Here is a 115,343-nt window from a genome sequence, read left to right on the forward strand (position 1 = left end):
GATCCATTGATCATCCCTTGCTTCCCCAGGCACATCATGCAGGGCAAACGCACGCAGCTGGCTTTCAGCTTCGACAAGGACTGGCGCCTGGTCTTCGGGGCTGATACGGCTGGCTACGATCCGCGCAAAGCTCTGCTCTATGGCGATCTTATTCTGGAGGAGAGAGATGGACAACTACTGGTCAGTACCCATGATGGTGTCCAGCAGTTTCCGCTGCTCCATGTGCTGGAATATTTTCTTTCACTGCTGGTCTGCGATCTATGGAAGCCGTTGCCGGCGGCGCGCCACACCCCGCGCATCTCCATTGACAGACTGGTGGTGTGTCGGGAGTCCTGGCGTTTCTCGCTCGAAGAACTGCCCTTTCTCGCCTGTTCGACCCTGATCGAAGAGTATACCGAGGTCAGACGATGGAGAAGGGAGTACTCTTTGCCACGCTTCCTGTTTGTGCGCATTCCAGGGGAGCGCAAGCCTGTTTATTGCGATCTCGCCAGCCCGATCAGCGCTCAAATACTGGTCAAAGGTCTGCGCAGTGCACAGATGGGTCAGCAGCGGGAACAAACAGTTGTCTTTACTGAAATGCTGCCAGACGTGGAGCATTGCTGGCTGATGGATGCGCAGAACAATCACTATACATCCGAATTACGGATGGTCGTCGTCGATCGCGCCGGCTTAGGGGAGCCGGACCCGGCGTCTGCTCGTCGCCGGTAAAGAGATGTCGGTCATTTACCTTTGTTTTTACTACATAACCACGCTCTGGTAAGGGCATATTGTAGTAAGGGAGAGTATAAATGGGGTACACAGTCGTGACGCTTGCCGAGCGTCCTGAACTGGAAGCAGATCTGCCGCGTCTGCATGATGCAAGCTGGCCAGAGTTTGTCATGGAAGACGCGGCCGCGGTAGAGTACTGGGGAGCGTTATTCTCGACGTTTCCAGAGTATCAATATTTCCTCTGTGATGAACATGATGATGTATACGCTGTTGGTCATACGATTCCCCTGTTCTGGGATGGGACGGCGACTGGTTTGCTGGCTGGTTGGGATGAGGCGTTAGAGCAAGGTATACGTCAGCGTGAGCAACCTCCAAACACGTTGTGTGGCTTATCAATAGTTATGGCTCCAGAAGCAAAAGGCAAGGGATTGAGCACACTTATGGTGCAGGCCATGAAAGACCTGGCGGCCCGCCATGCCCTGCGTTCGCTTATTCTTCCCTTGCGACCTGCCCAAAAGCCTCTGTATCCCTTGATTCCAATGGAAGACTACATCCAATGGAAGCGTGAAGACGGGTCTCCTTTTGATAGCTGGTTGCGCATCCATATACGCCAGGGAGCGACCATAGTGAAGGTAGCGCCCCGATCTATGGTCACCAGCGCGTCTGTCTCTCAATGGGAGTCCTGGACAGGGCAACCTTTTCCTGGTAGTGGCATGTATGTGGTAGAGGGAGCGCTTTCCCCTATCGTGATCGACCGCGCGCAGGATACAGGACTGTATGAGGAGCCAAACGTCTGGATTAGCTATACGGTGTAAGCATATCCCATATTTTTCCTCAATTATTTGCAGCCCATCATATAGAAAGGACTCTAATGAGCGTAACTGTTTCAGTTGACTCACAGAAGAAGCCCCCTACCTTGTTGCCGCGCCTGCTTATCAATCGGAACTATGCTTTTATGTGGGTGGGTATGGCAACCTCGCGACTGGGCAATGTTGTTTTTGATATCGCTCTATTGCTCTGGGTGGCTACGACCCTGGCGCGCAATGCTCCCTGGGCGGCCTTTGCCGTTGGGGCATTAACGTTTATTCCGCAGATCGTAGCTTTATTAATGGGGACCGTCGCGGGGGTCTTCGTTGATCGTTGGGACAAGCGCCGCACCCTGCTCTGGATGGATGGCATCCGTATTTTTATTGTCCTGGCACTGGTCATCGCGTCTGGTGTTTTCCCCTTACCCTTCCCTTCGGGCAGCGATGCCGCGACATTCTTTCAATTAGGTTGCGCCTTCTTTATTCTCATCTTGCTGAGCTCCTGTGACCCCTTTGTCAATCCCGCCCTGCTTATCCTGCTGTATGATATCGTCGACGAACCAGAGCTACCGCGAGCCTTTGGGCGCGGCCAGGTACTGAACAACCTGGGCACCATTGTTGGACCTCCACTGGCGGCCGGTCTCTTTTTTACCCTGGGCATTCAATGGTGTATCATCATCAATGCGGCCTCTTTTCTGGTCTCCTACATCTGTTTCTTTATGATCCGGCCTGAAAAGGCAGAGCAGACCAAAAAAGAGGAGCAAGAACAGGGCAAGAAGAAGTCCGCCGGGTTTATACGCGAGATGGTCGATGGGTTGCGCTTTGTGGGCGGCAACGGTGTGTTGATCGCGGTCGGCGTCTCGCTCTCATTTATCGCCCTTGGGGCTGGCGGCTTAAACGCGTTAAACCTCTTTTTCGCTACCAATAATCTGCATGTGACGCCTGATATATATGTCTATATCGATGTTGTTTATGGTATTGGAGCTATCCTGGGAGCGCTGTTTGTGGGCCCGCGGATACAAAAGCGCCTGGGAATTCTACGCGGCTTCTGGATTCCGGGCATCGTAACCGGTACCCTGTTGCTCATCTATTCACGTCTGGACAATGTGTATGCCGCCTTCGTCGTGCTCTTTTTTACGGGCATGTCGCAGGCCACCTTCTATATTTCCTTTGGACCCCTGTTGCTGAAAGTGACGCCACGCAAACTGATCGGTCGAGCCAACGCCATCATCGGGCAGCTATCGACGTTTTCCGGCATGATCTCGATCGGGCTGGCCTCTCTGCTCGTCACTTCCCCCCTGCATAACAAGCATCTCGCCGTACTGGGGACGACGTTAGGACCCATTGACACCATCTTTCTGATAGTCGGGGTACTGGCCTTAACGAGTGGTTTGCAGGCCATGGTCACCTTAAATGATTACAAGCTGATCGAGCCCAAAGCGGCGGAGTCGGAGGTCGCGGCCGCCGAAGCGAATGTGGAAGAACCCGTTGCTCTGACGGCCCAGCAGGAGGCCGCAGAGATGGAGGCCCTGGCTATTGTGCAGGAAGAAAAAGCCGAGGAACAGCCAGTGTCCGAGCAAAAAGAAGAGGCCGATCAGCCTCTGGTAGAGCACATTGCGCGTCCCGGCTGGCTCAGTTCCGGCCGCAAGCAGAGCGTTGTCTGTGTGCTTGGACTGCTGGTCTGTCTGCTGATCTTAATCCCGGTCTCTATCTGGGCGCCCAGCTCGACGGATGCCGCGGCTACGATTAGCGGTGGGCAGCCGGCGCATGGACAGTCGATCAGCGGCATGCAGTGCGCGCCACAGGTAGCCACGAAGCAGCAACTGAGCACGCGCCTGACGGTCTATATTGACGGCAAGCTGGCGGCCCTGCCGCGTGGTATCGGCATCGTCTCACCCAAACAGCCGGGCGTAACCGCGCTGGCCACGAATGGGAACCTCTATTGCTTATATCCACTGCATGTGTTTGAGAACGACAGCATTATCCATGCCGATTTGCCAGATACGCGCACCTATACGCTGGGCCAGTTCTTCAGTGTGTGGGGACAGCCCTTGAGCCGGACGCAGGTCATGGTCAATCAGACAGACGCCAATCATGCGCTTAGCTTTGTCATCTTTGATGCCAGAGGAAATGGTAGCACCTATAGCGGTGATCCCGCGAGCATTCCATTGAAAGAACATCAAACAATTGTCATCCTCTACAACAGCCCTGGCGTGCATCCAACCGCCTTCACGGATTGGAATGGACTCTAGAGCGCCTGTTGGCGAGACCAGAGTTTAATAATCAAGCGTATAGAGAGACCTTTTGCCAGATGCAGCGGGCATGAGGGGCCTTAATAGCGCCTCTGCTGAGCTCCCTCGTGCCCCATGCATACAGAATGTGAGACAATGGGATGATCGCCGAATCAATCGATGATATTTATGAGCTGTCGCCGATGCAGCGCGGTATGCTGTTTCACACCGTTTACACACCTCACTCCGGAGTATACATAGAGCAGGCCATCTATCATCTGCGGGGAGCACTGCGGACCGATCTGCTCCGGCAGGCCTGGCAATCTATTCAGCAACGTCACGCGGTATTGCGCACGCTGTTTGTCTGGGAAGGCCTGGACGAACCTGTACAGGTGGTGCAACAGACGGCTGACCTTCCCTGGCAAGAGCTGGACTGGCGAGGCAATTCAAGCGTGACGCAGCAGGGGTATCTGGATGAACTGCTGTCCGCCGATCGTCAGCGTGGTTTTGAGATGAATCAGGCCCCTCTGTTGCGCATCGCATTGCTGCGGATCGCTCATCAGGAATACTATCTACTCGTCACCTATCATCACCTGTTACTCGACGGCTGGTCCCTGGCTGAGACGCTGCGTGAAGTGCTGGTTACTTACGAGGCGTACGTACGGGGAAGCGAACCGGTCCTGAGCGCCAGAAGACCGTATCACGACTATCTGCTCTGGCTGCAGCAGCAGGACCTGGGAGCGGCCGAAGCCTTCTGGCGTCGCTACCTGAAAGGCTTTGTCGCGCCCACGCCGCTGTCGCTTGAGTCGGCGGGCGAACTGCCCGAGCAGGCGACGGGGGTGGCGCCGCAGCTGAGCGACGAAGATAAGGCGGAACAAACATCCGCCCTCCCCAGACTGCATCTCAGCGGTGGACGATCCGTGACCCTGCAGGGTCGCGCGCTCTCGACCGAAAAGACCACCGCCTTACGCCAGTTTGCCAGACAGCATCGCCTGACCGTGAATACGCTGATACAGGGAGCCTGGTCGCTACTGCTGAGCCGCTATAGCGGCCAGGATGATATCGTCTTCGGAGCTACTGTTAACGGTCGTCCTTTGAGTCTGCCTGGCGCGGAAGATATGATCGGGCTGTTCATCAACACGCTACCCGTACGGGCGCAGATACCGGCGCGGGAAGCGCTGTTGACCTGGTTGACTCGCTTGCAGATGCAGCAGGCGGAGACGCGCCAGTATGATTACAGTCCACTGGTACAGATCCAGGGATGGAGCGATGTGCCACGTGAGCAGCCGCTATTTGAGAGCCTGATGGTGTTTGAAAATTATCCTCTCAACACCGAAGAGGATCAAGAAGCGGCGCAGACGCTCGATGTGAGCGCCGTACAGATGCTAGAGCAAACGAACTATCCCCTGGTACTGGCGGTGGGAGCCTGGCGGCGGTTGGAATTGCATATAGGCTATTCAACAACGCAGTTCGCGGCGCCGATGATCGCGCGCATGCTTGAGCATCTCTGTATGCTGCTGGATGCATTTCTGACGTATCCAGAACGGCAGCTACAGGATTTCTCGCTGCTGACCGAGCACGAAAAACAGTCCTTACTGGTGAGCTGGAATCAGACGGCTGAAGACTATCCAGCGTATCGCAACTGGAGCGAGCTCTTCTCTCGACAGGCGCAAGCTACGCCTGAAGAGGTCGCGTTGACGTATGGAGCGGAAACATATAGCTATCGGGTACTGGAACAGCGCGCGAACCAGCTGGCTCTCTATCTGCGCCAGCGCGGCTCCGGGCCAGAGGCACGGATCGCCGTTTGCCTGGAACGCTCTCCCGATCTCTGTATCAGCCTGTTAAGTTGTCTGCAGGCTGGCGCGATCTATCTGCCTGTTGATCCCCACTATCCACCGGAACGCATCGCATTTCTGCTGGCGGATGCACAGGTAGAACTGCTGATCACGAGAAGCGAGTTTCTGGCCGCCTGCGGCTATCCATCAGAGCGTGCCGTATTGCTAGATAGTGAGCAGGCGGCCATAGCGCAACAGTGCATGGAGCCGCTGGACACGCTCACCTATCCAGACAACGGAGCCTATCTGATCTATACATCCGGCTCTACCGGTGCGCCAAAGGGAGTGATTGGTACGCATCGCTCCCTGATCAATCATAGCCAGGCCTGCGTTCAGAGATACAATCTGCGCTCCAGTGATCGGGTGTTGCAGTTTGCTTCATTGAACTTCGATGTCTTTCTGGAGGAATGCCTCCCCTCCTGGTCGATTGGCGCCACGGTTGTGATGTGGCCCGAGGCCTATCCACCAGCGCCTGCCGCTTTCAACCGCTATCTTGAGCAAGAACACCTGACGGTCATTAACATCCCCTCCTCATACTGGCATGCCTGGGTGGCGGAAATGACGCATGCGCATAGTTGTCCACCGCAGATACTGCGGGCCGTCGTGATCGGGAGCGAGCGGGCGCTGCCGGCGCAACTACAGAACTGGTTTCTTTGCGCCGATGAGCGCATCGCTCTTTACAATGCCTACGGATTGACCGAGACGACGATTACCGCACTGACGTATCAGGCCAGTGGGCGCCCCGCAAATCCTATCGGACAGCGGGTGCCGGTAGGCAGGCCGCTGGGGAATGTTCAGGCGTACATTCTGGATACCGAGGGGCGTCCGGCGGCGATCGGTCTGCCCGGCGAGCTGTATATAGGTGGCCTGGCGCTGGCACGGGGATATCTTGATCGACCCGAGCTGACCGCTGAGCGCTTTGTGCCCCATCTATTTAGCCAGCAGCCCGGCGAACGGCTCTACCGCACTGGTGACCAGGCCCGCTATCTGCCCGGCGGCGAAATAGAGGTGATGGGACGGCTGGACGCGCAGATCAAGCTGCGCGGCTTCCGCATTGAGCCGGGCGAGATAGAATCCGTGCTCACGCAAGATCCGGCCGTCCAGGAATGTGTCGTGGTCATGCGCGAAGACACGCCCGGAGAGTCCCGCCTGGTGGCTTATGTCGTCGCCCGAACATCGTCTCAAGCTCTGGTGGCCAGATTGCAGCAACGCGCGCAAGAAAAGCTGCCACCATATATGTTGCCAGCTATCTGTCTGCTCTCAGACAAATTGCCAAGGACGAGCACCGGAAAGATTGATCCACGCCAGCTGCCGGCACCGGAACAGCAAAGTAGCGCGAATAAAAAGAACTATGTCGCTCCAGAGACGCCGCTGGAAGAGATTCTGGCCAGCATCTGGACGTCCGTTTTGCAGGTAGAGGGAATCGGACGCAGCGATCACTTCTTCCGCCTGGGTGGTCACTCATTGCAGGCGACGCAGGTCGTCGCACGGCTGCGCGATATCTTGCAATTGGAACTCCCGGTACGTGCTATCTATGATCAGCCGACGATCGCTAAACTGGCGAAGCATATCGAGGCGCTCCGAAAGCCAGAACAGAGCGTATCGATCCCCGCGCTCAAGCCGATGGAGCGCGGCGAGGATGTTCCGCTCTCGTTTGCCCAGGAGCGCTTCTGGTTTCTCAATCAATGGCAGCCTGATAACCCTTTCTATAATATCTCCCTGGCCCTGCAGTTGCATGGACCCCTTTCGCTGGTGGCCCTGGAGCAGGCATGGAATATCGTGGTTGCCCGCCACGAGCCGCTGCGCACCACCATTCTCTCGCGTGATGGAGTCGGCAGCCAGCATATTCATGGATACGTTCCGGTTGCCGTACCCATGGTTGACCTGGCAGACATGGCGGTACCTGCGCGCCAGCTAGAGGTGCGCCGCCGCTTAGCTGAAGAGGCGCAGCGACCGTTCCAGCTCGACCAGACATTGGTGAGAATAACCTTATTTCGAATCGATGAGCAAGAGCATGTGCTGCTGCTCATGTTCCATCATATTATTGTTGATGGCTGGTCGATCGACATCGTGCTGCAGGAGCTACAGACCTTCTACCGCAGCCAACAAGAGGGGCAGGAAAGAGTCGAGCCGGAGCCGCTCCCCTTGCAGTACGCGGATTACGCGCTCTGGCAGCGTGGCTGGCTGCAGGGAAGCGTACTGGAGACGCAGCTGAGTTATTGGAAACAGCGGCTGGCTGGCGCTCCTCCCACGCTGGACCTGCCCACCGATCGGCCGCGTCCAGCGGTTCAGACCTTCCAGGGCGCGTTATATCCTTTCCGCCTGACTCCGGCCCTGGGTCAGGAGCTGCAGGATCTGAATCGTGAAGAGGGCGTAACGAATTTTATGGCTTTGCTGGCCGGATTCTATCTGGTCTTTGCGCGCTATACAGGTCAGTATGATATCGTGGTAGGCACGCCAACGGCGGGCCGACTCCAGCGGGAGACCGAGCAGATGGTCGGGCTCTTCCTCAATACATTGCCGCTGCGCATCTGCGGAGACGCGGTGCTCACATGGAGAGAGCTGCTGGCGATGGTCAGGGACGTGGCTTTAGACGCATACAGCCATCAGGATCTGCCTTTTGAAAAGCTGGTCGAGGCCCTGCAGCCGGAGCGCAGCCAGAGTCATTCACCCCTCTTTCAGGTCCTCTTTGTATATCAGAATACGCCGCGCAAGGAGCTATCGTGGCCGGGTCTGCAGGCCGAACTGATCGAGATCGGCAATCGCACGGCCAAGCAGGATCTGACCATTGAACTGCGCGAGGCGCCCGAGGGTCTGCGTGGCGTGGTGGAATATAATGTCGATCTTTTTGATGAGCAGACGATCGCGCGCATGATCACCCACTTTCAGGGTCTGCTGGAAAGCGCCATGGCTGCACCAGATCTGCCGATCGGCGAACTGCCACTGCTCACGGCGGCCGAACGCCGGCAGATACTCAGCGAGTGGAACGCGACCGTCCATGATACTATCCCCGACCTGTGTTTGCACACGTTGTTTGAGCGGCAGGCCAGCAGAACGCCAGGTGCGATCGCGGTGCTGACAGAAGGGGGACAGCTGACGTATCAAGAGCTTGATGAGCGGGCCAACCAGCTGGCGCACTATCTGCACGCACGCGGGATCGGCGCCGAGCAGCGCATCGGGGTCTGCCTGGAACGTACTCCACAGATGATCGTGAGCCTGCTAGCGATCCTGAAATCCGGAGCAGCTTATGTACCACTCGATGTGCGTTTCCCGGCCGGGCGCATCCGCTTTTGTGTCGAGGATGCCGGCATTCAACTGGTGTTGACCCAGAGCAGTCTACTACAGCAGCTTGAGCTAGTGGAGGGGCTGGTACTCTGCCTGGATGAGCTCGGTGAGCGGCTTTCCGGCCAGCCAAAAACAAAGCTTCCAAGCAGGGTCAGCGCGGCGAATCTGGCCTATCTGATCTACACATCTGGATCGACGGGAACGCCAAAGGCCGTAGCGATTACCCATCAGAGTCCGGTCGTGCTGGTCAGATGGGCGCAGCACGTGTTCGCGCCTGAGGACCTGGCTGGCGTGCTGGCGGCGACCTCGATCACCTTTGACCTTTCCATCTTCGAAATCTTTGTGCCACTAAGTAGCGGCGGTACGGTAATCCTCGCTAAAGATATATTGCATCTCCCAACTCTGGAGGTCGCGCAACAAGTGACCCTGATCAATACCGTGCCCTCGGCGGCGGCTGAACTGGCGCGGCTGCAGGCTATCCCCGCCTCGGTGCGGGCGATAAATCTGGCCGGTGAGCCGCTGACCCTGCCGCTGGTACAAGAACTGTATCAACACACAGCGGCGCAGCGAATCTTCAATCTGTATGGACCATCGGAGGACACGACGTATTCGACCTTTGCCCTGCAGGCGCGCGACGCCACCGCAAATCCGGCGATTGGTCGCCCGATCGCTCATACGCGGGTCTATCTGCTCGATGCCAGCCAGCAGCCGGTGCCAGTTGGAGTTATCGGAGAGCTCTATCTTGGAGGGAACGGCCTGGCGCGCGGTTATCTGCATCGACCGGATCTGACGGCCGAAAAGTTTGTGCCCGATCCCTTTAGCGAGGAACCAGGGATGCGGCTCTATCGAACGGGAGACCTGGCGCGCTATCGTCCCAACGGAGAACTCGAGTTCATTGGCCGCAACGACCACCAGGTCAAGGTCCGTGGCTATCGCATTGAGCTGGGCGAGATTGAGCAGGCGTTATTCCAGCATCCACATATCCAGCAGTGCGCCGTTATCGTGCGCGAAGATACACCAGATGACAGGGTGCTGGTGGCCTACTGCGAGCTGAAAGCGGATGCATCCTCATCTCTCAGCAGCGAGTTTGAGCTGCGGCACTTCTTGCGCGCGCGGTTGCCCGAGTATATGTTGCCGACGCGCATTGAATTGCTTGACGCCCTGCCGCTGAACACGAACGGCAAGGTTGACCGCCGCGCGCTCCCAGCGCCAGTGGAGCGCCAGAGCATCGCTGTGGAGGCCGCGCTAAACAATCCCGCGCTATCCCAGGTCGAGGAGTTATTGCTCGGTATCTGGTCCCCGCTGCTGCAGAGGGAAGCGATTGGCCTGCACGACAACTTTTTCGAGCTGGGTGGCCACTCGCTGATGGCGATCAGGATTATCGCCCGCATGCGCGAGGTATTTCACCTCGACATAAAATTGCGGCTGCTCTTTGAAGCGCCTACCATTGCCGAGCTCGCGCAGCACATCGAGGCCATGTTGCAGGAGAGCAACCTGGAGCAGAACGCGCTCCCGGTCCTGCAGGTTCAGGAGCGGCCCGCCATCATCCCACTCTCATTCGCGCAGGAGCGGCTCTGGTTCTTGAGCCAGTTAGAGCCCACGAGCCCGGCCTATACGCTGCCGTTTGCCCTCAAGCTATCTGGTAGCTTGCAGGTGGAGCGCCTGGAGCAATGCTTGAACGCCCTGATCCAGCGCCATGAAAGTTTGCGTACGTCCCTGGTGATGCTAGATGATACGCTGCAGCAGGTGATCACGCCCGAGCTCGTCATCAGCTTGCCGCAGGTGCAGGTCATCGCGGGAACGGCGGAAGCACAGGAACAGGAAGTGCAGACCCTGATCATGGATGAAGCTCTGACCCCGTTTGATTTTACGCAGCCATCCCTATTGCGCGTCAAATTGCTGAAGATCGCTGCTGACGAGCACATCCTGCTGCTCACCCTGCACCACTGTATCGCCGACGCCTGGTCCATTGGTATTCTGGTCAACGAGTTGAGCCAGCTCTATAGCGCATCCCTGCTGGATGAAGAGGGGCAGCTACCCGCGCTGCCTATTCAGTACGCGGATTACGCGCTCTGGCAGCGCCAATGGTTGCAGGGGGCCGTGCTGGAACAGCAGATACGCTACTGGCGTAGCGCTTTACAGGGAGCCCCTGAGCTGCTGGCGTTGCCGCTTGACTATGCGCGTCCCGCCATTCAGAAGCAAGAAGGCCGGGCCCATACCCTGCGTATCCCCGCCGAGTTGACGGCGCAGCTTCAGGAGCTAAGTGTGCGGGCGGGGGCGACCCTGTTTATGACCTTGCTGTCCGCGTTTCAGGTTTTGCTGCTGCGCTACACCGGCCAGGACGACATGGTGATCGGCACGCCTGTAGCAGGCAGAACGCAGAGCGAGACCGAAGGGCTGATTGGCTGTTTTATTAATACGCTGCCCCTGCGCACGCGCCTGTCAGGCGATCCCACCTTTCGTGAACTGTTGATGCGGGTACGCGAAAGCTGCCTGGAAGGCTTCCGTCACCAGGAGCTCCCATTTGAGCGGATCGTCGATGCCATTCAGCCCAAACGGAGCCTGAGCCATCATCCACTGTTCCAGGTCATGTTTATTCTGCAGAACGCGCCGCAAGGAGACCTGAACCTGCCGGGTCTGGAGATGGAGTCCCTGGCGATCGGCAATCCAACCACCAAGTTTGATCTCACACTGGCGCTGACCGAGCTGCCAGGAGAAGGCATGAGCGCCCTCTTCGAATATAATCTGCACCTGTTTGAAGCATCCACTATCATCGATCTGGCGCAGCACTTCATGGTCCTGCTGCAGGAGCTTGTCCATGATCCAGAAAAGCGGGTGTTGAGCTATGAGTTGATGAGTGATGAAGAGAGGCAGCGTCTGCTCTCCATCACGCGTGGAGCGGAGGTAGCGACGTACCGGACTGATACCCTGCTGTACAGGATCGCGCAGCAGGCCGCAACGACCCCACAGGCCAGCGCGGTTGTGGCTGGTGAGCGGACATTGACATATGCCGAGCTGGAGGCGCAGTCCAATCAGCTTGCCCGGCTGCTGCGTTTGCATGGGGTGGTGAACGAGGCAAGGGTTGGCATCTGCCTGGATCGCTCGATCGAGCTGTCGCTGGCCCTGCTCGGCGTGTTGAAAGCGGGGGGCGCGTATGTTCCATTAGATCCCAGAAGTCCGCTAGAGCGCCTGGCCTTTCAGATGAGAGATGCGCAGATAGAGCTATTGCTCACGCAGAGTCAATGGCTGGCGCGATTGGATGCGTTGTCGTGCCAATCGCTGTGTCTGGACGAGCCCGAGCGGCATTGGCAGAGCATGGACAGCACAGCGCTGGATGAGGCCATCCTACCAGCGCAACTGGCGTATATCATCTATACCTCTGGATCTACGGGAACGCCGAAGGGCGTGCTGGTCACGCATGAAGGTATGTACAACTATCTGGCCTGGGCCGTAGATACCTACCCCATGTCAGAAGGGTGTGGCGCCCCGGTCTACTCGGCCATTAACTTTGATCTCACGGTCAGCAGCCTGTTCGCGCCGCTGCTGAGCGGGCAATCCGTAGTGATGTTGCCAGAGAAGCAGGCGGAGGCGCAAAGCATTGAAGCGCTACAGGCCGCCTTCACCACTGGTCAGAGATGGAGCCTTATCAAGTTAACGCCCGCTCATCTATCCGCGCTGAGCCATCTTCTGCTTGAGGAACAGGTGGCGCGGAGCAGTAAAGCCCTGATTATCGGGGGGAGGCGCTAGGATCGGAACAGATACGCTTCTGGCAAAAAGCCGATCCCGCACTGCGCCTGTTCAACGAATATGGACCGACGGAGACGGTGGTTGGCTGTTGCGTCTACGAGATCCCGGCACAGGATACCCGCAACGGAGCAATCCCCATTGGCCGGCCGATCGCCAATACGCAGCTTTACATCCTGGACGAGCAGGCGAAGCTGGTGCCGGCGGGCGGCATTGGTGAGCTCTACATCGGTGGCGTTGGAGTGGCGCGGGGATATCAGGGCAGGGCGGACCTGACGGCCGAGCGTTTTGTGCCAGATCCATTCAGCCAGGTGCCGGGTAGCCGCCTCTATAAGACCGGGGACCTGGTGCATATGTTGCCGGGCGGCGACCTTGTCTACCTGGGCCGCAACGATCAGCAGATAAAGCTGCACGGCTTCAGGATCGAACCCGAAGAGATCGTGGCCGTGCTGACGCGCCATCCCGCCGTTCGCGATGCCCTGGTAGTGGCTCGAGAGAACAGTTCCGGAGCACAGCAACTGGTCGCATACCTGCTGAACGAAGCTGACCAGCCGGTCAGTGGCGAGGAAGTGCAGCGCTATCTGAGAAAGAATCTGCCAGAGTACCTGGTGCCGGCGGCCTATGTCTTCCTGGACGAGTTTCCCATTGCGTCCACCGGTAAAGTGGACCGCCAGGCGCTGCCAGATCCAGAGGTTATTTTGCAGACGGCGTACGAGGCTCCCATTACACCAATCGAAGAGACGCTGGCGACCATCTGGAAGCAGGTGCTACACGTTGAACGCGTTGGACGGCACGACGACTTTTTCGCCCTGGGTGGTCAATCATTGCTGGCGACCCAGATCATCTCTCATGTGCGCCGCGAACTGCAGACCGAGATGCCCCTACGCACACTGTTCGCCGCGCCGACCATTGCCAGTTTCGCCGAAGCTATTATCCAGCAGGAGCTGGCCGAAGCTGAAAACACCGACCTGCTGCAGATCCTGGCCCAGCTTGGCGAGTTGCCAACCGAAAACTAAGTATGGCCCTTTACCTACGTTCACCACTCAAGGATAGAGGAAGGAAAAAACGTGAGCATCGATCCACGTAAGAAGCAGCTTGCCGACCTGACGCCGCAGCAGCGCGCGCTACTTTTTCAGCGTCTCAAAGAAAAGCAGAAGCAGCAGTCAGGGCAGGAGGAAGCTGCTATCCCTGCTCGCTCAACGACGGAGAAAACGTTTCCGCTGTCCTTTGCTCAGCAACGGCTCTGGTTTTTGGATCTCTTTGAGCCCGGCAGTCCGCTCTACAATATCCCGCTGGCCTGGCGTGTGGAGGGTCGTTTTTCAGACGCCATGTTACAGAGCGCGCTTGACGCGCTGGCCATGCGCCATGAAACGTTGCGCACCACCTTTCTGGCGCTGGAAGGCGAGCCTCGGCAAGTCGTAGCGGTGCAGAGCACCGTGTCGCTAACCGTAAACGACCTTACGGCCTTAACGGGAGCGGACAGAGACAGCAGGATATCCTCGCTGATCGAGGAAGAGGCGCATCTGCCTTTTAACCTCACAGTCGGACCCCTGCTGCGCGCCAGACTCTTGCGCCTGGCCGAACAAGAGTCCATTCTGCTGCTAACGATGCACCATATCATCTCGGACGGCTGGTCCGGCGGTATTCTGCAGCGCGAACTATTTCAACTTCTCAACGCGTCTCGCGACCACCTGACTCCACAGTTACCTGAACTCCCTATTCAATATATTGATTTCGCGCTCTGGCAGCGGCAGTGGCTACAGGGCAGCCGCCTGGATAAGCTGTTGGCCTATTGGAAGCAGCAGCTCGCTGACCTGCCGGTATTGCAGCTGCCCTTTGATCGTCCCCGACCGGCGGAACAGACCTTCGCGGGGACCGCTATCCCCGCCATGCTCTCTGAACGCGACCTCGCGGCCCTGCAGACGCTCGCCCGGCAAGAAGGGGCGACGCTCTTCATGGCCTTGCTGGCCGCGTTTTACGCGCTCCTTTTTGCCTACACCAGGCAAGAGAGCATCCCGGTTGGCTCTTTGATCGCGAATCGCAATCGCGCCGAGACTGAAAACCTGATCGGTTTTTTTGTCAATACCCTGGTTTTGCGCGGCGATGTGAGCGGCGAGCCTACTTTTCGTGAACTGGTCGCGCGTGTGCGCGAGATGTGCTTTGATGCCTATGCTCATCAGGACCTGCCTTTTGAGCAACTGGTCGAGGCCTTGCATCCAGATCGGCACCTCAGCCACTCACCACTGTTCCAGGTCTTATTTACCTTACAGAATACACAGGGGGCCTCACTGGAGGGGAACGGCCTGAAGGTGCGGGCGCTCGAAACCGGAACCACCACGTCCAAATTTGATCTTGCTCTCTTCATTTCTGAGCAAGGCCACGGCATGAAGGCAGAGCTTGAGTACAACACCGATCTGTTCGATGTGGAGACCATCGAGGGGATGCTGGCGCACTTTCAGACTCTACTCGCCAGCATCGCGGCCAACCCGGATATTCCCATTAAGGAGATTCAGTTGCTTACCGCACGCGAGCGGCGGCAGATCATAGATTGGAATCGTACGCAGCAGGATTATCCCGCCACAGCGACGCTGCACCAGCTCTTTGAGGAACGGGTTACCCATACGCCGGACGCCCTGGCTGTACGTTTTGAGCACCAACGTTTGACCTATCGCCAACTGGATGAGCGCGCCAATCAACTGGCGCACTACCTGCGTCAGCAGCCGGGTATACAGGCGGAAAGCTGCGTGGGCCTATGTGTAGAACGCTCGCTGGATATGGTAATTGGGCTGCTGGCCATTCTAAAGGCTGGCTGTAGCTATATTCCGCTTGATCCCGGTTATCCACAGGCGCGCATCGCTTATGTGCTGGAGCAGGCCGGGATCTCGGTGCTGCTCACCCAGCAGCCGCTGCTGGCTCGCCTGCCCGAGTTCGCGGGCACAATACTCTGCCTTGATCACAGCGCGGGCAGAATCGCCGCGGAGCCGGTGACTCCCCTTCAGCTACCTGTACCCGCTGACGGTCTGGCCTATGTGATTTATACCTCTGGTTCGACTGGACTGCCCAAGGGGGTGCAGATCACGCACCACAACGTAGTAAACTTCTTGCACGCCATGCGCCAGCAGCCGGGACTGACGGCACAGGATGTTTTGCTGGCTGTGACGAGCCTCTCATTCGATATCGCCGGATTGGAACTGTTTCTTCCTCTGACGACAGGAGCCAGCCTGATTATCGCCAGCCAGAGCGTGACGCGTGATGCCGAGGAACTGATGGCGCTGCTGCGCGAGCAGAAGGTTACAGTCATGCAGGCCACGCCATCGACCTGGCGGCTTTTGATCGATAGTGGCTGGCAGGGTGAGCCTGGATTGAAGATACTCTGCGGCGGCGAAGCCTTTCCGCCCGAGCTGGCGCGTCAGCTGCTTGAGCGCTGCCACAGCTTATGGAACATGTATGGACCAACTGAGACAACGATCTGGTCGGCGCTACAGCATGTCGAGCGCGTGCAAGGCCCGGTCTCTATTGGTCGCCCCATCGCCAACACTCAGATATACATTCTCAATGATCAGCTCGAGCCTGTACCACCGGGCATGCCCGGTGAGCTCTATATTGGTGGCGATGGGTTGAGTCGAGGCTATCTCGGCAAACCCGAGCTCACCGCCGAGCGCTTCATTCCTGATGCGCAGAGTGCCGAACCTGGGAAGCGCCTCTATCGCACGGGCGATGTCGCGCGCTATCAGCGCGATGGCAGCCTGATCTTCCTGGGGCGTGTCGATCAGCAGGTCAAGGTGCGTGGCTATCGTATCGAGCTGCACGAAATTGAGGCGGTGCTGGCGCAGCATTCCGGCGTCAAAGAAAACGTGGTTATCGCGCGAGAAGATACGCCGGGCGAGAGTCAGCTGGTGGCATACGTGGTGGCGCGAGAAGATTACCAGGGGGCGAATGCCGACGGTGGTGGCTGGCAAGAGGAACAGATCGAGCAATGGCAGGAGGTCTGGGATACGACCTACCATGAAGATGAGGCCAACTTTGGCGCCGACCTGAATCTCAGCGGTTGGAAAAGCAGCTACACCCAGCAGCCGATCCCGGTCGAGGAGATGCGCGAGTGGATCGACTGTACCGTGGACCGCATCCTGGCAGGCGAGCCCCGGCGCGTACTGGAGATTGGATGCGGTACCGGTCTGCTGCTCTATCGGATCGCACCGCACTGCGAATCTTACTGTGGCGTTGATTTCTCTGCCAGCGCGCTGGCGGGCATCCAGCGGCAGCTTGATCAGCGCGGCTGGTCGCAGGTACGATTGCTGCAGCGTGCGGCCGATCAACTGGCCGACCTGGAAGCGGGCGCATTCGATACCATCATCCTGAACTCGGTGGCCCAGTATTTTCCCGGTGCCCAGTATTTCGTGCGCGTACTAGAAGAGTTCACCCGACTCGTCGCCCCGGAAGGGCGTATCTTTCTCGGAGACCTGCGCAGCCTCCCACTGCTCGAAACCTTTCATACCGCGATCCAGCTCTACCAGGCAGATGAGCGCCTGACGTGCGACGAGCTGCAGCGACTGATCTCCACTCACCTCAATCAGGAAGAAGAGCTGCTGATTGATCCCGCCATCTTCCCTATCCTGCAGCGTCATCTCCCAGGTATACGGACGATCGAAGTGCAATTGAAGCGCGGCGAGGCCGTCAACGAGATCACTCAGTTCCGCTACGACGTCACCATTCAAATGGGAGAAACGGCCAATGCTCCATTGCCCGTGCGGTTTATTGACTGGTCGGAGCGTCCTTTTACGCCGGAAGAGCTACCGGCCTATCTGGCTGGGGAGGATGGCATAGCGCTTGCCCTGCTGGATGTTCCCAATGCACGTTTGCGGCAGGCGGTCCAGTGCGTAACGCGGCTGCGTGAAGAGCAAGCAACGGTGAATGTACAGGAGTTAAGAGAGGAGCTGTTAGCATCTTTCGGCAAGACGCAATGTATTGAACCAGAGCGTTTCTGGTCCCTGGCCGATGAATATCCTTATCATGTAGTGCTGACGTGGGCGCGATCGGGCCGGCTGGATAGATATGATGTGGTGATGCAGAAAAAGCAGCCTGGACAACTCCCCACGCCGCTGGCACTATCTGGATCAGGTCAGGTCGTAGCGACTGAGAAAAACGTTGTCTGGACGGCTTATACAAACAATCCACTGCGGGAATCGATCCCGCGCAAGCTCATTCCAGAGGTGCGCAGCTATTTGAAAGGGCATCTGCCGGAGTATATGTTGCCGGCCGCGTATGTCCTGTTGCCAGTGCTGCCACTGACGCCCAATGGCAAGATTGATCGCCGCGCCCTACCAGCTCCAGGTCAGGACCGGCCAGAGCTGGGCGCCAACTACAGCGCACCCCGCAACGTGGTAGAGCAGGAACTGGCGCAGATCTGGCAACAGGTGCTTGGCATCGAACGCGTCGGTATTCATGACAACTTCTTTGAGCTGGGCGGTAACTCGCTGCTGATCATTCGTGTGGTTGCGAGGGCCAACAAAGCGCATCTACCCATGACGGCGAAGCAGATTTTCAAGCACCAGACCATCGCGGAACTGGCCGAAACGATCGGCTCAACGCGCATCATCGCCGAGCAAGGCGTAGTGACGGGTCCCACCCTGGCGGCGCCGGGACAGCGCTATGTCCTTGATCCCGCCGTGTATCATCCCGAGTATTATACGCTGGCCTACGCGATCAGTAGCCCAAAGGGCATGAAGGCCGACAGTGTACAGGAGGTAGTGGAAACGCTCTACACCTATCACGACGCGTTACGTATCCGCAGGGCTCCGCAAGATGCCCCGTTCGCGTTAGAGATAGCCGGAATTGGCGCCACCATCCCTTTCTGGCGCGTAGACCTGGCGGACCTGCCCGATGAAGAGATCGAAGCGCGGCAGAGTGCTCATCTCAAGGAGCAGCAGCTATCTTTTGATCTGGTTCATGGACCGCTGTTTAAGGCGCTGTACTTCGATTGTGGGGAGCAGAGAGAAGGCATGGTCTTGCTGCTGGCCCATTACCTGGTCGCCGACATTGAATCCTGGCAGGTGCTGATCGGGGATTTCCTCGCCGGCTATCAGCTGGCGGTGCAGGGACAGCCGGTAAGCTACCCGGCCAAGCCGACATCCTTCCAGCAGTGGACGCAGCGCCTGCACGCCTATGCTCAAACGGAGGAGGCCGGGCATGAATATCCCTACTGGCTGGCCGCGCAGAGTCGCCAGGTAGCGCGTCTGCCACGGGACTATCCAGCGGGCGAAAATACGATCTCCTCCTCTCGCATCCTGGATATTCAGCTGTCCACGGCCGAGACCGCCACGCTGCTGCATGAGGTGGTCCCTACCTATACCGCGCAGATGGATGCCATCTTGATGACCGCACTGGCCTGGGCCTGCCAGCAATGGAGCGGACAGGACGCGATTATGGTACGCCTGTTCAGCCATGGACGAGAAGCCCTGTTTGACGACATGGATGTCTCACGCACGGTTGGAGCCTTTGGTACAGACTTCCCGGTCGCGATCAGCCTGGCAGGCGCGCCAACGATAGAACAGGCCCTGCAGCACGTCAAAGGGCAACTCCGGCAGATTCCCAATCATGGCGTGGGCTATGGTATCTTACGCACCTATGGACAGGGCGTGGACGCGGAGACGCTGCGCAGCCTGCCGGGACCTGAAATAGTGGTCAACTATATTGGCAGCAACGTCACCGATCCATCGCAGCCCATTTTTCAGGTTCAGGGTCCCTTATCGGGCCATTATCGAGATAGCCAGTCGGATCGCACCTATATATTTCAGGTGACCGGTCGCGTTACTAATGAACAACTGATCGTGCAGTGGGACTACAGCGAGAACCTGCACGCACGCGAGACCGTTGAACGCATCGCGATGGCGACCATGGATGTATTCCGGTTCTTAATCGCGGCGTGCGAAGGCTATCACAAGACGAAAAAGATGGACCTGTAGCGCGTACCGTCTATGATGCTGGGCCAGATAAAGAATGGAGCTTAAAGAAATTCCAGATCACCTGTTCAGTGGGCAGGTTGCCGATCGTCGCCGGAATGCTATGTCCGCCGCCCTCAATGCGATAGTGCAGGATAGAAGCATCCTGGTGGCAGCCAGTCCAGCGGAAGCCAGTCGAGTTCTTGTCGCGGGCAAAAACTTCTGGCCCCTGTGTACAACCGTTGCGTTGCGCCCACTCGTGCAACCAATCCTGTACCGCGGGCAGCGGCCATTGTGGATTGACTTTGGCTGAAATGCCATTGTATGGCACGATAGGATCCGCGCTGCCATGGATCTCAAGCATAGGGACGGGCCGCCTGGGATGGCAGCCAGCCTGCAATGGATAGTAGTTGCCCGAGATGGGAGAGACCGCGGCGATGCGCGTAGAGAGCTGACAGGCTACAAAGCCGCTCATGCCGCCGCCATTCGAGAAGCCGGTCGCGTAGATACGCTGGGAGTCGATGCAAAAATCTTTGCTCAGCTTGTCCAGCATATTATTCATAAAGACCGTCTCATCGATATTGTAGTCATAGGGGCCGATACTCGCCCACATAGGTAGCTGCTGATCATCGGGTAGGCCCTGGGGGTAGACCGCTATGAAATGTTCTTTATCCGCGAGCTGGGAGAAGCCGGTTCCCTGCTCAGCGTCACTGGCGGTTCCTCCATGACCATGAAAGATAATTATCACCGGCACGGGCGTGCGGGAGGTATATTGAGCTGGTGTATGGACCAGGTATGTGCGGGTATGCTGTCCTCGCGCGACAGCGGGAGGGACCGCCACAACTTGATTTTGAGTGGTGCCCGCGCGCACCGGCGAGTTGCCTGCACAGGCGTTCTTGCCCTGTTGAGAAGATTGCGAAGAGGATGAACCGGTCATGTTAGATGTATCCTGTGAAGCGGTACTTGATGGATGTCGGGGTGTTGATGTGGTAGCTGACATGCAGCCAGCTATAGCCAGGCAGCATAGCCAGAGGAGCAGGGCAACGGATAAGGAGGCCCGCTTTTTTCGCATCCAATGCATAAAAGATCCTTTTCTGATATTCTCCTGATTATCACAGCTTTAAGCATACAAAGTCGTTAAGGCTTATGATTATTATAACAAGGAAATTTGAATAAAAACAGTTGTATATCGCGTTATTTGGCAACTGAGTAAAGGGTGTTTTGAACATGGACGATCAGCTGGAAGAGACGCAATCCGTTATGGAAGAGGATGAGGAGCAATACTTCTTTGCGCCTTCATTTATCCAGGAAGGCCTCTGGCTACTCAATCAGATTGATGAAGTACAGACAACGTATCGCGTCCTATTTATAATTGGACTGCATGCGGCGCTAGACCTATCGCTTCTGAAACGGGCACTGGAGATGCTCATTGAGCGGCATGAAATTCTGAGAACGTCATTTGTGCTGATCGATAGTCAGCCCATGCAAGCCATTGCGCTGCAGCTGCCCTTCGAGTTGCCATACAACGATCTCTCTGAAATGAGCCCTCAAGAGCAGAAAAGAGAAATAGCGCGTCTGGGACAGGAGCTGATTGAAGTCCCACTCTCGCTCGATAACGCTCCACTGTTCCGCGTTACCGCCATCCACCTCAACGAGCAAGAGCAGCTGCTTTTCTTCTTAACGCACCATATTATTATGGATGGGCCCTCGTATCAAATTTTTCATGATGAAATTACGCACCTCTATAGCGCTTTGTTAGCTGGTGAAGAGCCTCAACTTCCAGAGTTATCCCTGCAATATGCTGACTACGCGGCCTGGCAGCGTGAAACGCTACAGGGGGAAGAGGCACAGCCCCTGATCGACTACTGGCGGCAGCAACTGGGGGGCATGCCAGATCTGCTTGAGCTTCCAACCGACTATCCGCGACCGGCTGTCCAGACGCATCAAGGAGCGGCGGAACATTTTGTGTTATCCAGCCAGATCAGCGAAGGACTAGAGAGGCTTGCCCGATCCACGGGAACGACCCTCTTTATGGTCCTGCTGAGCGGATTTACGATGTTGCTTCACTATTATAGTGGGCAGGAGGATATTGTCGTTGGCACCCCTGCGTCGCTGCGTACACGTAGCGAGTTCGCCTCTTTGATCGGGCCTTTTCTTACCACCCTGCTCTTACGCACGGACCTTACGCATGATCCCACCTTTCTTGAGCTCTTAATGCGTATCCGCACCATCTGTATCGAAGCATACAGCCACCAGGAGATGCCATTTGAATACCTGGTAGAGATCTTAAAGCCCGCCAGGAGCATGAGCTACAATCCGCTATTCCAGGTCTTTTTCGCGTTCAATAATTTTATCGCGGCCCCCACGCCCGATGAATCGTCCCCGATTCAGCACATGGACATAAAGAGTTACACTGCTCGCTTTGATCTGTCCTGCGACTTTGTATTGCGTGAGCAAAAGCTCAGCTACATTCTGGAATACGATACAGCCCTCTTCTCCAGAGAGACTATTGTACGCATGGGTCATCACTTGCAGAAATTACTCGAGGAAATTGTAGCCGACGTGGAGCAGAGGCTTTCGCAGCTCTCGCCCCTTACGAGCCAGGAACGCGGTACCCTCATCTCGACCTGGAATTCACACGATGACGACTATGCGCGTGACAGCTGTATCCACGAGTTATTCGCTGCTCAGGTGGCCCGCGTTCCCCAGGCCATCGCCATTGCCTGTGATGGGCGTTCTCTCACCTATGAAGAGCTAGACGCACGTGCCGAGCGCGTTGCTCGCTACTTGCTGGCGCAAGGCATCAAACCTGAATCCTTAATAGGACTCTGCCTGTCCCGTTCTGAAGCGTACGTTATCTGTGTGCTGGGCATCTTAAAAGCGGGTGCCGCTTATATTCCCCTCGATCCAGAATACCCGGCGGAACGCCTCCGCTTCATCATCGAGGACGCGAACGTGTGGGCGCTGCTGACCGGCGTTGATGAGCAGCACGCGCTACCGGAGTACTCTGGACCCGTTTTTTTGATTTCAGATCTACGGGCGGCAAACGACACGGATCTGTTACTGATCAACAGGCAACGGGTCTATGCGGATAACCTGGCCTACGTGTTATACACCTCGGGCTCTACGGGTCGTCCCAAGGGGATTCAGATCAGCCATCGGGCGGTTGTGAACTTTATCACCGCAATGCAGAAGGAGCCTGGTTTTACAGAGCAAGATATCTTGCTGGCGGTGACCAGCTTCTCCTTTGATATCTCAGGGCTCGAACTATTTTTGCCGCTGCTGACGGGTGGGCGAGTCGAGCTTGCCACGCGTGAAATGACGCTGGATAGCCAGCAGTTGTTGCAGAAGATCGCGCAGAGCGGCGCGACAGTGATGCAGGCAACGCCAGTGACCTGGCGCATGCTGTTACTGAACGAGGACGCGCGCTTCGCGGGACTGAAGGTTCTCTGCGGGGGAGAAGCCCTGCCACAAGACCTGGCTCAATCTCTGCTCGCGCGGGGCGCTGATCTCTGGAATATGTATGGTCCGACCGAGACGACGATCTGGTCGCTGATCCAGCGGGTACAAAATGCGCCGGGTGAACGAGCGATCGTTCCAATTGGAGCGCCGATCGCCAATACGCAGGTGTATATTCTGGATGCGCATGACCACCTGTTGCCGGTTGGTATTCCCGGTGAGTTGGTGATAGGGGGAGACGGACTGGCACGAGGCTATCTGCGGCGTCCAGATTTAACTGCCGAGCGCTTTATGCCAGATCCTTTCGGTCAGCGGCCGGGCGCGCGTCTGTATCGGACGGGAGATCGAGCCCGCTGGCTGAACGATGGCACCATTGAATTTTGGGTCGCCTGGATACCCAGGTCAAGCTACGGGGATTTCGTCTTGAATTAGGCGAAATTGAAGCCGTCTTGAGTCAGCATCAGGAGATTCATGCGGCGGTCGCTATGCTGCGCGAAAACAAAAAAGGGCAGCCACAACTGGTCGCCTATGTAGTTCCCGAGCAAGAGATGCCACAGGTAGAAGCGCTCAGAGCATACGTCCAGTCGTATCTGCCAGAGTATATGGTGCCGTCTGCTTTCATGCCGCTCAATGCGTTTCCCCTGACGCCTAATGGCAAGATCGACCGCAAGAAACTGCCGGAACCTGAAAGCGTGGAGGTCACGCGGCGCGAGATTGAGCCACCAACCACTGCATTTGAGAAAACCCTGGCGGCTATCTGGTCTGATGTATTGGGACAGGAACGGATAGGAATTCACGATAATTTTTTTGCTCTCGGTGGTGATTCTATCCAGGTTGTGCAGGTCTGTACACGGGCCCAACAGGCTCATCTTCATCTGGTACCTGGACAGCTATTTCGCTACCAGACCATTGCCGCTTTATCGCGGTTGCATACACAGTCACAGCAGGACGCCGAATCTCTATCGGCTGCCGTCGCGCATGAGCTCAAAAGTGACGAGGCCGCTGAAGGGACCAGTCTGGCAGGGGATAATGGTAGCAGATCTGCGGTTTCTTTGCCGGTATCCTTGACTCCTAATAAGCTCAATAAAATTATGGCACAGATCCAAAAAGGAAAGAAAAAAAGCTAAGGGTTCTTACTGGTACCAGGAGATTTACAGCGAGAAAAAGGATGCTTCCCATACTATTACTTAAAGCACGTAATATATTACACAGATAAGTAATTTTAAAATGATTAAATGTTACTTATCTGTATAATATGTAATAAGAGTATACTTGCCTTTATTGTGAGTGGAAGGTAGATGGATAACCGCAAAAATAAACGCAAGGAAACTTTAACAAGCGGAATTAACGTGTTACGTGCTTTGTACAGAAAGGAAAGTGTATTATGAAACCCGAAAAGAAGCTCTCCGAGCAATTTGTTGATTTTGTTGACCTGACCGACGAGACCCTGGAAGAGGTTGAATTCATTCAAGGTGGTACCAGCGCTAGTTTCTGCAGTTATGGTTATGGTTATGGGAGTGGTTTCTGCGGTAGCGTTGGTTTCTGCGGTAGTGTCGGTTACTACGGCGGTGTTGGTTTCTGTGGCAGTGTTGGTTTCTGCAGTTATGGTTATGGTTATGGCCATTTCTGTGTTTAACAACATCCTGCAGCTTTTGCAATAATGCAGCTACTTGCCCGGTAACTGCGTGTGTGGCAGCTACAGGGTCAGAGAGGAGCAGGGCCGATCTCTGGTACGCTGGCCAGATCGGCCTCTCCCCTTTTCCCTTTGATACACCTCCTTGCATTCAGAGTTGAAGCTCTGTTTATCTGGAATGTTTTTCTCCAGGAGAAACTTTTCTATGCTCGTGCAAAATATGCACCCAAAATGGAAAGCCGATACATATTTTATCCCGATGCCCGGTGGTGTCTATCTACGTGGAAACAGCAGCCGTCTTTTCCTCAAGGGTAAAAGCCTCTTCGCTCTGCTTGAACGCCTCGTTCCCATGCTCGACGGAAGTGCTTCTCTTGAAGAGATAACTGACGGTCTGGACACAGCCAAAAAGCGGATGATTACGAACTTGCTTGAGAAATTACTGGCCCATAAATTTCTCACAGACACAAGTCAGGATCAACCACATACGCTTCGTCCCTCAGCGTTGGAAACCTCTGCCCTCGACATTGCTTTTCTCGCTTCCCGACAACCGTCAGCGGCCTCTCGCTTTGAACATTTTTGCCAGCAGTCATTGCTCCTTATCGGCTCTGGAGCCAGTTTCATCGCGCTGATAAAGGCGAGCATCCAATGTGGAGTAAAAAAGATCGACGTATTGATTACGCCAGAGGATGCGGTTGGGGCAAATGCTCGCCAGAGGATGCTTGATTTTTCTGCCGAAAACGCACCTGAGCAAGCGGTGCGTTTTCTTGATACTCCCTCCTGGAACAATGAGTCCGCAGTGCGGGATACGATCCAGGCTTATGATGCCCTCTTGCATGTCTCTGAGCGACCGATGTTGGCGCGTGCGCTCCTGCTAAACCGGCTGTGTCTTGAGCAAAGGAAAACGTTCATGCAGGCGGTGGTCGTTGATGATCGTGCCTGGCTCGGTCCGCTGGTGAGTCCAGAGGCCGGAAACTGTTGGGAGTGTGCCTGGCGACGCCTGCAAGCCAATCTGAGCGCTTTTCCAGCACAACCCTCGCACTACGAATTTGAGGATCAGCCGCTGGCCGTGCCTCATCACTTGCTCACCGAAGCGGGCTCTACCATGCTTGCCAATCGGCTGCTCTTTACCCTGTTTCAATCTGTGACGCAGAGCGGCTCCCCGGAAACCGCTGACAGGTTAAGCACGTTTGATCTGGCAACATTTGAGGGAGAGAGCCACGCGTTTTTGCCACATCCTCACTGTCTGGCCTGCCAGCAACCAGCCGTTCCAGGCGTATCACAGTTCCTTCAACAGATTCAACGCCTGCAGAGCCGGGAGCCAGTCAATCCGGAGGGATTGCTGGAAAATATTGGCGGATGCGTTGACAAGAGACTTGGCATTTTTACCGAGTTTGAGTATAGTGATTTTGTCCAGGCTCCGCTGGCGGTTTATCAGGTCCATAGTTCCAATCCCCTGCCAGGCCAGATCCCATCTGATCCGCCCAGTGTTGTAGCGCTAAGTACGGAGGCCAAAGACGCCTGCTTACAGGCCGCGCAAAAGGCGTGCGCACGCTACGCTGCTTCTATGGTGGATCGACGCCGCTTGCTCTCTTCTGAAGTGGCCCAACAACAGTCCTCTTGTCCTATCATTACGAGCGATCAATTGCTTGAGATATCTTCCCTGTCTGTAGTAGAAGAGGAGATGTGGACCTGGGCGCTGGATTTGCGGACACAGCAAGCGGTGCTTGTGCCTGCCACATACGTTTTCTCTGTTCCTGACCGCAAAGAACGAGGCTCCGCAGCGGGGATGAGCTGGGAGGAAGCGATCTGCCTGGCTCTGCTGGATTGGTGTAACTATCTCACGCTAGAACAGGTGGGGAATACTCAGCGGGTGTATCCTCAGGTTGATCTTGAGCAAGTGTCTCTGACGCCAGAGGGGGCACATCTCCATCGCCTTCTCCAAACGACTGGAGAACAGATTACCGTCTACGATGTCACAGGAACGCTGCGGGTTCCTACATTCGCGACGTGCTTGGGGGAGCAGGTTATCGCATATAGTACCCACTGTGATGTCGCGCAGGCGCTGAGCATGGGACTCACGCGGGCCGTGCAGCAATACCAGGCTACACAATTCCAGCAGCCTGACTATGCGCTGGAGCCCGTACCGGATTTTCCGGCGCACCTACGCGGCACGCACGCCTCTGTGCCACACGCTTCCTTGCCAGACGCGTGGCCAGCCAGGCGAGAGTGGTTGCTAGCGCAATTGTGGGCGAACGGTTTCCACGCTTTCGCTCTTCCTCTGGACCATGACCCGGCTCTGGCGCGGGTGTTACCTTTTATCGCGCGTGTACTTGTGGGCAAAAGAGAAGTGAAGAGGGGCGAATAATTCGATGACGAAGCTTAAAGAGCGTCCGCTTGGACTCGTGGGACAGGGTCGTATCTATCAGAAGGTGAAACAGTATACCGAGAGGGTGTATGAGGAGATTATTCTTTTCAGCGAGGAAAGTTCTCCCCAGCAATTGGCCAGTTGTAAAATCATTGTCTCTTGCAGCGATACCTGGTCTCCCAGGACTCTCCAGTTGATCAATCGGCGCTGTCGGCAAGCCAACGTAGCCTTGCTCTCCGTTTATACCCAGTTTGACGAAGCCGTTATTGGACCCTGGGTCAATCCACAGACCCAGGGGTGTACAACCTGCGCCGAGCTGCGTAAATTGGGGGCCACCTCTTCTCAAACCGACTACGAGCTTTTGCAGCGCTATCTCTCTCAAGAACACACTCCCGTTGTATCTCAAACCTGGCTCTCATCGTTCAGTCTGGAAACGCTCGCAGCGCTGGTAGGAGAAGAGATCGCGACCTACCTCCAAAAACCTGACCAGTTACGGACACATGGTGCCTTGCTCTTCGTCTCATTGGAGACGCTGGAGTGTCGCAGGCACGCTTTCCTTCCTTCTCCTGCCTGTCCTGATTGTCAGCAACTAGTCGAAGATAGAGCTGAACTGGCGATGGTGACGCTGCAAGATAGCCCGAAACAAGGGGCGTTCACCTATCGTATCAGCCAGCCTGTTGCCAACGCTGAGCATCTCCTCGCATCCTATGTCGATCAGCGCACCGGCCTGGCCTCCGCACTTACCGTAGAGAATACCAATCTGCTGCCGATTGCCTCATCCCGGCTCTCTGTTGAACTAGAGAGAACAACCGTGGGGAGCGGAAGTACTTTACGTCCGGCGCAGAGTAAGCTTGTCTCGGTGCTGGAAAGCGTTGAACGCTATGCCGGTTTGTATCCCAGAGGCAAACGTACGATGGTGCGGGCAAGTTACCATCAATTGATGCAGCAAAAAGAGCAAGCGCTTGACCCCACCACGTTGGGGCTACATAGCCCGGAAGAATACGAGTGGAGCGCGCAGCATGCACACCATCCCGGCAGTCGCCATCCGGTACCCTATCATCACGATCTGATGTGTCATTGGGTGTGGGGATATTCCTTCCAAAAGCAGGCTCCCATCCTTGTACCAGAGCACTGCGTCTATTATGGAGTTCCCACGAGCGAAGAAAATCCTCTGTTTCTCGCTGAGACATCCAATGGGTGCGCCCTGGGAAATAGCCTGGAAGAGGCGATCTTTCATGGGATGCTGGAAGTAGCCGAGCGGGACGCCTTCTTGCTCACCTGGTATGCTCAACTCAAGTTGCCACATCTCGCACCCTCCTCAGTCACTGATCCCACTATTCGTCTGCTGATCGAGCACCTTGAGTACCATTCCGGTTATACCATCCATATCTTGAATGCCAGCCTGGACCACGCTATCCCCTGCCTCTGTCTATTGTGTGTCGACGAGCAGGGGCGGGAAAACACACCCAAAGCCTTTGTCACAACTGGTTCACATCCCCACCCGGAGCAAGCTCTGCTGAGAGCGCTGCGCGAGTCTGCTCTGTTCCTGACCTTTCGGCACAGCCTGGATCAAGATGATCGTGCTCAAGCTCTCAAGATGCTGGCCGATGGCAACCTGGTTCAGGAAATTGATCACCACCCGCTCGTCTACTCTCTGCCAGAAGCGTTTGAGCGATTACATTTCTTATATCATGTGCAGACCAAACAAATCTTCCAGGAAGCCTTTGGTGATTTTTATCGCCATCCGCCAGAATGTATGGATTTACGTACTGATCTGGAAGCGCTTATCAACACCTATCTCATGCGGGGCATAGATGTCATCGTCATCGATCAAACCGCCCCTGAATACCAGCCCTGTGGATTACGCGCTGTCAAGGTTCTCATGCCGGGTATGCTTCCGATGACTTTTGGACAGCGCAACCGCAGAATCACAGGTTTCGAGCGCTTGCACCAGCTCCCATTTGTCCTGGGATATCAGGACCATCCATTGACAAAGGCAGAGATTAATCCCTATCCGCATCCGTTTTTGTGATGACTTTCCACGGCTTGCAGTAAGTTGCAGAGAAACCTGTCTCTTGAAAGGAGTTGACGATGGACACTATAACGAAATCTTCACATATTTCTTATCGTTTCAAAGAGGATGTGGAGATTCTGGAAAACGAAGATACAATCGTTGCCACCTCTCCTTGCAACCAGTTAAAGATCGCTCATCTTAGTCCGGCTCTACGCCATGTGCTGATGATGCTGTCTGAAAGGGCCTGTTCGGTACAAGGGATGAACGAAGCTCTGATTACAGCCCATGAAGAAAGTATGCTGGCGACTTTCTATCGTTATTTGTCCTTGCTGATACGCTATCAGATGGTCTATGTGTATGCTGGAAGAGAGGATGAGCAGATACCTTTAGCTACGTTGATCCCCATTTCACCGTCCTTTCAACATAGATGGGCTGACATCCAGGCCAATCAGTCATATAGAATGTCACGTTTTGCTTATGTCAGGAGAGATGAGGAGAGGTTTCAGTATGTGGAATCTCCTCTCTCTCATGCTCGTCTGCGTCTGGATTGTTCAGTTGCCGCGGGTGTCCTGTATCAACTGGGGACAGCGGTTACTCCAGTTGAACTGGCTCAAATGCTCCCTGGCGAAGATGTCGATAATGTTATCAGTGTGCTCACTTTATTGGTAATGGGCAATTTCGTGTTTCCAACGACGCATGAGGGGCGACTGAGTGAAGATGACGATGAACGTTACATGCAGTGGGACTTTCATGACCTCCTGTTTCATAGTCGTAGCCGGATGGGGAGACACAATAACATGGTTGGAGGTATCTACCGTTTTCTCCATCGTATTCCTCCTCAACCAGCGGTGAAGCCAATGTCATGGTCTGTGACAATACCATTGCTCAGACCCGATATGGATCGACTCGCTGAAGTCGATCCAGGCTTGACCGCTGTAATGGAGGCTCGCACCTCAATACGCGATTATGGTGATCGTCCCATGACGGTTGCTCAACTGGGTGAATTTCTCTATCGGGTTGCCCGTATCAAAGAGGTCTCTCATGATGGAAACATGTATGACGTTACAAAAAGACCGTATCCTAATGGTGGGAGTTGCTATGAAATAGAGTTTTACCTCACGATTGATCGATGTGAAGGGCTCACTCCAGGTTTCTACTGGTATGATCCGTTGAGTCATGGTTTATTTTTTATCCAGGGACCAGATAAAGATACCGAAAAACTCTTATCTGATGCATCTCGAGGTGGATTTGATCACCCTCAAGTAGTAATCACCCTTGCTGCGCGTTTCCAGAGGGTTTCATGGAAGTACGAAAGTATAGCGTACGCGCTGATACTGAAGAATGTCGGAGTAATTTATGCGACGATGTATCTTGTGGCTACTGCTATGGACTTAGCCCCTTGTGCTCTGGGAGCAGGCGATTCTGATCTCTTCACAAAATTATCTGGTTCCGATTATCTCAAAGAAACGTCTGTTGGTGAATTTCTCCTTGGCAGTAAGCGGGTACAAACTCCATAAGAAATTGCGCGGTGGAGACTACTGGCTTCAGAAAGCGCGTGAGTTTGTGTTGGAGAACAGCATCCGGCCCGAACGGGGATTTTTTCGCGACCAGATGAGTCTTTCTGGTCGCACTACCCTGTCATGCAGCGCGAAGGCCGGCCCCTAGAGCTGCTCAACTGAATCCCATTCAAAGTTGCGCATTCTGGATGACTTATATTGCTTAAAATTACGTCACAATTTCAATTGGTGCGCAAAAAGGAGTATACTAAGGTTGAGATATATCGATTTTTTTATGTGTAACCTATCAGGAGTTGTTGAGAAAAATGTATCGTCTCCTTGCTATCGACCTGGATGGAACCCTGTTGGATCCCTATCATCGTATCACGCCCCGGACCCTGGATATGCTGCGGCGCGCTATGGCCTCGGGCATGTATGTGGTGATCGCTACTGGTCGCGTTCCCTATAGTGTTCATGCTGTCCTGCAGGATCTCACTCTAAACGCACCTATGATTACCAGTAATGGTGCGACCATCCTCGATACCCGCACAAATACTATTGTGGCGCAGCAATTAGTGCCTGAACAATATATATTACCTGTGCTTGCGGCCGCCGGTGGCCTCGATCTCCAGTTTTGTTATTATACCCATGATTATCTGTATGCTGAAGAGGTCCTCTATACGGGGCAGAACTGGTACCTGGCCGATGTGCCTGTACGCGCGGTGGCTGATATTACCGAGGTCTATCCCCAGCCCTGCATCAAGATTGGCGCCTATGGTGAGGCCAGGACGCTGCGTGAGAAGCGGCTAGAGCTTGAAAGACGCTTCACGGGTCAGCTCTACGTCACCCAGACCGCCGATTGCTGGCTGGAGTTCATGCATCCTGAGGTCTCTAAGGCCAATGCGCTCAGCATGATCGCGCGCCAGCTGGATGTGCGGCCTGAGGAGATTATCGCCTTTGGTGATAACCATAATGATCTGGAGATGCTGCGCTTTGCCGGCCTGGGGATAGCCATGGGCAACGCCCATGAAGAAGTGCGGACGGTGGCCGATTATGTTACTTTGACCAATTATGAAGATGGCGTTGCCGCTGCCGTGGAAAAATTCGCCTTCGTTTTACAGCATTAATGTGTGTTTTCAGCATTGTTCCCTATTTTTAGTTATATTACTGCACCATCTGACGTACCATTTGCAGCTTGAAAACCGTGTATAGGTAAAGGAGCATAGTGTATCACTATACTCCTATGCTCTATCTGTAATCGATGAGTAAAGAAACTCATGTCGTGCAATAGCTTGCCATTTACCCTGCCGAGTGAGAGCCGGTTGAGCCACGGTAAGAAAACGAGGTGAACAATGTCTGAAGAGCAGGCAAAAACAAATCCACAACCAGAAGATGAAACATGGTCGCTGCTAGAGGCGTACCATAGGAATGGTCGACCGCTGGTTGGAAGGATTGTGGAATTAGTCGGCGATCATTTGATTGTGGACATTAACGGTATTCAAGGCACCATTGAGTATGCGACCCTGGGTGTTACCTGGAGCGTCGCTGAACTGACGGATGATGAGCAGCAGTTGCCCGAGGAGACACTGGTCTCTCAACGCCTGGAGTCGCTGAAAGGGCAGGAGATCCTGGTCAGGGTGCTGCTGGTTGATCGCGATCTGCATATCCTGACGCTCTCACAACAGCTGGTGAGCAGCCCAGATGATGTCCCCGAACACTCTTCATGGCGCCAGCAGTTGCAGGACCAGATACAGCAGCGGCGACAACTATTGAGCCAGCTACGACCCGGCGACATCTGTAGCGCCAAGGTGACCTCAATCTATGCTCACCAGATCAACGTCAATGTAAATGGTGTCGCGGGAATTATCCCGCCGCAGCATGTCGCGGAGCAGGAGCGCCTTATCGATCCCTGGCGCGTTGTGCAGCCGGGTCAGACTATTGAAGCGATGATCCTGGACAAGGATAATGACTATCTGACGCTGTCTCTGATTTATGCCCGGCAGTTCGATGCTGTACTGGGCAGGCTGAACCCTGGTGACACCCACCACGGCAACATCTCCTCCCTGACCGAGGAAGGCATCTATGTTGATCTGAATGGAGCCCTGGCCCTGGTCCCCGTTGAGCAGGTTGTCTCTGGCTACATCACCCACCCGGCGGATCTCTATCATCGTGGCCAGACGCTGGTGGTCCAGATTCAGGAGATCACGGCGGACAGGCACGTCACGGCTTCGCTGCTCAAAGCGGACTCGTAGCCTACGACCTTTGAGGTCGTTTGGCCGCTTGTAGTCTCCGTCCCCGGGTGGGTTGGACTATGTTTCGCTCGCGGCCGGGACGCTATTCTGTTGCGCCTGGGACCAGAGCAGGCGCATCTCGGCGCTGCTGGACAGGAGCTCATTAAGCGTGCCCTGTGCCTCCACCCGTCCATCTTTGAGCACAATAATCTGGTCGGCGCGCTGCAGAACCGCGCGGCGGTGCGTCACCACCAGGTAGGTCTGATCGCGCCCGCTAAACAGGCGTTCCCAGAGCTGCTTCTCTGTCTCTCCATCGAGGGCGCTCGATAGGTCGTCCAGCACCAGTAGCTGCGCCGGTCGGGCCAGCATGCGTGCCGCCGCTGTGCGCTGCGCCTGTCCACCCGAAAGCTTCATGCCCCGACTTCCGATCTTGCTCTGTGCTCCTTGCGGAAAGGTCGCCACGTCCTGTTCCAGTACCGCCTGGTGCAGCACCTGCGAGAGATCTATGCCTGCCTCACCCTGTCCGAGCAGGATGTTTTCTTTGAGCGTATCGCTGAAGAGATGGGGTACCTGCGGTGTATAGGCGGCGCGGGGCGGCACAAAAAAGGTGGCCGCGTCTGGAACGGGACGGCCATTCCAGCATATCTCACCTCCCTGTAAAGGGAGCTGGCCCAGCAGCGTACGTACCAGCGTCGTTTTACCTGAGCCAACTCTGCCAACAATCGCCGTTAAGGTGCCGCGCGGTAAGCGAAGATTGACCCTCTCAATCCCCTTGCCACTAGCACTATAATGATACTCAAGTTGCGTGGCCGTTACCAGCTCTAACGTATCACTTTTAGGATCCAAACGTATATCTTCCACCGGCAGGGGACCTTTTTTGAGCGAGACCGCGTGGCGCTCGACCAGCAGCCGCTCCTGCCTTCCCCTGGTCTGCATCAGCCTGAGTAGCCGCTCAAAGGCGATGCGCACCTGGGCGTACTTGCCCAGGTTTTCACCCAATCCGGTGAGGGCGCTGGTAATGTATTCCATGTAGAAGATGAACAGGGCGATGTCGCCGATGCCCAGGTGGTCCGAGTGCGCGTTGAGCGCGGCCAGAAAGAGCACAAGGCCTGTACCGAGGCCGACGGTATTGCCGAGCACGGCATTGACGGTATCGTTCTGCAGCCGCTCGCGCAGCATCTGGACCAGGCGGTGCTGGCTCAGACGGCGAAAGTGCGCCACCACCGGCTGCTCGGCGCCCGCCACCTGGATGGCCTGGGCCGCGCCCAGAATCTCTCCGGCCATGCCCGTCACCTGTCCCGTGGCCTCGCGGCTGGCCTCGCGATATTTCGCCATGTTCTTCATCCAAAGGCGTCCCAGCACGACCACCAGCAGCAGAGGAATCAGGACCGCCATGGTGATGAGGGCATTGATGCGCCACAGGATGATCAGCGCTACTAGCGCGCCGATCATGGGTCCGCTCTGATTGAGTCCTGGCGCGTAGGCGACGGTCTCGGTATCGTCGCGCAAGATATTGAGCGCCTCGCCCGCCGTCATGTTCAGCGCCCTGGCCCCTGGTTGCTTGAACAGGTGGGCCAGTACGTTGCGGCTGAGCAGGCCACGCACCGGGTAGTGAACCTTCAGCGTGTTGTCAAAGCCGATGAACGTCATGCCCATATTGAGCATGGTCAGCGCGAACAGGGCCAATAGCATCATGCCCAGGCGCAGATCGAAATGCGGCCGCTGTGAGAGCGTCGTGAAGAGTTGCTGCAGCAGCAGTCCAAAGGCGATGGTGGCGCCGTTGCTCAGTAATCCTATCAATACGCCTCTGACCTCATAGAAGAGCCGGTAGCGCAGCAGGCCACCCAGCATTAGATACAGTTTTGTCGTCATACAGGAATCCCTCCCATCTCATGTTGTAGCAGGCGGGCGAAGTGTGAATCCGGATTGGCCGCCAGATCCAGGCGTGGTCCCGCCTCCAGGACGCGTCCATTCTCGATCACCAATATATCGTCGGCGCGCCGCAGTGTGGCCAACCGGTGGGCGATGACGATCCCGGTGCGTCCCTCGAATAATTTATCTACCGCCTGTTCGATATACTGCTCGGTCAGTGGATCCAGGCGCGACGAGGCTTCATCCAGCAGCACCAGGTCTGGTTGTGTCAGGAAGACGCGCGCGAAGGCTAGCAACTGCGCCTCTCCGGCCGAGAGCCCATAGTTGTTCGCGCCCAGTTGCGTGTTCAGCCGTTGCGGCAGCGCCCGGTACCAGTCTCGCAGGCCAACGTCTGCCAGCACCTCTACGATGCGTTCATCGGGGATCGAGCGGTCGAAGAAGGTCAGGTTGTCGCGCACCGAGGCCTGGAAAAGTTGGATGTCCTGCGTGATCAGGCTCATGCGTCGGCGCAGGTCACGCACGCGCAGCTCTGGCAGCGGTACACCGTTGATGCAGACCCGGCCCGACTGCGGATCGTACATACGGAACAGCAGGCGCGAGAGCGTCGTCTTACCGCCACCGCTGCGCCCGACGATCCCCAGCACGCGACCCGCCTCCAGTCTGAATGACACCCCGTCCAGCACCGGTTCATCTGGCGCATAGCCGAAAGAGACATCTTCGAACGAAACCACCGGCGCGCCCGGCGCCAGCACGTGTGTCCCCGGACCATCCTGAATGGCCGCAGTGGTCTTGAACAGACCATCGATGCGCCGGATGCACGACTCGGATTGGTAGAGGCTCTGGAGCTGCCACTGCACCTGCTCCAGTGGCCCCATCAGCAGCGCGCTGTAGACGAAGATCAGGTAGACGGTACCGGGCGAGGCGATGCCGATGCTCCATAGATACGCTGCCAGCACCAGCCCGATCACCTTGCCCAGCGTGAAGAGCGCCTGCGAGATGATCCAGGGCGTTGCTCCCGACCAGCCGGCCTGGCAGGTTGTGCTGTACCAGCGATAGAAGTGCTGATAGAAGTGGCGCCAGATATAGCTCATGCCACCGTTGCCGCGCACATCCTCTGCGGCGTCCAGCGACTCGCCCAGGAAGCCGAAGAACTCCGAACTGGCCTGTCGCGCGGTCACCCAGCGATCCACTGTGGTACGCCGCATCCAGGTCAGAACCACCACCACCAACAGGCAGTAGAGCCCCATGCTCACGCCCAGCATCCAATCGATGGTGGTCAGCACGACCAGCATGCCGGCCATTAGCAGCAGATGAAAGAGCATGTGCACCACAAATTTCGAGAAGAAGTCTGAGAGATCATTGACATCGCCATCGATGCGCTCCAGCAGCTCCCCCTGCGTATGGCTCTTGTGGAAGCCCTGGTCCAGCGTCAGCACGCGCGCCAGCAGATCGCCGCGCAGCGCGTTGGTCGCCGTCCAGGCCACCTTCTCGCATAGATACGACGAGGCCACTGACAGGCCCTGATTGAGCAGCGAGAAGGCCAGAAAGAGCAGGGCCGCCCACATCAGTCCCTGAGAGAGTCCCTGGCTAACGGTCGTATCGATAAAGTAGCCCAGAATCTTTGGATTGATCAGCTGCAGAGCGATACTGGCCAGCAGCAACAGCGACATCAAGAGCGCCGTGGGCCATTGCGGCCGCAGATAGCGCGCCAGCAGCACAAAGTAGCGTCGAAAGGGTCGCAAACTCACCGTGCATCCTTTCACAATAGCAGGCCTGCAACAATGCTGTTCTTATAGCCTGAAGAATGTCAATCGAAGACCCTTTCCAGATGCACAGTGGGCGCAGGCAGAGGGTAGAGGGGGAAGGGCAGAAGATGGCAAAAAGGTTGAAGGTTGTTTGCCGCTATACATGTCCTCTGGCAGGCGGATGATCTTGGAGCGCGGAGGTAAAGCGACCGCGAAGGTCGAACCGGCGTAGAAAACGCGAACCATAGCGTGCCTCAGACATGCCTTCTGTACCTGCCAGCGTTTTGGCCACCAATAGACGCTCTCGCGGCCTGCCTGCAACAATACAGCAAGCGGCCTGGCAAGAGATCGGGCCAAAGAAAACCTGGCGCACTCTCATTCTGAAAAGAGGAGCGGTACAGAATTAGCGGCAGTCGGGCATATGTTTCTACTCCTGAATAAAAACCATCATTAATGTAGGCACCGGGCTCATCCCGGTTTCAGCGTCCTCTACAAGGATAAAAGAAGCCATGCGATTTGTCAAGCTTTTTTGCCGCTCCGAGCCATCATCAGCGATCCCCGAAACACGGAACGCCCCCGGAAACGAAACACTCCCCCAAACACGAAATGCCCCTGTAGGGTCGATCTTCAACGGTCGACCGGGACGCGAGCGTCAGCGATTGCGTCCCACGTGCCCGGCCGGTTCGGCTTCTCGTAGACAACATCTCGCCCCACGTGGTACCCGGTAAGGAACGTTCCGCACACGAACCCAAAAGCGAACGTTCCTTACCGGGTACCACGTTCCCCATCGTGGATGCCATGGGAAGCGGTATCGTGGGGGGACGTGGGCTGCCGTCGCTAGCGCTGGCAGCCCGGACCGTTGAAGGTCGTCCCTACAATCACGTTCCCTTTTTAAGGGGCGTTTCGTGTTTTGGGGAACGTTGCCTTGTGGAAAAAATGAATGGCACCTTTTCTTGTGGATTTCCGTTACGTTCCTTATAAAGACCCGACCTTCTTCGGTTCCAGGAAAGAAGGTCGGGGTGTCGTGACGTGTCGTATGCGATGCTATCGCTTACTGTGTTTATTGTGTTTCTGACACTGTTCGTGATGTGGTTTCTCAAACAGGGTTACCAGGCCGAAAATGTCGGGGCTCCCGATACCAGTGACCATGTCGTAGGCTGGTCCGGCAGGGTAGTGACCGTTGTTGCCCACCGTGATATCGTGGAACGCACGATGATAGCCGGCAGGCGAGTTGAGGTGGTAGACGAAGAAATTGAAGAGCCCAAGGCGTCCTTTATGGGCCGTATTTGCTAATGCCGCAATCGCCGACCAGAGTGGCGCTGCGGCAGATGTGCCACCGATTTGCAAGAAGCCGGTACAAAAGCTAACGCCAGGATCGGTGCAGTAGATGGAATAGCCACTGGCGGGATCGGCATTCATTGAAACATCGGGGACCTCACGGCAGAGCACCCCGGCTGGCTGACCGCAGTATGCCCCTGTCTGGCTGAAGCCGGGTTCAAAGACGCCTGGACCTCGTTGATATGACGGGCTGGCCCAGACTTGACTGGCGCCACCACCGCCGCCGTCCCAGGCATGTTCGGCAGGCAGAGGGGGATACGTTGGATGGGGATTCTTCCCAGGATCGAAGGTGCCGGCGAATGAGGTGCCACCCACACCTGCCATGTAGGGTTGCGCGGCTGGATCACCTACAGCCAGTAGTGTAGGGAAGCCATCTGGCGCACAACCAAAGGCTCCATCATCTCCTGAGGCAGCAAAGATACTCTGGCCCTGACTGGCCATCTGCATGAAGGCGGTATTTTCTGCCGGTATAACGGATGGGGTAACGAGCGGCTCACATAGTAACCAACTGGTGCTAGCAGCGTCGGCCAGATTATCAGTGGCAATGCGGAAGTACTGATTCACCAGGCCTGTGTCATCATTCACGCCCCTGGTAGTACCTGATAGAGGTATGGAGGGCGGCCTCAACACTGCGCTCTGGTCCCTGTGCGGCGATGAGAAATGCGCTATTCCCCGGCACTTGCGGCAGAACCGTCAGGCCGGATGAGGCTAGAAAGTATTTCGCCGCCTGCACCTGAGTTGGTGTGGGGCCAAAGATAGCATTAAAGGCACCGGTTGCCAGCCAATGATGATACGAAGGGGATTGAGGATCATAGAGCGCGTCGATAAATGACCTGGCTTGTTCGGGATGGTTCATCGCCAGCACCAATTCGATCATTATCGGGGTCTTAGGATTCATGGGGAGGCTGGTCAGCGCGCGGGCATTGCCCAGGCGGAGCGCGGTATTGTCGGGGAGAGCGACCTGGCCGGGAGGCGTAGCCGCGTGCGAATGAGCAATTGGCCCGGCCAACCCGATCGCCAGGATCATGGTGAGCGCGACAAGCCTGATGATCGCTTGAGGAATACTTGTTTTCATATCACTTCTCCTGTTCATAGCATCCTTGCCACATAAAAACATAAAATTACAATTATATGGGTAAATTACTGTAATTACTATATATAATATAAAAAATATAGAAAATGATATATATGCATGATATGGCATAGAATGTCTAGAGGGATGCATGAACACTATTGTGTATGATAGGTAGAGGAAACAGTGATGCAAAGCGGAGCTGAGTGCGCATCGCGTTAGCATAATGCCTGGAGGTAAAGACGTGATGTTCTACATGACTCTTCTCTGGATGTCAGGAGGTGCTAAAGTGGCAGCGTGACCCGAGGATTAGCGATGTGGTGAACTGTTTGAGGTCCGACGAGGTTTATGATGAACGGGTCGCTTGAGCAACGAGGGCATCGATCTCTTTTTTTAAGCTATTATAGAGGGGCGGGTCGGAAGAGGTTATACATGAGATGTCACCACTTTGTTGCCCCTGGTAGGATAGATGTGTTCTCGAACCCATGGAGATTGATTTTATGCAGGAATGGCTGGGTAGATTCTGGATCGAGCCGATCTGAGAGAGGACCTGACGGATCGGTGAGAGCTGGAAGGTCTGGGGCGAAAAGATTTTATCTTCTTTCTGGCACTGCGGTCGCTCAGGCGCATAGCGACATTCCTCATAGACCAGCGTGCCGCTACCAGCGTTATCGATCGTGATAGTATAACCCGGAAAGTTGGTTGAACCGGAATTATGGATTGTAAGGAACGTATCCTGATTGTGCGTATCTGCTGACATAGATGCCCCCTGTATTAGTTGCGTTGATGCTCTATTTATCCAATCCCCATCCTTATAGGGTTTGTTCACTATCTACCTATAGATACTATAAAGCGGCGTCTTAGGACGCGCATAGAAGCTCTATCTTTTCCATAAGATGTGCTGTTCCGCGTGAGACTGGTCGAAAGTCTCACTTCCATTGAGGCTGGACCGTAATTTGCGTCTATTCACTACATAAGCGATGCGTTTGTGTTGCTTATCGATGCATGCTACTATAGAGGATGCTAATCGTAATAATATATGTTGAAATAAATTGACGCAGAGTATGGAAAGGACCGCGCCTTGAGAGATCTTATTGGAGTGCTTGTTATGGTCGTGCCGATGCTGATCTGGTTCGGGGCACTCTGGCACTGTTTTCGCAACCGGGCTCTCGGTGGGGGAGCAAAGCTCCTCTGGCTCTTATTCATCTTTTTTACCCATATCTTCGGGGCTATCATCTACTGGATCTTTGCGCCCAAACGGAATGCTCTTATCAGGATGAGGACCACGCGGGCATACCAGCAACCGCCCCGGCAATACTACTATCCCTCGAATAGGCAGCAGCAGTATTATCAGCCCCCACGTGCTCCCGAGCCTTATTATCAACCGAGCGAGCCGGAACAGACGCGTCCGGAGGAGTACCGTCCCTATCAGCAGGGGTATGCGCGCCGCGCCGATCCACCAACCGAGCAGGAACCCATCCAGGCATCCGAATATAGCTCCTATGAATACCCCCAGGCCACCTATCCCGAGCAGACGCAGCAGCAACAATAACGGCGCCGCGATATCTTGAGTTCTGCCTGCCGATTAAGTCGGGGCAAGCCCGACACCTACGGGGTCCGTTCGGCGTAATCGAGCATGGTTTGGGCGTGCTGGCGCAAGGCGGTGCGTAATTCGGGGGGATGGTGGATGGTGAATGGAAGGCCGATTCCGGCCAGCAGGCGGGCCATCCATTGCAGGTCTTCAACTTCAACGCGCAGGAGAACACCCCCGTTTCCCTCTGTAAAATGGCCCTGTGTGAGCTGGCTCTTGCGCCGGGCCTCTTCAAGTGTCGCCTCCAGCCATACCTCCACCTGCCATACACGTGGAACGGAGGCCAGGGACCGCAGCACCGCGCCTCGCATATCAAAGTTCTCCGGGCTCGGAAATGTTTCGTCCGTCAATGCGGCCCGCGTGATGCGGTCCAGCCGCAAGAGGCGCTGGCTCTGCCGCAGATGGCAATAGCCGATGGTATACCATACCCCCTCATGAGCCATAATCCCGTAAGGACTGAACGTGCGTTTCGTCGTTTCCGCGCGCGCCGAGCGATAGCCCAGACAAACACAGCGTCTACGATGAACGGCCGAGCTCAATATGGTAACCACCGCCAGCGCGGGCGCGGCACGATACGCATCACTTTCAATGATGACCGTCTGCTCGACCGCCTGGACATGTTCACGGGTCGTGGTTGGCAGGACCCGCTCGATCTTTGTCAGCGCCCCCTCAAAGGCGGGCGAGGTCTGCGCGAGCTCATGCTCACGCGCCATGAGCAGGCTGAGCGTCAAGGCCAGGGCTTCATCTTCCGTAAAGATCAGCGGCGGAAGCTTATAGCCCGGTCGCAGGCGATAGGCCCCGTAGCGTCCCCGCACGGCTTCCACCGGGATGCCGAGATCCCCCAGCATCTGAATGTAATCTCGCACCGTGCGAATATTGACTTCCAGGCGACGAGCGAGCTCCGCGCCCGTCATGCGGCCGTGCGTTTGTAGCAGTTCCAGCACCGTCAACACACGGGCCGTTGGACGATAGACCACGTTCTTTCTTACTCCTCACGGTGAAAATTCAACAATTCACTTTAATCAGGGTCAATAGTACCACCTTTTCCCCTTATACTCAAACACAGACGGCTGATTGATCTGGGCCGAGGTTGAATAGCAAAGAGAGGAATCCCGCCATGAGTCACCATAGCCAACCATCTGGCGCGCACGATTTCGACGCGCTGATTGGCAGCTGGACCGTACTGAATACCCGCAAGAAAGGACACTTGCTCCAGAACCAGGCCATGCCCGAGGATGAGGCGAGCTGGGAAGAGTTTCGCGGCCGCGACCGATTTGAAAAACAGCTCGATGGCCGGGCGGTGGTCGAGCATTGGGAGGCGACGCTGCCCTCGGGTGAAAGAGCACTGGGGTATAGCGTCAAAGCCTTCGAGCCAGCCACCGGACAATGGGCCATCGTCTGGATCGATAATCGCAATCCCCTCGATTTTCGGCCACTCTGGGGCTCGTTTGAAAATGGCGTCGGCACCTTTTTCCAGGCCGTTGAAACCTCTGATGGCAAACCACTGCACGTGCGCTATATCTGGGACGAAATGACCGCGACCACGGCACGCTGGCAGCAGGCCTTCTCCTTTGATGAGGGCAAGCATTGGGACACAAACTGGATCATGAATTTTACCCGGGCTGAATAACCCCGATAGCGTGGGCGAGGTTCTTATCAGAGCCTCGCTTATCGATAAAGAAAAGGAGCAGACAAGATGTCTGATGATATAACGCAAGCGTCGATGAGGGCTGTAGAGCAGTGTTGCCCGCTCGTTGAATTGCGCCGGTATACGCTCAAACCGGGACGCAGGGATGAGCTGATTGCTTTGTTCGAGGAACATTTTATCGAGGGACAGGAAAAGTATGGGATGCGCATCATTGGCCTGTTTCGCGATCTCAACAGGCCGGACCAATTTGTCTGGCTGCGTGGCTTTGCGGATATGGAGAGTCGTCGCCGGGCCCTTGAAGGCTTTTATTATGGTCCCATCTGGCAGGCGCATCGCGCGGCTGCCAACGATACGATGATCGATTCCGACAATGTATTATTGTTCAGACCCGCGCACCCTGCCTCCTCTTTTCATGTAGACCCGTCCAGCAGGCCCGCACTGGACGCGCCCGAGACCACAGGCGGCTTTATGCTCGCGACGCTATACGCTTTTGCTGCGCCGGTCGCGTCCGAATTCGTTACTTTATTTACGCAAGAGATGGCACCGGTGCTGCAGGCGGCAGGGGCGCACATCCTGGGCCAATTTATTACCGAGAGCAGTGAGAATACCTTTCCCGCTTTGCCGGTCCGTGAGGGCGAGTATTTCTTTATCTGGCTTGCCTCCTTCGCTGATGAGGCCGCCTACCATGCGTATCGCTCCGCGTTAGCCAGCGATCCAACATGGAGGACCTCGCTGGCTCCCGCCTTGCGTGACCGGACGATTGGACCTGAAGAGGTGCTGGAATTGCAACCAACCAGACGCTCTCTGCTGCGCCATCGCCGAAGTGATCCGAACGAATAATGGACCTATCAGGATGGATGAAAGTGGTCCTTGTGCCCTGTCCACTTTCACCGTATAGTAGGCTTCATTGGATGGATAGCTCGACAGGTTTTCAGACAGCCTGAAATAGAAAGCGAAAGGTCTACTATGGAGAGCGGGTTACAGAAGGAGCGGGCGCGGCGTTTTCGGTCTCTGCACCAGGGAGCGCCGATGCTGGTGTTGCCCAATGTGTGGGATGCCGCCAGCGCCCAGGTGATTGAGCAGGTGGGATTTCCTGCCATCGCGACCACCAGTTCAGGTGTGGCGGCTGCGCTGGGGTATGAGGATGGGCAGCGGATTACGCGTGAGATGCTGGTTGAGGCGCTGGCCCGCATTACGCGCGTGGTGAACCTGCCCGTGACGGCGGATATCGAGGCAGGCTTCGGCAGTTCGATCGCGGAGGTGCTGCAGACGGTCAGGGAGGCCATGGCGACAGGCGTAGTGGGCATCAATATCGAGGATTCGCGCAAGCAGCCGGGGAGCGGTCTGGTGGATATGTCATACCAGGTTGAGCTGCTGACGGCCCTGCGCGAGCTGGCGACCGAGCTGGATGTGCCGTTTGTGATCAATGCCCGCGTCGATGTCTTCCTGCTCAAGATCGGCGAGCCTGAGGACCGCTTTGAGCATGCCGTGCGCCGGGCCAACGCCTATCTGCGGGCCGGGGCGGACTGCGTCTATCCGATCGCGCACCTTGATTATGAGACCATTGGCCGGTTGGTCCAGGCCATCGATGGGCCGATCAATATCATGGGCGGCCGAGCCGGGACCACGCTGGCCGAGCTTGAGCGGTTGGGCGTGGCCCGAGTGAGCCTGGCCGATTCCCTGATGGATTCGATGCTGGCCCACCTGCGCGCCGTTGCCGTTGAGGTGCTTGAGCATGGATCATTTGAGAAGCTAAACGCCGGGCTATAGCTCCTTGAATGTCCGCGCCAGGATCTTGACGGCGGCTTCCAGTTCCATCGAGGTGGCGTTGGCGAAGCCCAGCATCAGACCCTGGCGCGCGCTGGCATGCTGAGAATTCTGTACAATCGGGGTGGTAAGCAGTCCGTGCCGGGTCGTCTGCCGCGCGACATGCCGGGCATCCAGACCCGTAGGGAGCCAGGCCATCAGGTGCATCCCCGCCTGGGGTACCATCACGTCTACCCTGTCTCCCAGCTCCTTTCGTAGCCCCTCCACCAGGGTGTTGCGGCGTTCAAGATACTGGATGCGCATCTTGCGCAGGTGGCGTGCGAAGTGGCCCTCGACGATAAAGTCGGTCAGGGCCAGCTGTTCCAGCAGGGGCAGGTACACGTCGATCAGGCGGCGCGTCGCCACCATACCTTTGAGGAGCGCGGGCGGCACGATCAGGTAGCCCAGACGCAGGGAGGGAATGAGCACCTTGCTAAAGGTGCCGATATAGATGACGCGTCCACGGCTATCGAGTCCCTGCAGCGCCTCCAGTGGGCGTCCGCTGAAGCGAAACTCGCTATCGTAGTCGTCCTCGACGATCCACGCTCGGGCTTCCCTGCACCATTCGAGCAGGGCCAATCGCCGGTTCAGGCTCATGGTGACGCCGGTAGGAAACTGGTGCGAGGGTGTCACCACCGCTAATCGTGCCTGCTGGCAGAGCCGTCTGCCCGCCTCAACATCGATGCCCTCCTGATCTACCGGCACCTGAACCAGCGTAGCACCAGCCCCCAGCAATGCTCCACGCGCCCCCGGATAGCCGGGATCTTCAACCCACGCCACGTCGCCGGGGTCCAGCAGCACGCGTGCCAGCAGATCCAGGGCGCCCTGCGCGCCAGCCGTCAGGATGATCTGTTCAGGTGAACAGTGGACGCCACGCGTAATGCCGATGTGGGCCGCGATGGCTTCACGCAGGGGCGCGTAGCCCTGCGCGTCCGCGTACGCCGTGAAGGTGCTCAGCGACTGGCGGGCATGTCTGGAGATCAGTCGCGCCCAGATTTCATAGGGGAAGGACATCACATCCGGCTGGCCGATCCTGAAGGCGGTATTGAGCGTGCCGTCCGGATGCATTTCCTCTTCCAGCCAGGTCAGACCGGCGAGTAGCTGGCCACGCCGCCCCAGTAGCTCATCCCTCGTGACCGGCTGCCGGTTAGCTGTGGGCCTGCGGCCGCTCCTGCGCACCTGCAGCGTCTGCTCTGGTTGCAGGTGCGCTACCCGTGTTCCATCGCCCACCTTGCTCTCGATGTATCCCTCCATCAATAGCTGTTCGTAAGCCAGGGCCGTCGTATTGCGCGATACCCCAAGCTCGCTGGCCAGCGTGCGTGTCGAGGGGAGTCGCGCTCCCGCCTCTAATTGTCCCGACAGGATTTCCGCGCGCAGGCGCTCATACAACTGCTTATATAATGGTGCCGCCGCGTACTGGTCCAGCGTAATCTCCGGCCTCTGGCTGCGCGCGATTCGTTTAGGCATATGCTGCTCATCTCTTCTACCTGCTACAGGCTCACTACGACTCCTAATGGCCCTCTTATTGTACATAGAAATGGCTCTTTTAACAAGACCATTAAGATGCTATTATCTGATTATTGAACGTAGTGAGAAACGTCACCTTGAGACGGCGGGGATGTCCTTCAGAAGGAGATGTATTTTTATGGCCCCACGTATGAATTATAGAAAAGCGGCCCCGGGAGCCATGCGCGCCATGAACGGGCTGGAAACGTATATCGCCGATTGTGGCCTTGAGCCTTCCTTGAAGGAACTGGTGCGGTTACGCGCCTCGCAGATCAATGGCTGCGCCTACTGTGTGGATATGCATAGTCTGGACGCGCGGGCCGGCGGCGAAAGTGAGCAGCGCCTGTACGCCATGCCGGTCTGGCAGGAGACCCCCTTCTTCAGCGAGCGCGAGCGGGCCGCCCTGCTGTGGACTGAAAAGCTGACTCTGATCTCGATTGATCACGTGCCCGATGAGGTCTATGAGCAGGTGCGGGCGCACTTTAGCGAGACCGAACTGACCAATCTGACCCTGCTCGTGGCCGCCATCAACGCCTGGAACCGCTTCGCCATCAGCTTCCGCAGCGAGCCCGGCCATTACAAGCCATCCGAACATTAATAACCGTTGCATCGTCTCCTAGCGAACGAGAAGCGCCCGCGAGGGGCGAGAAGCGCCCGCAAGGGGCGCACCTACGGCGATGGTGGCGGTGGGGGTATGTTTACAAGCGGCATGGTGACTCTGGTGATGTCGTGGCGCGCCAGGGGCAAGGAGAACCAGAAGGTTGAGCCGTGGCCGGGGATGCTTTCGACCCCGACCAGGCCATGGTGGCGCTCCACCAGGTTGCGGCACAGGTAGAAGCTCATGCCCATGCTTAGATCGAGTTCATTCTGGGGAGCGGTCCCCAGGGAGCGATAGAGGCGTTCCCAGATATGCTCTTGCTCCTCTAGCGCGATGCCGGGTCCTCTATCATGGATGCTGATGTAGGCCTGGTCGACCTCCATACGTATCTGCACGACGATCGGTTGATCGGATGGCGACTGCTGAGAGGCATTGGTCAGGTATGTCTGCAGAACCTGTTTGATTCTGTGCACGTCGACATTGACCCATAGTGCCTGTGGAGGGAGCCGTAGGGTAAACTGCTGCTCGGGATGCCGCTCCTGGTGCTGTTCCACAGTCTCCTTCACCAGCTCAAGCAACTCGCAGCGCTGTATATCGAGCTCAAAAGTATCCGATTGGATGCGCGAATCATCGATCAGGTTTCTAATAATGCGTTCCTGCAGGCGCGCGCTATCGCTGGCCGCTTCCAACGGGTCTCGCAACTGCTCGATCTTTTTATTGATATCGGACAGATCGGCCTGCTTCTTCAGCCTCTCCAGGCGCCTCAGGGCCAGCTGGATATTGCCCATGGTGGCCGTTAGCGGCGTCTTCAACTCGTGGCTGGCCAGGTTCAGGAACGTATTAATGATCTGATTGGTGGCCTGCACCACCATATCGTTGCCCTGCTCCTGGTTGGCGTTGGCGAACGGCCGCACATACTCGATCATCAACGCGGTCAAGGTGGCGACCGCCTCTACCAGTTTGCTCTCTTCGGCGTCACAGGGATTATCCCTGCCCAGGACAAACATCCCGACCAGCTCTTGCTTTACGAACAGCGGTGTCCAGAACAGATTGGCGGCCGTAAAATCGACGCGCTTCAAAAACGGGATGCGCATATGCTTGCGATCGACCCTGACCTGTTTATGCAGGCGCAGCTGTTCGATGGAGTCGGGATCGAGGAAGTCCGCCAGGCTATAGCGGCCGCTATTCTGCCAGCGTAGCTCGGCCTGCGGCTGCGTCAGACCACTGAAGGCGATATAGTAGAGCCGCTGATCGGTGGCTCCCAGCGAGAAGAGGAATGCGGCCTGGCCTCCCAGTAGATCGCGGATCAGATCGACCAGGTGCTGGCCGATGGCATGGATAGAAGATGGGATCGACAGCGATTCCTCTGAAGGCGGCGCGGCCAGCAGGTCGCGCAGGTGGGAGATCGCATTGATCAAAGATAAGAGGGCCGAGTTATTCTGGCAGCTGCTCTTCTGCTCCTCGTAAAAATGGGTGAGGTCGTGCAGCTGATACATAATGCTGGTGGGTTGTGACTGTTGCCTGATGAATGTGCGCACAATATCGATGCATGCGATACGGCTCGAAGGGAGCAGGCATAGCACAGTCTGCTTATGGGTTTGAGGATCGAGCAGCGCCTGCATAGCCTTCGTCTCCGTATTCTTTGAGAAGGGACGATGATTCAGGTCATATATGCGGCACTGGTTAAAGAGCTCCCCATAGGGTCTACCCATTGCCTCCTCGGCTGAAGGTAGCTCCAGCAGCCCTGTCGCGGCTTTATTAAGCCAGTGCACCTTGTTATCCAGGCCAGTCAGAATGATAGCCTCCTCCATCTCCGCCATGAGGAGCTCAAATGTGCTGATCTGAGCGTTGATAGCTGAAGCAGGTACATAGCTTTCGGCTGATACAGCAGGCTGCACTGGCTGGCATGTATGTACACGTTTATCGCGTTTCTGATCAAATGGTGTGCCCGACTCTGGTTGGATATGGTGGTCCTCCACGCCCTACCTTCCTTTTTGTGCGTGACGAAGCAAGAGGGCAGCTCTTTTCATTTCACAACTTCTTTCACTGCCCACTTGCTAGCAGTGTATCATATCCACCATTGTGGCACAATCATTCGTATGTAGGTGAGTGTCATTCAATTTGTTGCCAAAAGACAACGCGACCAGAAACCCGAAACGTCCCAAAAATGAAACGTTCCCCCAACGTGAAACGCCCCCCGTAGGGACCTTCAACGGTCGTCCGGGCTGCCAGCGCCAGCGACGGCAGCCCACGTCCCCCCATGACCCCGCTTCTCCTGTCTTCCACGCTCGCTCACGTGGTACCTTCACACCAACGTACCACGCACGAACCCAAAAGCACCGCGTGGGGTGAGGCGTCTCCATGGGGGCCGAACCGCCTGGGTACGGGGGCCGCAAGCGGCCCGGACGACCGTTGAAAGTCGTCCCTACGGGGGCGTATCACATTGGGGGAACCGTTGATGATGCTCCCGGCTAACCTCGTGGTGGTCCCTGTTTGATGCGCGCCAGCGCCTGCGCGCTTTCGCCAGGCTCCGGTAAAGTAAATTCACCCCACCATGTCGCGCCCGCTGCTTCAAAGGGCTCAATCTGCGCGCGGGCTTTTGCGCGGTCGCCCATCGCGCTGTGCCCGGCCGCTGTAATATCAAAGGGAGCATCGCCTGTACGATGGGTGTTCATAAAGCCTCGAATGGCCTCGATGTCATGTGGTTTGATGTTACTGTCACCCTGAGCATCGGGCAATTTCGCGGGACAGAAGCCGTCCCAGCGCGCTGCGCGCAGGGCTGGTGCCTTGCGCGGCCACCAACCGCCGATCCAGATGGGTATGCGGGGGCGCTGCACCGGTTGTGGTTGAAACGTGATCTCGTTGACCGTGTAGTATGTTCCTTGATGGCTGTATGGCTGCCCGCTCATCAAACCGGCCAATATCTCCAATCCCTCGTCCAGCATGGCGGCGCGCTGCTTTTCATTGGTCGCATCGCCGAAATAGCGATCCTGAGCATCGCCCAGCCCGAAGCCGAGGATCAGGCGACCACGCGAAAGATGGTCCAGCGTGATGGCCTCGCGCGCCAACTTCCAGGGCAGGCGCGACGGCAGGGGTGTCACCGTAATGCCCAGCTTGATACGTTGCGTACGCAGAGCGATTGCCGTCAGAGCCAGCCATGGATCATAGGTGACATTGTGCTCGCCCCAATAAACGATGTAATCTTCCAGAAACACCCCATCCCAGCCCGCATCCTCCGCGATATGCGCATACTCAACCAGCCGCTCCAGATCCCCATCGATCCCCGATAGCGGCAGAGTGACCCCATACTTCATGCTTGCATCCTTCCTATATTCGCTTGAACACGTAAAGGCAACAGACACAAGTATAGCTGCATAATCATGACATCCATTGTCATGTTTCAGATATAAAGAGTTGCTAAAAGACAAGATGTGGTATGCCAGGCATACCACATCTTGTCTTTTAGCAACTCAGGCTTTTTTGCCGGCTACGACCTCGACGGCGTCGTTGCGCTGGCGTTGGTTGAGGAAGCGTGCCAGCAGCGGTAGGGCGCAGGAGACAACCAGGATAACCATGATCACGTAGATGGCGGCATGGTATTCCATGTTGGAGATCAGGATGGGACCGACGATGCCGCCGGCGCTCCATGCGGTGAGCATGGCTCCGTAGATGGTGCCGGAGTATTTGGCGCCGAAAAAGTCGGCCGCGAAGGCCGGCATGGTGCCGAAGCCGCCGCCGTAGCAGAGTCCGATCAGCGCGCCCGGGATGAGCAGCAGGGCGAAGCCGCCGGCCCCGATCTGCGTCAGAAACAGGAAGGCGACGATCTGCACGACAAAGATAGCCAGGAACGTAAACGGACGCCCGATGGCGTCGGAGAGCCACGCCCAGGCCAGGCGACCGACTCCGTTAAAGATCGAGATGATGCCGACGAAGGTGCCCGCGGTCAACTGATCTACGCCGGTAAACTTCTGCGCCAGCGGCGAGGCGACGGCGATCAGGGCCGCGCCCGCCGTCACGTTGAGCGCCAGCGTCAGCCAGAGCACGTACCAGCGGGGCGCGCGTAGTGCTTCACCGAAGGTATAATCCCGGTTGGCGTTTATCTTCTCCTGTACACTTTCTGAAGGGATCCAGCCTTCCGGAACATAGTTATCGGGCGCGCGGCGGAAGAATTGCGCCGTTCCTACGACCACGATCAGGTAGATGACACCAAGATAGATAAATGTCGATTCAATGCCGATAGATTTGGGCTGGAGTAGCGGGGTCACGGTCTGCGCGATGAGTAGCGCGCCCAGACCGAAGCCTGCCACCGCCAGACCGGTAATGAAGCCGCGTCGATCGGGGAACCAGCGCAGCAGCATGGCCAGCGGCACTATATAGCCCAGCCCGATGCCGATGCCGCCGATGATGCCGAAGGTGAGATACAGCAGGTACACATTATGGGACGGTAAGGTCAGGCCGGCCAGGACGATGCCCAGGCCGTAGAGGATGCCGCCAGCAGTGGCGATCACTCTGGGACCGTAGCGCAGCTGCAGATAGCCACCGAAGGCGGCCGTCACGCCCAGAGCTAGCAGCGTAATCGAGAACGTCAGGTTGATTGGCGCCAGCTGCGCCTGAGCCACCTTGCTGGCCGGAATGCTATTAAACAGCGCGGCGATTGGCTTAGAAAAAACGCTCCAGGCGTAGACCGAGCCCAGAGCAAGCTGCAATACAAAGGCGGCGATAGCGATCAGCCAGCGATTTGGCTGCCTTGCGGTACCGAATGATGCGTTACTCATGATGAATCCCTCCATGCCGTTGTTACCATAACAGGCAAAGTATACCACATCAATCCTATCCCTCTCGGCAGCCCTCACGCGCTACTTGCTTCGCTTGATGTAAGCCAGGAAATACTTTTGTAAAGTAGTATGCGGGCAAGTAACGAGAGGTTCCCTCACGCCATAGTAAGTTACATAAACTTGACAAAATGTATATACTCGTTTTACTATTTGATTTATTCACTAGAATTTTTTTTTGTCGCCCCCGACAGCTGTATTGCGTACACATATACTGCTTTATAAGGAGAAGATATTGCGCGTATTTGTTTGAGTATTGCTCAAAATAATCAAACATAATTGAATTTTAGCGTTGTCTGGTATTATACTTGCAATTCATGGAGCTGATGATATTTATGACAGCTGTATTTTCTAATGGTACGGGATTATCGGCAATCTCGCGGACCAGAAAATTCTCTCTCCCATTTGCGATCATCCTCATGACAATGATGATGCTGCTCTCCGCCTGTGGTGGTGGGGGCACAACTCAACAGACCAGTCAATCCAAGAGTGGCGGCGATCTCAGCGTCGGCCTCGCTTCAGATGTAGTTACGCTCGATCCCCTCAAGTCCACGGCGCTGGTGGACCGGCAGGTGATGTTAAATATTTACGATACATTGGTGCGCGTCGATGCGCAGAACAATATTCAGCCGGACCTGGCGACATCCTGGACGCAGCCAAACCCGAAGGAGTTTGACTTTACACTGCGCACAGATGTCAAGTTCCAGGATGGCACCCCTTTTAACGCCGATGCGGTCGTGTTCAATATCAATCGTATTCTCTCCACCCCGTCCTCTCCCCGCTATAGCGAGCTCTCAACCGTAAAGGGAGTGACGGCCGTGGACCCCTCACATGTACGTTTTTCCTTGAAGAAACCTTTCTCGCCCCTGTTGGCCACCCTGACGGATCGCTCGGGCATGATCCTCTCTCCCACCGCCGTACGCAAGCTGGGGGCGAACCTGAGCAACGCTCCCACGGGTGTGGGCAGTGGACCCTTCATGTTCGGTGATTGGGTCAAGAGCGACCATCTGACCATCAAGCGCAATCCTCACTACTGGCAGAAGGACGCGCAGGGGACCGCGCTGCCATATCTCAACTCGGTCAAATACCGGCCCATTACCAACGAGAGTGTGGAATACTCGAACCTGCAGACCGGCACGATCCAGGCCGCTGATACGGTGGGCGCCAATAATGTGGCGGCCGCCAAATCCAACAGCAGTCTGACCTACAAGCAGATGCCGGGCCTGAGCTTCTATGGCATCATGCTCAATACGAAGGCGGCCCCCTTCGATAACGTCAACGTGCGTCAGGCTGTTGCCTGGGGCATCAACCGGGAAGAGATCGTGTCCGGGGTGCTCAAGGGTCTGGGAACTGTGTCCCAGGGACCTATCCCTCCCAGTAGCTGGGCATACGACAAGAGCTTCGCCCCCTATAGCTATTCGGTGGATAAGGCGAAAGCGGCTCTATCCAAGAGCGGCAAGTCCAGCATCTCCTTTACGCTCTCGATCTCCAGCGGCTCGCCCGCCGTGGCGCAGCAGGCCCAGTTTATCCAGTCGGAACTGCAGCCGGCTGGCATCACCGTCAATATCAAGCAAGAGCCCTTCGCGACCCTGCTGAGCGATACCTCGTCGCACAACTTTAGTGCGGCCCTGCTTGGTTGGAGCGGACGCCCTGATCCCGATGGCAATGTCTACTCCTACTTCCATACCGGTGGTGGTAACAACGACATGCAGTATTCCAATCCGCAGGTCGACAAGCTGCTGGAGGATGCGCGTGCCACCTCGGATCAGAAGCAGCGCACCACCGATTATCAGCAGGCGGAGCAGCAGATCATGCAGGATATGCCGTATGTGTTTATCTACCATGGCATCGCTATCCAGGCTACGACCACTAAGGTGCAGAATTTTACTATTCTGCCTACGACTATTATGAACTTTTCCAACGTGTATCTCAGCCAGTAGGTGTGCCTCTCGCGGGCGCTTCTCGTTCCCTCGTGGGTGCGTGTCTTCGACCCCTGACGATACGCGCCTACGGCGCTCAAAAAATTTGTTAGGGTTTGTGCAACGGGTGGCGCACTGCGCCACCCGTTGCACAAACCCTAATAGAAATGATTAAAGGTTGCGAGAGTTGATGGAACGGGCGCGTAACACGCGCTCATTGCACAAACCCTAATAGAAATGATTAAAGGTTGTGAGAGTTGATGGAACGGGCGCGTAACACGCGCTCATTGCACAAACCCTAATAGAAATGATTAAAGGTTGTGAGAGTTGGTGGAACGGGCGCGTACTGCGCGCCCGTTCCACCAACTCTCATAGAAATGATTGGGGGCGCCTGCGCTCCCCACGCTGGCCTGACCTGGTTTTCAAGCCTGAAAACAAAAAGGAGATGTTCATGACGAGATATTCGGTGCAGCGGCTACTCTTTTTCTTGCCGGTGGCGCTGCTGGTCAGCTTCATTACATTTTTTACTGTTCATCTGATACCGGGGGACCCGGCGCGTGTGCTGCTCGGAGAGGAGGCGACTCCGCAGACGGTGGCCGCGCTGCGTCAGCAGCTGGGGCTCAACCAGGCGTTGCCGGTGCAGTTCGCGATCTGGCTCTGGCTGGCGATACACGGCAATCTGGGCCAGTCGATCCAGTTTCAGTTGCCGGTGATCGAGCTGATCGGCCAGCGTTTGCCGGTCACGGCCGAGCTTGGTTTCTGCTCGCTCATCCTCTCGCTGTTGATCGCCTTTCCACTCGGTATTTTCGCGGCCACCCATCGCAACGGCTGGATCGACTGGGTTGTCAATATCTTCGCCCTGTTAGGCACGGCCATTCCCAGCTTTGTCATCGGCCTGCTGCTCTTATTTCTGCTGGCGGTCTCACTGCGCTTCTTCCCGCCCGGCGGCTACGTTCCATTTAACCAGGACCCGCTGGGGAACATACACGATATGATCCTGCCCGTGCTCACCCTGAGCCTGGGTTCGATCGCCGTCAATATGCGCCAGTTACGCGCCAGCATGATTGAGGTTTTGAGCCAGGACTATATCCGCACCGCGCGCGCCAAGGGCGTGATCGAAAGAAGGGTTTTATATCTGCACGCGCTGCGCAACGCCGTGCTGCCGGTCCTGACCATCGTTGGCATCCAGATTGGCGCCATTCTAGCGGGCACCTTCGTGGTCGAATCGATCTTTCTCTGGCCGGGGGTGGGTCAGCTGGCCGTCTCCAGCATCCTGGCCAAGGACTATCCCGTTGTGCAGGGCATCGTACTGCTCTCAGCCATCTCATATATGCTGGCCAACCTGCTGGTAGACCTGAGTTATGGCCTCTTAAATCCGCAGATCCGCTTCCACAGCTGATCCATATCTCACTGTAACTCTTATCCACCTGGCTTATAGGCTGGTTTCTATATGGAGGTAGGCATGGCTATATCGACCGATGTGCATGACGAAGAAAATAAGGAGGGGCGAACCCGTTACACGCCGCCCGGGTCCTCCGGCCGCTGGCGAGCGGGCTGGGCCAATATCGTGCAGAGCTTTCGTCGCGATCCCCGCTGGTGGTTCGCCGTCGTCCTGCTGATTTTTGTGCTGGCCGCGCTCTTCGCGCCCTGGATCAGCCCCTACTCACCGACCCTCTATCACCCCACCATCACGGCGCAGGGTCCCACCGCCGCCCACTGGTTGGGCACCGACTCTCTGGGGCGCGACCAGTTGAGCCGTATCATCTATGGCACGCGCATCTCGCTCTCGGTGGGAGTCGTCTCTATCCTGCTGGGTGGGCTCATTGGCACCGCGCTGGGACTGATCGCCGCCTACAGCAAGGGCTGGGTCGACCAGATTATCGCTATGGTCGTTGATGCTCTGCTCTCATTCCCTTCATTGATCCTGGCCCTGGCCCTGGTGACGGCCCTGGGCCCCAGCATCATCAACCTGGCCATCGCCCTGGCGGTGGTGCGCATCCCGATCTACGCCCGCATCGCGCGCGGGCAGACGCTGCAGATCTCCACTCAGGACTACGTGGAGGCCGCTCGGGTCACCGGCACGCCGACCTGGAGGATCCTGCTGCGACACATCTTTCCCAATATCTTCAGTCCCCTGCTGGTTCAGGCCACCCTCTCTATCTCCCTGGCCATCCTGGATGAAAGCGTTCTCAGCTTTCTAGGTCTGGGCGTCCAGCCACCAACGCCTGAATGGGGCACCATGATCAACGATGCCCAGCAATACCTGTCCACCGATCCCTGGATGATGGTAGGGCCGGCCATAACCATTATTATCCTTCTTATCAGCATGAATCTGCTCGGCGACGCCGTTCGCGACCGTCTGGATCCGCGTTCCCAGGATACCGTCACCCTGACTACCCCCACTCAATCCTGATCGCCACCATCAAATGTGTCATCATAGCCTTATCTGGACAGTCTTTATACCAGATAGGGCTATGGCCTCTCCCTTTCAGCAACGCCGCCGTCCCTTCTTCGTACATAGTGGAAAGGCATGGCTGGCCTCAACGCCCGAGAAAATATATATTTGGCGTGTATAGTGCATGGATACATGTTTGAGTTTGTCACTATTGCCGGAGGTAGCGCGTGCTTGCTTATAGATGGACTTTTTATGAAGGGGGAACTATATGGGCGAGAGGAAAAAGTGCGATGGTCATGAGAAGCGTATGCTTGTACGTGAACAAATTCTGCAGGCGATCGTGCAGATGAGCCTGCAGGATGGCTCTCTCAGCGCCTCGCTTTACGTTATCCTTGATGCGCTCGAAGAGCAGGGCAATTGTGATCCGGAAGCGATTGAGCAGTCGATCGAGGAGCTTACCAGGTTCGAGGATGTGCTGCATGGCCTGCAAAAAAACTTGCGCACGCTGCGCAAGCTCAGTTCGTAGGCTCCTCGATCGTTATTTTCTGCATCTAGGGCAGGACGCCCATGTCGGTGGAAGGATGCCACTCGTTGGCCAGCATGCCATAGATAATCATGTCGTACACCTGGCCATTGACCCACACATTCTGACGCAGAGCCCCTTCTTGTTTGAAGCCCAGTCGCTCCGGAACCGCCCGGCTCCGATAGTTGCCGGAGGCTGCGTGGATCTCAACTTTATTGAGCCCGAGCTCCTCGAATGCGTAGGTTACCAGCGCTCCGGTCGCTCTGGTAATGATTCCTTTTCCTTGCATATCCTTGTCTAGCCAGTAGCCGATCTCAGCCTGTCGCGTCTGCCAGCTCATGCGTGGATAGCCAATCGATCCGACCAGCTGACCGCGATACCAGAGATTGGTTGGCAGACCAGTGCCATCGGCGAACCGGTGCATAGCGCTGCTCATAAAGTTCCTGGTGCCTTCAAGTGTCTGCTCTTCGGCCGCCCACGGCATCCATTCACGTAGATGCTCAATATTGCGCACTATTAGCGCATGATACGCCTCCGCATAGCGCAGTTCATGCAGGCGCAACTCGATCTCATCGTCAACCCGAATACATAATCCTGACGTGCCCATCTCATCTCCTTCTTTATATATGAGCTTAATGTAGCAGGTCTCTGCCCCGCTGACAATCCTCCGAAGCTGATGCGTGCTTACTTTGCATATCATCCACCGGCTGCCGTATAGCGCGTTTTTGCGCATAATTATGTTAGAATATGCAGATAGGATTGTTTATCAATAAGGAATGATGCCATGCCGACGCTAACCAGTATCTCCCTACTCGTTGTCACCACAATCGTGATCTGTATCATACCGGGGCCGGACATGCTCTATATTATCGCGCGCAGCACGAGCCAGGGTCGTTCCTCGGGTATTGTTTCCTGCCTTGGAATCGCCACCGGAGGTGTGCTGCAGACGACGGCGGTGGCCCTGGGGCTCTCGGGACTCTTTCTGGCGGTGCCGGTGGCGTATGAGGTCATTAAATTCGCTGGCGCGCTCTACCTGATCTACCTGGGTGTGCGCACGCTTCTGAGCCGTGAAGAGATGCTGGCGGGTACGGGAAGCGAGAGAACGGGCCTGCTCAGGGCCTTCTTTCAGGGCGCCCTCACCACGCTGCTCAATCCCAAAGTAGCATTTTTCTACCTGGCATTTTTGCCACAGTTTGTTGATCCCGCGCGTGGAGCGGTCCCGCTACAATTATTGCTGCTCGGCCTGCTTTTTAACATGGTGGGCCTGTCCATCGACTCCAGCATCTCCTTGCTGGCGAGCGCCCTGGGGATATGGTTGAAGCGCCATGTCGGAGCGGCAAAGATCATCCAGAAGTTGACCGGTGGAATCCTGGTGGGCCTGGGTATGCGCCTGGCATTTTCAGGTCGCCAATAACCATGTATCCCTGATATCTCCTCGGGCGGAGGGCGGTTATGCCATGCCGACGATCTCGTGGGCCATAACCTGGAAGTGGACACCCGAGTAATCTTCCAGCACATACACCAGGCCGCGATTGCGCATTACATACTTCCAGGTGATCGTTCCTTTGGCGTGGCCATCATAAAAGCGCACCTGGTCGTTGAGCTGGTAATCGCCCTCGGAGCTTAACTCTCCGTAGTCCTTACTATACTGGCGATACATCTGCAGGCGAAATTGGGGGGTATCTTTGTACATAGCGAGCTCCTTGCCTGAGGCAATGGCATTGTATATAGAGGAAGACTATTATAGATAGAAGTATGCCAGAGCTTAATATATATTGACAAGCTTCATAGTACCTCTGGCTAACTTTACCCTCTATCGGGATCCCAACAGCCGCGTGACCTACCCGCTGGTACAGCCGCGACCTGTACCATTGGCGGGTCCTTGTTATATCATGGCTGTGCTAGCATGTAACTGAAAATTGGGTGACCTGCACCTGTGTTGTTATGCCATGTGGAGGTGGGTGGCCTTCAATTTTTTTGCAAAGAGAACAGCACCGGAAAAACGAAAAGGCTTCCGTAGGTTCGGCCCTTGCGGCCGATTGCCGCGTAGCGGCCCGTACCTCACGATCCCTTCAACACAGAACAACGTGCCACGGGTGGCGCGCTTTCGCGTTGATACCACGCTCACAGGGAAAGTGGTCATGGTTGGGGGAAACGGGGGCTCCCGGGCACGGGGTCGCTTCGCGACAATCGGCCGCAAGGGCCGAACCTACTGGGCATTCGGGGCTTCTTGTTGCCTTATCTCCTTGCAAAAAAATGACGACACCGGCATGCGAGGACGGTGCAGCCATCATAATGAGCATGGAATGAACGAGAGAGGATATTGGTTATGGAGATCGATGCCTATCTTCAGCGTATCAAGTATCAGGGAACGCTGGAGCCAACCGTACAGACGCTGCGGGGATTGCACCAGTCGCATATGTTGACCACCCCGTTTGAAAACCTGTCCATTCATTATAATCAGCCTATCGTTCTGCAGGAAGCGCTGCTCTACGACAAAATAGTGCGGCACCGTCGCGGCGGTTTCTGCTACGAGCTCAATGGATTGTTTGCCTGGTTGCTACAACAGCTCGGTTTCCAGGTACAACTGCTGTCGGCCGAGGTAGCTGGCGAGGGTGGCTGCTTTAGTCCCGCCTACGATCACCTGACACTCCTGCTGCCGTGCCTGGAAGGTGCGGACTGGCTGGTCGATGTCGGTTTTGGTGATTCGTTTCAGCTGCCACTGCACCTGCAGGAAGACATCGCTCAATTGGGTGGGGATGGACGGCAATACCGTCTGCGCACAGGCGTGAACGATGAGCGTGATTACTGGTTTCTGCAACAGCTCAAGGATCAACAATGGACGGATCAATATCGCTTCACCCTGCAGTCACATCCACTGACCGATTTTGTCGCACGCTGCCACTACCAGCAGACCTCGCCCGAGTCGCACTTCACCCGCAACCGAGTCTGCTCCCTGGCCACCACCATAGGACGGATCACTCTCAGCGATCTGCGCTTCATCACCACCATCCATGGCGAGCGCCAGGAGCGTCTACTGACCAGCGAAGAAGCATATCGATCCGCCCTATATGAGTACTTCGGTATCACCATATAAGTAGGCCGAGGCCGGGCTGGCAATTACGAAATGGCGAGTGGCTGCTCCTCAAAGTAGAGCCGGACCGGGATGTTGCCACGGGTCGCGTTGGAATAGGGACAGACCTGGTGCGCCATCTCAACCAGTCTCTCGCCCGTCTCCTGGTCCACATCGGGGATAAAGACGTGCAGCTCGACCTCAAGTCCGAAGCCACCCTCGCCCTTGGGACCGATGCCCGCCTTCGCCGTCACGGTCGACGCGCTGGCATCAACTTTTTGACGACGCGCCGTCAACATCAAGGCGGACTGGAAGCAGGCCGCGTAGCCAGCCGCGAACAACTGCTCCGGATTGGTCCCCTCGCCGCCGGGGCCGCCCATCTCCTTTGGTACGCTCAGCTTTACCGCCAGGTTCCCATCGGACGAACGAGCCTCCCCCTCGCGTCCACCCTGTACGCTTGCTTCCGCCGTATATAAGATCTTCATAGTGTCAGCCACCTTTCATTGTTGTTATTTTTTGCAATATCAGTTGTGTGCAATTTAATTGTGCACAATTTAATTGCACCAAATTTATATCATGAAATTTAGAACAATGTCAAGGCGAGAACAGAGGGTGAGTGCCAGGAGACAATTGCTTGACTCCTATTTAATTGTGTGCTATACAATTGCGTACAATTAAATGAAGATCATACACACCTGCAAAAATGGACTGGAGGGGGCATACGCCATGGGTGACGAGAACGTAGAAGAACATTGGCCGTTTGAAGGGATGAATAGCGATGTTGAGGGGGGCACGCTTTCTGAAGAGAAGAAGATACGCATCAGCGACATGCTCTGCTTCGCCCTCTATTCGGCCTCGCGAGCGGCGATCGACGCCTATCGGCCGCTGCTCGACGAGTTAGAGTTGACCTATCCTCAATACCTGGTGATGCTCGTGTTGTGGGAGCGCCAGAGCTGTTCCGTCAAAGATCTCGGGCAGCTGCTCCATTTGGACTCGGGCACACTCTCTCCACTACTCAAGCGCCTGGAGGTTGTAGGGTATATCGCGCGTCAGCGCCGCCGCAGTGACCAGCGCGTCGTCGACATTGTACTCACTGAAGAGGGAGGCAACATCAAAGCGCTGGCCAGCACTATCCCCCAGAAAATAAGCTGTCAGTACGGCATAGAGTACGACGAATACCGTGACCTCCTCGAACGCCTCAAAAAGCTCACTGATCACCTGTCTTCTCCACAATAGAGGTTGGCAATAGGAACTGATCCCAATATGACAGCTCCTGTCATATTGGGTGCTTTATACTCGCTGCCAGAGTTTGTTTTTTATTGCACACGCAGAGGAGGAACCTGGCATGCGTATCGGGGTAAATCTGGGGCCGACCGGGAACTGGTCGGCCATCGTGGCGGCGGCCCGGGCGGCTGACGCTCAGGGCTTTGATGCTCTTAGCTTTCTGGATCATTTTCATACGGACAGACTGGAATGGCCCTATCTTTCCGGCTGGTCGCTCTATGGGGCGCTGGCCGTGAACACGCAGCGCATCAAGCTGGTGCCGATGGTGATTGATCGTCTGAACTATCTGCCGGGGGTGCTGGCCAAAGAGACGGCGGTGCTCTCGATTGTGAGCTCGGGCCGGTTCGAGCTGGGCATCGGAGCGGGCGACTTCTTTCAAGAGGCGCGTGCCTGGGGATTGCCGATACCGGCGGCGCAGACACGTATCGATGGACTCAAGGAAACCATTCAGGCGCTGCGTCTGATCTGGGGTGGACAGCACGTAACGTTCTCCGGAGAGCATATTCAACTGACTAATGCCGCCTCCACGCCAGTTCCAGCGCAACCGGTACGTGTCGTTGTGGGCGCCGGAAGCTCGCGCCGCCTGATTCAGAGCGCCGTCACTTATGCCGACGAGATCAACGTCTATGCCGACGACGACATCATCCGCTTTGCCACCGAGCAGATCGCCTCCGCCCGGCGCCCTCTCACCCTCTCAGTCTATGTCTGGGATTGGCCCGAAAATATCGCCGCAAAGCTGGCAACCTGGGAAGCCATGGGAGTTGAACGCACCTTCCTCACCATCTGGGACCCCTTTACCTCGCTGACCGATATAGCATCCCTGCTTCCATCATAGTCATGCACCCCTGCTTCAGTAGTCATGAGCCATGCACCCCTGCTTCAGTAGTCATGAATCATGTATCCCTGCTTCCGTAATCATATATGAATTGATGCGGTAGGGGCGCATTCGCGCCCCTACCGCATCAATTAAAAGCAGTGCGGCCGCGTAGCGGACGCCCGTGCGGAGCCGCTCACATCCCCCAAATAGAGACAAAAAATAGAAACATATAAACTCATGCAATGCACGTCACCCTCTTAAAGAATTTTTTCTACTTGATTGTCCGGGAATTGACAAAACCTTGCCTGACATGATATACATTCTTTTGAAATAAGTAAGCAACTGTCCAGGCGCTTCCGAAAACCCGGCCAAACGGGTACCGGGTAGCATGCACGACATAAAAGACAACATCTTATGTCAATGCATCTACCCGGTTTTCTTTTTGTGTGATGGTACTTTTCATAGACGCAAGCAGGGATACTCGGTGCGGCATGTGCACGTGCCGCACCGAGTATCCCTGCTTGCGTCCATTCTTCTCATTCTTTTTTTTTATTTTTATCCATTTGTACAACAAACAGTCTTGTTAGTATAATCTGTATGTATAACGACGGAGATTACAAGAATCACATTTGTGATTTTCAAGCGAAGAGAGATATAGTGGGTATCGCATGTGCAGGGCTGCTTAATGATAGAAACATATGCCCCAGGTGGCATATATTATTAAACTTATATTTTGCGATAATTCTATATTTTTCGTTCAAGCGCGTGCTCGTTCAGGCATAGGTTTATGATGTTCGGTCAAGCGTTTGATTGTAGGAGATTGCTATAATGTATCAGGATGATAATACCTATCCCCATATGGATGCAGAGAATATGCAGGTGACGGCGGCTGGCAGTGCTGGCAGCGAGGATCGGCGTCAGGAGATTGTGCTGGCAGCCTTTGGGCTAATTGCCAGCAAAGGGGTGGAGGGTTTGCGGACCCGTGATGTTGCGGCCCGTGCGGGGATGAATATCGGCACCCTGTACTATTACTTCTCGACGAAAGAAAGGCTGATCCAGGGCGTGGTCGATTATATTGTTCAGCACATCGCGGTTGTCCAGAATGCTGGTAGTGGGGCCGCTGAAAAGACACCCGTTGAGGTGCTGCACCAACACCTGGCTCATTTGACGCGCATGCTTATTGATACCCCTGAGATTTTTCGCGTGATGGGTGAACTTATCCTGCGATCTGAACGTGACCAGGCCATCTACCAGATTCTCAAGCAGGCAGATGACGACTGGCAGCGGTATCTGATCAACGTGCTTGTGGAGGGGATTAACCAGCGGCTTTTCCGGGCTGACCTTGACCCGGCCCTGACCGCCCATGCGATTATGTCTTTCTTCAAAGGCGCGATGCTTCAGCTGGGCCTGCAGGCTGAAGAACTAGAGCGGACCGCGGCTCAATTTGAGGGGTGGCTGCTAGATCGACGTTAGCCGATAAGATAGGACGCTCGCCAGCTGCCATACTATCCAGGCAGGCATAAAAATGCCAGCCAGGAGACCCTGGCTGGCATTCCTCTTCTTTAAAGAGAAGATCGGTTTTGTTGAGCCGGCTTAGAAGGCTGCGGTACCATTGGGGGTGCCAAGACCAGTGGGACCATCATAACCCGAGCGTGAGGTACATAGGTAGCTGCCACCGCAGGAGCCGTTGCTGCCGCTGGTGACGTCGAACAGGCTGCCCGTGTGGGTATAGAGCGACTGGGCGGCGTTGACGCTGCTGGCATTGCCGGCCAGGGCATAGACGCTGGCGATGATCGGCGATGCCACGCTGGTGCCACCAAAGACCAGCCAACCGGAAGAGCCATAGGTATCATAGACCGAGACACCGGTGTTGGGATCAGCGATCGCCGAGACATCGGCGACGGTACGACGGCTACAGCCGCTATCCGTCTGCCAGGATGGCTTGGAGATATAGGCGCTACAACCGCTGCCCGCGCCATTCCAGGCCGTCTCGCTCCAACCACGGCTAGTGCTGCTCCTGGTGAGTGAAGTACCACCGACCGAAACAACCGTATTGTAGGCGGCTGGCGACTCTACACCATAGCCATTGTCGCCAGAGCTGGCCGTAATGACGTGCCCGGGATGATTGTAGTAGGAAGCGTAGCTGGTCTCACCGCTGGACTCGTTGCCGCCGTAGCTGTTGCTAACCGTATTGGCGCCCAGTTTGACGGCGGTATTGACACTGGTACCCAGGCTGGCGAACGAGGTGCTGGATCCCTCAACCAGCAGGATATGGCAGTTGGGGCAGATCGCGCTCACCATATCCAGGTCCAGTGAGATCTCCTGTCCCCAGCTGGCATTGCCACGTGGATATTTGGTACCGCCATTCTGATCCACTTTACGGAAGCAACCATTGGCCGTTGTACAGGCCGGCAGACCGAACTGGCTGCGATAGACCGCCAGATCTGATTCCGCGTTGGGATCATCGTAGGCATCTACGATCGCTACTGTCTGGCCGCTGCCAGCCGTTGACGAAGGCAGCTTGTAGGCCGACTGCAAATCGGCAGGATTGAGACCGGAAGGAGTTGCGTGTGGCGTCACCCTCCCGTTCTGGTTGTCGATCTGGATGGCGTTACACGATACGCTACCCGCCGCGGCGCGGCTACATACATGATGAGAGGAAGAGCGCCCGTTATTAGCTTGAGCGAATGCGCTGGTAGAAGTGGCAGCCAGGGCGAGCATCACTGCTGCTACTGCGTAGAGAGAAAATAGAACTTTGCGCAAAACGGCTTCCTTTCCGCTGACACAATAACATACGTACAACATGAAAACATGTGTTCATGACGCCCGTATGGGGTACTTCGCAGTCACATCGGAGATCAAAATAAGCCATACGGGTATGTTTGCATCAGTGCTGACAAATAACAAACAAGAGTATCGGGAGCAATCGGTAGTTGAATAACTAGAAATTGTTCTGGCACCTAAACACTCTTTCTAAAAGTATTAACTATAAAGTGATGGTTGTCAATACCGAGGTAACTATTTCGGTGTAAAACTAAATAGATTTGCGATCATGAAAACCCTGTTTTTTAATCATAGGTGTTTCTTTCCCTTGAAGAGGAAGTGTAAAAAAGTGTAAATGATTGGATATATAGAAAAGATATTTCCTGGAAATACCTTTTCTCACCTGCTAGTAGTCAAGAAGGAGTGGGGAAGCCCGGCGCATTACCGGGCTTCCCCACTCCTTCTTGACTACTACGGGCGTTTGTGTATGCGAACGCCCGTACACGGCCATGCCGCTTCGTATTTCTTATTGCCTACTTATTCGTTTTGTGCCGCAAGGGTTCCTTTGCCAGCGACGCCTGCGCTATGGCTTTTCGCCGCTGAGAGGGGATCTGCCACGCTCTCCAGCGATTTCCTTTCGGCATCGATACCGAAGAAGACCGCGACGACGCCAGCTGCGACCATCAGGACCGCGCCAAGCAGGAAGCCGTCAAAGACGACCCAGGGGTTATTGGTCTGGATCAATAAGCCGAACAGGAATGGCGTGAGCGATCCACCGACGGCGGTACCGATCGAGTAGAAGAACGCGATCGCCATGGCGCGCGTCTCCAGCGGGAAGATCTCGCTGACCGTCAGGTAGGCCGAGCTGGCGCCCGAGGAGGCGAAGAAGAAGACAATCGACCAGCAGATGGTCAATGTCATCGCGTTCAGTACGCCCTGCGCGAAGAGCCAGCCGGTGATGCCAAAGAGAACGCCCGAGACGATGTAGGTCATGCTGATCATCTTGCGGCGTCCCACGGAATCGAAGAGGCGTCCCAACGTGAGCGGACCTACGATATTGCCGATGGCAAAGGCGATCATGTAGAAGGGGACGTTGTTATCGGGTACCTTCATGAAGGTAGTGAAGATCAGGCCATACGAGAAGGTGATGGCGTTGTACAGGAATGCCTGCCCGATCATCAGCGCAAGGCCCAGCACAGCTCGTTTCGGATACTGTACAAACATGGCACGCGCGATCTGCCCGAAGGTAACGGTCCCCTGCGGACGAATAGATATCGTGCCTTCCGCATCGGGGAGCTTATCTACGTTCTGCTCTCGTTTTACCTTATCTTCTATTTCCGCCACTACCTGGTTGGCTTCATCGAAGCGCCCATGCATCATCAGCCAGCGCGGACTCTCGGGTACGAAGCGACGGACCAGCAGGATGCCCAGGCCCAGAATGGCTCCCAGCCCAAACGCCAGACGCCAGCCAAGGTCCACCGGGAAGAAGGCCGGATTCAGCAGCACACCGGTCAGTGCCGCGCCGAAGGCTGTGCCCACCCACCAGGTGCTATTGATAACGATATCCGTCCAGCCGCGTGCGCGAGCGGGGATCAGTTCGTCAACGGCCGAGTTGATGGCCGCGTATTCACCACCAATGCCGGCGCCGGTAATAAAGCGGCAGATGACAAACCAGTAGAGGTTAAATGAGAAGGCCGTGGCGATCGTGGCGATCAAGTAGAGTCCCAGGGTCAGCATAAACAGCTTTTTGCGTCCCCACTTGTCGGTCAGGCGACCAAATATCAGGGCGCCGATGACCGCGCCGATCAGATAGGTTGTGCCCGCGGATGTGACCTGCACATCGGTCAGGTGTAGCGTCTGTGGCAGCTTCAATACGCTGGCGATTGAACCAACAATGGTTACTTCAAGGCCGTCCAGAATCCACGTAATGCCCAGTGCTACGATAACCAGCCAGTGCCAGCGGCTCCATGGAAGTCGGTCCATTCTGGCGGGGATATCGGTCTCGACCGCTTCGGTCTCTCTCAATGATTTGCTCATCTTCTGTGTGCTCCATCGCATCTAAGGGTTAAAAAAAGAAAAGTACGGGAAGAGTACGCCGGCAAGGGATACTCAAACGAATAATAGTCTAAATGCGTATATATGATTTCCATATATACAAAAATTTGGCATGTGCTTGGTATACGGAATACAGCTTATCGAGGGTTTCACTTTGGAGAGAGGTTTGTAAGGAGTTGGTGCATTCGCACCCATTCCTGCTGTTGCACCAACTCCTTACAAACCCGTATCAAAAACTTGACAATTGGGGCGCTAAATTCTATATTTCTGGTGGTATTTATTTATCAGTTGATAAATAAATGGCTAGATGTTACCCGCTGGATACGATGATAGACGTCTTTGAGTTGGCATAAAAAATACTTATCTTTTTCGTATTTATTTATCGTGTGATAAGGAGGACGGGCATGGAAGAGAATGCACAGTTCTCGTCAGAGGCTCAGCCCGCTGGCGATGCCAGCTATAAGTGGCGTGTGCTGGCGACTGTAGTGGTTGGCCTGTTTATGGTGATTCTGGATTCGACCGTTATTAATGTGGCTCTGAAGTCTTTGCAGCAGCATTATGCGGTCTCGACCAGTGAGTCGCAGTGGGTGATCAGCTTGTATACGCTGGCGCTGGGTATCGCGACGCCGCTGTCGGGTTTTCTGGGCGATCGCTTTGGGGTGAAGCGTATCTACCTGCTTGGACTGGCCCTGTTCGTGCTGGGCTCGCTGCTCTGCGGTTTTGCGCCCTCGCTGGCCCTTTTGATTGGCGCGCGCGCGATCCAGGGCATTGGTGGTGGCATCTCGCTGCCGCTGGGGACCGCGCTGTTGTTCCGCGCCTTCCCGCCTCGGGAACGTGGGGCCGCCTTTGGCATCTTTGGCATCGTGCTTGTTTTCGCCCCGGCCATCGGGCCCCTGCTAGGTGGCTGGCTGGTTGACCATGATCTTTTGTCATGGATCTTCTTCTTGAATCTCCCGATCGGGATTATCGGTCTGACGATTGGAACGCTTTTCTTGCACGAGGCTCCGGGTTCTGCAAAGGTGCGCGCCGACATCCCCGGCATCATCCTGTCGGCCCTTGGCTTTGGTTCCATCCTGTTTGCCACCTCGATCGCCGGTGAGCAAGGTTCCGGCTGGACCGATCCGCGCGTCATTGCCGGCCTGGTAATTGGTCTGCTGGCTCTGGTCGTGTTCTCCATCGTCGAACTGCGCGCGCCCGATCCACTGATGGACCTGCGTCTGTTCCGCATTCCCAGCTTTGCCATCGCCAACGTCGCCAGCATGGTTGGTACCATTGCCCTGTTTGGCGCTGAATTCTTGCTGCCGCTCTACCTGCAGATCCTGCGCGGCCAGAGCGCGTTCCAGGCCGGCCTGATCCTGCTGCCGCTGGCCATCGCCTCGGCCTTTTCCAGCTTCCTGGCCGGGCGCATCGCCGACCGCATTGGTCCGCGTGTGCCGATCGTTCTCGGCTTTATCCTGATCGCCTATAACACCTATCAGTTCGCGCAGATTAAGATCGATACCAGCATCACTTTTATCATGTTCTTGCTGGTGGTGCGTGGTCTCGCCGTAGGCCTGATCATCCAGAACAGCCAGATCGCGGCCCTGCTCGACGTACCCCTGTCGCGCCTCAACCGCGCCACCCCACTGGTGCAGGCGACGCGTCAGACCATGCAGTCGATCGGCGTGGCCGTGCTGGCAACCATACTGACCGCCGCCATCACGATCAGCATGCCAAAGAATATCCCGAGCGGTGGCGACATCTCAAAGCTGCCCGCGCCCGCGCGCCAGGCGGCTCTCAACGGCATCCATCAGTTCCAGAGCCAGTACATCACCGGACTTGAGCATGCCTATATGGCTACCTTTGTCATTGCCCTCGTCGCCATTCTGCTCTCGATCTTTCTCCCCGGTTGGCCTGGCAAATATCAGTCCTCATCTAAAAAAGAGGCCCAGGCAGCCGAGCAGCAGCAGCCGAGTCACGTTGGCTAAGTGGTGCTCTACAGTCATATATGAGCTGATACGATAGGGGCGCGAATGCACCCCTGTCATATCAGCTCATAAAAACAGATATTCCATCCATAGCTTTTTAGGGGAGAATGCAGGTACAATAGTTGCGAATACCTTCTGGACCTTTGGTCCGGGAGCTATTTGTAATTATGTGTTGTACCTGACAAGAAAGAAACGTCTCTTCATGACACACAGGATCTACCTGGTTGGCGCGGGCATCATCGCGCGTTCGCACGCAGCCGCCATCAAGGGCTTACCTGCCGCCGACTCCATCCAACTGTTCGTGGCCGATCCCAATGCCGCTACTCTGAACACCTTTGCCAAGCAGTTTCCGGCCGCCCGCACTTTTAGTGACGCGGAGCGCATGCTAGCTGAGGAGGCGGCCGACGATGATATAGTGGTGATCGCGACTCCTCCGTCGACCCATCGTGCGCTGGCCTGCGCCGCCCTGGAGAGCGGACGTCATGTGCTGTGCGAGAAGCCGCTGGCGATGGATCGAGAGGAGGCGCGCGCCATGCTGGCCGTTGCCCGGCAGCGAGGGCGCCTGCTTGGCTGCTGCAGCGTGCGTTACTTTGGCTGGTCTCCCTTTGAGGAGACGCGCCGTTTGCTTGAAGAGGGGGCTCTAGGCTCTATCTATCACGTGCGCTTCACCTTCGTAGAGCAGCGCAATCGGCCGGGCATCGAGTACCAGCCGGAGACGCTGTGGTTCCTGGATTGTTCCAAAAGCGGTGGCGGGACGCTGATGGATCGCGCGCCCTATGAATTCAGTATGCTCAACGCGCTCTTCCAGCCTACACGCGTGGAGGTGCTGAACGCCTGGCTGGTAGATCCTGTAACCGAACTGCATCTGCCAGAGGGCGTTATCAACGACGTGGAGCAGCATGCCGGTGCTACCCTGCGCTACCACCTGCGCGATGAGGCGGCCTTTATCATGCACTACGAGCGGGCCTCCGCAACGCACAGCACGGAGCAGGCCGACATCGAGATCAGCGGCCTCAAGGGTGCTCTGCGTTGGGACTGGCCGCAGCGGCGGGCGCGCAATCTGTTGACCCACAGCTATGATCATGCCGGACAGGCCGAGACAAAGACGATCACTTTCCCCGTCTATTATCAGGGCTCGATACCGTTCCTGAATAAGCCGCTGCACTACTTCTACCAGCGCGTGAATGGCCAGGACTCGCCCGCCGTCGTTAACGAACAGGCCCTCTTCAACTTCTCCTGCGTGCGCGCCATCTATGACTGCGCCAGCACCGGCCAGCCGCAAAGCGTTGTGTTTGAAAGAGAATAAAACATAGAAACGAATGAAGCACCAGGTGCGCATTTGCGCACCTGGTGCTTCATTCGTTTCTATATCAGGGTATGCTTAGGAGTGCTGAGCCTCCTGCTTTTCCCCGGCTGGCATGACGACCGTGGCGCCAAGACCCTGGGCGATGCGGCTGCCGAGATCCTTATCAACCTGGAGCCACAGCTTGATCGCTCGCTCCTGGATGAACGGCTCGACGCCCTTGCTCATGTGGGCCACGATATTGTCGACCAGGTGGTCGCGATCGGTCTGCGACAGCACCTTGCGATAGAGGGTGCCGGCCTGCCCGAAATCATCGTCTTCCGCGTGCAGTGTGTAGGCGCTGCGCACGAGCTCGCCGTTGGACTCCCAACTGGGCTCGATGATGTTAGGATTGGCCTGCGGACCACCATAGCTGTTGGGGGCATAGACGGGCTGGTTGCCGTTGTTGCGATAGCGCATCGCGCCATCCTTATTGTAGCTATGCACCTCGTTATGCGGCTGATTCACCGGCAACTGCAGATAGTTGGCTCCAATGCGATGGCGATGGGTATCGGGATAGCTGAACAGACGGCCAAGCAGCATCTTATCCGGGCTGGGTCCGATGCCGGGGACCATATTGGCGGGCTCGAACGATGCCTGCTCGAGCTGGGCGAAGAAGTTCTCCGGATTGCGATCCAGCACCAGGCGACCAACCTCGATGGCCGGATAATCGCTGTGCGGCCAGACCTTGGTCAGATCAAAGGGATTGAAGCGGTAATTGGCCGCATCCTCAAAAGGCATGATCTGCATTTCCAGGCGCCAGACGGGGAAGTCTTTCTTGTCGATCGACTCGCGCAGGTCGCGACGATGGAAATCTGGGTCCTCGGCCACCATCGCTTTGGCGTCGGAATCGGTGAAGTTCTGAATGCCCTGCTCGGTTTTGAAGTGATACTTGACCCAGAACTTCTCGCCGCCCTTATTGATCCACATGAAGGTATGGCTACCATAACCATTCATATGGCGATAAGTTCGGGGGATACCGCGATCCGTCATCAGGAACGTCACCTGGTGGAACGCCTCCGGAGAGAGGGACCAGAAATCCCACTGCGCGTTATTGCTGCGCATATCTGAATCTGGCATGCGCTTCTGCGAGTGGATGAAATCCGAGAACTTTGAGGGGTCGCGCACGAAGAAGATCGGTGTGTTGTTACCGACCAGGTCGTAGTTGCCCTCTTCAGTATAGAATTTGATCGCGAAACCGCGCGGGTCGCGCACAGTATCAGCCGATCCCAACTCACCGGCTACGGTGGAGAAGCGTGCCAGAACCGGGGTACGCTTGCCGACCTGGTTGAGGAAGGCCGCGCTCGTCCATTGTGTGACGTCCTTTGTTACTTCGAAATAGCCAAACGCGCCACTTCCCTTGGCATGCACCACGCGCTCAGGCACGCGTTCTCGGTTAAACTGGGCCATCTTCTGGATCAAATAGTGATCCTGTAGGACTATGGGTCCATTGGGGCCTACCGTGAGAGAATGCGCATCACTGGTGGCAGGAATACCGGCATCAGTGGTGGTAACGGGTGGCTTGTTTTCGAGATTGTCGCTCACTTTTACCTCCAAGCTATTATCCAGGCATCATTCGATGCCCGTTTATCTGGCAATTACTCCAGTACGAAATCTTTGCGTTGAGATCGATTCTGGCGCATTGAGTCCGATCTGTGGGTGTATCTTGGTCCTGTCTCTTGTAAGAATATACCATATAGGCACGAGTCAGGGGTGATACTGGTTGTATTGTATTGTGTTATGCTGACACATGCCAGCCGCTCAAATTTACAGCGTTTTAGAACCACATTCCATTGTAGCAGATAATTACGTTGAGATGCAAGAATATACTCGCGGCGCAAAATTACTGGCAGGCTAAATAATTCATGAACAATATATTTAACCTGTTTTTGGGCGCTATGGACCCGATAGCCTGTCTAGCTTCAGACGTTCAGTTTACCATCATCAGGCAATTCAGCTAAAAAGATCTGCAATTTCTGTATTTACGTCACATTTTTAACGGAAAATCGCTATCTTCGTAGAAACTATACGTATACGCTTGACATACCGCTGCTAAGGATATATCTTCTTCAGAAGAAAGAGCAAGCCCCTTTAATTTCCTGTCGAAACAGTTGCGCTGGTGCGACTGATAATGGATGCAATGTTTATGCTTACTGACGGTATAGTAATGAAAGGGACTTTACATGAAAGAAAACGTATACCTTCATCATGGGCGTAAGGAGCGACTGGAGCGAGGCATGTTGCGCTATCTTTTGCTGGAGGCGCTGAGAGATTTCGCCAGGCATGGTTATGAGATTATCAAATGGTTTGAGGAGCGCACCTACGGCAAGTATTCTCCCAGCCCGGGCAACGTCTATCCTACGTTGCAGCTACTTCAGGATGAGGGCTTGATTGGGGTACAGAAGCAGGCCGGACGTAGCATCTACTCCTTGACCGAGCGCGGCCGCGGCGAACTGGCCAGCCAGGAGGACTGGATCGCCGCTTTCTGGGAGCGCTACGCGTGTCCCTCCCCCTCGTATTCCACGTTGCCCGAGGTTAGTTTTCTGCAGGAAGAGCTGAGCGACTTGAACCGTGTCGTAGAGCAAGGTTGGCCCTGCGCCGTCCGTCATGGCGATTCAGAGGCTATCCTGCGTATGCGTTATGCGCTTGAAGGTTGTCAGAACGAGATCCGCTCCATTATCAGTCAATGCAGCGCATCCCGTTCGGTTCACGATGGAGCTATATCGCCTGAAGCGCGGGAGTGAGCGTATCATTGGTATCCAGGCGCATCGGCATCCCATATCTGGGACGCAGCGTCACCAGCGGCTGAAAGACGACGCGGGCCCCGGGTGCCAGTTGTGGAACATAGCGCTGCAGGATGGTGGCCAGCAGGAGCTTTGTTTCAAGCTGGGCGAAGGGCATGCCGATACAGATGCGCGGACCCAGTCCAAATGGGAAGTAGGCTCCCTGCGGAATCTGCTGGCCCGACTGTCTGTCCCAACGCTCGGGCCGGAAATTTTCCGGATCACCCCAGATGTCGGGAAGGTTATGGACGACCCACTGGCTCAGAATCGTGATGGTTCCAGCTGGAAAGTGGTAGCCGCCTAGCTCAAAATCTTCGATAGCCATGCGGGCCTGGCGCCAGGCGGGGGGATAGAAGCGCCAGGCCTCATTTATGACGGCTTCCAGATAAGGGAGCTGCGGCAGATCCTCCAGTGCAGGAACACGTCCATTGAGCACTGTTTGCAGTTCGGCCAGCAGGCGGGCGCGCACATGGGGATGCTGCGAGAGCAGGTACATGGTCCATGCCAGGGTATTCTGGGCCGTCTCGTGGCCGGCGGCCACAAAGGTGAGCACGTGATCATGGATCTGTCTATCCGACATAGATCCGGGCTCGCTCTTCTGGGCGGCCAGCAGCATCGAGAGCACATCGCCGGTATCCTCGTTCATCTTGCGTCGCTGCTCGATCAGACCATACACAAAGGTATCGATGACGCGCGCTCCTTCCTCGCGCTCGCGTTCTTGCCGTGCCGAGAAAGATGGGAGCAGGCGCCCCATGACGGCCGAACGCTGGGGACCGCTGCTGATCACCGCGTCGAAGGCGCGCCCCAGCTGCCTGGTCTGCTCGATCGAATCGACGTCGAACAGCGTTTTGGTAATGATGCGCAGGGTCAGGTACTGCATCTCGCTGGCCATGTTGACCACTGTACCTGGTCGCCAGGAATCGACCGTCTCCTGGGCGTAGCGCGTCATGGTCGTAGCGTAGCTATCGACCCGATGCTTATGAAAGGCCGGCTGCACCAGGCGGCGCTGCTGACGGTGCTGCTCACCATCGATGGTCAGCAGACCATCTCCCAGAAATAGCTTCAGGCCCGCGCCGGTCGCGGTCCCCGGCTTGATAAAGTTGCGCGGATTCTCAACCAGAAAATAGCGGATATGTTCCGGGCGGAAGCAGAGGAGTACCGGCTGCTTGCCGATTCGAATGGTGACCATCCCTCCATAGGTACGTTCAAGATCGCGGTAAAACTGCAAAGGTCGCCGCTGAAAGTCCAGCATGCTCCCGATGAAAGGGAGTCCCTTTGGTCCTGGTGGGAGCGATGTTTGTGCTGTGCTCATGTGTGTGTCTTGCTCCATTGGGCATTTTCGATTGGAAACGAGGAAGCGCCCGCGAGGGGCGCACCTATGATGACGATAAACGATTGGGAACGGGGAGGCGCCCCCCGTGGGCGCTTCCTCGATGGTTTATAATTATTTACGGACGGGGCATCTCAGGGTTGCCCAGATTGAAATGTTTAAGGATCACCAGCGGCTCGCTTGAGCTGTGGTTGGTGAGCGTGACGCCCTGCTGCGCGGCCGGCAGCGAGACAAAGAACTCGTCCTCGGTCAACTCGCCAAAGCGGATCAATGAGGGGGCCGAGATGGGATGCTGGCCGATGCGGCCATAGCCCTGCACGCAGATCAGGCCGTATGCGCCGGCGTCCCGCAAGGTGACGCTGCGGCCCGGCTGCAGCGTCACCTCTTTGGCGCTGAAGAACTCGCTGCCATAGACGATCCAGCGCTCATCATAGCCGGCGTCCCGCATCTCTTCCACGGGCCGGGCCTCGATCGGTGTGTGGAAGCGCCGCTCCTTAAACTGCGGGTCCACATTCCCCTCCCAGTCCAGCAGCGACAGCAGATAGTCGTAATCCTCCCATTTATCCTCGGGGACATCCTTCACCAGCATGGAGCGATCGATGACCTGGGAGTCGGAGATCAGGGATTGCCACATCGAGGAGACGTCGCTGGCGCGCTGCGGTTCGTAGGTGCAGAGCGTCCCCGGCGCGTGCAGGATGCCGGTCGGCACATCCCATCCGGTGCCGGTGGAGAGACGATAGGCCTTGGAGAGCTGAAGGATGCCGTTGTCCCCCTCGTTCCAGCGCTTCAGACACGCGACGACCTGGTCTTTGGTGGTACCGGGCTCCAGGCCGAAAAAGGTATATGGGAAGGCGTTGAGGGAGAAATTATATTGGGCCGGGAAATAATACGCCTCGGGCTTGCCAACGCGACCGACGTCGGCGGCCCGCTCATCGTTCTGGTGCAGGTGGAAGGGCAGGGGCTGCATATTGTCAAAGAACTTGCTGAACATGACCCAGCCGCCATAGCGCTCGATCGCTTCTGTGCCCAGCAGCTCTTTTCCCAGCAGTTCCAGGGTATCGCGCAGCGGCACCTTCTGACCGGCCACGGCTATAAAGCTCAAGCCCTCGTCCTCGCTGGTCAATGGACCATTATCGGCATGCACCGTCGAGGCGAGCCAGCGCTCATCGATGCCCCCGCGCCGTGCCCCGAAGGCATACAGGTCGTCGGGATGCAGCCGCAGGCGGCGACCTGGAATACAGAAAACGCGCGGCACCCAGGTCGGGGTCAGGCGCACGATGCCGTCTCCCTCCTCAAATGCCCGGCGTGCTAATTGTAAGCTTTGCTGATCTGCCGTCATCGCTTCATTCTTTCTGCTTCATTGGATAACGCTGTGTTCTATATGTAATTGTAACGATATTGGCGTGTGAAGCAAGGGAGTGGTGACGGGTGCGTGCATTATGGAAGGGCACACACAGATCCAAACCGCCGCATAGATGACTATGCGGCGGTTTGGATCTGCTGTATTGGGCAGATATGGATTACAAGCGGCCCTGGCGGCGGGTCGAAATGTATTCGCGACGGCTAGGCACGTTCGCGAAGAAGATAACGCGCACCAGGGAAACGATACCCCAGGCGATCAGAGCGTAGATCAGCATTGCCAGGATGGTTGAGACCTCAAAGACGCCGGTGCTCCCGATAGTCTGATCATTAAAGATGCCATTAAAAATGTAGACAAAAGGATGGCTGAGATCGTACAAAAATCTGATAAATGGGCTTCCCTCGCTGGCGCCAAAGAGCCGGAAGAGGAAGCGTAATCCCAGCACGACCTCCAGCACGCCCAGCAAGAAGTAGATCAACGAGGTAATCCAGTAGCGGGTATTGATCATACTCTGGTTGAAGTCGCGGTACACCTCCCGGCGCTGCTGAACCTGGTTGCCTGCCTGGTCCTGGTAGGTCTGCTGCTGGTTGCGCACATAGGCACCACCGGCATTGATATTCTGCTCTGTATCCGCATCATAATCCTGATAGGACCCCTGCTGATTCGGATAGTTCTGTCGTGGATCATTACGTGGATCATTGTTGTATGAATAGGGTTGATTTGGCACTCTATGACCTCCTTTGTCTGTCAAAGTTATCTGACAGGAACTGCCAGCAAATCTTCGATGCCTCTCGGTTACCTTCTAATGAATAAGAGCGAGCACGTGGATATGAATGATAAGCTCTTTTTTTAATACGTATGAGGCGGGCATAAAGAAACGAAGCTCAGCTCTTTGGACAATTTTTAAGCACGCCTCCTGTTGTGGTAACGAGTGGCTGAGTATATTTGTAACCATCGATCATCCATTTTGATCAGTTATGAGAACATGCACACTGGTTGCCGTCAACCAGTTTAGCGGTAGCGACATGCCAAGAGACCGCTCGACATGGGGGATGGGCTGACTTTTTACCTGTCGTGGGAAAGAAAAGCATCTTATAGCCATTACCGATAGGATAATCGTGTCAATAGAAGGAGGTGTCAGAGATTGTCGTTTATTGTAAATGGATGGTGAGTATGGAGATCACATGAAAAAGCAGGTCGTTTCCGTCTGGATTCCTGGTGACCAGTTGTTGCTGGATCATCCCGCTTTGCGCGAGGCGGAGAAGGATTATCCCCGCGAAGATATCTATGTGGTGCTGATTGAGAGTAGTGAGCGCATCCGTCAATTGCCCTATCAACGCAAGAAGATTGTGCTTTTACTCAGCGCGATGCGTCACTACGCTGAACGCCTGCGCGCCAGCGGTTATCAGGTAGAGCTTCTGCGGTCGGATAGTTTTGTGTCCGGTCTGCTCGATCATGTCAGGCGCCAGCAGTCGGCGCGTTTGCTCACCATGGCGGCCAGTGAATATGATACTCGCCAGCTGCAGCAAAAGCGCTTATCCGCTGAGCTAGGTATCCCCGTGGCCGTTCTGCCCAACAGCCAGTTTCTGATCGAGTTCTACAATCCCATCCCCCATCCTCAGCCGGGCAAGCATTATGTCATGGAACACTTCTATCGCGCCATGCGCCGCCACTATGGAATTCTTCTGGATGATAACGGTGAGCCAACTGGTGGGCAGTGGAACTATGATAAGCTTAATCGCGAGGCCATGCCTGCCCATCTGCCTGTACCAGCGATACCAACCTTTCAGCCCGATGCTATCACGCGAGATGTTATTGGCCTGGTTGAGAGCATGGATCATAGCGTGGGGAGCGCGCGCGACTTTGATCTGGCCGTCACCCATGAGCAGGCGCAGCATCTGCTGAAGACCTTTATCGCCGAGCGCCTGACCGAATTTGGTCCCTACGAAGATGCGATGAGCTTGCAGTCCAGCAGCCTCTATCACTCGCAGCTCTCGCCCTATATCAACATTGGCCTGCTCGATCCATTGGACGCGGTGCAGGCGGCCGAGGTAGCCTACTATCAGCATAGGGCGCCTATTCAATCGGTCGAAGGCTTTGTGCGCCAGATCCTGGGGTGGCGCGAATTTATGTACTGGCAGTACTGGCAGCAGATGCCAGGTTTGCGCCACGCCAATAGCTGGCACGGCCACCGGAACATGCCACAGATGTTCTGGGATGGTCTGACCGACATGAAGTGCGTCCAGCATATCGCGCGGCGCGTGCTGGATACCGGTTACTCCAACCATATCGAGCGCCTGATGGTCATCTGCAACTTCTGCCTGCTTGCCGGTATCGATCCCTACGAGGTCTCCAACTGGTTCCTCTCCTGCTACGTTGACGCCTATGATTGGGTCGTGCTGCCCAACGTCGTCGGCATGGGCATGAACTCGGACGAGGGCTATACGGCCACCAAGCCCTATATCGCCTCCGCCAACTATATCAATAAGATGAGCGATTACTGCAAGGGATGCTGCTACTCATACAAGCAGCGTAGCGGACCCAATGCCTGCCCCCTCAACGTCCTCTACTGGAACTTCCTGATCGAGCATGAGCAGCCGCTGCGCTCGAATCCGCGCATGGGACCGAGCGTATTGAGTCTGCGCCACCTTGACCTGCAAGAGCGTAAAGAGATCACCGAAAATGCCAGGCAATTCCTCTTTCATCTCGCCTACTATCCCGCCACCGATTCAGTTCCCAGCCTGTGACAAATCAAAGGAGCCATCAGGGTGAAAACTCTCACACTGGCGGCTCCTTGTTTCCTGCTCGAAGACTATTTCAGGTACCAATCGGTGGTGGTGACGCCATGAGAGGTGGCGGTTTTTTTTACCACATCCGAGGGTGGTCCTGGAAACTGTTTGATGGGGAGACCCTGCTCGGCCAGCTGTATCGTGTCGTGCCAGATCTGGCTGGCCCCATCGGTGGCGATGATTTTCAGCAACGGCCTGGCATTATCGTTGCCCGCCCATACACCAACCACATAGTCGGTGGTATATCCAACGGTCCATGTATCCTTGAAGTTATCGTTTACTCCCGTCTCGACGGCTGCTGGGCGTATGTTTCCGGGCTGAGCAGCCTGGCATTGTTCTTGAGATGTGGAGTAAAGGAGAGTTGGATTACACTGTCCATATATTTCACTATTCGCCTGCTGGTCGCTCAAGATATCGGTGAGCATAAAGGCTGTTCCCGGCTTCAGGATACGCTTGCCCGCATGGGGAGCTTGATAGCGTATGCGACCATTGGAGTCGTTTACGTGATCGATGGTATGAGGCGTGACGGCAACGCCCTGATTGGCGATCGTGCCATAGGCGGTGGTCGCATTCAAGACCGTATCCTCAAAGATACCCAGGGCGGCGGCATAGCCTGTATCTTGCGCAGGAGGCGTATGTAGACCGAGCGCCTGTGCCTTTTTGACCAACGGACCCAATTTGGTGCGGGTCAGGATCTGGACCGCAGGGACGTTGCTATTGCTCTGTAAGGCTGTGCGATACGACATCCAGGTATTACTAAAGGTCATCCCATAATCGTATGGGGTATAGGGAGTGTTATCTGTGTCGCTGGACGGGAAGCTTTGCTGCGCATCGTCAACTATTTCGCCTGGACTGATGCCTTGCTCAAAAGCAGTGAGGTAGGTGATGGGCTTAAAAATTGAACCCAGGAGGCGTGGATGCTGTGTGGCGACGTTGTAGCTCGATTGTTGGGTATTAAGGTTACCAAAGAGCGCATGGATGGAGCCATCGTGATAATCCAGCACGATGGCGGAGGCATCGCCGATCTCATGGGTCTGGCTGGTCGTAGCGATCGTCTGTTGCGCCTTTTGATATGCCTGCGTCTGTAGCTGCATGTCCAGCGTAGTGGTTACCTTGAGTCCCATGGTTGGGAGATCGCCTCTTTTGACGTGCAGATCAGCGGCCAACTCGTCCAGCGAATAGTTGATGAAGTCTCTGGTGAGCGGCGTCATCCCCACTGTGACTTTGTTATGGCTATCTACCTGGTAGATCAGCTTCCCCTGCCGGTCAAAAAACTGTAATGGACCCTTTTGGGGCGGCGCGGCGGGCTGGGTAGGTTTCTGGTACTGGGTAAACAAGATGAGGCTGCCACCAATGATTAAGAGGCAGGCAGCGACCAGCATCAGGATGCTCAGCGTGCGTGTCTTTGTGCGCTGTGGTGGACGTTTCGGCGTCGGCTGGGGACGATATGTCTCCGGTTGGGGAAAAGTGATGACGGTTCTGGCATCTGATGCAGCTGGTGCCGTATCGGCCGACTGCTCGATCAAGGGATAGCGCTGCGCCAGCCTGTGCCACGTGCGCTCCATAATGGCCTCATCACCATGATACAGTGTCTGATAGAGATCCTGAAGCACCGTGTCATCAAGGGATGCTGAGGTACCTGATTGGCCTCCGGACTGGAATATCTGCTCAATCTTTTCTTCAATATTCGTCGCTGTGAGCTTACTGTTATTGTCTGGCTTCATTTTCCCCTCCCCTGCTTCTCTCCATAGGTAGTTCGCAATAAGGTAACCGCTCGCCATAGCAGGCCGCGAACCGCCGTATCGCTTTTGCTCAGCAACCGTGCGATCTCCTTGGATGGCATATCATAGGTGAAGCGCAGTCGGAGTATCTCCTGGTGCTCCGTGGGTAGTTGTGAGATATGGTGTCGGAGCTCCTCATGGCTCTCCTGACGCAGTGCCGTAAACTCCGGGGCCTCCTCATCGCTCTCAAAGAGCTGATGATAGCTGGCTTCCAGGGGAGTTGTCTGTCGATACGACTGGCGGCGATAGTGGTCCACCAGCTTATTATGTGCTACTCGTTTCAACCAGGCTAGCTGCTCGTTCTCTGGCAACGTTATCAGCCTGGGATTTTCGATCGCCGCGGTAAAAACTTCCAGCAGCAGATCTTCCGCATCCTCTGCCTGCACACCACGCTTCCTGTAGAACGCCAGAATAATTGGCGCATTCTTCTGAAACAGATGTGCGATAGGCGATGCGCTTGACAATTGTGCAGGTTGCATAGGCTGCATCGTCTTCTTTCTTCAAAAAAATTGTAATAATGAAAAATACTTTTTTATTGGTTCCACTAACTCATCGTTTGGTGCCAGCGAATGTTATGTACCTGTATCAAAAGGGTTGACTTTCGTCAGATGATCATGTACAGTACTTAGTGTCATATATACACTAAGTAGGCCGAGCGAGACCGGATAACGATGAAGAGAGGAACATTATGGCTCTGTTTTCATACTTTAAGGCTGAACCGACCGAGTACATTTTCGCTTATTCTAATGGGCGCATCGTGCATGAAGGGGCGGGCAGCTCGTTCTGGTACTGGGGACCTAGCACAACCATCGCGCGGGTGCCTCTATCAACGATAGATGCACCCTTCATCTTTAATGAGATCACCAGCAACTTTCAGGCTGTTATCGTGCAGGGTCAGATTACCTATCGGGTGATCGATCCCACCACCATTTCGCAGCTGTTGAATTTTACCATCGATCCGCGTACCCACAACTATCGCAGCGAGGATCCGGCGAAGCTCAATCAGCGCATCGTCAATATCGTGCAGATGCATACCCGCAACCTGCTGCAGCGGCTGGCGCTGGAGGATGCCCTGCGCAGCTCTGAGATGCTGGCTGGCAATGTCTTTGAGCGTCTGCGCAACGAGCAGGCCCTGACCCAACTGGGTATCGCCTGTGTCAGCCTGTTCTATACGACGCTTAAAGCCACACCGGAGATCACCAAGGCCCTGGAGGCGGAGCAGCGTGAGGCGCTGCAGCAGCGGGCCGATCAGGCCATCTACTCTCGTCGGGCCGAGGCGGTCGAGCAGGAGCGCAAGATCAAGCAGAACGAATTGTCGACCTCTATCGCGTTGGAGCAGAGCCGCAAGGAGCTGGTGGGTCTCAAAGGTGAGAACGCGCGCCAGGAGGCCGAGTTCGAGGCCGAGGCCACACGCATCCGCCTGACACCCTATCGGGAACTGGCGTCGCCGCAACTACTCGCCCTCGCGTTCCGCCAGTTCGCTGACAATGCTCACAAGATCGGCAACCTGACCATCACCTCCGAGATCCTTGAGCAACTTCTCAAAGGCTGATCCGCGGTTTCTTGTAGTAATCAAGACATGATGTCGACATGTCCGTTCTTTTATTAGAGCGTGCCTGACTCTCGTTATCGTGGGGACACGTGAGCGCGGCCGCACCGGTTTTTGCATTGGTGCATGGGGACGCATTCGCGCCCCCATGCACCAATGCAAAAACGCAAGCAGGCTGCGGTGCTCAACAGCCCATAGTATGTTGGTGTAACAGGGGCGCTCACGTACTCCGATAAGACGAGAGGGAGACCAGCTTACGAAAGAAAGAGAGGAAGCGCTATGGCTGAGATTGAACGCATTGTCGTGGTAACGAAGAAGACTGCTCTGGAGGAACTGATCTACCGCCTGAATTCAAAGGAGCAGGCGCGCTTCTACCTGGAGCAAAATCAGATCCCATTCCGAGATTATGAACTGGAGGATCAGCAGTATCAGCAGGCGCTGGCTAGTGTGAAGCGGCAACTGCCGGGAGAGCTCAAGCAGCAGTTTATCGAGCGCGAGTTCCTCTCCACCTATCAGTTTGACGAGCACGACCTGGTCGTCACGCTGGGTCCCGATGGGTTGGTGATCAATACTGCCAAGTACCTGACCACGCAGCCCATCCTGGCGCTCAATCCCGATCCCCGGCGCGTGGACGGGATATTGATCCCTTTTCACTACGAGGAGGCACGCTCAGCTGTAGCGCGTCTCCTGCAGGGACGCGGCAAGGTCACGCGTATCTCCATGGTCAAAGCTGGTCTCAACGATGGGCAGGTGCTGTATGGCATCAATGATCTCTTTATCGGTCCACGCACCCATACCTCGGCGCGCTATCGACTGCAGCTGGGGAGTCAGAGCGAGGCCCAGATCTCCAGCGGCATCATCGTCTCCACCGGCGCTGGCTGTACCGGCTGGTTCCGTTCGATCACCCAGGGTGCCTGGTCGGTGGCCTCCTATTTTGGAGGAGGCAGTGCGCAGCCGCCGAGCAGCGAGCAACTGGCCCTGGGCTGGGAGTCCGAGCAGGCCTGGTTTACCGTGCGCGAGCCCTTCGTCTCCAGGATCTCTCAGGCCAACCTGGTCTTTGGGCAGCTGCAGCGCGGCCAGGAACTGGTCATTACATCGCAGATGCCCGAGAACGGTGTCATATTTAGCGATGGCATCGAGAGCGATTACCTTGCCTTCCCTTCCGGCTTCATCGCCCGCATCGGCCTGGCCGAGCGTAAAGCGCACCTGGTAGTCAGAAAATAGCCTGCGCAAAGATGTTGCATCGAGCACGCCTCGTGCGAGCAGGAGTGCAAAATATACTCATGTATATAATGCATCATAGTTAAACTTTGTTATGTGTGTGTCTAGGAATTGTATTCTTATTCATTGTGTAGCCCGTATTAAAAGCAGCTAAGATTGGCGCAATTCAGCCGCGCACAAATAAAATTTGCATCATGTCCTAATTCATTTTGGCGCACCAGCTGATTGCAAGATAGTAGTTATTAACAAATAGCATTGTAAGAAAGGATTCCCTTCATGACAGTTGTGACCAATTGGGGAACCGCTATCATTAGTGCCCTGGCCAATGCGGTCAACCTGATTCTTAGTTTCATTCCCCGGCTGCTTGGATTTATCATCATTTTAGTAGTTGGTTTGATTATCGCCTCTCTTGTCGCCAAGGCTGTGACCTTTTTGCTGCGCAAGATTGGCTTTGATCGCCTGAGCGATCGCATCGGTCTGCGCCGCTTTGAGCAGAACCTCAATGTCAACATGGACGCCGCCGGTGTGCTTGGTCGCATCGTATACTGGTTCATCTTGCTGATCTTCCTGGTCCCCGCGGCCGATGCCCTGGGTGTGCCAGCTGTTAGCAACGTCTTGAACAGCATCGTTGCCTTTATCCCGAACGTCTTTGTTGCCATCCTGGTGCTCTTCCTGGGTGCGCTGCTGGCCGTGTTTGTCTCGGATATCGTTCGTGGAGCGACTGGTGCCGCGCATGTGGGTAATCCCAATGTGTTCGCCGGCATCGCCCGTTACGCGATCATCGGGTTCTCCGTCCTGATCGCTTTGGAGCAGTTGAATATCGCTCCTGCCCTGCTCAATGAGCTGTTTGGTGCCATCGTAGCAGGAGCTGCCCTTGCCTTCGGCCTGGCCTTTGGTCTCGGTGGACGTGATGCCGCCAAGCGCATGCTGGATCGTACCGAGGTTACTGTGAGCGCCATGAGCACGGCTGCCTCCCAGGGCAACCTGCGCCCGCCAACGAGGTCCGCGAACAATGTAAATGATCCCTATGCGCAGCAGCAGCAGTACAATAATGTGGCCCCAGGACAGCAGGTGCCACCATCTCCGTACGACTCTCCGACGCAGCGGGTATCACCAAATAACAATCCTCCACAGCGCTAAACTCGCGCAGTGGACTGATCTTAATCAAACAGAGGTGCCTGCATGTGACTATATACATGCACAGGCACCTCTGTTTACTAGCAGGTGGTGTACACCTTTGTTTGGTAGTAGGTGGTGTAACACAGTGAGCGCGTGCATCCGCACGCGCTCACTGTGTTACACCACCTACTACCAAACAATGCGGCCGCGTAGCGGACGCGCGTGTGGGGGTGCTCACGCCTCCCCAGAGTAACGGAGTTAGACCCATTCTCATAAAAATGGTTAAGAAAGATAGTGGAATCGCCCCGATTCCTCATCTTTTTCTCCTATTTTAGGACTAAAAGCTGCTATTGGCAGCCATTTTTTTATACACTGGTATCTATCAACTGTTAGAGGCGGTAAAAAAAAGAAATTTTTCTATCTTCCTATAAAGAACGTTTTAATGTAAGGATAGCCAGTTGTATCCGTGGAATCAGTCAACGAGATAAAACAGCCATAGAAAGCTTACAATATGAATGCATGTTTGATTACCGATAAGCAACAGTGGGATGATTTTATTGCCACCGCCCCCTTTGGGGCTATCACTCAGACGTACGAGTGGGGTGAGCTGGCCCAGCATGCCAATTCAAAGCCATTGTACTGTGGTGTGCTGGATGACCAGGATCAACTCCGGGCGGCTATGATGGTGCTGGTAATATACGTTCCCACGGTCAAAAGCTATTATTTTTATGTTCCCCGTGGGCCCATCGCGGCCAGCGCCAACGAGCCAGCTCTGCCGCTGCTGATGAATTTCGTCAACAGTCAGGCGCGTCGTCACAAGGCCTTTATGATCAAGATCGATCCGGTCGCTGAGACCGATGACGCTGATTGGCTGCGTTTCTTTCAGCAGAGCGGCTTCAAAGCCAGCGATAGCGTCCTGCACGGTCGCAACGAATGGGTGCTGGACATTTACGCGGATGAGAAGGAGCAGATGGCCCAGATGAAGGAGAAGTGGCGCTACAACATCCGCCTCGCGAAGCGCAAAGGCGTCGTTGTTCGCCAGGGCCATGGTCCAGAGGATATGAGCGCCTTCCATAAGATATTTCAGGAGACCGGTGAGCGCGACAAATTCTATGTCCACTCGCAGGAACACTTCGAGCATATGATGAGCCTGTTCGAGCCGGGCGAGAAGGCGGCCCTCTTCCTGGCCGAGTATGAAGGCACGCCGATTGCCGCCATCATCGTGATGCGCAGCGGCAAGTGCTGCTGGTATCGCTACGGCGCCTCTTCGGCCCAGCACCGCAACGTCATGCCCAACCACCTGCTGCAGTGGACCGGGCTCCAATGGGGACGCGAGCATGGTTGCACCTATTACAACTTCATGGGCATCCCCGTCGATCTCAGCGATGAAGAGGGTCCCAAAGATCCCAACTGGGGCGTCTACACCTTCAAGCGTGGCTTCGGTGGCTACGCACGCTGCGCCATGGTCAGCCAGGAGAAGGCCTACAACCTGCCCATCTATACGCTCTACAACCTGATCCGCGATCTCAAGCATACCTATGACCGGGCCAAATACGCCCGCTCAGAACTGGCTCAGAAACGCGCTACCTATGGCGCCAAAAAGCAAGAAAAGCAAGAGGCCGCCGACGCGAAGAAGCAAGAGGCCACCGTCCCGGCCAAATAAGCCTGTTCATCCACAAAAAAGGAAGAGCCAGCTATGATATTGGCTCTTCCTTTTTTGTGGATTATGCAGAAACCTCAGCGCGCTCATCGGACAGCACATGTCCGATCAGGCACATCTATAGCAAGTTTGCCTGCCATGAGGTAGCATGCGGTTACCTCATGACAGGCAAACAGGCATGGCTGCTGCTTAGCCGTGGCACTTTTCCAGCTCTACCGTTATCGTACTGAGCGTCTTCTGCAGGCTTTTTACAATGTTTACCGTCTCGATCGGATTGACCCCCTCTTCCTCCGCTGCCTGCAGATCCTCCTTCAAAACCCTGATCTCCTCCACCAGGCGATCGTGTAACTTACGCAGGTGTTCGCACTTATCTGTATTATTAGCCATACTACCCTCCTCCATCTGCTGCACATTGCTGACGTATTTTCAACCTGACCTCTTCTCTGGTAATGGCAGGTTGAAAGTGAAAGCCGACTCCAATCATATTATACATGGACGCGAATAAGACAAACTCTGATCCCTGCAACGTACCGCATGGCGTATTTTTGCTGGGGAGGTGGCGTTGGTGGGGGGAACGTGTGCGTCCGGGCACGGGGAAGCTGGGGCAAGCCCAGCACCTACGACGACGATGCGTATTCATTTGGGGGTGAGAATTATTTGATGGCGATGCGGACGCGGTAACTGATATACCAGGGTATTGGTTCGGACCCGATATATTGGAACGCCGCGCTGCTGAGGCGATCCAGGCCGCTTTCTTGTTCGGTGAATTGGAACTGGTTGCTGAAGGCGTTGCTGCGCATCATCTCAAGAAAGCGTGTCGCGTCTCCGTGTTCGACATGGTGCAAGAACACTTCTCGTGTGGAGCGGAAGTGGTCGCTCTCGCGCATGTGGTCGAGATGTTTATCCTTGGGCCAGATCTTGAGGGTGTGAGTCAGGCCGCGCTGCTGGATCAGTCCTACGATGCGCCTGGTCATATCCTGGGTGAGCCGATCAAGTTCCCAGTGGATGGCGAATGGCGTATCATAGTCATATGCCGCGAAGAGTCCTCCTGGTCGCAGGATGCGGGCGACCTCGGTCAGGGTCGCGGTCGGTTCCATCCAGTGAAACGCCTGGGCGGCGGTGACGATATCAGCGCACCCGTCTGGCAGGCCGGTCTGATGCGCCAGTCCCTCCTGATACTCGATATGGTTTGCGTAGGGGTGGCCCTCTATTGTCCGGGCGGCTTCTTTACGCATATCGGCATTGGGCTCGATTCCGATCACATGATCGGCACGCTCGCCCCAGAGCGCGGTAGACAATCCAGTTCCGCTGCCCAGATCCACCACCAGGGTGGGATGTGGTGTGTCAATCAATTGTGTCAGTAGATCGAGCAGAGCTGGTGGAGGCGTCGGACGAGCCTGGTTATAGCTGAGGGCTTTGCCGGTCCAGATATGACTGGTGTCTGTCATGATGGTTCCTCCAGACTTTGGTTGGTGGTCCTATCATTTCTACGAGAAGTTGTTATGACGCTATTGTCCCAGCAGCTCGGATACCTGTGCGCGCACTTTGCCTAGAACACCCTGAGTATCGAGGATATCGGCGGCGATGCCTCCGCCCTCGCGCACGAGCGCCAGCAAGATATGCTCGGTGCGCACGAAGCCGCTGCCCTGCCGCTCGGCTTCATCCAGGGAGAGCGAGAGCACCTTGCGCACACGCGGCACATAATCAATATCCCCCTGAACAGGCTCAGGACCACGGCCAATCTTTTCGGTGATAGCGGCGCGCACGAGATCAAGCGTAACGCCTAGTTTCTCCAGTGCCAGGCAGGCAAGACCGTCGCGTTCGCGCAGCAGGCCCGCTAACAGGTGTTCGGTCCCGATATAGTTGTGGTTGAAGGAGCGCGCCTCCTCTTGAGCCAGGGCAAGTACGTTTTTAGCATGCGCATTCAAGCGGCTGAGGTGTTTGCCGGGTATCCATGTCGGCTGATAGCTCTGTAACGCCTGAAACAGCAACTGGTGGAGGACGCTGGCGACCGTGCGATCCTCCGTCTGGGCGATCTGCGCCAGCTGCTCATAGAGATAGACCGGAACTTCTATCCTCTGACGATCCTTACTGGATGGCATACAAACGCTCCTTTCTCTCTTCACTTCTGCGAATACAGGGGTATTTACCATGGTCATATTTTGAGAATACCATGGTAAATACCCACATGTCAAGGCGAGATTGAGTTTTTGGTGGACATAGATGTGAGGGTACGTCGTCGCTTCGCGACAAGCAGGAGCAAGCTCCAATACTTTCAATGTAAGAAAATGCATGAAGAGAAAGGGAATCAGTACGTGCGGGGCTTGCCCCTGCTTCCTTCCTCGCCGCTCGAAAAAGCAACCAACATGATGCGATGCATCCCATGCAACCGTTCCAGGTCGCTTTGAAGGGGCTTTTCCTTTATTATTTTGTGACCTTGCCCGCGTGGAGAGGCCAAGGCATCTATCCTCGCTTGCTTCAACATATTTTGAGGAGCGAGGGTGAGGGGAACGAGCGCTTCTGGATCGTTCATCAGCATGAGAACGTGGCCTCTCAACGTGGTATTGAGAAGGCTGGTTTCCAGATCGCCAGCAAGGTCTATTTCATCGCCGCCGATAAGCTGGCGCTCGTTCCGCCCTCTGTTGAAACGAGCGAAAGAGCACGAGCAGGATCAGCGCTGCTCGGCCTCCTGCTCTGTGTGGATAGTTAACGTCCGGGGACCGGGCCGCTGCGCGGCAAGCCCGAGCAAGCCGGGCACCTACGCGGTGGTGGCGATTCTGGTGCGCAGAAGCCAGAGGATGATGAGGCCTGCGACGATCCAGGCTCCGACGACGATGGGGACGAAGCTGAGCGGGGCGGGTCCCGGTGAGACGAAGGCGGCGACGAAGATAGCTGCCATCAGCAGGGTGCTGAGGATGGGGATGAGCAGGTGGCGGATGGGCTTGAACTGGTTGCGGCGCTGGTGCCAGAAGAAGCGCACGCAGGCGATGTTGACCAGGATGTAGATGGGGAGGATGAAGAGCGCGTCCAGCGTGCCGAGAAAGGAGAAGGCGGTGATGGGCGTCATGAGGATGCCCATAGGGATGCCGCAGGCGAGGGCGAAGACGCAGAGCAGGGTGACAGACCCTATTGGCGTCTGGTGCGTGGCGTGCGTCAGGGCGGTCCAGCGCGGCAGTAGGCCATCGCGTCCCACGGTGTAGATGATGCGCGCGCCGCCGTTGATGATGGCCAGGGCTGCACTGAAGAACGAGAGCGTCCCAGCCAGGTCGATGATGCTGGCGAAGATGCCGCCGCTAAAGTGACGTCCCAGCGTATCGAAGGGCGCTGGATCATTGGCGTAGCCGGTGGCCATGTTGTTGATGCCATAGCCCACCGTCGCCACGTAGGCCATCAGCACGTAGAAGACGCCCACCACCAGCATCGAGCCGAAGACCGCCCGTGGAATGTTGCGATGAGGATTGCTGGTCTCCTCACCCAGCGTGGCCGCCGTCTCAAAGCCGATAAAGCTCAGTACCGCCAGGATAATCCCGACTGTCAGATCGCCGTTTCTGGGAACCTGTCCGACACTGAATGGGGCCGCACTCAGCCCACCCTGCGCGCCCACATGGAAGAGGATTAGCAGCGCCAGGATCAGGCAGATGCCGATCTCAAAGGCCAGCAGGGTCATATCTACACTCAGCGATTGGCGGATGCCGGTGTAGCAGAGCGCGAAGACGATGCCGACTGCCAGCACAAACCAGAAAATCCAGCTGACCTGTAGACCGAACCAGCGCTGCACCAGCGTCTGAATGTTGGCGCTCATCAGGACAAAGGAGTAGGGCGCGCCGACCGCGACGGCGATCAGGCCCAGCCAGCCCGTCAGAAAGCCCCAGTGGGGACTGAGTCCCTCGCGCACATAGGTATAGGCCGAGCCGCTGGAGGGCAGCTCGCGCGACATCTCGCTGTACTGGTTGGCGACCAGCAGGGCCACGATAAAGCCGACCACGTAGCAGAGGGGGACGGCCGCGCCCACCACGCCGGCCTGGGGGATCGTGTTAAAGAAGATCGAGGCGGCTGGTGACATCACCGCCACCGAGATCACCACCGCGTGGCGCAGACCGAGAATCCCTTTTCCCAGCGCGGGCGTTGCCGGGGCGCTTGCCGGCATGGGGGACGACGCATCACTCATATGTGGCACTCCTTGCTGAAGCTGAAGCGGACAAACACTATGGAACGATCAGAGCGCAGCAGGCTCGTTGATAGCGAACAGGCTGCGTAGATAGGCATTGAGGAACAGACCCTCAGGATCAAGCGAGGCCCGTATCCGCTGAAAATCGTGCCAGCGCGGATAGAGTCGCGCCAGGCTCTCGGCATCCTGCGTATGTAGTTTGCCCCAGTGAGGGCGCCCCTGGTAGCGCTTAAAGATCTCCTCAATCTGCTGAAAATACTCGCGATAGGGCATGCCTTTATACATATGCACCGCCACATATGCGGATGTGCGCTGGTAGGCAGGACTCAGCCAGATATCGTCGGCCTGCACGAAGCGGCACTCCACTGGAAAATGCACCCGCGTGTGGTGGGTTGCGATGCTCTGCTTGATCTCCTGCAGCACCGCTGGGAAGTGCTCGGCTGGAATGTTATACTCCATCTCCTGAAAGCGTACCGCGCGCGGCGTGGCGAAGAGTCGGTGACTATAGTCCACCTCATCCACGCTGGCGATGCCCTGGGCCGACAGCTTGCTGACTGCCGGAGTCCACGCTGGACGCAGGCGACATGTCTCCGAGAGCAGCCAGTACAGCCCGTTCTCCAGCACCACTTTATTGAATTGCCCCCATAGATTGTTGCCGCTGGCCTTATCCCGCGTCTCATTCAAGAACTTGGCCTGCACCCACTCTGTATGCGGCATCCAGAAGAACTCAAAGTGGTCGTTGTTATTCTTATAGTCGTCAAGATTATCCAGGCACACGTCCAGGTGTTCGCGGTAGCTCTTGAAGCGCAGGCGGGTGGCCGGGACCACGCGTAGCTTGACGCGAGCGATCACACCCAGCAGGCCTAGCGAGACCTGGGCGGCCTTGAAGATCTCCGCGTTATGCTCGGTGGAGCAGACCAGGACCTCGCCGCTGGCAGTGACCAAGGTTAGCTCCTCAACCTGCGTGGACAGGTTGCCGAAGCGGACGCCGGTACCATGCGTGCCGGTACTGATGGCGCCCGCGATGCTCTGTACATCGATGTCCCCGAGATTTTCCTGTGCCACGCCATGGGCCAGCAGGGCATCACCCAACTCCTTCAGGCGCGTGCCACCCAGCACCGTGGCCGTCCCCGCCTCTACATCAACCTCCTCGATGCCCTGCAGATTATCGAGGGAGATCAGGATATCGTCGGTCTCGACCAGCGGGGTAAACGAGTGACCAGCCCCCACCACGCGCACATGGCGTCCTGTACTCTGGTAGTGGTGGATCAGGCGAGCTAGTTCCGCGATGTCGGATGGCTGGACCACTTGTTGCAGGCTGGCACGGACAGAGCCGGACCAGTTGTGCCAGTGGAGTGTCTGTTCTGTGGCCATTGGAGTCTCCTCGCATCAAATAAAATGTAGATACAGGCTTTAAATAGATGAAAATAGATATTACAGGAAGCACTGACCGTCGCCACGATAGGTGGTGACCTCATCGACTACTGTGCCGTGAGAGATGAGCAGCAGAGAGTTAAAGCGTTCGCAGAGCTCGCCGGCCTTGCTATGACGCAGCAGGATCGGATCGCCTGGTTGGAGTTTCTCTGGTCCGGTGTAGTGGATGGGGGTCTGCACCTCTCCGGCGCCCTCCAACGGTTCCAGGAGTGCCCCGGTTGGTAGATAGGGCTGTGGCAATCTATCGCGTCCCACGGCGCCCGAGGCGATATAGCCGCCGCCCAGACAGGTATAGATGCTGGGCGTGGGTTGGCGCACGATCTCAATGGCGAAGCCGGCCGCCGGCTGATAGCGGAAGTCGCGATAATTATCGAATAAAGCAGGTGCGTAGAAGCCGGAGCCGACCGTGATCTCGGTGACGGCCTCCTCTGCGCGGGTGGTATGGACGCTGCCGGTGCCGCCACCATTCACAAAGCGTAACGGCGGCAGGTTATAGCTCTGAATGATGGCGAGAGCAGCGGATCGGCGCGCGGCAGCCTCGCGGATCGAGCGTCCCTTCAGATAGCGTACCAGCGCGTTTTTGGTCGCGCTTTTGGGATAGTTATCGCCAAGACCCGCCACCTGGGCCTCATAGCCCATGATGCCATCCAGCAGTACGTGTGATGCGGCCGCGATGCTTTCCAGCACCGGTCGCATCTGTTCCGCCGTGCGCAGCGGACTGCGCCATACGCCCACATGCAGTCGGGGCAGGTGCAAGGCCATATCCAGGTCCAGGCAGACCGGGATCGTTACCTCGTGTTGGCTGGCGACCCGCTCGATCTGGGTGATATGCGCAACGCTATCGATCATCAGCGTGATGCGCGTCCCGGCCTTGATCGCGGCGGCCACCGCCGCGATATCCTGCTCGTGCCAGGTGGGATAGCCTAGTAACAGATCATCGAAGCCCTGGGATGCCAGGTAGACCGCCTCGCGGGCCGTAAAACACATGATGACCTGGAAGCAGGGATCGGCCGCCATGATGCGCCTGAGCACCCACACGCTGCGCACCGATTTCGAGGCCACGCGGATACGTTTACCGCCAGATCGTTCTGCCACGGCCCGGATATTCTGGTCCAGCAGATCCAGATCCAGGTAGGCCAGCGGTAGCGTCCGACCTGCCAGTATTTTCTTATAGTATTGATAGCCACGCGGCTCCTGTGTTTGTGCCGGAGAGGATGCGAGGGGATCGGTGGATATGCTCATATGGCGTAGCTCCTTTAGATGCTATGATGGTTGCCCGTCGGAATGTAGCGCCAATAAGGTGACCGATATAATAAGATGCTCCAGGTCGCGCCGGGCCCTGGCCGTATCGCGATCGCTGATAAATTGCAAGATCAGGCCATCGATGCCGGCCACCACGAAGCGTGCCAGTTCGGCCGTCGTGATTACGCAGGTCTGCCCCGTGTCCTGTATACCCTTTTCAAATAGCTCCTCGACGACCGCGCAGTAGCCATCATACTGCTGGCGGGCCAGCCAGGCCGACTCAGGATGGCGCAGGGCATAGAGCGTTAGCTCATACTGGATGATCTGTTGCTCAGGATGAGACTCGACATGGGACCAGAAGGCCCGCAGACCATGCCCGATGGCTTCGGGCAGTGTGCGACCATCGAAGCCGACCGAGCCTACGATCTCGCCGGTCTGCTGCATCAGTGTCTGCAGCACAGCGAACAGCAGTTCATCCTTGCTTCCGAAATAGTAGCGCAGCATCGCCTGATTGACCTGCGCCTCGGCCGCGATCTTGCGCGTCGTCGTCTCCGCGATGCCATCGCGCGCCAGCACGCGCATCGCCGCCTCGATAATACCCCCACGCCGCGTGCTGACCGGCTCCAGCTTGACCAAAATGATCCCTTTCTCCACAGAAAAAATTATTCAATCGATTGAATAAATAGTAACCACTAAAAAAGGATAAGTCAAGAGAAATCTGTGCGAGGTGCGCCTCTTATAGAAGGTATATTGAGAAAAGGTATGTAACCATAGCTAATCTGCTGATATTTCCTCATTTGTGGTTGAATATTTGCTTAATCGATACGTTTCTATTAGAATAAAAAGCCTTAATAGCTTTTATTCTAAGCTCTCTGTCGAATTAGACGTTTGCAGAGAAAAAGAGGATTTCATATGTCTGAAGAGCCTGCTCAGGATAATAATCCAGCAGCGAATTCCCCGCAGCCAGATGAGAAGCCCGATGCTGCATATTATCCCATATCTGATGGATCAATGCCCTATCGTGAATATTCCCCACTGCCAAGTGGACAAGCTTATCCTGGGAATAGCTATCCTTCACCTCCCAACTCTTACCATAATTATCCGCCACCAAACGGACAACCGTATCCAGGATATGGCTATCCCCCATCGCCAAACGGACAGCCGTATCCAGGATATGGCTATCCGCCGCCTGCTTATCCTTACTATGGCTATCCGCCACCGCCAAACGGACAGCCTTATCCCCCCAGGCCTAATAATCGTCAGCCATTGCCTTTGGGTGAGGCGATCAAGCAGCTCCCCAAACAGTATCTGAGAGTTTTGACGAGGCCGAGCGTCGCTACCTTTGCCGAGGAGAAGCAGAAGGCGGCCTGGAATATTATCTGGGTGCAGGTTGCTTTCATCGCTATTATTGGAGCGTTGATCAGCTTTGCGACCTATGCTTTCGTGCTCCCGACGTTTTTATCATTGTTCAATCCACCAAAGATCGGCACAACCAGCTTTGTGGATATATATAAAGGAATGGCTCTGCAGGGCAGTTTGACCGCGCTCTTTTCAACGCCCATCTCTTTGTTCATTTCCTGGACAATCTACTACTTTATCGCCAAACTATTCAAGGGGCGGGGAGAATTCATCGAGTACATTTATAGTTCCTTGCTCTTCTATGTTCCGATCCAGATTATCAGTGGATTGCTGATGCTGATTCCATTTGTGGGTCTCTTTTTAAGTTTCGCGGTCAGCATCTATACGTATGTTCTGATGATTTTGATGACCATGGCCGTTCACCGCTTAAGCGGGGGAAGGGCTACCCTGGCAGTCCTTATTCTACCAATTATCGCATTCGTTCTGGGAATTATAGGTGGTGCTCTGCTTATAGCTATGTTTATCGCTCTTGCTTCTAGTGCGGCACACTAATTTAAGATTATTCAAATAGAAAAGAGTTTTCCCTATTGCATTTATAGGGAAAACTCTTAATTTCAGGTCTGCCAGGACAGAGAATCAAAAAATTCACAGCGGTATTGAGTTGCTTGGGAGATATAAGTTGAAGAATAAATCTGACGAAAGAGGATACCTCCGCTCTTATCGAGGCGTCATTGCAGCTTATGTGTGCATGATAATTGTTGGGGCTCATGACATTTTTGATGCGGCTATGTCTGGTAAAGCTTCATCATCTTTATGGTTTTTTATTATGGTGTGGGCTTTAGGTAGTTTGGCTTTGCTATTGACGGTCAAAAAAGAGATAGCCAGGAGGCGTGCAGCATGGCGTGAAATGAATCAGACTCAAATGAATAGACCTGGATATTTTGATGTTGCAGGAAGATCAAATGATTAAGCCCGATAAAATGGGTTATGCACAGCTCTGCTTCGGACTTTTTTTAGCTGTGCTATTTCTGGCCTGGGTTTTTTCTCTTCAACTCCAATCTTTTTTGACCGGCCCTAAAGCCATAGGCAATTGGGTTATGATTGTGCTGTATACCATTGTGACTATAAATGCCATCTTTTTCTTGAAAGTCTGTTTCGTGGGCTGGCGTAATAACTGGCACAAAATCGAGCAAGCAAGGTTGAATGCACAGCAATGTCCGCTCTATGAACCACAGCCACAGCCAGCATCGCGACCATTGACGACTCTGGCATTAAAAAAACGGCCTCGGATAGTCGATATCGCCTTAAGAGTAAGCATGGTTTTTTTCGGCATAGGTGCATTGCCGGCTATACTTTTGATTAGAGACAATGTTTATGCCCATCCGCCATTGGGGTCAACCCCTGTTAGTATCCTGTTGATGGTTGGTGTTGGCATTGCAGCTTTTTCGTTTCTGATAACGATTATTGTGGCCGGCCTGACAATGCTAGATGGCTCTGTTGAGATTGTAGCTGGTGAGCATGATTTGCTGGTACGAACCGGCTGTGTGAGGCGGCGTGTGTCCTGGCGACAGGTTAGCCTGTTCGCAGTTGGAGCGTTTTTTATGCAAATGGATGCGCTACACATAGACACGCTGCAATGGGTCGAGCTGTCAAGCGCCACGGTGATTGTGCGCTGGCCCAATGAACGGGCTCCGAGCAAACGGGTTTTCCGTTATTTCATGTGTGATACCTCTGATGGAAAGCGTGGTTATCGGCGTGTAAGCAAGGACGAGTATCAGGTAGCCTCGGACTATTTGAATAGCTACATCGCGCAAAAGACTGGCTTGCTGTTGCGCGACGTGCGGTGTATAACTTAATTCTGTTTGCGGATAGCTGTGAAAGTAGAATATATTGGTATGCTCAGGGTGAGGGCCGACCACCTTGCCAAACTGGGCTATGGACAACGTCAGCCTTGCAAAAAACTTCCGTTGGCTTTATAATGAGTGTGTACTCAGTCATTATTCGATTGGTAGGAGTGTATGGCAAGACCCAAAAGTCCAGAGAAACGCAATGCTATCCTTGCGGCGGCAATTCAGCTGATCGCCGAGCAAGGTTTGAGTGTCTCTACCTCTAAAATCGCTAAAGTAGCCGGAGTCTCAGAAGGATCACTATTCACCTACTTTGAGACCAAGGAGGCGCTACTCAATGAATTGTATTTGGAATTGAAGTCCGAAGTGCGAGCAAATATGCTTGACACCTATCCCGCCCAGGCAAGCTTAGAGGCTCGTGCTCGTTATATTTGGGACATGTATGTCAGATTCGGCATTGCCCATCCTGATAAATACAAAGTCATAACCCAATTGAGCGTTTCGGATTCTATCCAGGAGCAGACCAGGCGCCTGAGTATGGAAGGATACGAAGCTCTTCATGCAATAGTCCAGGAACTGTTTGCCTATGGCGCTCTCAAGGATCAGCCCTATGCATTTGGCACAGCCTTACTCCTCTCTCTCATGAATATGACAATTGAGTTTATCGCGCACCATCCTTCAGAGGCCGACCGCTTTTGGGATGCTGGCTTTACCGCTTTCTGGAACGCGGTGACCGGGCCTTAAAAATTTTCCCGTTAAATGAGTATGTAGGCACTCATTTAACTACTCGTATTTCCTTTCAAGAGGTTATCATGACAGTGCCCAATTCACTTATCACAACCCGATTCAACGCTACAAGCACCGCTGAGGATGTCGTGGCTGGTCTCGACCTTACCAATGTCCGTGCTATCGTCACCGGTGCCTCGTCTGGCATTGGCCTGGAGACCGCTCGCGCACTCGCCGGTGCGGGCGCGGAAGTTACCCTCGCAGTCCGCAATATCGCCGCTGGCACGAAGGCCGCTGAGGACATTGTGAAGTCTACCAGGAATGAGCGTGTGCACGTCACCGCTCTGGATCTCTCTAATCAAGCCTCAGTAGCCAGCTTTGTCCAGAACTGGAATGGGCCACTGCATCTACTGATCAACAATGCAGGGACCCTTCCGAGCACGCTGTCCCGAACTACGGAGGGCTGGGAACTGCAGTTCGCCACCAATTACCTTGGGCACTTCACCCTGAGCCTCGGATTGCATGACGCCCTCGCCATTGGCGCCCGCGAACGTGGCGAAGCACGCATCGTCTCAGTCAGTTCCACAGCACATATGAGATCACCGGTCGTGTTCGACGACATCCACTTTGAGCGACGCGAATACGACCCACAGGCGGCCTACGCGCAGTCCAAGACCGCCGACTCGTTATTCGCGGTCGAAGCTACGCGCCGCTGGGCCGCTGACAACATCGTCGCCAACGCTGTTAATCCTGGCGGTGTCTCCACCGGGCTGCAAAGAGACTTCACACAGAAGCAAAAAGATTACCTGGCAGAAGCCGAAGCCTCGGGAGTATTCGTCTACAAGACTGCCGAGCAAGGCGCCGCTACTACCCTCGTCGCGGCAGTTGCTCCCGAATTCGCACACACCGGCGGGCACTATCTTACCGATGGTCAGGAGGCCCATACGGTACCCAATGATGCCGACTTGTTCAAAAATAGCGACGGCGTTAAGCAGTGGGCGATTGACGCGGACACCGCACAGAGATTGTGGACGGTCTCGCTCGAACCCATCGCCCAGGCCACCGTGTAAGGCGAATCAAATCCATGGTGTGGGAGGATACGTGTCCATATCGAGGTAGGTCCAGGATACGTGTGAAAACGACAGCTTTGCCCCGCACATCGCGCGAAAGACTGGTTAGCTGCTGCGTGATGTGCGGGCTGTCGTCTAGCTTTTAGAAGTCATTGGGCCATTGTGATAAGTATCATTCTTGTAGCTTCTTTATGAAGCGGAGGGTCTGGTCCCCAACACGGCGATGTGCTTGAACTGACGAGAGATAGGACCTGGCCTGGATGATACTGCTGTAAACCCGACGCTTTTCATCGGTGTAAACACTTGTTCTTCGATGAATGTTTGATCGTAGTAGTCTCGCTCCTCGTCCGTTTTCCCATGCGCGAACGTGAAAATAAGCGTACCTCCTGGTTTGAGAACGCGGAACATTTCTGTGAGGATCGTGTGGGGTTCTTCTGACCACCAATAAAAGGTATGAATGCTGATTACTTTGTCAAAGTAGTGTTCTGCAAAAGGGAGTCGCGTGGCCTCTCCTTGCTGGAGCGTGACCCGTCCAGCTTTGACGGCGCGCGCATTGCGCTCCTGGGCACGTTTGACCATCGTGGCAGAGAGATCAATGCCATACACGGAGCCATGCGTTGCTTTTTGCTCTAATAGTTGAATGGCTTTGCCTGCTCCAAAGCCAAACTCTAGCACACGATCGGTCGGCTGTACATTGGCTATTGAGACGGTCCAGGCTGTCTCTTTCTCATGCTGGCGCACCATCAATTCACCCACAAAGCGTCCTATCACTCCCTGTGGGCAGCCGTAGTGTTTGTTCAGAACGGGTTCGAAGATACGGTTAATCTGGCTCATAAGTTCCTCATTTCTTCTCGTGAAGCTCTTCTTAGCGTACCAGTCCCTTCTCGGTAAAACAAGCACATAGAGGCTATATCCAGTATTAAGATTTTTTATGGCAAAGGTGGAGAATATTTTTGACCTGTTCAATTGTTCTATCCATCATAAGCATCTCCCATAGTTGTCAGAGGCTGTAGCATAGGCGCTCGTATTCACATTGAGGGAGGGCGTGTGTGTACAATAAGAGAAACGCGTGGGCGATATAGAGCGTGATTGCTCTGTGATCCATCCATTCCAATGTGTGATTTAAGATTCCAGAAAGCCTTTATGGCGCTGGGCTGATTCTTGTTATTTGTAAGCGGGAGTTGCTGATGAATGAAATGAGCGCCGAGTCTCTGGTAAGCATACTGGCTCTGGTAGGCGTGGTCATTATTATAGCTGCCCTCCTCTCTGGAGTGATTGAGAAGAGTGGCTTTCCCCAGGTCGCGGCCTTTCTGGCCCTGGGGGCGGCATTGGGTCCGGTTGGCCTGAACGTGCTGCATATTACGATCGATTCTCCTAGCATCCGTATTGTATCAACTTTGAGCCTGGTCCTGGTCTTATTTACCGATGCTATCGCGTTGGATTTTTCTGAGATCAAGAAATCCGGCCCCCTGGTCTTGCTTGTGCTCGGACCGGGCACGCTGCTTTCGGCCTTCCTGGTAGGGATAGCGGGCTGGGGACTGCTGGGACTGGCGCCAGCGGCTGCGGCGCTGGTGGGGGCGGCGCTGGCATCAACCGACCCCGTGTTATTACGTGGACTGCTGCGCCGCGAAGGGATCCCCGCAACCGCGCGTCTGGTGCTGCGCCTGGAGAGCGGCCTGAACGATATAGTCCTGCTGCCGATCGTGCTGGTGGCGATGGTCTTCTTAGATCCTAAGACCTCCGCCACGCCGTCTGAGTGGGCGAAGCTGGCGCTCGATCTGCTGATTCTGGGTCCCGGTGCGGGTATTCTGGTGGGCGTTATTGGTGTGGCCACACTGGATCTGATTCGCAGGCGCGTCAGCATTCGGCGCGATTACGAGTCGATCTTCTCGCTGGGGATCGCCTTTACCGCCTACGCGGCGGCGGAAGCCGTGCATGGCAGTGGCTTTCTGGCTGCCTTCGCCGCTGGCCTGACCATCTCGTTGCTCGATGTCGAGCTCTGCGATTGTTTTCTTGAGTACGGTGAGACTACGGCGGAGATGACCTTGCTCTTCACGTTTGTGCTCTTCGGTAGCTCGCTGATCTGGAGCGGCCTGGGGCAGATCAACGGCATGCTTATTCTATTCGCGCTGCTTGCCCTGCTGGTGCGCCCGGTGGCCTTCCTGATCTCCCTGGCGCGCGTGAAGCTGGCACTGCGCGATCGCCTGCTCATCTCCTGGTTCGGACCGCGCGGGCTCAGCTCGCTGTTGCTAATCCTGCTGCCGGTCTTCGCAGGCCTGCCGGGTTCGCAGGCGCTGTTCCCGATCTGCGCGCTGGTCGTACTCTTCTCCGTAGTCGTGCATGGGAGCGCTCCTATGTTCCTGTTGGCGCGGAAGAAGAAGCGCGGTGGACCTCCACATCCGACTGCGAACAGACCCGACAACGAGCCGGAAGAGGCTCCCCGTGGTGAAGGTGACCATGACAGGCAGCCGGTGGAGGCGCAGCCGCATGGCAGCGATCAGGGCGGTGAACCGAAGGAGGCTAGTCCACGACGGCGGCCCATCGCGGTCCCTCTGCTATCGCCGCCTGCGCCGATGGAGGAGCAGCGAGATGGTACTGGCAGTGTCCAGACGAAGGTAGCCCAGACGGTGAAGACGAGCGGGCCGCAGTCCTCGATCCGCATCTCGGTTGATGAGCTGCTTGATCTCTGGCGCAGGAAAGAGCCGGTCTTCATCCTGGATGTGCGCAAGCTGCGTCCCTATGGCGCGAGCGACGAGCAGGCGAAGGGCGCCATCCGCATCTCGCCTGAAAAGGCGGTGACAGACGCTACGGAGCTAGGACTGCCCCGCGACAGCTGGCTCATCGGCTACTGCACCTGACGGAACGAAGAGACAAGCGCCCGTGTGGCGCAAGAACTGAGACGAGCCGGCTGGCCGCGTACCTATGCCCTCACCGGAGGCTGGGACGCCTGGAAAGAAGCCGGGTTGCCAATCGAGCCAAAACCGTCTGAATAACCAAGCAAGGTGTACGATCACAGCACAGCTGGATCGTACGCCTTATTTTTTAGTGGGTGTGATCTCCAGCCAGAGTTGCGTAGGCAAATGTCAGCATGCGCTCATGCTGGGCGATTAGAGAGCAAAAAGCTGCTTATCATGTTAACGGCCGCCGCCGATTTCAAGGATGGCACCGGTGGTGTAGGAGGCGGCGGGTGAGAGCAGCCAGAGGACACCGGCGGCGACCTCGTCGGGTGTGCCCGCTCGCTGCATGGGGATGGTCGGGCTCATTCGCTGGGGGCGGTCGGGGTCGCCGTTGGTGGCGTGCAGATCGGTTTCGATGAGGCCGGGGGCAACGGCGTTGACGCGGATACCCTCACTGGCGACCTCGCGCGCCAGCCCTATGGTAAAGCTGTTGATCGCGCCTTTGGAGGCGGCGTAGTGGACCCATTCGCCGGAGCCGCCGGTGCGCGCCGCGAGTGAGGAGATGTTGACGATAGAGCCACCCGAGCCACCATGGCGCAAGGACATCCTGCGCACGGCTTCTCGCGAACAGAGGATGGTGCCTGTGACGTTGACCGCGAGCATGCGTGTGATCGCTTCGGCTTGCACATCTTCAACGCGCGCAAAGCCACCAGTGATGCCGGCATTGTTTACCAGTCCCTGTAGCGGACCTAACTCGCGCTCGGCTGTCTCAAACAGGCGCAGAACATCCTCTTCATGCGCCACGTCGGCCTGAATGGGGGTGGCTCGGCCGCCAGCGGCAACGATCTGAGCAACAACTTCGTGGGCTGCTGCCTCTCCATGGGTGAAGTTTACCGCGACGGCGAAGCCAGACGCGCTCACGAGCCTGGCAGTGGCGGCTCCGATGCCACGGCTGGCGCCGGTCACGACGATTGCTCCAGCTTTCTTTTCGTCTTCCTTATTCGCGTGAGGCATAGATATTTCCTTCTATCTTTATCAGGTATAATAGAGTGCTTCGATATGGCTCTCATATTACCATACCCTTTCTATGTTGATGGGTTTACAGCTCTATTCTTCGTGTGTTTTCCTGATGTGCTGATAGAGCTAGCTCAACTGTTGGATGCTAGCGCTGGCGGTTGCTTCGAGAAGGGCGGCATAGTCCATGACGAGGGCTATGCCGCTGTTGCCCGCCGGAAGTAGTTCTGAAGGCTGTAGACGCCGATGCCACGCGCGGTCTGAAGGTGTGGTGCCAGGGACACTACTGTCGTCTGGTTGACTCCATGATCCAGTTCACATCCCAGGTTTTTCCGTCATCCATCGAGAAAAACTGTTGCCAGCGGAAGGAATTTTCAGTGAACTGATCCAATTGAAAGCGAACGAGCACGTGCCTGCCATCGTTTGTGGTGATGAAGCTATCGAAGCGGCCAACTCCATGCTCGAATTTACCAACCAGGGGTTCAAAATCGGGAGCCTGGCGATTGTCGAGCCAGATGAACGACCATTCGCCCGTCTCGGGATTATAGGCCCGCACATTGACGCCCTTGACGATCTGTCCAGAGGGTAAGGTGCCCTCATAATGGTCGACCATCACACGCCCATCGCAATACCGGGTGCCCATACCCGCAACGCCCGTAAATTCTTCCCATTCAGCCTCTTGATTGTCCTCAGGATTTTCATAGAGAGAGCGCACCTTCTTGCGCTTATTGACAACGTTCCAGGTATGTAGAAAGAAATCGAAATCACTTATGTCAGACATGTTTGCCCTCCAATGAATATTATTTTTTGAGTATACAGGTTCAATTGGACATAATCGGCCCTAATTGATTTTTTCTGATAGAGAAGCTCTACATGTGACAGGGCCCACAGCTGTTCTATAGAGTCGATGCCTTGCATAAGATGGAGCGGGCGTGGTACACTTCTGCTAGCTCGTCCAGCTTGCGTGGGCTGGATTGATCAGATGGAAGAGAATGCATGAGCCGATCTGAATTGTGTTGTGACAATCGCATACGCCTGACAGCAGTTCAGCAGCAGCAGGGAAACCAGCTCCGTTGGAGGTGTGGTTCGCTGCGCATGCTCTTCATTTCCTGATCGTTAGAGAGTACAAAGAAGCAGATAGAAAAGAAGCCGCCAGACCTCCCGCGCAGGTCTGGCGGCTTCTTTTTGTGTGTATGAGAGCGGGTCGTTCCTGATTTAAGGAGTGGAGATGGATTTCAGTTTTCTGTTGCGTGGCCTGTTGATTGGCCTATCGGTTGCCGCTGTGGTGGGGCCGATGAGCGTACTGTGTATGCAACGCACGCTGCACAGGGGATTTCGTTACGGGCTGATCTCGGGATTGGGCGTGGCCAGCGCCGATGGGTTGTATGGTTGTATCGCGGGCTTCGGGCTGACCGTCATTGCCAGTTTCCTGGTACACCAGCAGGGTTGGGTGCGCCTGGTTGGCGGCCTGTTTCTCGTCTATCTTGGCATCAAGACGCTACTCACCAGGCCAGCGGAATGGGCTGCCAGCATCGCTAGCGTCGGTGGCTGGGCGGGGGCCTATCTCTCAACCTTCCTGCTGACCCTGACTAATCCGATGACCATCTTATCCTTTGCCGCCATCTTTGCCGGTCTGGGGGTGGGGAGTGGGAACAGCAATTTTGTGAGCGCCCTGCTCGTTGTCCTGGGCGTCTTCCTTGGTTCAGCACTGTGGTGGCTGTTCCTGACCGGTGGCATCAGTCTGGTGCGAGGACGTTTCAACGCGCGCTGGCTGCTGTGGATCAATCGTCTCTCGGGCCTGGTAATTACCATCTTTGGCGTGGTCGCGCTGATCAGCCTCTATAGGTAGCCGCCAGTTGGCGGGGTGGATTTCTGAAGTAGGGTATGGCCAGCGGCGGCATCTGTTATACTCTATTTCAGAAATGCTGAAAAGAGAAGGAAAGGGTATATGACGCAACAACATCAGGGGGCGCGAGCCTTGCCGGAGCAGTTTGATGCAGTGCTGGAGACGATGGAGTACATTGTGACCTCCTATTTTACGGTTGGCCGGTTGGAGCAGGCGCTGCATACATTGCGGGCCGGTCAGTCGCTACTTGAGCTACCAGAGGTGCCCACGGCCGCCCGCGCGCGGTTCCTGCTGTGCTATGGACGTATGCTGACCCTCAAGACACAATTTGAGAACGCGCCCGAGGATGATGCGATCGAGCTGTTGCAGCAGGCAAGGCGGCTCGCGAAGCAGGCGGACGACCCGCGACTTATCGCCGATGCCGTGGATAGCATCGGCTTCGCCGGCTACACGGCGGCCTCGAACCGGCACGAGGGCGATCCCTCGCTGTTACAGGGATATTTTCAGGAAGCCCTGGAGCGCAGGCGCGATCTGCAGGATCAGCGCGGCATCAGCGAGAGCCTCTTCCATCTGGGCCTGATTGAAGATATTATTGATCAGCCTGAGCAGGCACACGAGTACTACACGCAGTCGCTGCATCTGGCACAACAATACAACTACGCAAGGGAGGCGGCGGAGGCGCTGCGTCATCTTGGATTTCACGCCCAACGAGAGGGCAATCTATCAGAAGCCCAACGCTATTTCAGCGAGTCATTGCGCATGGCCGAGATGTGCGGGATGCAGATGTACCTGCCCTTCGCCCATGTGACCCTGGCCGATGTCTATCTGGAACAGAAAGAGCTAGATCGTGCCAGCGAGCATGCCCGGCAGGCTCTTGAGCTGGCGGGGCGCCTGGATGTCAAAAGGGCCCAGATCTTTGCTCTCTTTAGCAGTGGCAGCATCTGCCAGGCGCGTGGAGAGACGCAGCAGGCCCGTGACTATTATGAGCAGGCCCACGCGCTGGCGCAAACGATCGGACTCGGCTACGCCATTCAGCGTGCCAGCGACGCGCTGCAACATCTTCCAGGCGGTGCGGATAACCAGTTGAGCGCGAATGAGTAGGAGCGATAGATGGAGCTGAGCGAGATAGCGGAAGGTGTCGAGCAGGTTTCACAGCGGTATGCCGAGAGATTCAATATCGAGCGTGACGCTACCTGGTTCGTGCTCAAGCTACAGGAAGAGGTCGGAGAGCTCACCCAATCCTACCTGATGTTGTCAGGAAGAGCACGTACAAAAGGCAAGTCCCCGGAAGAAATTCAAGCCGAGTTCAATGCCGAGGTTGCCGACGTCTTTTGCCAGATACTCTTATTAGCCAGGGCGAGTGGCATCGATCTAGAAAAAGAGGTTTCCGATAAATGGTTGAGCAGGCTTAAAAGCTAGCGATTGAGTGCATATTTGCTCCGCGTCGAAAACGGCGTAAGCGCCGACTGTGAAGTGGGAACATAGTCCTTGTTGCTGGAGATCGGGTGCGCATGAGGTATCCGGCGGTAATAGATAAGCCGCGTGCGCATCCTGCCGGGTCATATCAAAATACGGCTGATATCTATTGTGCTTATCGGGCTGAAATGAGCAATCATCTGTGATTACACCGCAGGTGATGCGCTCTGCGCTCTGGAATGCCAGGCGGTAGCAGGTCCAGTAATCGGTGTAGACGTGGGTGATGTGGTGTTGGGAGAGGGCGGTGATCAGTGCCTCTTCCTGCTGGTGGGCGGCCCGGGCTTGCGGCACCTCGCTCAGTGTCTCGTACGTGCCATAGCTCAGACTGATAATCATGACCAGCACCAGTCCGATGATCAACATGACACGGAGGTCTTTCACCTTATGTATAATCAGGCGTTTAGACACGAAATCCCACAAGGGCCAGAGCAAGATGGGAAGCGCGATCCAGAGGCAGATCAGGTAGCGGGCGTAGACCGAGGCTCCATCGAGAGGAGCATGGCTACGCGTAAACGAATACAGAGTTAACACTGCCTGCAGCGTGATGGCCAGGGCAGTGCAGGAGCGAATGAGACCGTCTGAGAGTGTCTCATCCCCCGCTTTCTTACGCTGTTGTCGGGCGGAAAAATGTCTCCACACCTGGCATCCCAGCAGGATGGTCGCGTACAGCAATAATACCAGGTAGATGCATGACCAGCCTGCCCTGACAACGATACAAGTGGGGTCCATCGACTGTACGGGCTCAAATCCCAGAACCTTCAGACCCGGCAGGTCATCGGTATGGCAGAAAGGATTGCCCGTAATCGCTGGCAGGCTGTACAGTATGGTGTAACTGATCTGTTGCAGCATGGTATTGGCCGACCATGTGGGCGCCCCCTGCATCCCGATCAGGACGGACCAGGAATCCTGGCTCGGTGCCGCGTGCAGGTTATAGAGGATTAGCGGCAGTGCTCCGATGATGAGCCCCAGCAGCACCAGGAGAACATGCCCCCGTTTCAATTCTGCCCAACAAAAGTACAGCAGGAGCAGCGCGGAACACGCAACGACTGGCAAGATCAGCAGATCGCTCCAGATCCCGATCCCAACGATACAGCCCCACAGGAGATATCCCCCCTTTCTCCATATGGTAGAAGCGCTCGATCTAATTATAGAAAGAGCGAGCTGTTGCGCGAGGAGAAAAGAAAGCGTGCTACATAAGAGAATCTCTATGTAGCCTCCAATCGCATTCAACTGTCGCGAGAATACCGTGTTGGAGCCAAGTCCTAACAGCAGGAGGATGAAGAGGGCAAAACGCCGCGTATACAGGCGAGCGGTCAACATATAGAGGCAGGCCAGAAAGATGGCAAATAGCAGGATCAAACCGAGCCGAAGAGAGAAGGTGGAACTACCAAAATAACGGAAGAGTCCGGCGCCAAGGTAGGCCTCAAGTGCTCCCATATAGTGTTGCCCGTAGAAAAAAATGGGGAGATCTCCTGTCTGAATGTGCCGGGCCATAATACCCATCACACCTTCATCTGCATTCAACTGAGGCCAATTGTTGTAGGCGAGAAAGAGACGCAATACGCTGGCGCAGATAATCAGCAGCCCCGCGCACAGCTCAAATTTATAGCCAGCACAAAATTTTTTTACCATTATATTGACCTTTGACACGATAAACAAAGGATATATAGTCAAAAATATGGTATATGAGCAAAACTTGGAAATATTGATGTGAATTGATGTGAATAGCATCAATATTATAAAGAAAAATAGTATGTAATAGCAAGTGCATAAAAATAATACATGTGTTGCGAGCGTGAAGGAAGAATTTTTAATGGGAACGTCAACATTGGGATAGCTGTGAATGAAGCAGCTATCTCTGCCGGATAGCTGTATACTTAAACTGCTCAAATGTTGCCTGACATCAGGGCGAATTGAAAATCTTGCAGGCATTAGGGCTGTGTAAGGCAGCCTGGGAGGCACCAGGAGTCGCATACGGGTGCAGTGTATGCATCTCCTGGAGGCAGAGGTACTGAAAATGCTAAGGGTGATCTGGATGGAGCGGGCTACGTGTGATGGTGTCAAATAGTGCGGAGTCGGGCTGGGTCGCGAGCAACTGAGCGCGGATCGCGGCGGTAATGGGTGTGCCGCTGATATCCAGGGCTCCGAAGAGGACGCCAATGATGGGCTCATAGTAAGCGCGGGTCGGCTGTACATCGGGTGAAGCCTGGCGCACACGCTTAATGATGGCGTCCGCCAGCAGCGGCGAGCTATGGCGCAGTACCCCACCGGCCAGCACCAGGGGATAGGCGCTATGTTCGATGCCCACCTTGCGCGCGCCCACGATGGCGTAATCACCCAGGGCCTGCCCGTGCTGTTGAATCACACGCCGGGCAACAGCGTCTCCAGCATCGGCCTCATCAAAGAGAATCGGCGTCAGGCTATCGATGCGTGGCGCGCCGTGGTTTTTCGCATCGCGGTTGGTCAGATAATGTAGTATCTGCTCAACGCTACCCATGCCAAAGAATTTGAGCACCCGTTCTGTCAGGTTGGTGGGCTCCTCCAGGCCCAGATCCGCCCGCACGACCGTATTTAGCGCCTTTGCCCCTAGCTCGACGCCACCCTGGGGTCCCTGCCAGAAACTGGCGTGCCAGATGGTGCCGTCGGGTCCACGAGCACCGGTTGTGGCGCCGGTACCGCAGACTACCGATACCCCGATATTCTCCAGCGAGCCCGCGTGCAGGATACCGAGCGCATCATTCTGGATCACGATCGTCTGCCCAAAGTGGCGTGCCTGCATCTCGGCATGCAGCAGCTCAAAGTCTTCGGGCCAGTCGGCCCCCGATAGATTAAAGACCGCTGCCACCAGTTCATCTGGTGCTACCTGAGCCTGCTGGAGCGCCTGCTTGACCGCGTGCTCAATGTTGACGATGGCCGCCTGCTCCGATGTCAAGCCACGCGTGCTGGCCCCGAAGCTATTGTAAATATCGCCAAAGCCGCCACGCCCGGCCCCAATTATGGTGCCATCCAGGCTGGCGACCAGCGCAATGGTCTTGGTATTGCCTCCATCAACCCCCAGAATATACGGCATTCGCATTCTCCTATCTTCTCATTCTGTTGGGGTCTCGCCCGGACCTGTTAAATACGGCCAGGCAGCTCGATCGGCGATCACTACCGCGTCAGGCAGCTGCTGCAGGTACGAAGATGGTACCGCCGGAGTCACCGGGCCATTGATCGTCTGCCACAGAATATCGCGTTTGTGGGCTCCCGAAACGAGAAGCAAGACATGGCGGGCGGCCAGCAGATGGCGCATACCGCAGGTCAATGCCTGCGTGGGCACTTCCAGCTCGCCCCAATAGCTGGCATTACTGGCCAGCGAAGTTGGGGTCAGCGCAACCTGCCGTGTTGGCGCGTCCGGCTCGGATGGAGGCTCATTAAAGCCCAGGTGCCCGTTGGGACCCAGGCCGAGGATAGCCAGGTCGAAGCCGCCAGCCGCCTCAACCTCACGGTCATAGCTGGCGCAAGCGTCCGCGCTGTCCGCACCGTCTCCTCGTAAACGCACTAAGCGTTCTAAGGGCAGCTGGAGAGGATCAAGAAAGGCGCGTTTACTCCAGCTGAAGAGGGAGCGGGGATCGCTTTCCGGCACATGCAGGTACTCATCGAGCTGGAAGGGACGCAGCCGCGATACATCCAGTTGCCCCTGTCGTACAAGGCGCGCCAGTTCCTGGTAGGCCTGTTGTGGGGTATTGCCGGTGGCCACCACTGCGGCCGTCGTCGGATTGGCCTGGATCTGCGCCGCCATCAACTGGGCGGCGGTCCGACTCATCTCGGCATGATCATCTGTCACAATCAGTCGCATTGGTCAGAGAGCCTCCTTACTGTAAAAGGCGGTCAGGGAGATAGGCGCGCAGGGCGTGCGCCATCTCGTCATAAATAGCGGTCGCCTTCTGTGTCGATAAGACCAGGGGATTGCTGGCCAGGGCCTGAATCGCCTGCTTGCGATTCCCGCTCCATGCCGCCTCGGCTGCCAGCGCCTGGTATTCGCCCAGCATCTCGACCAGTCCCCGCACCTGGCGGGGCAGGTGTCCCTGGACCAGGGGCGTAATCCCGCTTTGATCCACGAAGCCCGGCATCTCAACCACCAGATCGGACGGAAAATCGGCCAGCGCGCCCCGATTGGGCATATTGACGTACCAGATCTCCTTGCGATCGTTATAGATCGCATCCATGACATCGATAGCCAGTTCCAATTCGTGAATGCCGCCGCGTGAACGCTGAGGGTCCAACTCGGGCTCATCGCTCTGAGCCTGCTCGCGATAATGCTGCCAGTAATCTCCTACCTGAGCCATGATATCCTGGGAGCGCGTGGTCGGTTTTTTTGTAGCTCGGCCAGAATCTCATCCTTGAAATAGTAATACTGGAAATATTCATTGGGGAGCGACTCCATGGTGCAGGCCAGTTCCACCAGGCGCAGCGTCGCGTGTGAGACGCTCGGATCTGTACGCATACGTTCATATGCTGCCTGTAGAATTGGAATAAAGTCCTGCCCCTCATACTGATGACGAATCGACCAGGAACCATGATTTAAGCCGATCGATACCGCATCCAGCTTCTGTGGATCCACGCCTGCCAGGCGTGCGTAGTGTTCATTAAAAATAATGGGGCCTTCACAGAAAGAATAGGTCTCTATCTCTGAATGATGGGTGACGGCCTCGGAGACCAGGTTAATGGGATTGGTATAGTTGAACAGGCGTGCGCGCGGGCAGATCTCCTCCATGTCGCGGATGATCTCTTTCATGACATGAATGGTGCGCAGCGCCATGAAGAAGCCGCCCGGCCCCTGTGTCTCCTGTCCGATGACCCCGTGTTTGAGAGGGATACTCTCATCGAGATAGCGGGCCTCGAAGCCACCGGGACGGTAGCTGCTCAGGACCGCGTCGCAGTCCTGCAGACCCGCGCGCCGATCGGTTGTGGCCGTAATCTTGATATCTAATCCCCGTGCCCGGGCCATATTCTGGGCGATCGTCTTGACGATCTGCAGGCGCTCCTCGTCCAGGTCGATCAGAACGACCTCAGAGCCCACAAAATTTTCGCCCTGGTGAATAAATGAAGCCATCGTACCGGCTCCGCGTGTACTGCCGCCACCGATGTAGGCTAGCTTAATACGTGCCACGTTTTTGTCTCCTCGCTGTTCTCTATCTGTAATACTGAATCAGACTGATGGATGTTAGAGCCTGCTCTGCTGACCCTGGATCACGCTCAACGGATAGCGTTGAGGATGGAACAGACCCAGCGAGACCTCAAGAGGAAGCTGCTGATCATTATAGGTAATCTGATCAACCGTCAGCACTACTCCTGGTCGTGGTAGGGCCAGGAGGTCCGCCTCTTGCTCGGTCGCCAGGCGCGCGCTGATCGTCATGCGTCCCTGTGTTAGTTGATACCCATACTGCTCCCGCAATAGGCTATAGAGTGAAGCTGTACTAAAGTCATTGTTCAGGATTTCACGACACAGCGAATGCGGCAGCCAGTTGGATTGGATGCCTACCGGTTGTCCATCCAGGTAGCGCAGGCGTTCCAGTTCGACTATCTCGGTGCCAGGAGGTACTTGTAGCTGATGGGCCAGAGACGCTGGCGCCGGAATCACATGAGCTTTTAGCACGCGGCTATTGGGGACCTGTTTGTGCGCGTGGGCAACCTCTGAAAAGCTGAGCAGCGCCGCGAACTCGTTTGGTTGCTCCTGCTTACTGGCGACAAAGAATCCCTTGCCGGGAACACTATAAAGGTACCCGCGCAAGACCAGGTCATTTAAAGCCTGGCGGACCGTAATCCGGCTCACTTCCCATTGCTTCATCATCTCGCGCTCAGAAGACAGACGGCTGTGAGCTGCCAGCGTACCCGCTGTAATTTCATGCACGATGTATTGCTCTATCTGCTGATAGAGCGGCGTTGCAGACTGTCGTGAAATCATGGCGCTCTGCCTCCACTGCTCCTATTATAGCTGGTCATAACCAGTTGTCTGCCTACCATATCCTGATTAAGGCGCGCTGTCAAGGGGGGATGGCGGGAAATAGTGAGTATTGACGTGTGAGTAGATTATGCGGTGGTATGCTCCCCAGGTACCGCGCTGATTGGTAGCTCGATACGAACTTCGCAGCCGCCGCAGGCATGGTTCTGGATCATGATGGTACCCCTCAACTTCTCGATCAGCAGCTTACTGGTATAGAGGCCGAGCCCGGTTTCCTTATGTCTTTTTTGCCCCTGGCTTTGATAGAATTTCTCAAATACATGCGGAAGATCCTCCTGCGCGATACCGCTGCCGCTATCCCTCAGGACGAGTGAGAGCTGATCGCGTGTTTGCCGGCCGGTCAGGCGGATTGTGCCGTGCGCGGATGTGTGGTGGAGCGCGTTTTCAAAGAGGTTATCGAGCACCTGTTCAAGGCGATTGAAGTCAACAACGACGGGGGGATCTTGATTGCCCGTTGGCTGGTATCCATATGTGAACGTGATTTCATGGATAGAGGCATGCAGTGCATACACCTGGGATTTGTGGGCGAGTTCCTCCGCGAGCTGTACCTGGACTGGCTGGATCGTAAAATGGGCATCTTCCAATGCGGAGATCAGCAGGATGTCATTGAGCAGGTGGGTCATGTGCTGGCTGTTGGCTTCCAGCACCGGCAGATAGCGTTGCAGGCGCTGCAGGCGCTTCTCTATGCTATCTGCGCGTGCCAGACTCTCGATATGGCCCTGAATAATAGTAACCGGGGTGCGCAGATCATGCGAGAGGGCCGCCACCATCGTGCGCGTCTCTTCCTGCTTGCGCCACTCGCGCTCTAAAGAGGCCTGCAAGGCGTCGCGCAGCTCATTGAAAGCGTAGCAGAGATCTCCTAGCTGATTGGGCGCCCGATAGCGAATCGAGAAATTCAAATCCTGCTGGCAGATCTTCTCTACGGCCGCCATCAGCTCTTCAACCGGCTGGCTAATCTTGCGCTCAATGCGTCGGGTAAAGAACAGGCACGCGCCCAATAAGATGATAAAAGGCAGCGCAATGAGCGCCAGCATAACGAGATATTGCAGGAACCGATTATGGGTAAAGATCGACGTATACTGAACACCCAGGGCGATCAAGAGGATGCCCAGCACCTCAAGCGCGGCGGTGATCAGAAAAGTGATGGTTAAAACGCCCAGGAAATAGCCGATAAACAGGTGCCTGAAGCCAGAGCGTCGCGAACGGCTCACGCATTTTGTCATACCGATGTGTTGAGTTTCCATTTGTATCCTACTCCCCATACCGTACCGATATACTCTGTGTGCGGATCACACTGGGCCAGCTTTCTGCGCAGGCGCTTGATATGCTCTGTGACGGTATCAGTATTGCCCAGGGCGTCCAGGCCCCAGATGCGCTCATAGAGGAGGTCGCGTGAAAACACCTGATGTGGATGCAGGATCAGCAACTGCATCAGTTCAAACTCCTTGCGCGTCAGCGGCAGCGGCGTTCCCGCATAGCGCGCCTCGTAGGCGCCCAGATCGAGGACCAGTTGTCCATAGCGTAGCAGCCTGGTGGTTTGCGCCTTTTGCTGGTTGCGGCGCTGCCGGCGCAGATGCGCCTCGACGCGCGCGACCAGTTCCTGCATGCTGAACGGCTTCATCACATAATCATCGGCTCCAGCGCTGAATCCCTGGAGCTTATCTACATCGCTTTGTTTGGCACTGAGAAAGAGTATCGGGATGTCCCATTCCTCGCGCAACTGTCGGCAGACCGTGAAGCCATCGCTACCAGGTAGCATAACATCGAGTATAATCAGGTCTGGCGTATAGGCGCGGGCCAGTTGTAGGGCTTGCTTACCATCGCAGGCAGCATAAACGCGATAGCCTTCGTCTTCCAGGACATCCTGCACAAATTGAATGATCTCATCTTCATCATCGATCACAAGGATCGTGCCACCTGTCGCTCTTTGAGGAACCGCCACCATCTTAAACCTTTCTAATGGCCCTGCTGTAAAAGGCTTATATCTCTCCAACAAAAGCCATCATAGCCATAAAAAATAAACAAACCCAAAACTCTTCTATAGAGAAGTCTAAATCTCTCTCTGGTTTAGTTTTCGTTGAGAATTCCAAATTAAGCTAAAGACGGTCATGACAAGATGATACTGCTGCATATAAGTTTATGGAGAAATACGTGTTCGTTGATCAATTATATTACGAATGGAAGCTTCATTGGAAGCCATTGTTACTCGCGCCTGTCGCATTGATGCTGGCTTGTGTGCTCTTCGCGCTGCTGCAGTCGAGCTGGAAAGAGAATGTTGGTCGCACCTGCCTCGGTTTTGCTGAGGTCTTTCTACCGCCGGCGGCTGGTGTGATCGCCGGCGCCATCATTATTATTAGCCTATGGGGTAGAATAAAAATGAGTAGAGAATGATCTTTAGCCGGAAAGGGACATTTTATGGCGACAGTGCGTGAAGAGACCTTTCGTTTATTACGCTTGCTCGGTCTGACGACGATTTTTGGTAATCCTGGTTCAACCGAGCTGCCGTTTCTGCGCGATTATCCAGATGACTTTCGCTATGTGCTGGGCCTGCAGGAGGCGTCGGTGTTGGGCATGGCTGATGGTTATGCCCAGGCCAGCGGACAGGCGGCACTGGTCAATCTGCATACCTCGCCCGGCGTGGGTAACGCCATGGGCAATATCGTGACCGCGTTCTATAATCACAGCCCCCTGATCATTACTGCCGGTCAGCAGACGCGTGCCATGATGGCCCTGGAGCCCCTGCTCTTTGCCCGTGATGCTGTTGAACTACCCAAACCATATGTGAAGTGGAGCTATGAGCCGGCGCGGGCGCAGGATGTGCCGGCGGCCATCGTACGGGCCTATCACATGGCTACCCAGCAGCCGCGTGGTCCCGTCTTCCTCTCCATTCCGATGGATGACTGGGACGTTGAGGTTGAGCCGCTGGCCCTGCACGAGGTTGCGTGGCGCATCGCGCCCGATCCGATCGCGCTGCAGGAGGTGGCGAGACAACTGCAGGATAGTCAGAAGCTGGCCATGGTTGTTGGGGCCGACGCCGACCGCGATGGCGCCTGGCAGCAGATGATCGAGCTGGCCGAGCGCACCAACGCTGCTGTCTGGCGCGCCCCGCTGTCAGCCCGCGTTGGCTTTCCCGATACGCATCCCTTATTTCAGGGGGATCTGCCACCGGCCGCCAAATTGCTGGCCGAGAAGCTGGCCAGCTATGATACCGTGCTGGTCGTGGGAGGGCCCGTCTTCCACTACTATCCCCATGTACCGGGACCCATCGTCAAAGAAGGCACCAATGTTATCCACATCAGCAATGATCCCGATGAGGCTGCCCGCATCCAGGTAGGGCGCAGCGTAGTAGGGCACATTGCCCTGACGATTGAGCAGCTGTTGTCTCAGTTGCCGCACACGGAGCGAGCGAAGCCAGAGCCGCGCCGTGCGCCCGAGGTACCCGAGGCCCGCGCTCCCCCTCTCTCCAACCTTCCTCATGCATACCCTTGGACAGCATCTGCCCGCGGACACCGTCGTGCTCGACGAATCCCCCTCCACCGCAGGCATCCTGCGCCGCTACGTCAAAGCCAGCCACCCTGGCAGCTTCTACATGACCGCCAGCGGGGGACTAGGCTACGCCATGCCAGCCGCCGTCGGCGTCAAGCTGGCCCTGCCCGATCGATCGGTGGCCTGCGTGGTCGGAGATGGCTCCAGCATGTACTCGATCCAGTCCCTGTGGACCGCCGCGCAACTGCAACTGCCGGTCCTCTTCGTCATCCTGCGCAACGAAACGTACGCCATCCTCAAAGCCTTTGCCCGTTTCGAACAGGTTGGCGAAAAGATTCCCGGCCTGGACCTGCCTGGTCTCGATATTTTGCAGATCGCCCGTGGCTTTGGCTGTGAAGCCAAGCGCATCGAGCAGCCACAGGACCTGGTGCCCGCCATCCAGCAGCATCTGCAAGCCAAAGGACCCACCGTCCTGGAGGTGCTGATCGAACAAAAGCAATCATCCTTGCTCTGATTTTTCCTGGCAGAGGAAACGATGGAGTTATGAGTGATCCCGGATTTTTCAAAAATCCGGGATCACTCATTAATCGAAGAACTCCTTTATGATATGTTATGCAACCCAGTAATGGCTGATAAAAAGAAGGATGGTCACGGTAAAGATGGGGAAGGTTAGTGCCAGGAGTACCTTCTCAAAGCGTGGTCCTTTATAGCTGGCAAAGATAATCGCGATGGGGAAGATGATGAGCATATAGCGAGGGAGCGCGGTGAGCCCATCGGCTTTCCCTAAAGGATAGAGTAAGGGAAATATGATAAGCAGTGCCGCGAAAATGGTGTAGTGCAATGGTAAGCGTCTCCATCCCATCATAAGGGCAATAATCGCACCGGCAAGGCTGGCGAGGTTTAATATATTCTGTATCTGTAGCATATCAGGTAGGAGCGCTGCCTTTATCGCGTTGGCAACCGATATCCAGGGTGGCGTCAATTTTCTTCCCCAACCAAGTGCCTCTGCTTTGCTAAAAAGCAGCGGATCACCTTTGGTATGCCAGAGATAGAGCATATATATGCCAACTCCCAGAGGGATGAGGACAATAGGGATGAACGCCAGTATCTTTTGCCGCCATGTCGTTGTGGAAAAATTTTGCCTGCTAAAATACTGCTGTATAAACACGACCAGGAATGGAACTGCCAGCAGGACGCCCTGTGAGCGTGAGAGTGCCGCGAAAAGTCCGCCAATGCCGGCCAGTAACCAGTAAATAAGCCTGCGGGTCTTGATGGCTTTTTGCAGGCAGAAGAATACCAGAATGCAAAGAAATAGAAAGAGGGCCTCTGTATAGCCAATAAAGAAAAAGAGTGCATATGGCGCGAAAGCCAGATAAAAGATTGACATGCGCGCGATGGAGGCATCAAAGAGCTCATCCACCAGTAAATACAGAAAGACAAGGGCCAGGAAAAAGAACACATTTGAAATAATGATCCCAGCCATATAGTAGTCAGCGTCTGAACCACCAAGCAATCTACCTGGAAACCGTAATAACGCGGGAAAGAGTGGGAAAAAAGCGGTAGCTCTTGCAGTGGTATATCCCCGGCGTGCTATATCGATGTATGAGAATACATCAAATCGCATCCATGCAAGCACACAGTCCCGAGTATGGCTGAAGCAGTTGATGGTGTGAAACGCTTCATGGAAAGGAAATAGCGAAACTGCAAGAAACGTCAGCACAACTATGACAAGACGACTTAAGGCAAATACCCATGCTGCCTCCTTACATGCTGCTTTAATCGTTGACATCTTTGAAGGTCCTTTTCTTAAGGCATTTTGGAAGTATATTTAGGTCTTACTGCAAAAGATATCTTATATATTAGATATTTTGAATATACACTATTTTTTACCATGATTTATTAAAGAGAAAAAAATTAGTACTATGGGACACGCTTTTCTTACATATCTACACGTTGCGTTACTGATCTCAGCGAAATCAGCTTTAAACGTTTTAACGTCCCTGTCCGTTATTTTATTACCTCCTCCTTTTCCACATCTCTTATATAGATACGTTGCTATGAGTTATTGAGAGTGTGTCTGACTCTTGTCGCCCTGGGGGCACGTGAGCGCCCCCGCGCGGGCGTCCGCTACGCCCCCGCACTGGTTTTGTGTTGGTGCAACAGGAGCGCGAATGCGCTCCTGTTGCACCAATACACCATGGATTTGTGAGCACCAGAGGGGTGAAAGCTCAGGCGTGCTGCAGGCGATGATCATGAGAATCAGACACTCTCTGAACAAAAAGAGCGCTCTT

At 55.6% G+C, this 115,343-nt stretch carries 91 protein-coding genes and 1 pseudogene (1 of these 92 only partly in view); 50 read left to right on the forward strand and 42 right to left on the reverse strand.

What is annotated here, in order from left to right; all coding sequences use genetic code 11:
* The 6 genes from AABA21_RS11520 to AABA21_RS11545 all read left to right on the forward strand — a co-directional run.
* On the forward strand, positions 1-708 hold the final stretch of the coding sequence (locus tag AABA21_RS11520) for a lantibiotic dehydratase (protein ID WP_338249973.1). 1,953 nt of this gene lie to the left of the window's left edge; 708 of the gene's 2,661 nt are visible here — the last part of the coding sequence; the start codon falls outside the window, past its left edge; its stop codon occupies positions 706-708.
* 80 nt (positions 709-788) lie between these two features.
* On the forward strand, positions 789-1,523 hold the full coding sequence (locus AABA21_RS11525) for a GNAT family N-acetyltransferase (protein WP_338249975.1): 735 nt from the start codon (positions 789-791) through the stop codon (positions 1,521-1,523).
* A gap of 56 nt (positions 1,524-1,579) precedes the next feature.
* Entirely contained in the window at positions 1,580-3,766 is a 2,187-nt protein-coding gene (locus AABA21_RS11530; protein WP_338249977.1) for an MFS transporter, read from the forward strand.
* Between the two features lie 140 nt (positions 3,767-3,906).
* Positions 3,907-12,612, forward strand: a complete 8,706-nt coding sequence (locus tag AABA21_RS11535) for an amino acid adenylation domain-containing protein (protein ID WP_338249979.1) — start codon at positions 3,907-3,909, stop codon at positions 12,610-12,612.
* A 47-nt stretch (positions 12,613-12,659) separates the two neighbouring features.
* A complete protein-coding gene (locus AABA21_RS11540) occupies positions 12,660-13,625 on the forward strand; it encodes a phosphopantetheine-binding protein (protein ID WP_338251018.1) in 966 nt (321 codons plus the stop codon).
* Between the two features lie 51 nt (positions 13,626-13,676).
* Entirely contained in the window at positions 13,677-19,571 is a 5,895-nt protein-coding gene (locus AABA21_RS11545) for a non-ribosomal peptide synthetase (protein ID WP_338249982.1), read from the forward strand.
* A 10-nt stretch (positions 19,572-19,581) separates the two neighbouring features.
* Here AABA21_RS11545 and AABA21_RS11550 read toward each other — a convergent pair whose 3' ends face one another.
* Positions 19,582-20,484 carry a CE1 family esterase gene (locus tag AABA21_RS11550; RefSeq protein ID WP_338249985.1) on the reverse strand — a complete coding sequence of 301 codons (903 nt, stop codon included), beginning with the start codon at positions 20,482-20,484 and terminating at the stop codon, positions 19,582-19,584.
* Between the two features lies 1 nt (position 20,485).
* Positions 20,486-20,623, reverse strand: a complete 138-nt coding sequence (locus AABA21_RS11555) for a hypothetical protein (protein ID WP_338249987.1) — start codon at positions 20,621-20,623, stop codon at positions 20,486-20,488.
* A gap of 151 nt (positions 20,624-20,774) precedes the next feature.
* On the opposite strand from AABA21_RS11555, the gene AABA21_RS11560 reads away from it, so the two are divergent.
* From AABA21_RS11560 to AABA21_RS11595, 8 genes are all read left to right on the forward strand, one after another.
* A complete protein-coding gene (locus tag AABA21_RS11560) occupies positions 20,775-23,438 on the forward strand; it encodes a non-ribosomal peptide synthetase (protein ID WP_338249989.1) in 2,664 nt (887 codons plus the stop codon).
* Positions 23,387-24,133, forward strand: a complete 747-nt coding sequence (locus tag AABA21_RS11565) for a phosphopantetheine-binding protein (protein ID WP_338249991.1) — start codon at positions 23,387-23,389, stop codon at positions 24,131-24,133. Before AABA21_RS11560 ends, AABA21_RS11565 begins: the two co-directional genes overlap by 52 nt.
* Before the next feature lie 257 nt (positions 24,134-24,390).
* Positions 24,391-24,642 carry a hypothetical protein gene (locus AABA21_RS11570; RefSeq protein WP_338249993.1) on the forward strand — a complete coding sequence of 84 codons (252 nt, stop codon included), beginning with the start codon at positions 24,391-24,393 and terminating at the stop codon, positions 24,640-24,642.
* Between the two features lie 202 nt (positions 24,643-24,844).
* The gene (locus AABA21_RS11575; RefSeq protein ID WP_338249995.1) at positions 24,845-27,004 is read left to right on the forward strand and encodes a TOMM precursor leader peptide-binding protein; all 2,160 of its coding nucleotides are present in this window, start codon (positions 24,845-24,847) and stop codon (positions 27,002-27,004) included.
* 4 nt (positions 27,005-27,008) lie between these two features.
* Positions 27,009-29,036, forward strand: a complete 2,028-nt coding sequence (locus tag AABA21_RS11580; RefSeq protein WP_338249997.1) for a TOMM precursor leader peptide-binding protein — start codon at positions 27,009-27,011, stop codon at positions 29,034-29,036.
* 59 nt (positions 29,037-29,095) lie between these two features.
* Entirely contained in the window at positions 29,096-30,535 is a 1,440-nt protein-coding gene (locus AABA21_RS11585; RefSeq protein WP_338249999.1) for a SagB family peptide dehydrogenase, read from the forward strand.
* A gap of 305 nt (positions 30,536-30,840) precedes the next feature.
* The gene (locus tag AABA21_RS11590; RefSeq protein ID WP_338250001.1) at positions 30,841-31,641 is read left to right on the forward strand and encodes a Cof-type HAD-IIB family hydrolase; all 801 of its coding nucleotides are present in this window, start codon (positions 30,841-30,843) and stop codon (positions 31,639-31,641) included.
* A gap of 225 nt (positions 31,642-31,866) precedes the next feature.
* Positions 31,867-32,766: a S1 RNA-binding domain-containing protein gene (locus AABA21_RS11595; protein ID WP_338250003.1), complete on the forward strand. Its 900-nt coding sequence runs from the start codon at positions 31,867-31,869 to the stop codon at positions 32,764-32,766.
* Between the two features lie 57 nt (positions 32,767-32,823).
* Here the strand turns inward: AABA21_RS11595 and AABA21_RS11600 are convergent, their stop codons facing one another.
* From AABA21_RS11600 to AABA21_RS11620, 5 genes are all read right to left on the reverse strand, one after another.
* A complete protein-coding gene (locus AABA21_RS11600; protein ID WP_338250005.1) occupies positions 32,824-34,617 on the reverse strand; it encodes an ATP-binding cassette domain-containing protein in 1,794 nt (597 codons plus the stop codon).
* The gene (locus AABA21_RS11605; RefSeq protein WP_338250007.1) at positions 34,614-36,365 is read right to left on the reverse strand and encodes an ABC transporter ATP-binding protein; all 1,752 of its coding nucleotides are present in this window, start codon (positions 36,363-36,365) and stop codon (positions 34,614-34,616) included. The genes AABA21_RS11600 and AABA21_RS11605 overlap by 4 nt, the downstream gene beginning before the upstream one ends.
* A 1,041-nt stretch (positions 36,366-37,406) precedes the next feature.
* Positions 37,407-38,285 (reverse strand): S53 family peptidase, encoded by an 879-nt coding sequence (locus AABA21_RS11610; protein ID WP_338250009.1) that lies wholly within the window; start codon positions 38,283-38,285, stop codon positions 37,407-37,409.
* Positions 38,278-38,775, reverse strand: a complete 498-nt coding sequence (locus AABA21_RS11615; RefSeq protein ID WP_338250011.1) for a protease pro-enzyme activation domain-containing protein — start codon at positions 38,773-38,775, stop codon at positions 38,278-38,280. Before AABA21_RS11615 ends, AABA21_RS11610 begins: the two co-directional genes overlap by 8 nt.
* 343 nt (positions 38,776-39,118) lie before the next feature.
* A complete protein-coding gene (locus tag AABA21_RS11620; RefSeq protein ID WP_338250014.1) occupies positions 39,119-39,532 on the reverse strand; it encodes a hypothetical protein in 414 nt (137 codons plus the stop codon).
* A gap of 321 nt (positions 39,533-39,853) precedes the next feature.
* Between AABA21_RS11620 and AABA21_RS11625 the strand changes: the two genes are divergently transcribed.
* A complete protein-coding gene (locus tag AABA21_RS11625) occupies positions 39,854-40,324 on the forward strand; it encodes a PLD nuclease N-terminal domain-containing protein (protein ID WP_338250016.1) in 471 nt (156 codons plus the stop codon).
* A 56-nt stretch (positions 40,325-40,380) separates the two neighbouring features.
* On the opposite strand, the gene AABA21_RS11630 is transcribed toward AABA21_RS11625, so the two are convergent.
* Complete coding sequence (locus AABA21_RS11630) at positions 40,381-41,340, reverse strand: helix-turn-helix transcriptional regulator (protein ID WP_338250018.1); 960 nt, start codon at positions 41,338-41,340, stop codon at positions 40,381-40,383.
* A 140-nt stretch (positions 41,341-41,480) separates the two neighbouring features.
* Between AABA21_RS11630 and AABA21_RS11635 the strand changes: the two genes are divergently transcribed.
* The 3 genes from AABA21_RS11635 (at position 41,481) to AABA21_RS11645 (ending at position 43,781) form a co-directional block, all read left to right on the forward strand.
* Positions 41,481-41,993, forward strand: coding sequence for a DUF1579 domain-containing protein (locus AABA21_RS11635; protein ID WP_338250020.1), 513 nt, complete (start codon positions 41,481-41,483; stop codon positions 41,991-41,993).
* 66 nt (positions 41,994-42,059) lie between these two features.
* Positions 42,060-42,851 carry an NIPSNAP family protein gene (locus tag AABA21_RS11640; RefSeq protein WP_338250022.1) on the forward strand — a complete coding sequence of 264 codons (792 nt, stop codon included), beginning with the start codon at positions 42,060-42,062 and terminating at the stop codon, positions 42,849-42,851.
* Between the two features lie 126 nt (positions 42,852-42,977).
* Positions 42,978-43,781 carry an isocitrate lyase/PEP mutase family protein gene (locus tag AABA21_RS11645; protein ID WP_338250024.1) on the forward strand — a complete coding sequence of 268 codons (804 nt, stop codon included), beginning with the start codon at positions 42,978-42,980 and terminating at the stop codon, positions 43,779-43,781.
* On the opposite strand, the gene pdxR is transcribed toward AABA21_RS11645, so the two are convergent.
* A complete protein-coding gene (gene pdxR / locus AABA21_RS11650) occupies positions 43,776-45,284 on the reverse strand; it encodes a MocR-like pyridoxine biosynthesis transcription factor PdxR (RefSeq protein ID WP_338250026.1) in 1,509 nt (502 codons plus the stop codon). The two genes, AABA21_RS11645 and pdxR, sit on opposite strands and share 6 nt — an antisense overlap.
* 178 nt (positions 45,285-45,462) lie before the next feature.
* Here pdxR and AABA21_RS11655 point away from each other — a divergent pair, with 178 nt between their 5' ends.
* The gene (locus AABA21_RS11655) at positions 45,463-45,921 is read left to right on the forward strand and encodes a carboxymuconolactone decarboxylase family protein (protein ID WP_338250028.1); all 459 of its coding nucleotides are present in this window, start codon (positions 45,463-45,465) and stop codon (positions 45,919-45,921) included.
* Positions 45,922-45,992: 71 nt separating this feature from the next.
* Here AABA21_RS11655 and AABA21_RS11660 read toward each other — a convergent pair whose 3' ends face one another.
* From AABA21_RS11660 to AABA21_RS11670, 3 genes are all read right to left on the reverse strand, one after another.
* Positions 45,993-47,900, reverse strand: a complete 1,908-nt coding sequence (locus AABA21_RS11660; RefSeq protein ID WP_338250031.1) for a sensor histidine kinase — start codon at positions 47,898-47,900, stop codon at positions 45,993-45,995.
* A gap of 492 nt (positions 47,901-48,392) precedes the next feature.
* Entirely contained in the window at positions 48,393-49,235 is an 843-nt protein-coding gene (locus tag AABA21_RS11665) for an LLM class flavin-dependent oxidoreductase (protein WP_338250033.1), read from the reverse strand.
* Between the two features lie 156 nt (positions 49,236-49,391).
* Positions 49,392-50,696 (reverse strand): L-lactate MFS transporter, encoded by a 1,305-nt coding sequence (locus AABA21_RS11670; RefSeq protein WP_338250035.1) that lies wholly within the window; start codon positions 50,694-50,696, stop codon positions 49,392-49,394.
* Positions 50,697-51,088: 392 nt separating this feature from the next.
* Here AABA21_RS11670 and AABA21_RS11675 point away from each other — a divergent pair, with 392 nt between their 5' ends.
* The 4 genes from AABA21_RS11675 (at position 51,089) to AABA21_RS11690 (ending at position 55,593) form a co-directional block, all read left to right on the forward strand.
* Positions 51,089-52,693 (forward strand): ABC transporter substrate-binding protein, encoded by a 1,605-nt coding sequence (locus AABA21_RS11675; protein WP_338250037.1) that lies wholly within the window; start codon positions 51,089-51,091, stop codon positions 52,691-52,693.
* A 430-nt stretch (positions 52,694-53,123) separates the two neighbouring features.
* Positions 53,124-54,071, forward strand: coding sequence for an ABC transporter permease (locus tag AABA21_RS11680; protein ID WP_338250039.1), 948 nt, complete (start codon positions 53,124-53,126; stop codon positions 54,069-54,071).
* A 63-nt stretch (positions 54,072-54,134) separates the two neighbouring features.
* The gene (locus tag AABA21_RS11685; RefSeq protein WP_338250041.1) at positions 54,135-55,085 is read left to right on the forward strand and encodes an ABC transporter permease; all 951 of its coding nucleotides are present in this window, start codon (positions 54,135-54,137) and stop codon (positions 55,083-55,085) included.
* 250 nt (positions 55,086-55,335) lie between these two features.
* Positions 55,336-55,593, forward strand: a complete 258-nt coding sequence (locus tag AABA21_RS11690) for a hypothetical protein (protein WP_338250043.1) — start codon at positions 55,336-55,338, stop codon at positions 55,591-55,593.
* Positions 55,594-55,618: 25 nt separating this feature from the next.
* Here AABA21_RS11690 and AABA21_RS11695 read toward each other — a convergent pair whose 3' ends face one another.
* Positions 55,619-56,197: a GNAT family N-acetyltransferase gene (locus AABA21_RS11695; RefSeq protein WP_338250045.1), complete on the reverse strand. Its 579-nt coding sequence runs from the start codon at positions 56,195-56,197 to the stop codon at positions 55,619-55,621.
* A gap of 177 nt (positions 56,198-56,374) precedes the next feature.
* Between AABA21_RS11695 and AABA21_RS11700 the strand changes: the two genes are divergently transcribed.
* A complete protein-coding gene (locus tag AABA21_RS11700) occupies positions 56,375-57,004 on the forward strand; it encodes a LysE family translocator (RefSeq protein WP_338250047.1) in 630 nt (209 codons plus the stop codon).
* A gap of 36 nt (positions 57,005-57,040) precedes the next feature.
* Here AABA21_RS11700 and AABA21_RS11705 read toward each other — a convergent pair whose 3' ends face one another.
* Positions 57,041-57,283: a hypothetical protein gene (locus AABA21_RS11705; protein WP_338250048.1), complete on the reverse strand. Its 243-nt coding sequence runs from the start codon at positions 57,281-57,283 to the stop codon at positions 57,041-57,043.
* Between the two features lie 636 nt (positions 57,284-57,919).
* On the opposite strand from AABA21_RS11705, the gene AABA21_RS11710 reads away from it, so the two are divergent.
* Positions 57,920-58,687 carry an arylamine N-acetyltransferase family protein gene (locus tag AABA21_RS11710; protein WP_338250049.1) on the forward strand — a complete coding sequence of 256 codons (768 nt, stop codon included), beginning with the start codon at positions 57,920-57,922 and terminating at the stop codon, positions 58,685-58,687.
* Between the two features lie 23 nt (positions 58,688-58,710).
* On the opposite strand, the gene AABA21_RS11715 is transcribed toward AABA21_RS11710, so the two are convergent.
* Positions 58,711-59,148, reverse strand: a complete 438-nt coding sequence (locus AABA21_RS11715) for an organic hydroperoxide resistance protein (RefSeq protein ID WP_338250050.1) — start codon at positions 59,146-59,148, stop codon at positions 58,711-58,713.
* A gap of 283 nt (positions 59,149-59,431) precedes the next feature.
* On the opposite strand from AABA21_RS11715, the gene AABA21_RS11720 reads away from it, so the two are divergent.
* From AABA21_RS11720 to AABA21_RS11730, 3 genes are all read left to right on the forward strand, one after another.
* Entirely contained in the window at positions 59,432-59,899 is a 468-nt protein-coding gene (locus tag AABA21_RS11720) for a MarR family winged helix-turn-helix transcriptional regulator (protein ID WP_420917148.1), read from the forward strand.
* 109 nt (positions 59,900-60,008) lie between these two features.
* Entirely contained in the window at positions 60,009-60,782 is a 774-nt protein-coding gene (locus AABA21_RS11725; protein WP_338250052.1) for an LLM class flavin-dependent oxidoreductase, read from the forward strand.
* 810 nt (positions 60,783-61,592) lie between these two features.
* On the forward strand, positions 61,593-62,237 hold the full coding sequence (locus AABA21_RS11730) for a TetR/AcrR family transcriptional regulator (RefSeq protein WP_338250054.1): 645 nt from the start codon (positions 61,593-61,595) through the stop codon (positions 62,235-62,237).
* Positions 62,238-62,357: 120 nt separating this feature from the next.
* Here AABA21_RS11730 and AABA21_RS11735 read toward each other — a convergent pair whose 3' ends face one another.
* The gene (locus tag AABA21_RS11735; protein ID WP_420917149.1) at positions 62,358-63,485 is read right to left on the reverse strand and encodes a S53 family peptidase; all 1,128 of its coding nucleotides are present in this window, start codon (positions 63,483-63,485) and stop codon (positions 62,358-62,360) included.
* Positions 63,486-64,064: 579 nt separating this feature from the next.
* Positions 64,065-65,564 (reverse strand): MFS transporter, encoded by a 1,500-nt coding sequence (locus tag AABA21_RS11740; RefSeq protein WP_338250058.1) that lies wholly within the window; start codon positions 65,562-65,564, stop codon positions 64,065-64,067.
* Positions 65,565-65,986: 422 nt separating this feature from the next.
* Here AABA21_RS11740 and AABA21_RS11745 point away from each other — a divergent pair, with 422 nt between their 5' ends.
* On the forward strand, positions 65,987-67,549 hold the full coding sequence (locus AABA21_RS11745) for a DHA2 family efflux MFS transporter permease subunit (protein ID WP_338250060.1): 1,563 nt from the start codon (positions 65,987-65,989) through the stop codon (positions 67,547-67,549).
* A 202-nt stretch (positions 67,550-67,751) separates the two neighbouring features.
* Positions 67,752-68,855 carry a Gfo/Idh/MocA family protein gene (locus AABA21_RS11750; RefSeq protein WP_338250063.1) on the forward strand — a complete coding sequence of 368 codons (1,104 nt, stop codon included), beginning with the start codon at positions 67,752-67,754 and terminating at the stop codon, positions 68,853-68,855.
* Between the two features lie 75 nt (positions 68,856-68,930).
* Here the strand turns inward: AABA21_RS11750 and AABA21_RS11755 are convergent, their stop codons facing one another.
* Positions 68,931-70,436 (reverse strand): catalase, encoded by a 1,506-nt coding sequence (locus AABA21_RS11755; protein WP_338250065.1) that lies wholly within the window; start codon positions 70,434-70,436, stop codon positions 68,931-68,933.
* A 638-nt stretch (positions 70,437-71,074) separates the two neighbouring features.
* Here AABA21_RS11755 and AABA21_RS11760 point away from each other — a divergent pair.
* Positions 71,075-71,635, forward strand: a complete 561-nt coding sequence (locus tag AABA21_RS11760; RefSeq protein WP_338250067.1) for a PadR family transcriptional regulator — start codon at positions 71,075-71,077, stop codon at positions 71,633-71,635.
* Here AABA21_RS11760 and AABA21_RS11765 read toward each other — a convergent pair.
* From AABA21_RS11765 to AABA21_RS11775, 3 genes are all read right to left on the reverse strand, one after another.
* Positions 71,610-72,986: a cytochrome P450 gene (locus AABA21_RS11765; protein WP_338250069.1), complete on the reverse strand. Its 1,377-nt coding sequence runs from the start codon at positions 72,984-72,986 to the stop codon at positions 71,610-71,612. The genes AABA21_RS11760 and AABA21_RS11765 overlap by 26 nt on opposite strands.
* A 136-nt stretch (positions 72,987-73,122) precedes the next feature.
* Positions 73,123-74,343 carry a hypothetical protein gene (locus AABA21_RS11770; protein ID WP_338250071.1) on the reverse strand — a complete coding sequence of 407 codons (1,221 nt, stop codon included), beginning with the start codon at positions 74,341-74,343 and terminating at the stop codon, positions 73,123-73,125.
* 181 nt (positions 74,344-74,524) lie between these two features.
* Positions 74,525-75,091, reverse strand: a complete 567-nt coding sequence (locus AABA21_RS11775) for a YggT family protein (protein ID WP_338250073.1) — start codon at positions 75,089-75,091, stop codon at positions 74,525-74,527.
* A 457-nt stretch (positions 75,092-75,548) separates the two neighbouring features.
* On the opposite strand from AABA21_RS11775, the gene AABA21_RS11780 reads away from it, so the two are divergent.
* Complete coding sequence (locus tag AABA21_RS11780) at positions 75,549-77,111, forward strand: cryptochrome/photolyase family protein (protein ID WP_338250075.1); 1,563 nt, start codon at positions 75,549-75,551, stop codon at positions 77,109-77,111.
* 65 nt (positions 77,112-77,176) lie between these two features.
* On the opposite strand, the gene AABA21_RS11785 is transcribed toward AABA21_RS11780, so the two are convergent.
* Positions 77,177-78,877, reverse strand: coding sequence for a transglycosylase domain-containing protein (locus AABA21_RS11785; protein WP_338250077.1), 1,701 nt, complete (start codon positions 78,875-78,877; stop codon positions 77,177-77,179).
* Positions 78,874-79,413, reverse strand: coding sequence for an RNA polymerase sigma factor (locus AABA21_RS11790; RefSeq protein ID WP_338250079.1), 540 nt, complete (start codon positions 79,411-79,413; stop codon positions 78,874-78,876). Before AABA21_RS11790 ends, AABA21_RS11785 begins: the two co-directional genes overlap by 4 nt.
* A gap of 209 nt (positions 79,414-79,622) precedes the next feature.
* Here AABA21_RS11790 and AABA21_RS11795 point away from each other — a divergent pair, with 209 nt between their 5' ends.
* From AABA21_RS11795 to AABA21_RS11810, 4 genes are all read left to right on the forward strand, one after another.
* Complete coding sequence (locus tag AABA21_RS11795) at positions 79,623-80,486, forward strand: SPFH domain-containing protein (protein ID WP_338250081.1); 864 nt, start codon at positions 79,623-79,625, stop codon at positions 80,484-80,486.
* A gap of 276 nt (positions 80,487-80,762) precedes the next feature.
* Positions 80,763-81,707: a diacylglycerol kinase catalytic domain-containing protein gene (locus AABA21_RS11800; RefSeq protein ID WP_338250083.1), complete on the forward strand. Its 945-nt coding sequence runs from the start codon at positions 80,763-80,765 to the stop codon at positions 81,705-81,707.
* Between the two features lie 273 nt (positions 81,708-81,980).
* Entirely contained in the window at positions 81,981-82,844 is an 864-nt protein-coding gene (locus AABA21_RS11805) for a mechanosensitive ion channel family protein (RefSeq protein ID WP_338250085.1), read from the forward strand.
* 490 nt (positions 82,845-83,334) lie between these two features.
* A complete protein-coding gene (locus AABA21_RS11810; protein ID WP_338250089.1) occupies positions 83,335-84,486 on the forward strand; it encodes a lipid II:glycine glycyltransferase FemX in 1,152 nt (383 codons plus the stop codon).
* A 186-nt stretch (positions 84,487-84,672) separates the two neighbouring features.
* On the opposite strand, the gene AABA21_RS11815 is transcribed toward AABA21_RS11810, so the two are convergent.
* The 3 genes from AABA21_RS11815 to AABA21_RS11825 form a co-directional block, all read right to left on the reverse strand.
* On the reverse strand, positions 84,673-84,870 hold the full coding sequence (locus AABA21_RS11815) for a hypothetical protein (protein ID WP_338250092.1): 198 nt from the start codon (positions 84,868-84,870) through the stop codon (positions 84,673-84,675).
* A 266-nt stretch (positions 84,871-85,136) separates the two neighbouring features.
* The gene (locus AABA21_RS11820; protein ID WP_338250095.1) at positions 85,137-85,931 is read right to left on the reverse strand and encodes a class I SAM-dependent methyltransferase; all 795 of its coding nucleotides are present in this window, start codon (positions 85,929-85,931) and stop codon (positions 85,137-85,139) included.
* A gap of 60 nt (positions 85,932-85,991) precedes the next feature.
* Positions 85,992-86,585, reverse strand: coding sequence for a Clp protease N-terminal domain-containing protein (locus AABA21_RS11825; protein WP_338250097.1), 594 nt, complete (start codon positions 86,583-86,585; stop codon positions 85,992-85,994).
* A gap of 281 nt (positions 86,586-86,866) precedes the next feature.
* Here AABA21_RS11825 and AABA21_RS11830 point away from each other — a divergent pair, with 281 nt between their 5' ends.
* Positions 86,867-87,193, forward strand: a complete 327-nt coding sequence (locus tag AABA21_RS11830; protein WP_338251020.1) for a GNAT family N-acetyltransferase — start codon at positions 86,867-86,869, stop codon at positions 87,191-87,193.
* Between the two features lie 48 nt (positions 87,194-87,241).
* On the opposite strand, the gene AABA21_RS11835 is transcribed toward AABA21_RS11830, so the two are convergent.
* Genes AABA21_RS11835 through AABA21_RS11850 form a run of 4 tightly spaced genes read right to left on the reverse strand, consistent with a single transcriptional unit; the run spans position 87,242 to position 91,963 of the window.
* Positions 87,242-88,651, reverse strand: coding sequence for an APC family permease (locus AABA21_RS11835; protein WP_338250099.1), 1,410 nt, complete (start codon positions 88,649-88,651; stop codon positions 87,242-87,244).
* 48 nt (positions 88,652-88,699) lie between these two features.
* On the reverse strand, positions 88,700-90,025 hold the full coding sequence (locus tag AABA21_RS11840) for a D-arabinono-1,4-lactone oxidase (RefSeq protein ID WP_338250101.1): 1,326 nt from the start codon (positions 90,023-90,025) through the stop codon (positions 88,700-88,702).
* A gap of 60 nt (positions 90,026-90,085) precedes the next feature.
* Entirely contained in the window at positions 90,086-91,327 is a 1,242-nt protein-coding gene (locus AABA21_RS11845) for an amino acid deaminase/aldolase (RefSeq protein ID WP_338250103.1), read from the reverse strand.
* A 21-nt stretch (positions 91,328-91,348) separates the two neighbouring features.
* Positions 91,349-91,963: a TetR/AcrR family transcriptional regulator gene (locus AABA21_RS11850; protein WP_338250105.1), complete on the reverse strand. Its 615-nt coding sequence runs from the start codon at positions 91,961-91,963 to the stop codon at positions 91,349-91,351.
* A gap of 276 nt (positions 91,964-92,239) precedes the next feature.
* On the opposite strand from AABA21_RS11850, the gene AABA21_RS11855 reads away from it, so the two are divergent.
* From AABA21_RS11855 to AABA21_RS11875, 5 genes are all read left to right on the forward strand, one after another.
* Complete coding sequence (locus AABA21_RS11855) at positions 92,240-93,238, forward strand: YIP1 family protein (protein WP_338250107.1); 999 nt, start codon at positions 92,240-92,242, stop codon at positions 93,236-93,238.
* A 127-nt stretch (positions 93,239-93,365) separates the two neighbouring features.
* Entirely contained in the window at positions 93,366-93,656 is a 291-nt protein-coding gene (locus AABA21_RS11860; protein WP_338250108.1) for a hypothetical protein, read from the forward strand.
* Complete coding sequence (locus tag AABA21_RS11865; protein ID WP_338250110.1) at positions 93,631-94,542, forward strand: hypothetical protein; 912 nt, start codon at positions 93,631-93,633, stop codon at positions 94,540-94,542. Before AABA21_RS11860 ends, AABA21_RS11865 begins: the two co-directional genes overlap by 26 nt.
* Positions 94,543-94,704: 162 nt before the next feature.
* Positions 94,705-95,277, forward strand: coding sequence for a TetR/AcrR family transcriptional regulator (locus AABA21_RS11870; RefSeq protein ID WP_338250112.1), 573 nt, complete (start codon positions 94,705-94,707; stop codon positions 95,275-95,277).
* Positions 95,278-95,345: 68 nt separating this feature from the next.
* On the forward strand, positions 95,346-96,329 hold the full coding sequence (locus tag AABA21_RS11875) for an SDR family NAD(P)-dependent oxidoreductase (RefSeq protein ID WP_338250114.1): 984 nt from the start codon (positions 95,346-95,348) through the stop codon (positions 96,327-96,329).
* 189 nt (positions 96,330-96,518) lie between these two features.
* Here the strand turns inward: AABA21_RS11875 and AABA21_RS11880 are convergent, their stop codons facing one another.
* Positions 96,519-97,163: a class I SAM-dependent methyltransferase gene (locus AABA21_RS11880; protein ID WP_338250115.1), complete on the reverse strand. Its 645-nt coding sequence runs from the start codon at positions 97,161-97,163 to the stop codon at positions 96,519-96,521.
* A gap of 353 nt (positions 97,164-97,516) precedes the next feature.
* Between AABA21_RS11880 and AABA21_RS11885 the strand changes: the two genes are divergently transcribed.
* Together AABA21_RS11885 and AABA21_RS39345 are read left to right on the forward strand one after the other, a co-directional pair.
* Positions 97,517-99,187 carry a cation:proton antiporter domain-containing protein gene (locus AABA21_RS11885; protein ID WP_338250117.1) on the forward strand — a complete coding sequence of 557 codons (1,671 nt, stop codon included), beginning with the start codon at positions 97,517-97,519 and terminating at the stop codon, positions 99,185-99,187.
* A gap of 24 nt (positions 99,188-99,211) precedes the next feature.
* Entirely contained in the window at positions 99,212-99,322 is a 111-nt protein-coding gene (locus tag AABA21_RS39345) for a rhodanese-like domain-containing protein (RefSeq protein ID WP_420917108.1), read from the forward strand.
* Positions 99,323-99,463: 141 nt separating this feature from the next.
* Here the strand turns inward: AABA21_RS39345 and AABA21_RS11890 are convergent, their stop codons facing one another.
* Together AABA21_RS11890 and AABA21_RS11895 are read right to left on the reverse strand one after the other, a co-directional pair.
* On the reverse strand, positions 99,464-100,240 hold the full coding sequence (locus tag AABA21_RS11890) for an SDR family oxidoreductase (RefSeq protein ID WP_338250119.1): 777 nt from the start codon (positions 100,238-100,240) through the stop codon (positions 99,464-99,466).
* A gap of 283 nt (positions 100,241-100,523) precedes the next feature.
* The gene (locus AABA21_RS11895) at positions 100,524-101,021 is read right to left on the reverse strand and encodes a DUF1579 domain-containing protein (RefSeq protein WP_338250121.1); all 498 of its coding nucleotides are present in this window, start codon (positions 101,019-101,021) and stop codon (positions 100,524-100,526) included.
* A 447-nt stretch (positions 101,022-101,468) separates the two neighbouring features.
* Between AABA21_RS11895 and AABA21_RS11900 the strand changes: the two genes are divergently transcribed.
* The 3 genes from AABA21_RS11900 (at position 101,469) to AABA21_RS11910 (ending at position 103,505) form a co-directional block, all read left to right on the forward strand.
* Complete coding sequence (locus AABA21_RS11900; protein WP_338250122.1) at positions 101,469-102,089, forward strand: LysE family translocator; 621 nt, start codon at positions 101,469-101,471, stop codon at positions 102,087-102,089.
* 99 nt (positions 102,090-102,188) lie between these two features.
* Complete coding sequence (locus AABA21_RS11905) at positions 102,189-103,187, forward strand: tetratricopeptide repeat protein (protein ID WP_338250124.1); 999 nt, start codon at positions 102,189-102,191, stop codon at positions 103,185-103,187.
* Between the two features lie 9 nt (positions 103,188-103,196).
* Positions 103,197-103,505, forward strand: a complete 309-nt coding sequence (locus AABA21_RS11910) for a nucleoside triphosphate pyrophosphohydrolase family protein (RefSeq protein WP_338250127.1) — start codon at positions 103,197-103,199, stop codon at positions 103,503-103,505.
* Here AABA21_RS11910 and AABA21_RS11915 read toward each other — a convergent pair.
* The 8 genes from AABA21_RS11915 to AABA21_RS11950 all read right to left on the reverse strand — a co-directional run bounded on the left by AABA21_RS11915 (position 103,458) and on the right by AABA21_RS11950 (position 111,511).
* Positions 103,458-105,194 carry an ArnT family glycosyltransferase gene (locus tag AABA21_RS11915; protein WP_338250129.1) on the reverse strand — a complete coding sequence of 579 codons (1,737 nt, stop codon included), beginning with the start codon at positions 105,192-105,194 and terminating at the stop codon, positions 103,458-103,460. The two genes, AABA21_RS11910 and AABA21_RS11915, sit on opposite strands and share 48 nt — an antisense overlap.
* Positions 105,195-105,582: 388 nt before the next feature.
* The gene (locus AABA21_RS11920; RefSeq protein WP_338250132.1) at positions 105,583-106,632 is read right to left on the reverse strand and encodes an N-acetylglucosamine kinase; all 1,050 of its coding nucleotides are present in this window, start codon (positions 106,630-106,632) and stop codon (positions 105,583-105,585) included.
* An 18-nt stretch (positions 106,633-106,650) separates the two neighbouring features.
* A complete protein-coding gene (locus AABA21_RS11925) occupies positions 106,651-107,400 on the reverse strand; it encodes a 6-phosphogluconolactonase (RefSeq protein WP_338250135.1) in 750 nt (249 codons plus the stop codon).
* 16 nt (positions 107,401-107,416) lie between these two features.
* Complete coding sequence (locus tag AABA21_RS11930; RefSeq protein WP_338250137.1) at positions 107,417-107,890, reverse strand: family 4 glycosyl hydrolase; 474 nt, start codon at positions 107,888-107,890, stop codon at positions 107,417-107,419.
* Positions 107,878-108,714 carry a family 4 glycosyl hydrolase gene (locus AABA21_RS11935; protein ID WP_338250139.1) on the reverse strand — a complete coding sequence of 279 codons (837 nt, stop codon included), beginning with the start codon at positions 108,712-108,714 and terminating at the stop codon, positions 107,878-107,880. The genes AABA21_RS11930 and AABA21_RS11935 overlap by 13 nt, the downstream gene beginning before the upstream one ends.
* A 54-nt stretch (positions 108,715-108,768) precedes the next feature.
* Complete coding sequence (locus AABA21_RS11940) at positions 108,769-109,509, reverse strand: GntR family transcriptional regulator (RefSeq protein ID WP_338250141.1); 741 nt, start codon at positions 109,507-109,509, stop codon at positions 108,769-108,771.
* A gap of 125 nt (positions 109,510-109,634) precedes the next feature.
* Entirely contained in the window at positions 109,635-110,810 is a 1,176-nt protein-coding gene (locus AABA21_RS11945) for a HAMP domain-containing sensor histidine kinase (protein ID WP_338250143.1), read from the reverse strand.
* On the reverse strand, positions 110,786-111,511 hold the full coding sequence (locus tag AABA21_RS11950) for a response regulator transcription factor (RefSeq protein WP_338250145.1): 726 nt from the start codon (positions 111,509-111,511) through the stop codon (positions 110,786-110,788). Before AABA21_RS11950 ends, AABA21_RS11945 begins: the two co-directional genes overlap by 25 nt.
* 206 nt (positions 111,512-111,717) lie before the next feature.
* On the opposite strand from AABA21_RS11950, the gene AABA21_RS11955 reads away from it, so the two are divergent.
* The 3 genes and pseudogenes from AABA21_RS11955 to AABA21_RS11965 all read left to right on the forward strand — a co-directional run bounded on the left by AABA21_RS11955 (position 111,718) and on the right by AABA21_RS11965 (position 113,566).
* Entirely contained in the window at positions 111,718-111,957 is a 240-nt protein-coding gene (locus AABA21_RS11955; RefSeq protein ID WP_338250147.1) for a hypothetical protein, read from the forward strand.
* Positions 111,958-111,981: 24 nt separating this feature from the next.
* Positions 111,982-112,971 (forward strand): annotated as a pseudogene (locus AABA21_RS11960) (thiamine pyrophosphate-binding protein); the annotation flags it as partial.
* Positions 112,972-113,155: 184 nt separating this feature from the next.
* Positions 113,156-113,566 carry a thiamine pyrophosphate-dependent enzyme gene (locus AABA21_RS11965; RefSeq protein WP_338250149.1) on the forward strand — a complete coding sequence of 137 codons (411 nt, stop codon included), beginning with the start codon at positions 113,156-113,158 and terminating at the stop codon, positions 113,564-113,566.
* Between the two features lie 96 nt (positions 113,567-113,662).
* On the opposite strand, the gene AABA21_RS11970 is transcribed toward AABA21_RS11965, so the two are convergent.
* Complete coding sequence (locus AABA21_RS11970) at positions 113,663-114,535, reverse strand: glycosyltransferase family 39 protein (protein WP_420917109.1); 873 nt, start codon at positions 114,533-114,535, stop codon at positions 113,663-113,665.
* Between the last annotated feature and the right edge of the window lie 808 nt (positions 114,536-115,343).

This window comes from Dictyobacter halimunensis (assembly GCF_036245075.1).

Coding starts and splice junctions, on each gene's coding strand:
- AABA21_RS11580 (WP_338249997.1), top strand. CDS start 27,009: ATGACGAAGCTTAAAGAGCGTCCGCTTGGACTCGTGGGACAGGGTCGT.
- AABA21_RS11915 (WP_338250129.1), bottom strand. CDS start 105,194: ATGGTAAAAAAATTTTGTGCTGGCTATAAATTTGAGCTGTGCGCGGGG.
- AABA21_RS11835 (WP_338250099.1), bottom strand. CDS start 88,651: ATGAGTGATGCGTCGTCCCCCATGCCGGCAAGCGCCCCGGCAACGCCC.
- AABA21_RS11890 (WP_338250119.1), bottom strand. CDS start 100,240: ATGCCTCACGCGAATAAGGAAGACGAAAAGAAAGCTGGAGCAATCGTC.
- AABA21_RS11795 (WP_338250081.1), top strand. CDS start 79,623: ATGGCTCTGTTTTCATACTTTAAGGCTGAACCGACCGAGTACATTTTC.
- AABA21_RS11665 (WP_338250033.1), bottom strand. CDS start 49,235: ATGAAGTATGGGGTCACTCTGCCGCTATCGGGGATCGATGGGGATCTG.
- AABA21_RS11695 (WP_338250045.1), bottom strand. CDS start 56,197: ATGGGCACGTCAGGATTATGTATTCGGGTTGACGATGAGATCGAGTTG.
- AABA21_RS11535 (WP_338249979.1), top strand. CDS start 3,907: ATGATCGCCGAATCAATCGATGATATTTATGAGCTGTCGCCGATGCAG.
- AABA21_RS11595 (WP_338250003.1), top strand. CDS start 31,867: ATGTCTGAAGAGCAGGCAAAAACAAATCCACAACCAGAAGATGAAACA.
- AABA21_RS11880 (WP_338250115.1), bottom strand. CDS start 97,163: ATGAGCCAGATTAACCGTATCTTCGAACCCGTTCTGAACAAACACTAC.
- AABA21_RS11675 (WP_338250037.1), top strand. CDS start 51,089: ATGACAGCTGTATTTTCTAATGGTACGGGATTATCGGCAATCTCGCGG.
- AABA21_RS11965 (WP_338250149.1), top strand. CDS start 113,156: ATGACCGCCAGCGGGGGACTAGGCTACGCCATGCCAGCCGCCGTCGGC.
- AABA21_RS11620 (WP_338250014.1), bottom strand. CDS start 39,532: ATGTCAGCAGATACGCACAATCAGGATACGTTCCTTACAATCCATAAT.
- AABA21_RS11865 (WP_338250110.1), top strand. CDS start 93,631: ATGTTGCAGGAAGATCAAATGATTAAGCCCGATAAAATGGGTTATGCA.
- AABA21_RS11600 (WP_338250005.1), bottom strand. CDS start 34,617: ATGACGACAAAACTGTATCTAATGCTGGGTGGCCTGCTGCGCTACCGG.
- AABA21_RS11560 (WP_338249989.1), top strand. CDS start 20,775: ATGGACGATCAGCTGGAAGAGACGCAATCCGTTATGGAAGAGGATGAG.
- pdxR (WP_338250026.1), bottom strand. CDS start 45,284: ATGCCTAAACGAATCGCGCGCAGCCAGAGGCCGGAGATTACGCTGGAC.
- AABA21_RS11530 (WP_338249977.1), top strand. CDS start 1,580: ATGAGCGTAACTGTTTCAGTTGACTCACAGAAGAAGCCCCCTACCTTG.
- AABA21_RS11740 (WP_338250058.1), bottom strand. CDS start 65,564: ATGAGCAAATCATTGAGAGAGACCGAAGCGGTCGAGACCGATATCCCC.
- AABA21_RS11800 (WP_338250083.1), top strand. CDS start 80,763: ATGGCTGAGATTGAACGCATTGTCGTGGTAACGAAGAAGACTGCTCTG.
- AABA21_RS11780 (WP_338250075.1), top strand. CDS start 75,549: ATGAAAAAGCAGGTCGTTTCCGTCTGGATTCCTGGTGACCAGTTGTTG.
- AABA21_RS11845 (WP_338250103.1), bottom strand. CDS start 91,327: ATGAGCATATCCACCGATCCCCTCGCATCCTCTCCGGCACAAACACAG.
- AABA21_RS11585 (WP_338249999.1), top strand. CDS start 29,096: ATGGACACTATAACGAAATCTTCACATATTTCTTATCGTTTCAAAGAG.
- AABA21_RS11690 (WP_338250043.1), top strand. CDS start 55,336: ATGGGCGAGAGGAAAAAGTGCGATGGTCATGAGAAGCGTATGCTTGTA.
- AABA21_RS11720 (WP_420917148.1), top strand. CDS start 59,432: ATGAATAGCGATGTTGAGGGGGGCACGCTTTCTGAAGAGAAGAAGATA.
- AABA21_RS11925 (WP_338250135.1), bottom strand. CDS start 107,400: ATGCGACTGATTGTGACAGATGATCATGCCGAGATGAGTCGGACCGCC.
- AABA21_RS11670 (WP_338250035.1), bottom strand. CDS start 50,696: ATGAGTAACGCATCATTCGGTACCGCAAGGCAGCCAAATCGCTGGCTG.
- AABA21_RS11825 (WP_338250097.1), bottom strand. CDS start 86,585: ATGCCATCCAGTAAGGATCGTCAGAGGATAGAAGTTCCGGTCTATCTC.
- AABA21_RS11725 (WP_338250052.1), top strand. CDS start 60,009: ATGCGTATCGGGGTAAATCTGGGGCCGACCGGGAACTGGTCGGCCATC.
- AABA21_RS11735 (WP_420917149.1), bottom strand. CDS start 63,485: ATGCTCGCCCTGGCTGCCACTTCTACCAGCGCATTCGCTCAAGCTAAT.
- AABA21_RS11770 (WP_338250071.1), bottom strand. CDS start 74,343: ATGACGGCAGATCAGCAAAGCTTACAATTAGCACGCCGGGCATTTGAG.
- AABA21_RS11680 (WP_338250039.1), top strand. CDS start 53,124: ATGACGAGATATTCGGTGCAGCGGCTACTCTTTTTCTTGCCGGTGGCG.
- AABA21_RS11810 (WP_338250089.1), top strand. CDS start 83,335: ATGAATGCATGTTTGATTACCGATAAGCAACAGTGGGATGATTTTATT.
- AABA21_RS11805 (WP_338250085.1), top strand. CDS start 81,981: ATGACAGTTGTGACCAATTGGGGAACCGCTATCATTAGTGCCCTGGCC.
- AABA21_RS11895 (WP_338250121.1), bottom strand. CDS start 101,021: ATGTCTGACATAAGTGATTTCGATTTCTTTCTACATACCTGGAACGTT.
- AABA21_RS11760 (WP_338250067.1), top strand. CDS start 71,075: ATGAAAGAAAACGTATACCTTCATCATGGGCGTAAGGAGCGACTGGAG.
- AABA21_RS11870 (WP_338250112.1), top strand. CDS start 94,705: ATGGCAAGACCCAAAAGTCCAGAGAAACGCAATGCTATCCTTGCGGCG.
- AABA21_RS11615 (WP_338250011.1), bottom strand. CDS start 38,775: ATGAAAACAAGTATTCCTCAAGCGATCATCAGGCTTGTCGCGCTCACC.
- AABA21_RS11750 (WP_338250063.1), top strand. CDS start 67,752: ATGACACACAGGATCTACCTGGTTGGCGCGGGCATCATCGCGCGTTCG.
- AABA21_RS11885 (WP_338250117.1), top strand. CDS start 97,517: ATGAATGAAATGAGCGCCGAGTCTCTGGTAAGCATACTGGCTCTGGTA.
- AABA21_RS11655 (WP_338250028.1), top strand. CDS start 45,463: ATGGCCCCACGTATGAATTATAGAAAAGCGGCCCCGGGAGCCATGCGC.
- AABA21_RS11950 (WP_338250145.1), bottom strand. CDS start 111,511: ATGGTGGCGGTTCCTCAAAGAGCGACAGGTGGCACGATCCTTGTGATC.
- AABA21_RS11570 (WP_338249993.1), top strand. CDS start 24,391: ATGAAACCCGAAAAGAAGCTCTCCGAGCAATTTGTTGATTTTGTTGAC.
- AABA21_RS11715 (WP_338250050.1), bottom strand. CDS start 59,148: ATGAAGATCTTATATACGGCGGAAGCAAGCGTACAGGGTGGACGCGAG.
- AABA21_RS11840 (WP_338250101.1), bottom strand. CDS start 90,025: ATGGCCACAGAACAGACACTCCACTGGCACAACTGGTCCGGCTCTGTC.
- AABA21_RS11550 (WP_338249985.1), bottom strand. CDS start 20,484: ATGACCGGTTCATCCTCTTCGCAATCTTCTCAACAGGGCAAGAACGCC.
- AABA21_RS11970 (WP_420917109.1), bottom strand. CDS start 114,535: ATGGCTGGGATCATTATTTCAAATGTGTTCTTTTTCCTGGCCCTTGTC.
- AABA21_RS11765 (WP_338250069.1), bottom strand. CDS start 72,986: ATGAGCACAGCACAAACATCGCTCCCACCAGGACCAAAGGGACTCCCT.
- AABA21_RS11940 (WP_338250141.1), bottom strand. CDS start 109,509: ATGATTTCACGACAGTCTGCAACGCCGCTCTATCAGCAGATAGAGCAA.
- AABA21_RS11705 (WP_338250048.1), bottom strand. CDS start 57,283: ATGTACAAAGATACCCCCCAATTTCGCCTGCAGATGTATCGCCAGTAT.
- AABA21_RS11930 (WP_338250137.1), bottom strand. CDS start 107,890: ATGGCTCAGGTAGGAGATTACTGGCAGCATTATCGCGAGCAGGCTCAG.
- AABA21_RS11590 (WP_338250001.1), top strand. CDS start 30,841: ATGTATCGTCTCCTTGCTATCGACCTGGATGGAACCCTGTTGGATCCC.
- AABA21_RS11945 (WP_338250143.1), bottom strand. CDS start 110,810: ATGGAAACTCAACACATCGGTATGACAAAATGCGTGAGCCGTTCGCGA.
- AABA21_RS11525 (WP_338249975.1), top strand. CDS start 789: ATGGGGTACACAGTCGTGACGCTTGCCGAGCGTCCTGAACTGGAAGCA.
- AABA21_RS11900 (WP_338250122.1), top strand. CDS start 101,469: ATGGATTTCAGTTTTCTGTTGCGTGGCCTGTTGATTGGCCTATCGGTT.
- AABA21_RS11790 (WP_338250079.1), bottom strand. CDS start 79,413: ATGCAACCTGCACAATTGTCAAGCGCATCGCCTATCGCACATCTGTTT.
- AABA21_RS11745 (WP_338250060.1), top strand. CDS start 65,987: ATGGAAGAGAATGCACAGTTCTCGTCAGAGGCTCAGCCCGCTGGCGAT.
- AABA21_RS11645 (WP_338250024.1), top strand. CDS start 42,978: ATGGAGAGCGGGTTACAGAAGGAGCGGGCGCGGCGTTTTCGGTCTCTG.
- AABA21_RS11640 (WP_338250022.1), top strand. CDS start 42,060: ATGTCTGATGATATAACGCAAGCGTCGATGAGGGCTGTAGAGCAGTGT.
- AABA21_RS11700 (WP_338250047.1), top strand. CDS start 56,375: ATGCCGACGCTAACCAGTATCTCCCTACTCGTTGTCACCACAATCGTG.
- AABA21_RS11830 (WP_338251020.1), top strand. CDS start 86,867: ATGCAACCGTTCCAGGTCGCTTTGAAGGGGCTTTTCCTTTATTATTTT.
- AABA21_RS11855 (WP_338250107.1), top strand. CDS start 92,240: ATGTCTGAAGAGCCTGCTCAGGATAATAATCCAGCAGCGAATTCCCCG.
- AABA21_RS11820 (WP_338250095.1), bottom strand. CDS start 85,931: ATGACAGACACCAGTCATATCTGGACCGGCAAAGCCCTCAGCTATAAC.
- AABA21_RS11575 (WP_338249995.1), top strand. CDS start 24,845: ATGCTCGTGCAAAATATGCACCCAAAATGGAAAGCCGATACATATTTT.
- AABA21_RS11785 (WP_338250077.1), bottom strand. CDS start 78,877: ATGAAGCCAGACAATAACAGTAAGCTCACAGCGACGAATATTGAAGAA.
- AABA21_RS11730 (WP_338250054.1), top strand. CDS start 61,593: ATGTATCAGGATGATAATACCTATCCCCATATGGATGCAGAGAATATG.
- AABA21_RS11875 (WP_338250114.1), top strand. CDS start 95,346: ATGACAGTGCCCAATTCACTTATCACAACCCGATTCAACGCTACAAGC.
- AABA21_RS11815 (WP_338250092.1), bottom strand. CDS start 84,870: ATGGCTAATAATACAGATAAGTGCGAACACCTGCGTAAGTTACACGAT.
- AABA21_RS11710 (WP_338250049.1), top strand. CDS start 57,920: ATGGAGATCGATGCCTATCTTCAGCGTATCAAGTATCAGGGAACGCTG.
- AABA21_RS11685 (WP_338250041.1), top strand. CDS start 54,135: ATGGCTATATCGACCGATGTGCATGACGAAGAAAATAAGGAGGGGCGA.
- AABA21_RS11910 (WP_338250127.1), top strand. CDS start 103,197: ATGGAGCTGAGCGAGATAGCGGAAGGTGTCGAGCAGGTTTCACAGCGG.
- AABA21_RS11905 (WP_338250124.1), top strand. CDS start 102,189: ATGACGCAACAACATCAGGGGGCGCGAGCCTTGCCGGAGCAGTTTGAT.
- AABA21_RS11635 (WP_338250020.1), top strand. CDS start 41,481: ATGAGTCACCATAGCCAACCATCTGGCGCGCACGATTTCGACGCGCTG.
- AABA21_RS11920 (WP_338250132.1), bottom strand. CDS start 106,632: ATGCCGTATATTCTGGGGGTTGATGGAGGCAATACCAAGACCATTGCG.